General features: G+C 63.9%; 111 protein-coding genes (1 of these 111 cut by a window edge). 50 read left to right on the top strand and 61 right to left on the bottom strand.

What is annotated here, in order from left to right:
* A protein-coding gene (locus tag PST29_RS00545) for a DUF7844 domain-containing protein (RefSeq protein ID WP_060842090.1) crosses the window boundary here: on the top strand, positions 1-50 show its 3' end. Its footprint begins 1,912 nt before the window's first position; the window shows 50 of its 1,962 coding nt (coding positions 1,913-1,962); its start codon lies off the left edge, out of view; it ends in the stop codon at positions 48-50.
* A 101-nt stretch (positions 51-151) separates the two neighbouring features.
* Here the strand turns inward: PST29_RS00545 and PST29_RS00540 are convergent, their stop codons facing one another.
* The gene (locus PST29_RS00540; protein WP_060842089.1) at positions 152-553 is read right to left on the bottom strand and encodes a GFA family protein; all 402 of its coding nucleotides are present in this window, start codon (positions 551-553) and stop codon (positions 152-154) included.
* 319 nt (positions 554-872) lie between these two features.
* Between PST29_RS00540 and PST29_RS00535 the strand changes: the two genes are divergently transcribed.
* The 9 genes from PST29_RS00535 (at position 873) to PST29_RS00495 (ending at position 11,104) form a co-directional block, all read left to right on the top strand.
* Positions 873-2,180, top strand: coding sequence for a CitMHS family transporter (locus tag PST29_RS00535; protein WP_060836902.1), 1,308 nt, complete (start codon positions 873-875; stop codon positions 2,178-2,180).
* Between the two features lie 67 nt (positions 2,181-2,247).
* On the top strand, positions 2,248-3,015 hold the full coding sequence (locus PST29_RS00530) for a TerC family protein (RefSeq protein WP_060836901.1): 768 nt from the start codon (positions 2,248-2,250) through the stop codon (positions 3,013-3,015).
* 216 nt (positions 3,016-3,231) lie between these two features.
* A complete protein-coding gene (locus PST29_RS00525) occupies positions 3,232-4,890 on the top strand; it encodes a Na/Pi cotransporter family protein (RefSeq protein ID WP_060836900.1) in 1,659 nt (552 codons plus the stop codon).
* Positions 4,891-4,946: 56 nt separating this feature from the next.
* Positions 4,947-6,341, top strand: coding sequence for a M16 family metallopeptidase (locus PST29_RS00520; RefSeq protein ID WP_060842088.1), 1,395 nt, complete (start codon positions 4,947-4,949; stop codon positions 6,339-6,341).
* A gap of 150 nt (positions 6,342-6,491) precedes the next feature.
* A complete protein-coding gene (locus PST29_RS00515; protein WP_060842087.1) occupies positions 6,492-7,535 on the top strand; it encodes a DUF5924 family protein in 1,044 nt (347 codons plus the stop codon).
* Positions 7,536-7,589: 54 nt separating this feature from the next.
* Positions 7,590-8,738, top strand: coding sequence for an ABC transporter permease (locus tag PST29_RS00510; RefSeq protein WP_060842086.1), 1,149 nt, complete (start codon positions 7,590-7,592; stop codon positions 8,736-8,738).
* Positions 8,735-9,538: an ABC transporter ATP-binding protein gene (locus PST29_RS00505; RefSeq protein ID WP_060836896.1), complete on the top strand. Its 804-nt coding sequence runs from the start codon at positions 8,735-8,737 to the stop codon at positions 9,536-9,538. Before PST29_RS00510 ends, PST29_RS00505 begins: the two co-directional genes overlap by 4 nt.
* Position 9,539: 1 nt before the next feature.
* Positions 9,540-10,478: an MlaD family protein gene (locus PST29_RS00500; RefSeq protein ID WP_060842085.1), complete on the top strand. Its 939-nt coding sequence runs from the start codon at positions 9,540-9,542 to the stop codon at positions 10,476-10,478.
* Positions 10,475-11,104 carry an ABC-type transport auxiliary lipoprotein family protein gene (locus PST29_RS00495; RefSeq protein ID WP_060842084.1) on the top strand — a complete coding sequence of 210 codons (630 nt, stop codon included), beginning with the start codon at positions 10,475-10,477 and terminating at the stop codon, positions 11,102-11,104. The genes PST29_RS00500 and PST29_RS00495 overlap by 4 nt, the downstream gene beginning before the upstream one ends.
* A 72-nt stretch (positions 11,105-11,176) precedes the next feature.
* Here the strand turns inward: PST29_RS00495 and PST29_RS00490 are convergent, their stop codons facing one another.
* The 5 genes from PST29_RS00490 to PST29_RS00475 all read right to left on the bottom strand — a co-directional run bounded on the left by PST29_RS00490 (position 11,177) and on the right by PST29_RS00475 (position 15,659).
* The gene (locus tag PST29_RS00490) at positions 11,177-12,406 is read right to left on the bottom strand and encodes a nucleoside recognition domain-containing protein (protein ID WP_060842083.1); all 1,230 of its coding nucleotides are present in this window, start codon (positions 12,404-12,406) and stop codon (positions 11,177-11,179) included.
* Between the two features lie 176 nt (positions 12,407-12,582).
* Entirely contained in the window at positions 12,583-13,914 is a 1,332-nt protein-coding gene (gene gltP / locus PST29_RS00485) for a glutamate/aspartate:proton symporter GltP (RefSeq protein WP_060836892.1), read from the bottom strand.
* Positions 13,915-14,658: 744 nt separating this feature from the next.
* Positions 14,659-15,126, bottom strand: coding sequence for an inhibitor of vertebrate lysozyme family protein (locus tag PST29_RS00480; RefSeq protein WP_060836891.1), 468 nt, complete (start codon positions 15,124-15,126; stop codon positions 14,659-14,661).
* 2 nt (positions 15,127-15,128) lie between these two features.
* The gene (locus PST29_RS30625) at positions 15,129-15,293 is read right to left on the bottom strand and encodes a DUF1328 domain-containing protein (protein ID WP_003170804.1); all 165 of its coding nucleotides are present in this window, start codon (positions 15,291-15,293) and stop codon (positions 15,129-15,131) included.
* Between the two features lie 81 nt (positions 15,294-15,374).
* Positions 15,375-15,659 (bottom strand): hypothetical protein, encoded by a 285-nt coding sequence (locus tag PST29_RS00475; protein WP_060836890.1) that lies wholly within the window; start codon positions 15,657-15,659, stop codon positions 15,375-15,377.
* 440 nt (positions 15,660-16,099) lie between these two features.
* On the opposite strand from PST29_RS00475, the gene algB reads away from it, so the two are divergent.
* Both algB and PST29_RS00465 read left to right on the top strand, forming a co-directional pair.
* Positions 16,100-17,446 (top strand): sigma-54-dependent response regulator transcription factor AlgB, encoded by a 1,347-nt coding sequence (gene algB / locus PST29_RS00470; protein WP_016963951.1) that lies wholly within the window; start codon positions 16,100-16,102, stop codon positions 17,444-17,446.
* Between the two features lie 10 nt (positions 17,447-17,456).
* Positions 17,457-19,241 (top strand): ATP-binding protein, encoded by a 1,785-nt coding sequence (locus PST29_RS00465; protein ID WP_060836889.1) that lies wholly within the window; start codon positions 17,457-17,459, stop codon positions 19,239-19,241.
* Positions 19,242-19,245: 4 nt separating this feature from the next.
* On the opposite strand, the gene PST29_RS00460 is transcribed toward PST29_RS00465, so the two are convergent.
* The 7 genes from PST29_RS00460 to PST29_RS00430 form a co-directional block, all read right to left on the bottom strand.
* Entirely contained in the window at positions 19,246-20,865 is a 1,620-nt protein-coding gene (locus tag PST29_RS00460) for an EAL domain-containing protein (protein ID WP_060836888.1), read from the bottom strand.
* Between the two features lie 75 nt (positions 20,866-20,940).
* Positions 20,941-21,720 carry an N-acetylmuramoyl-L-alanine amidase gene (locus PST29_RS00455; protein WP_060836887.1) on the bottom strand — a complete coding sequence of 260 codons (780 nt, stop codon included), beginning with the start codon at positions 21,718-21,720 and terminating at the stop codon, positions 20,941-20,943.
* Positions 21,721-21,823: 103 nt separating this feature from the next.
* A complete protein-coding gene (locus PST29_RS00450; protein ID WP_060842082.1) occupies positions 21,824-24,031 on the bottom strand; it encodes a GGDEF domain-containing protein in 2,208 nt (735 codons plus the stop codon).
* Complete coding sequence (locus PST29_RS00445) at positions 24,028-24,906, bottom strand: endonuclease/exonuclease/phosphatase family protein (protein ID WP_060836885.1); 879 nt, start codon at positions 24,904-24,906, stop codon at positions 24,028-24,030. Before PST29_RS00445 ends, PST29_RS00450 begins: the two co-directional genes overlap by 4 nt.
* Before the next feature lie 11 nt (positions 24,907-24,917).
* A complete protein-coding gene (locus tag PST29_RS00440) occupies positions 24,918-25,547 on the bottom strand; it encodes a thiol:disulfide interchange protein DsbA/DsbL (RefSeq protein WP_016963942.1) in 630 nt (209 codons plus the stop codon).
* Positions 25,548-25,742: 195 nt separating this feature from the next.
* Positions 25,743-26,348 (bottom strand): c-type cytochrome, encoded by a 606-nt coding sequence (locus PST29_RS00435; RefSeq protein WP_016963940.1) that lies wholly within the window; start codon positions 26,346-26,348, stop codon positions 25,743-25,745.
* 45 nt (positions 26,349-26,393) lie between these two features.
* Entirely contained in the window at positions 26,394-26,684 is a 291-nt protein-coding gene (locus PST29_RS00430; RefSeq protein ID WP_016963939.1) for a c-type cytochrome, read from the bottom strand.
* A gap of 193 nt (positions 26,685-26,877) precedes the next feature.
* On the opposite strand from PST29_RS00430, the gene yihA reads away from it, so the two are divergent.
* A complete protein-coding gene (gene yihA, locus PST29_RS00425) occupies positions 26,878-27,519 on the top strand; it encodes a ribosome biogenesis GTP-binding protein YihA/YsxC (protein ID WP_060836883.1) in 642 nt (213 codons plus the stop codon).
* Positions 27,520-27,930: 411 nt separating this feature from the next.
* Here the strand turns inward: yihA and polA are convergent, their stop codons facing one another.
* Positions 27,931-30,723 carry a DNA polymerase I gene (gene polA / locus PST29_RS00420; RefSeq protein ID WP_060842081.1) on the bottom strand — a complete coding sequence of 931 codons (2,793 nt, stop codon included), beginning with the start codon at positions 30,721-30,723 and terminating at the stop codon, positions 27,931-27,933.
* Positions 30,724-30,797: 74 nt separating this feature from the next.
* On the opposite strand from polA, the gene PST29_RS00415 reads away from it, so the two are divergent.
* Both PST29_RS00415 and PST29_RS00410 read left to right on the top strand, forming a co-directional pair.
* On the top strand, positions 30,798-31,085 hold the full coding sequence (locus tag PST29_RS00415; RefSeq protein ID WP_047306771.1) for a DUF2782 domain-containing protein: 288 nt from the start codon (positions 30,798-30,800) through the stop codon (positions 31,083-31,085).
* A gap of 65 nt (positions 31,086-31,150) precedes the next feature.
* On the top strand, positions 31,151-32,101 hold the full coding sequence (locus PST29_RS00410; RefSeq protein WP_060842080.1) for a homoserine kinase: 951 nt from the start codon (positions 31,151-31,153) through the stop codon (positions 32,099-32,101).
* Between the two features lie 85 nt (positions 32,102-32,186).
* Here PST29_RS00410 and PST29_RS00405 read toward each other — a convergent pair whose 3' ends face one another.
* Positions 32,187-33,107: a zinc ABC transporter substrate-binding protein gene (locus PST29_RS00405; RefSeq protein WP_060842079.1), complete on the bottom strand. Its 921-nt coding sequence runs from the start codon at positions 33,105-33,107 to the stop codon at positions 32,187-32,189.
* A 66-nt stretch (positions 33,108-33,173) separates the two neighbouring features.
* Between PST29_RS00405 and zur the strand changes: the two genes are divergently transcribed.
* From zur to PST29_RS00385, 4 genes are read left to right on the top strand one after another with little or no spacing between them, the layout of a single operon-like run.
* Positions 33,174-33,656, top strand: coding sequence for a zinc uptake transcriptional repressor Zur (gene zur, locus PST29_RS00400; protein ID WP_060836879.1), 483 nt, complete (start codon positions 33,174-33,176; stop codon positions 33,654-33,656).
* Positions 33,656-34,441, top strand: a complete 786-nt coding sequence (gene znuC, locus PST29_RS00395; RefSeq protein WP_060842078.1) for a zinc ABC transporter ATP-binding protein ZnuC — start codon at positions 33,656-33,658, stop codon at positions 34,439-34,441. The genes zur and znuC overlap by 1 nt, the downstream gene beginning before the upstream one ends.
* Complete coding sequence (znuB, locus tag PST29_RS00390; RefSeq protein ID WP_060842077.1) at positions 34,434-35,222, top strand: zinc ABC transporter permease subunit ZnuB; 789 nt, start codon at positions 34,434-34,436, stop codon at positions 35,220-35,222. The genes znuC and znuB overlap by 8 nt, the downstream gene beginning before the upstream one ends.
* Before the next feature lie 37 nt (positions 35,223-35,259).
* A complete protein-coding gene (locus PST29_RS00385; RefSeq protein WP_060836876.1) occupies positions 35,260-35,979 on the top strand; it encodes a PA5502 family lipoprotein in 720 nt (239 codons plus the stop codon).
* 56 nt (positions 35,980-36,035) lie between these two features.
* Here PST29_RS00385 and katE read toward each other — a convergent pair whose 3' ends face one another.
* On the bottom strand, positions 36,036-38,237 hold the full coding sequence (katE, locus tag PST29_RS00380; protein WP_269768383.1) for a catalase HPII: 2,202 nt from the start codon (positions 38,235-38,237) through the stop codon (positions 36,036-36,038).
* A gap of 206 nt (positions 38,238-38,443) precedes the next feature.
* Here katE and PST29_RS00375 point away from each other — a divergent pair, with 206 nt between their 5' ends.
* From PST29_RS00375 to PST29_RS00365, 3 genes are all read left to right on the top strand, one after another.
* Complete coding sequence (locus PST29_RS00375) at positions 38,444-39,451, top strand: methionine ABC transporter ATP-binding protein (protein ID WP_060842075.1); 1,008 nt, start codon at positions 38,444-38,446, stop codon at positions 39,449-39,451.
* Positions 39,451-40,125: a methionine ABC transporter permease gene (locus tag PST29_RS00370; RefSeq protein WP_060836873.1), complete on the top strand. Its 675-nt coding sequence runs from the start codon at positions 39,451-39,453 to the stop codon at positions 40,123-40,125. The genes PST29_RS00375 and PST29_RS00370 overlap by 1 nt, the downstream gene beginning before the upstream one ends.
* Positions 40,126-40,188: 63 nt before the next feature.
* Entirely contained in the window at positions 40,189-40,962 is a 774-nt protein-coding gene (locus PST29_RS00365; protein ID WP_060836872.1) for a MetQ/NlpA family ABC transporter substrate-binding protein, read from the top strand.
* A 251-nt stretch (positions 40,963-41,213) separates the two neighbouring features.
* On the opposite strand, the gene PST29_RS00360 is transcribed toward PST29_RS00365, so the two are convergent.
* From PST29_RS00360 to PST29_RS00340, 5 genes are read right to left on the bottom strand one after another with little or no spacing between them, the layout of a single operon-like run.
* A complete protein-coding gene (locus tag PST29_RS00360) occupies positions 41,214-41,849 on the bottom strand; it encodes an SCO family protein (RefSeq protein WP_060836871.1) in 636 nt (211 codons plus the stop codon).
* Complete coding sequence (cyoE, locus tag PST29_RS00355; RefSeq protein WP_060836870.1) at positions 41,846-42,748, bottom strand: heme o synthase; 903 nt, start codon at positions 42,746-42,748, stop codon at positions 41,846-41,848. The genes PST29_RS00360 and cyoE overlap by 4 nt, the downstream gene beginning before the upstream one ends.
* Positions 42,736-43,815 (bottom strand): COX15/CtaA family protein, encoded by a 1,080-nt coding sequence (locus PST29_RS00350; RefSeq protein ID WP_060842074.1) that lies wholly within the window; start codon positions 43,813-43,815, stop codon positions 42,736-42,738. Before PST29_RS00350 ends, cyoE begins: the two co-directional genes overlap by 13 nt.
* 10 nt (positions 43,816-43,825) lie before the next feature.
* The gene (locus PST29_RS00345) at positions 43,826-44,416 is read right to left on the bottom strand and encodes a hypothetical protein (RefSeq protein WP_060845053.1); all 591 of its coding nucleotides are present in this window, start codon (positions 44,414-44,416) and stop codon (positions 43,826-43,828) included.
* Complete coding sequence (locus PST29_RS00340) at positions 44,382-45,122, bottom strand: SURF1 family protein (protein WP_060842073.1); 741 nt, start codon at positions 45,120-45,122, stop codon at positions 44,382-44,384. The genes PST29_RS00345 and PST29_RS00340 overlap by 35 nt, the downstream gene beginning before the upstream one ends.
* Positions 45,123-45,192: 70 nt before the next feature.
* On the opposite strand from PST29_RS00340, the gene PST29_RS00335 reads away from it, so the two are divergent.
* Positions 45,193-45,396, top strand: coding sequence for a twin transmembrane helix small protein (locus PST29_RS00335; RefSeq protein ID WP_060836867.1), 204 nt, complete (start codon positions 45,193-45,195; stop codon positions 45,394-45,396).
* Between the two features lie 25 nt (positions 45,397-45,421).
* Here PST29_RS00335 and PST29_RS00330 read toward each other — a convergent pair whose 3' ends face one another.
* The 4 genes from PST29_RS00330 to coxB form a co-directional block, all read right to left on the bottom strand.
* Positions 45,422-46,309, bottom strand: a complete 888-nt coding sequence (locus tag PST29_RS00330; RefSeq protein ID WP_060836866.1) for a cytochrome c oxidase subunit 3 — start codon at positions 46,307-46,309, stop codon at positions 45,422-45,424.
* 33 nt (positions 46,310-46,342) lie between these two features.
* Entirely contained in the window at positions 46,343-46,900 is a 558-nt protein-coding gene (locus PST29_RS00325; protein WP_060842072.1) for a cytochrome c oxidase assembly protein, read from the bottom strand.
* Positions 46,901-47,011: 111 nt separating this feature from the next.
* Positions 47,012-48,607, bottom strand: coding sequence for a cytochrome c oxidase subunit I (gene ctaD, locus PST29_RS00320; RefSeq protein ID WP_060836864.1), 1,596 nt, complete (start codon positions 48,605-48,607; stop codon positions 47,012-47,014).
* 82 nt (positions 48,608-48,689) lie between these two features.
* On the bottom strand, positions 48,690-49,817 hold the full coding sequence (gene coxB / locus PST29_RS00315; RefSeq protein WP_060836863.1) for a cytochrome c oxidase subunit II: 1,128 nt from the start codon (positions 49,815-49,817) through the stop codon (positions 48,690-48,692).
* A 370-nt stretch (positions 49,818-50,187) separates the two neighbouring features.
* Here coxB and PST29_RS00310 point away from each other — a divergent pair, with 370 nt between their 5' ends.
* Complete coding sequence (locus tag PST29_RS00310) at positions 50,188-50,838, top strand: hypothetical protein (RefSeq protein ID WP_060842071.1); 651 nt, start codon at positions 50,188-50,190, stop codon at positions 50,836-50,838.
* A 65-nt stretch (positions 50,839-50,903) separates the two neighbouring features.
* On the opposite strand, the gene PST29_RS00305 is transcribed toward PST29_RS00310, so the two are convergent.
* The 3 genes from PST29_RS00305 to PST29_RS00295 form a co-directional block, all read right to left on the bottom strand.
* Positions 50,904-52,439, bottom strand: a complete 1,536-nt coding sequence (locus PST29_RS00305; RefSeq protein ID WP_060836861.1) for a SulP family inorganic anion transporter — start codon at positions 52,437-52,439, stop codon at positions 50,904-50,906.
* A 92-nt stretch (positions 52,440-52,531) separates the two neighbouring features.
* A complete protein-coding gene (locus PST29_RS00300) occupies positions 52,532-53,266 on the bottom strand; it encodes a carbonic anhydrase (protein ID WP_011058446.1) in 735 nt (244 codons plus the stop codon).
* Positions 53,267-53,507: 241 nt separating this feature from the next.
* Positions 53,508-54,566 (bottom strand): PA0069 family radical SAM protein, encoded by a 1,059-nt coding sequence (locus tag PST29_RS00295; protein ID WP_060842070.1) that lies wholly within the window; start codon positions 54,564-54,566, stop codon positions 53,508-53,510.
* A 196-nt stretch (positions 54,567-54,762) separates the two neighbouring features.
* Here PST29_RS00295 and PST29_RS00290 point away from each other — a divergent pair, with 196 nt between their 5' ends.
* Entirely contained in the window at positions 54,763-55,179 is a 417-nt protein-coding gene (locus tag PST29_RS00290; RefSeq protein ID WP_232513189.1) for a hypothetical protein, read from the top strand.
* On the opposite strand, the gene PST29_RS00285 is transcribed toward PST29_RS00290, so the two are convergent.
* Genes PST29_RS00285 through PST29_RS00275 form a run of 3 tightly spaced genes read right to left on the bottom strand, consistent with a single transcriptional unit; the run spans position 55,166 to position 59,022 of the window.
* Entirely contained in the window at positions 55,166-56,470 is a 1,305-nt protein-coding gene (locus tag PST29_RS00285; RefSeq protein ID WP_060842069.1) for a c-type cytochrome, read from the bottom strand. The genes PST29_RS00290 and PST29_RS00285 overlap by 14 nt on opposite strands.
* A gap of 12 nt (positions 56,471-56,482) precedes the next feature.
* Entirely contained in the window at positions 56,483-58,267 is a 1,785-nt protein-coding gene (locus PST29_RS00280) for a GMC family oxidoreductase (protein WP_060836858.1), read from the bottom strand.
* A gap of 2 nt (positions 58,268-58,269) precedes the next feature.
* The gene (locus PST29_RS00275) at positions 58,270-59,022 is read right to left on the bottom strand and encodes a gluconate 2-dehydrogenase subunit 3 family protein (RefSeq protein WP_060842068.1); all 753 of its coding nucleotides are present in this window, start codon (positions 59,020-59,022) and stop codon (positions 58,270-58,272) included.
* Positions 59,023-59,312: 290 nt separating this feature from the next.
* On the opposite strand from PST29_RS00275, the gene PST29_RS00270 reads away from it, so the two are divergent.
* Entirely contained in the window at positions 59,313-59,972 is a 660-nt protein-coding gene (locus PST29_RS00270) for a phosphatase domain-containing protein (protein WP_060842067.1), read from the top strand.
* Between the two features lie 121 nt (positions 59,973-60,093).
* On the opposite strand, the gene PST29_RS00265 is transcribed toward PST29_RS00270, so the two are convergent.
* Positions 60,094-60,372 carry a YheV family putative zinc ribbon protein gene (locus tag PST29_RS00265; protein ID WP_060836855.1) on the bottom strand — a complete coding sequence of 93 codons (279 nt, stop codon included), beginning with the start codon at positions 60,370-60,372 and terminating at the stop codon, positions 60,094-60,096.
* A complete protein-coding gene (gene prlC, locus PST29_RS00260) occupies positions 60,369-62,447 on the bottom strand; it encodes an oligopeptidase A (RefSeq protein ID WP_173664395.1) in 2,079 nt (692 codons plus the stop codon). The genes PST29_RS00265 and prlC overlap by 4 nt, the downstream gene beginning before the upstream one ends.
* A gap of 87 nt (positions 62,448-62,534) precedes the next feature.
* On the opposite strand from prlC, the gene PST29_RS00255 reads away from it, so the two are divergent.
* Both PST29_RS00255 and PST29_RS00250 read left to right on the top strand, forming a co-directional pair.
* Positions 62,535-63,080: a gamma carbonic anhydrase family protein gene (locus PST29_RS00255; protein ID WP_060842066.1), complete on the top strand. Its 546-nt coding sequence runs from the start codon at positions 62,535-62,537 to the stop codon at positions 63,078-63,080.
* A gap of 27 nt (positions 63,081-63,107) precedes the next feature.
* Positions 63,108-63,764 (top strand): HAD family hydrolase, encoded by a 657-nt coding sequence (locus PST29_RS00250; protein WP_060842065.1) that lies wholly within the window; start codon positions 63,108-63,110, stop codon positions 63,762-63,764.
* A gap of 128 nt (positions 63,765-63,892) precedes the next feature.
* Here PST29_RS00250 and PST29_RS00245 read toward each other — a convergent pair whose 3' ends face one another.
* Complete coding sequence (locus PST29_RS00245; protein ID WP_060842064.1) at positions 63,893-64,981, bottom strand: aminopeptidase; 1,089 nt, start codon at positions 64,979-64,981, stop codon at positions 63,893-63,895.
* Between the two features lie 164 nt (positions 64,982-65,145).
* On the opposite strand from PST29_RS00245, the gene PST29_RS00240 reads away from it, so the two are divergent.
* On the top strand, positions 65,146-65,565 hold the full coding sequence (locus PST29_RS00240; RefSeq protein WP_060842063.1) for a PA0061/PA0062 family lipoprotein: 420 nt from the start codon (positions 65,146-65,148) through the stop codon (positions 65,563-65,565).
* A 6-nt stretch (positions 65,566-65,571) separates the two neighbouring features.
* On the opposite strand, the gene PST29_RS00235 is transcribed toward PST29_RS00240, so the two are convergent.
* Positions 65,572-65,805, bottom strand: a complete 234-nt coding sequence (locus PST29_RS00235; RefSeq protein WP_060836850.1) for a DUF1161 domain-containing protein — start codon at positions 65,803-65,805, stop codon at positions 65,572-65,574.
* A 151-nt stretch (positions 65,806-65,956) separates the two neighbouring features.
* A complete protein-coding gene (locus PST29_RS00230; RefSeq protein ID WP_060836849.1) occupies positions 65,957-66,388 on the bottom strand; it encodes an OsmC family protein in 432 nt (143 codons plus the stop codon).
* A gap of 241 nt (positions 66,389-66,629) precedes the next feature.
* On the opposite strand from PST29_RS00230, the gene PST29_RS00225 reads away from it, so the two are divergent.
* The gene (locus PST29_RS00225) at positions 66,630-67,631 is read left to right on the top strand and encodes an LLM class flavin-dependent oxidoreductase (RefSeq protein WP_060842062.1); all 1,002 of its coding nucleotides are present in this window, start codon (positions 66,630-66,632) and stop codon (positions 67,629-67,631) included.
* Between the two features lie 62 nt (positions 67,632-67,693).
* Here PST29_RS00225 and PST29_RS00220 read toward each other — a convergent pair whose 3' ends face one another.
* Together PST29_RS00220 and PST29_RS00215 are read right to left on the bottom strand one after the other, a co-directional pair.
* Positions 67,694-67,918 carry a DUF1161 domain-containing protein gene (locus PST29_RS00220; protein WP_060836847.1) on the bottom strand — a complete coding sequence of 75 codons (225 nt, stop codon included), beginning with the start codon at positions 67,916-67,918 and terminating at the stop codon, positions 67,694-67,696.
* Positions 67,919-68,052: 134 nt separating this feature from the next.
* A complete protein-coding gene (locus tag PST29_RS00215; protein ID WP_016965134.1) occupies positions 68,053-68,268 on the bottom strand; it encodes a dodecin in 216 nt (71 codons plus the stop codon).
* A gap of 157 nt (positions 68,269-68,425) precedes the next feature.
* On the opposite strand from PST29_RS00215, the gene PST29_RS00210 reads away from it, so the two are divergent.
* Complete coding sequence (locus PST29_RS00210) at positions 68,426-68,752, top strand: DUF883 family protein (protein WP_016965135.1); 327 nt, start codon at positions 68,426-68,428, stop codon at positions 68,750-68,752.
* Here the strand turns inward: PST29_RS00210 and PST29_RS00205 are convergent.
* Positions 68,749-69,642 (bottom strand): LysR family transcriptional regulator, encoded by an 894-nt coding sequence (locus PST29_RS00205; protein ID WP_060842061.1) that lies wholly within the window; start codon positions 69,640-69,642, stop codon positions 68,749-68,751. The two genes, PST29_RS00210 and PST29_RS00205, sit on opposite strands and share 4 nt — an antisense overlap.
* A gap of 130 nt (positions 69,643-69,772) precedes the next feature.
* On the opposite strand from PST29_RS00205, the gene trpB reads away from it, so the two are divergent.
* The 3 genes from trpB to PST29_RS00190 all read left to right on the top strand — a co-directional run bounded on the left by trpB (position 69,773) and on the right by PST29_RS00190 (position 72,383).
* The gene (gene trpB / locus PST29_RS00200; protein ID WP_060836845.1) at positions 69,773-70,993 is read left to right on the top strand and encodes a tryptophan synthase subunit beta; all 1,221 of its coding nucleotides are present in this window, start codon (positions 69,773-69,775) and stop codon (positions 70,991-70,993) included.
* Positions 70,993-71,805 (top strand): tryptophan synthase subunit alpha, encoded by an 813-nt coding sequence (gene trpA / locus PST29_RS00195; protein ID WP_060836844.1) that lies wholly within the window; start codon positions 70,993-70,995, stop codon positions 71,803-71,805. The genes trpB and trpA overlap by 1 nt, the downstream gene beginning before the upstream one ends.
* A 122-nt stretch (positions 71,806-71,927) precedes the next feature.
* Positions 71,928-72,383 carry an anti-virulence regulator CigR family protein gene (locus PST29_RS00190; protein WP_060842060.1) on the top strand — a complete coding sequence of 152 codons (456 nt, stop codon included), beginning with the start codon at positions 71,928-71,930 and terminating at the stop codon, positions 72,381-72,383.
* Positions 72,384-72,440: 57 nt separating this feature from the next.
* Here PST29_RS00190 and PST29_RS00185 read toward each other — a convergent pair whose 3' ends face one another.
* Positions 72,441-72,767, bottom strand: coding sequence for a DOPA 4,5-dioxygenase family protein (locus tag PST29_RS00185; protein ID WP_060836842.1), 327 nt, complete (start codon positions 72,765-72,767; stop codon positions 72,441-72,443).
* Positions 72,768-72,871: 104 nt separating this feature from the next.
* The gene (locus PST29_RS00180) at positions 72,872-73,870 is read right to left on the bottom strand and encodes a LysR family transcriptional regulator (RefSeq protein ID WP_060836841.1); all 999 of its coding nucleotides are present in this window, start codon (positions 73,868-73,870) and stop codon (positions 72,872-72,874) included.
* 228 nt (positions 73,871-74,098) lie between these two features.
* On the opposite strand from PST29_RS00180, the gene ubiA reads away from it, so the two are divergent.
* Positions 74,099-75,007: a 4-hydroxybenzoate octaprenyltransferase gene (ubiA, locus tag PST29_RS00175; RefSeq protein ID WP_060842059.1), complete on the top strand. Its 909-nt coding sequence runs from the start codon at positions 74,099-74,101 to the stop codon at positions 75,005-75,007.
* Positions 75,008-75,060: 53 nt separating this feature from the next.
* Complete coding sequence (locus PST29_RS00170; protein ID WP_060836839.1) at positions 75,061-75,522, top strand: DoxX family protein; 462 nt, start codon at positions 75,061-75,063, stop codon at positions 75,520-75,522.
* On the opposite strand, the gene PST29_RS00165 is transcribed toward PST29_RS00170, so the two are convergent.
* Entirely contained in the window at positions 75,488-76,438 is a 951-nt protein-coding gene (locus PST29_RS00165; protein WP_060842058.1) for a choline sulfate utilization transcriptional regulator, read from the bottom strand. The genes PST29_RS00170 and PST29_RS00165 overlap by 35 nt on opposite strands.
* 114 nt (positions 76,439-76,552) lie before the next feature.
* On the opposite strand from PST29_RS00165, the gene betC reads away from it, so the two are divergent.
* The 3 genes from betC to PST29_RS00150 all read left to right on the top strand — a co-directional run bounded on the left by betC (position 76,553) and on the right by PST29_RS00150 (position 80,677).
* Entirely contained in the window at positions 76,553-78,067 is a 1,515-nt protein-coding gene (gene betC, locus PST29_RS00160) for a choline-sulfatase (protein WP_060836837.1), read from the top strand.
* 15 nt (positions 78,068-78,082) lie between these two features.
* Positions 78,083-79,000, top strand: a complete 918-nt coding sequence (choX, locus tag PST29_RS00155) for a choline ABC transporter substrate-binding protein (protein WP_060842057.1) — start codon at positions 78,083-78,085, stop codon at positions 78,998-79,000.
* A gap of 108 nt (positions 79,001-79,108) precedes the next feature.
* A complete protein-coding gene (locus PST29_RS00150) occupies positions 79,109-80,677 on the top strand; it encodes a SulP family inorganic anion transporter (RefSeq protein WP_060842056.1) in 1,569 nt (522 codons plus the stop codon).
* A gap of 123 nt (positions 80,678-80,800) precedes the next feature.
* On the opposite strand, the gene aroE is transcribed toward PST29_RS00150, so the two are convergent.
* Positions 80,801-81,622: a shikimate dehydrogenase gene (gene aroE / locus PST29_RS00145; protein WP_060842055.1), complete on the bottom strand. Its 822-nt coding sequence runs from the start codon at positions 81,620-81,622 to the stop codon at positions 80,801-80,803.
* Between the two features lie 95 nt (positions 81,623-81,717).
* Positions 81,718-82,635 carry an oxygen-dependent coproporphyrinogen oxidase gene (gene hemF / locus PST29_RS00140; protein ID WP_060842054.1) on the bottom strand — a complete coding sequence of 306 codons (918 nt, stop codon included), beginning with the start codon at positions 82,633-82,635 and terminating at the stop codon, positions 81,718-81,720.
* A 167-nt stretch (positions 82,636-82,802) separates the two neighbouring features.
* On the opposite strand from hemF, the gene PST29_RS00135 reads away from it, so the two are divergent.
* Entirely contained in the window at positions 82,803-83,780 is a 978-nt protein-coding gene (locus PST29_RS00135; protein ID WP_060842053.1) for an NADPH:quinone reductase, read from the top strand.
* A gap of 67 nt (positions 83,781-83,847) precedes the next feature.
* Here the strand turns inward: PST29_RS00135 and PST29_RS00130 are convergent, their stop codons facing one another.
* Together PST29_RS00130 and dprA are read right to left on the bottom strand one after the other, a co-directional pair.
* On the bottom strand, positions 83,848-84,405 hold the full coding sequence (locus PST29_RS00130) for an L-threonylcarbamoyladenylate synthase (protein WP_060836831.1): 558 nt from the start codon (positions 84,403-84,405) through the stop codon (positions 83,848-83,850).
* A gap of 94 nt (positions 84,406-84,499) precedes the next feature.
* Positions 84,500-85,612 carry a DNA-processing protein DprA gene (gene dprA, locus PST29_RS00125; protein WP_060842052.1) on the bottom strand — a complete coding sequence of 371 codons (1,113 nt, stop codon included), beginning with the start codon at positions 85,610-85,612 and terminating at the stop codon, positions 84,500-84,502.
* Positions 85,613-86,012: 400 nt separating this feature from the next.
* Between dprA and def the strand changes: the two genes are divergently transcribed.
* From def to PST29_RS00100, 5 genes are all read left to right on the top strand, one after another.
* A complete protein-coding gene (gene def / locus PST29_RS00120; RefSeq protein ID WP_011058411.1) occupies positions 86,013-86,519 on the top strand; it encodes a peptide deformylase in 507 nt (168 codons plus the stop codon).
* 69 nt (positions 86,520-86,588) lie between these two features.
* A complete protein-coding gene (gene fmt, locus PST29_RS00115; protein WP_060836829.1) occupies positions 86,589-87,548 on the top strand; it encodes a methionyl-tRNA formyltransferase in 960 nt (319 codons plus the stop codon).
* Positions 87,545-88,870, top strand: coding sequence for a 16S rRNA (cytosine(967)-C(5))-methyltransferase RsmB (gene rsmB / locus PST29_RS00110; protein ID WP_060842051.1), 1,326 nt, complete (start codon positions 87,545-87,547; stop codon positions 88,868-88,870). The genes fmt and rsmB overlap by 4 nt, the downstream gene beginning before the upstream one ends.
* Before the next feature lie 22 nt (positions 88,871-88,892).
* Positions 88,893-90,266: a Trk system potassium transporter TrkA gene (gene trkA, locus PST29_RS00105; protein ID WP_060836827.1), complete on the top strand. Its 1,374-nt coding sequence runs from the start codon at positions 88,893-88,895 to the stop codon at positions 90,264-90,266.
* A gap of 86 nt (positions 90,267-90,352) precedes the next feature.
* Positions 90,353-90,670, top strand: a complete 318-nt coding sequence (locus PST29_RS00100) for a tetratricopeptide repeat protein (RefSeq protein ID WP_060842050.1) — start codon at positions 90,353-90,355, stop codon at positions 90,668-90,670.
* A 152-nt stretch (positions 90,671-90,822) separates the two neighbouring features.
* On the opposite strand, the gene PST29_RS00095 is transcribed toward PST29_RS00100, so the two are convergent.
* From PST29_RS00095 to tag, 3 genes are all read right to left on the bottom strand, one after another.
* Positions 90,823-91,062 carry a PilZ domain-containing protein gene (locus tag PST29_RS00095; RefSeq protein ID WP_060836825.1) on the bottom strand — a complete coding sequence of 80 codons (240 nt, stop codon included), beginning with the start codon at positions 91,060-91,062 and terminating at the stop codon, positions 90,823-90,825.
* A 72-nt stretch (positions 91,063-91,134) separates the two neighbouring features.
* The gene (locus PST29_RS00090; protein WP_060836824.1) at positions 91,135-92,022 is read right to left on the bottom strand and encodes a lysophospholipid acyltransferase; all 888 of its coding nucleotides are present in this window, start codon (positions 92,020-92,022) and stop codon (positions 91,135-91,137) included.
* A 44-nt stretch (positions 92,023-92,066) separates the two neighbouring features.
* Positions 92,067-92,630, bottom strand: coding sequence for a DNA-3-methyladenine glycosylase I (tag, locus tag PST29_RS00085; protein ID WP_060842049.1), 564 nt, complete (start codon positions 92,628-92,630; stop codon positions 92,067-92,069).
* 81 nt (positions 92,631-92,711) lie between these two features.
* On the opposite strand from tag, the gene glyQ reads away from it, so the two are divergent.
* The 4 genes from glyQ to PST29_RS00065 all read left to right on the top strand — a co-directional run bounded on the left by glyQ (position 92,712) and on the right by PST29_RS00065 (position 97,120).
* A complete protein-coding gene (glyQ, locus tag PST29_RS00080) occupies positions 92,712-93,665 on the top strand; it encodes a glycine--tRNA ligase subunit alpha (protein WP_003177094.1) in 954 nt (317 codons plus the stop codon).
* Complete coding sequence (glyS, locus tag PST29_RS00075) at positions 93,662-95,716, top strand: glycine--tRNA ligase subunit beta (RefSeq protein WP_060842048.1); 2,055 nt, start codon at positions 93,662-93,664, stop codon at positions 95,714-95,716. The genes glyQ and glyS overlap by 4 nt, the downstream gene beginning before the upstream one ends.
* Positions 95,717-95,733: 17 nt before the next feature.
* A complete protein-coding gene (gene gmhB / locus PST29_RS00070) occupies positions 95,734-96,267 on the top strand; it encodes a D-glycero-beta-D-manno-heptose 1,7-bisphosphate 7-phosphatase (protein ID WP_060842047.1) in 534 nt (177 codons plus the stop codon).
* A gap of 82 nt (positions 96,268-96,349) precedes the next feature.
* A complete protein-coding gene (locus PST29_RS00065) occupies positions 96,350-97,120 on the top strand; it encodes a lysophospholipid acyltransferase family protein (RefSeq protein ID WP_060842046.1) in 771 nt (256 codons plus the stop codon).
* 180 nt (positions 97,121-97,300) lie between these two features.
* Here PST29_RS00065 and PST29_RS00060 read toward each other — a convergent pair whose 3' ends face one another.
* The 3 genes from PST29_RS00060 to PST29_RS00050 form a co-directional block, all read right to left on the bottom strand.
* Positions 97,301-99,619 carry a CHASE2 domain-containing protein gene (locus PST29_RS00060; RefSeq protein ID WP_060842045.1) on the bottom strand — a complete coding sequence of 773 codons (2,319 nt, stop codon included), beginning with the start codon at positions 99,617-99,619 and terminating at the stop codon, positions 97,301-97,303.
* Between the two features lie 18 nt (positions 99,620-99,637).
* Positions 99,638-100,636: a FecR family protein gene (locus tag PST29_RS00055; protein WP_060842044.1), complete on the bottom strand. Its 999-nt coding sequence runs from the start codon at positions 100,634-100,636 to the stop codon at positions 99,638-99,640.
* Positions 100,637-101,035: 399 nt separating this feature from the next.
* Complete coding sequence (locus PST29_RS00050; RefSeq protein ID WP_060842043.1) at positions 101,036-101,323, bottom strand: hypothetical protein; 288 nt, start codon at positions 101,321-101,323, stop codon at positions 101,036-101,038.
* A gap of 233 nt (positions 101,324-101,556) precedes the next feature.
* On the opposite strand from PST29_RS00050, the gene PST29_RS00045 reads away from it, so the two are divergent.
* Positions 101,557-102,285 (top strand): response regulator transcription factor, encoded by a 729-nt coding sequence (locus PST29_RS00045; RefSeq protein ID WP_060842042.1) that lies wholly within the window; start codon positions 101,557-101,559, stop codon positions 102,283-102,285.
* Between the two features lie 27 nt (positions 102,286-102,312).
* On the opposite strand, the gene PST29_RS00040 is transcribed toward PST29_RS00045, so the two are convergent.
* From PST29_RS00040 to dnaA, 9 genes are all read right to left on the bottom strand, one after another.
* On the bottom strand, positions 102,313-102,633 hold the full coding sequence (locus PST29_RS00040; RefSeq protein WP_173664394.1) for an immunity protein Imm33 domain-containing protein: 321 nt from the start codon (positions 102,631-102,633) through the stop codon (positions 102,313-102,315).
* The gene (locus PST29_RS00035) at positions 102,630-103,115 is read right to left on the bottom strand and encodes a DUF4265 domain-containing protein (protein WP_060842040.1); all 486 of its coding nucleotides are present in this window, start codon (positions 103,113-103,115) and stop codon (positions 102,630-102,632) included. Before PST29_RS00035 ends, PST29_RS00040 begins: the two co-directional genes overlap by 4 nt.
* A gap of 56 nt (positions 103,116-103,171) precedes the next feature.
* Positions 103,172-103,309, bottom strand: coding sequence for a hypothetical protein (locus tag PST29_RS32080; RefSeq protein ID WP_159426265.1), 138 nt, complete (start codon positions 103,307-103,309; stop codon positions 103,172-103,174).
* 39 nt (positions 103,310-103,348) lie between these two features.
* Positions 103,349-103,861, bottom strand: coding sequence for a DUF4265 domain-containing protein (locus PST29_RS00030; RefSeq protein WP_060842039.1), 513 nt, complete (start codon positions 103,859-103,861; stop codon positions 103,349-103,351).
* 188 nt (positions 103,862-104,049) lie between these two features.
* Positions 104,050-104,565: an Imm21 family immunity protein gene (locus PST29_RS00025; RefSeq protein WP_060842038.1), complete on the bottom strand. Its 516-nt coding sequence runs from the start codon at positions 104,563-104,565 to the stop codon at positions 104,050-104,052.
* 114 nt (positions 104,566-104,679) lie between these two features.
* Positions 104,680-107,097, bottom strand: a complete 2,418-nt coding sequence (gyrB, locus tag PST29_RS00020) for a DNA topoisomerase (ATP-hydrolyzing) subunit B (protein ID WP_060836809.1) — start codon at positions 107,095-107,097, stop codon at positions 104,680-104,682.
* Positions 107,098-107,101: 4 nt separating this feature from the next.
* Positions 107,102-108,205: a DNA replication/repair protein RecF gene (gene recF / locus PST29_RS00015; RefSeq protein WP_060836808.1), complete on the bottom strand. Its 1,104-nt coding sequence runs from the start codon at positions 108,203-108,205 to the stop codon at positions 107,102-107,104.
* Between the two features lie 20 nt (positions 108,206-108,225).
* Positions 108,226-109,329 (bottom strand): DNA polymerase III subunit beta, encoded by a 1,104-nt coding sequence (dnaN, locus tag PST29_RS00010; protein ID WP_009046209.1) that lies wholly within the window; start codon positions 109,327-109,329, stop codon positions 108,226-108,228.
* A gap of 38 nt (positions 109,330-109,367) precedes the next feature.
* Positions 109,368-110,909: a chromosomal replication initiator protein DnaA gene (gene dnaA / locus PST29_RS00005; protein WP_060842037.1), complete on the bottom strand. Its 1,542-nt coding sequence runs from the start codon at positions 110,907-110,909 to the stop codon at positions 109,368-109,370.
* Between the last annotated feature and the right edge of the window lie 101 nt (positions 110,910-111,010).

Raw genomic sequence — 111,010 nt, 5'->3', positions numbered from 1 at the left:
AGCATCTGCGGGCTCTGCACAAGGCGGCGGGCGGGCTGGAACTGCCGTAGCCACCGGCGGCGAAAGGGCCAAAGGCTCCGGCCTGGAAGCCTCCTGCCAAGCCATCGGCGGCCTTGAGAACCGCGCTAACGCTGCGCGCCTGCGGCAGGGCCTACAGGGTTTCTTGCGGCTCTTGCGGCAGGTGCTGGTCCAGGTGCAGCCAGGGCAGGCGGCTGTCGGTCCAGATGTGCCGGTCCGCCGGCGCCAGCTCCGGGTGGTCCAGGGTGGCGATGGTGACATCGATGCTGTCCGGGCTCAGGTGGGTGACCAACGCCAGGTGAGCCCCACAGTTGCCGCAGAAATAGCGCGCGCAACTTGCAGAAGAGTCGTAGCGGGCGGGAACCCCCTCCAGCCAGGTGAAAGCCGAGGCGGGCAGGGTGATCCAGGTGGTCACCAGGCCGCCACTGGTCCGGCGGCAGATCGAGCAATGACAGTGGGCGATATCCCGCAGCGGCCCGCTGAACTGGTAGCGCAGCCGCCCGCAGTGGCAACCTCCGGTGTGCAACTCACTCATGTGCATCCCTCCTGTGGGCCAATGCCCGTCACTGTATGCCACTGGTCGCCTGGCGGAACATCCAGCCTTTCCTTTCAACGGCGAAAGCTGGCTGAAAGCTTCCCCGATTAGCATCGCCTCCACTACCGGCAACAGACCGGTTGGCCACAGCGGGCGTTTCTCGCGCTCCCGGCCCTATTAACAACAACAATGGTGATTCTGATGTCCGCTCGTACCCGCCTGTTCGCTACAACTCCTCCCGTACGCCTCGTGCTTGCCGTTCTGCGCTGATCCCACCCGGTTCGCCATTCCCTAGCCGCGCTACGCCTGGAGTATTCCCATGCTGACTTTCCTTGGCTTTGCCATGGTCATCACGTTCATGTTCCTGATCATGACCAAGCGCCTGTCGGCGCTGATCGCGCTGATCATCGTGCCTATTCTGTTCGCCCTGTTTGGCGGTTTCGCGCCGAAAATCGGCCCGATGATGCTCGAAGGCATCACCAAGCTGGCGCCCACCGGCGTGATGCTGATGTTCGCCATTCTGTATTTCGCCCTGATGATCGACTCCGGGCTGTTCGACCCGGCGGTGCGCAAGATCCTCAAGCTGGTCAAGGGCGACCCGCTGAAGGTTTCGGTGGGTACTGCGGTGCTGGCCCTGGTGGTGTCCCTGGACGGTGACGGCGCCACCACCTACATGATCTGCGTGGCCGCCATGCTGCCGCTGTACAGCCGCATCGGCATGAGCCCGCGGATCATGGCCGGGCTGATCATTCTCGCCGGCGGCGTGATGAACATGACTCCCTGGGGCGGCCCCACCGCTCGGGCCGCCAGCGCCCTGCACGTGGACCCCTCGGACATCTTCGTGCCCATGATCCCGGCGATGCTCGCCGGCGTGGTGGCGATCCTGCTGATCGCCTACCTGTACGGCAAGCGTGAGCGGGCGCGCCTGGGCGAACTGCACCTGGCGGGCGACGAGATCGACCACAGCGAAATCAGCGTGTCGCAGTACCCGGATGCGCGCCGGCCGAAGCTGATCTGGTTCAACGGTGCCCTGACCTTCGCCCTGATGTGCGCGCTGATCGCCGGCCTGTTGCCGCTGCCGGTGCTGTTCATGGTGGCCTTCAGCATCGCCATGATCGTCAACTACCCCTGCCTGCAGCAGCAGAAGGACCGGGTCGCGGCCCACGCCGGCAGCGTGCTGGCGGTGGTCGGGCTGATCTTCGCGGCGGGCATCTTCACCGGCATCCTGTCGGGCACCGGCATGGTCGACGCCATGTCCAAGAGCCTGCTGGCGGTGATCCCGGACGCCCTGGGGCCGTACCTCGCGGTGATCACCGCGCTGGTGAGCATGCCGTTCACCTTCTTCATGTCCAACGATGCCTTCTACTACGGCGTGCTGCCGGTGCTGGCCGAAGCCGCCAGCCACTACGGCATCACCGCGGTGGAAATGGCCCGGGCGTCAATCGTCGGCCAACCGGTGCACCTGCTCAGCCCGCTGGTACCCTCGACCTACCTGCTGGTGGCCCTGGCCGGCATCGAGTTTGGCGACCATCAACGCTTCACCCTCAAGTGGGCAGTGCTGGTCTGCCTGTGCATAATGTTCGCCGCTTTGCTGATGGGGATCTTTCCGCTGTTCAGCACGCTTTAAAGGCAATGATTCCCCGCCCGGGCCGGCGTCACGGCCCGGGCCATAACACTCGCGCAAAGGACTACACATGGAATGGCTGACCAACCCGGAAATCTGGGTTGCCTTCTTCACCCTGACCGCCCTGGAAATCGTCCTGGGCATCGACAACATCATCATGATCTCGATCCTGGTCAGCCGCATGCCCAAGCACATGCAGCCGCGCACCCGGATCTTCGGCCTGGCGCTGGCCATGGTCACGCGCATTCTGTTGCTGCTGTCGATCACCTGGGTCATGCGCCTCACGGCCGACCTGTTCGTGGTCTTCGGCCAGGGCATTTCCGGGCGTGACCTGATCCTGTTCTTCGGCGGCCTGTTCCTGCTGTGGAAAAGCTCCCAGGAGATGTACCACGCCCTGGAAGGCGAGGACGAAACCCTGGATGAGCCCAAAGGCAAGGGCGGCAACTTCTTCTACACCATCATCCAGATCGCGATCATCGACATCGTCTTCTCCCTGGACTCGGTGATCACCGCGGTGGGCATGGTCTCCCACGTACCGGTGATGGTGGCGGCGATCATTGTCGCGGTGCTGGTGATGATGCTGGCCGCCGGGACCATCAGCGAGTTCATCGACAAGCACCCGTCGCTGAAGATGCTCGCGCTGTCGTTCCTGCTGGTGGTGGGTACGGTTCTGATCGCCGAGGCCTTCGACGTGCACGTGCCAAAAGGCTACGTCTACTTCGCCATGGCCTTCTCCCTGGCGGTGGAAGCCATCAACATCAAGATGCGCACCGCCATCGCGAAGAAGAAAAAACAGCAGGATCCGGTGAAACTGCGCAAGGACGTTCCCGGTCAATAACCGCGAATGCGCGTCAGGAACAAGGGGCTTTCGAGCCCCTTTTTCACGTCTGCAGCCGGTTGTTTTCATGACAGTTTTGTTTCAAACACCGCTTGAGCTATGCGATGCTGGCGCCCTGTGCGTTAGCCAAATACAGCTTAAATACATAACGTAGAACCTCGCGCAACAACGTCCACTGGCCCCGCTTGGGGCTCTTCACCCCAGGGGGGCCCTCTCATGCTGACCCTGCTCAATCTGCTTTCCGCCGTGGCCCTGCTGATCTGGGGCACGCACATCGTCCGTACCGGCATCCTGCGGGTCTACGGTTCCAACCTGCGCCATGTGATCGGCCAGAACATGGCCCGACGACCGCTGGCCTTCGTTGCCGGCATCCTGGTGACGGCCATGGTCCAGAGCAGCAACGCCACGGCGATGCTGGTGACCTCCTTTGTCGGCCAGGGCCTGATGGCCCTGACCCCGGCGCTGGCGACCATGCTCGGCGCCGATGTCGGCACCGCGCTGATGGCCCGGGTGCTGACCTTCGACCTGTCGTGGCTGTCGCCGCTGCTGATCTTCCTCGGGGTGATCTTCTTCCTCTCGCGCAAGCAGACCCGCGCCGGGCAGCTGGGCCGGGTCGGCATCGGCCTGGGCCTGATCATCCTGGCCCTGCAACTGATCGTCGAAGCCGCCGCACCGATTACCCACGCCCAGGGGGTGAAGGTGCTGTTCGCCTCGCTGACCGGCGACATCCTTCTGGATGCCCTGATGGGCGCGGTCTTCGCCATGGTGTCCTACTCCAGCCTGGCGGCGGTGTTGCTCACCGCCACCCTGGCCGGGGCCGGCGTCATCAGCCTGCCGGTGGCCATCGGCCTGGTGATCGGCGCCAACATCGGTAGCGGGGTGCTGGCCTTCCTCGGCACCAGCATGCAAAACGCCGCCGGCCGCCAGGTGGCCCTGGGCAGCCTGCTGTACAAACTGATCGGCCTGCTGCTGATCATCCCGGTGCTCGACCCCCTGGCCCACTGGATGGACAGCCTGGACTTCAGCCCCCAGGAAGTGGTGATCGGCTTCCACCTGCTGTACAACACCGCGCGCTGCCTGTTGCTGCTGCCCAGTGTCGGCCCCATGGCCCGGCTCTGCACCTGGCTGCTGCCGGAACGACCCCAGGACAATGGCCGCGCGCGCCCACGGCACCTGGACCCGGCTGCCCTGGCCACCCCGAGCCTGGCCCTGGCCAACGCCGCCCGGGAGACCCTGCGCATCGGCGATCTGATCGACAACATGCTGGAAGCCATGCGTGATGTGCTGCGGGGCAAACAGACCGCCATCACCCAGGAGCTGCGTGCCCTGAGCGATGATGTCGAAGCACTGTACAGCGCCATCAAGCTGTACCTGGCGCAGATGCCCCGGGAGGACCTGAGCGAGCAGGACAGTCGGCGCTGGGCGGAAATCATCGAACTGGCGATCAACCTCAAGCTGGCCAGCGACCTGATCGAACGCATGCTGCGCAAGGTCCAGCAGCAAAAGACCTCGCAACGCCGATCCTTCTCCGACGTCGGCCTGGAAGAACTGACCGGCCTGCATGGCCAGCTGATCGCCAACCTGCGCCTGGGACTTTCGGTGTTCCTCAGCGCCGACCCGGAAAGCGCCCGGCAACTGCTGCGGGAGAAACGCCGCTTCCGCGCCCAGGAACGGCGCCTGGCCCACGCCCACGTCAGCCGACTGCAGCGCAAGATCGTGCAAAGCATCGAAACCAGCTCCCTGCACCTGGAACTGATCGCCGACATGAAGCGTCTCAACTCGCTGTTCTGCAGCAGCGCCTACGTGGTCCTGGAAACCTCGGACACCGGAGCCCTGCAAGTCGAAGACATGGCTGACATCACCCATTCACCCTGAACGTCCAGAGTTACATGCAGTCTCTAAAACTTACGCACGCCGTAAGGAAGCTTGTTATGCGTTGTCTGTTATTCGCCTGCCTGCTGCTGGGCAGCGCACAAGGTTGGGCCCTGGATCGTTTCCAGGTTGAAGGCTACACCCTGCCCAACGGCCTGCAACTGCTGCTCAAGCCCGGTAGCGAACGCGGCCACGTGGCGATCCGCCTGGTGGTGGGGGTCGGCCTGGACGATTTCGCCTGTGCCGACAAGGAACTGCCGCACCTGCTGGAACACCTGCTGTTCAGCGGCATCGACGCCAGCGGCGAAGGCGGCCTGGAAGAGCGCATGCAAGCCCTGGGCGGCGAATGGAATGCCTACACCAGCAATGCCGACACCACTTTCGTCATCGAGGCCCCGGCGAGAAACCAGCGCAAGGTCCTCGACCTGCTGCTGTCACTGCTGACCCGCACCCGCCTTGACGACAACGCCGCGGCCGCCGCCAAACAGGTGGTGGAGCGCGAAGACGGTGGCCATTACTCGCACCTGCAGCGCTGGCTCGACCGCCAGGACCTGGGCCACAAGGCCGGCAACCAGCTGGCGGTGGAGCTGGGGCTCAAATGTGCCGAGCGCGCCGAGGTCGGGCACCTGACCCTGGCCCGCCTGGAGCAGGTGCGCCGGGACTGGTACGCCCCCAACAACATGACCCTGATCGTGGTCGGCGAACTCGACCGCCTGCTGCCGGCCTATCTGCAGCGCACCTACGGTGCCCTGGTTCCGGTGGAGCCCAGCGAGCACCCCGATTTGCCGCAGATCCAGGGCACGGCCGCCGCCGAGCGCGACCTGATCCATGGCTGGGTCGGGCAGAGCGCACAGCTGCACTGGCTGTTTCCCGAACCCCTGCTGGAACAGCAACACGACGAGACGTTCGACCTGCTCAAGGACTACCTGGACTGGGCGCTGTACCGTCAGCTGCGCCTGGAGCACGAACTGTCCTACGGCCCGTGGAGCGATCGGGAAGTCTTCGGTGGGGTAGGGTTTCTCAGCCTCAACGCCGACCTGGAGCGTGATGCGCTGCCCCAGGCCCGGCACGTGGTCGAACAGCTCAAGGCGAGCCTGCTCAAGGACGGCCTCGACCCGGCCACCTTCGAGCGCCTGAAACAGGCCGCCATCGACCGCCAGGCCTGGGCAGTGCAAGGCAACAGCGCCCTGGCGGACTACTACTGGAGCGCCCTGGGAGACTTCGACAACGGCCGTTTCAGCGACCCGGCCAAGCGCCTGCGGGCAGTCAGCCTGGACCAGGCCAATCGGGCCCTGAAGCAACTGCTGCAACAGCCGGGCTACCTGCGCATCGAAAAGCCGCTGCTGGGCGACGAACAACTGCTGTGGCTGGGCGCCGGCCTGCTGGGCCTGATCCTCTGCGCCAGCCTCGGCGCCTGCCTGTGGCACCGTCGGCGCCCCGCCAGTCGGCTGTAGCAGGAGCACAGGCATTGGCCCCGCAGCTTGCATCCGACGGCGGGGCCGGGCCGCGTTGCAGGCTCCAGCCCGGGCAAGCTCCCTCGCCACGGGCAGCGGCCAACGGTATCCTGTCGCGGTTTTTCCCTGCCCAGACTGTGACCCCGCCCGATGCCTAACCTGACCCTCTATATTCAGCGCGTTCTGGAACTGATCAAGCGCTACCCGGGGGTCATTGCGCTCGGCGGTTTCATCTCCGGAGTCGGCAGCTTCATCCTGGTGGACCGACAGCAGAGCCTGGCCTCGTGGATCGCCGTGATCCTGCTGGTGAGCTGGGTCTGGCTGATGCTGGAAAACAGCCTGACCCAACTGTTCACCAAGGTCTTCAAGCGCGAGATCCCCCAGCCGCTGCTGCGTTACGCCACGCAGATGATCCATCAGGAAAGCCTGTTCTTCGTCCTGCCGTTCTTCTTCATCACCACCAGCTGGAACAGCGGCCAACTGGTGTTCACCGGCTTGCTGGGGGCGGCGGCACTGATCTCCATCACCGACCCGCTGTACTACAAATGGCTGGCCCCGCGGCGCTGGCTGTTCCTCGCCCTGCACACCCTGACGCTGTTCGCCGCACTGCTCACCGCGCTGCCGTTGATCCTGCACCTGACCACGGCCCAGAGCTTCAAGCTGGCCCTGGGCATCGCCATGCTCCTGTCCTTCCCCAGCCTGGCGTCGATCCTGCCGATCCGCAGCCTGCGCAGTGCCCTGGCGGTGCTGTGCATCACCCTGGCCATCGGCAGCACCGGCTGGCTGCTGCGCTCCTGGGTACCGCCGGCCACCCTGTGGCTGACCGAGGACGCCATCAGCACCCAGCTTCAGGACCGCACGCCGGGAGACAGCCTGGAACAGGTCAGCAGCCGCCAGGTGCGCAGCGACGGCTTGTACGCCTACACCGCGATCAACGCTCCCCGGGGCCTGGACGAGCGCATCTATCACGTCTGGCAGTTCAACGGCAACGAAGTGGACCGCATCGCCCTGGATATCCACGGCGGGCGCAAGGAGGGCTACCGCGCCTGGTCCCACAAGCAGAATTTCCCGGCCAACCCGACGGGCAACTGGCAGGTGCGGGTCATCACCGAGGACGGGCAGGTGATTGGTGTGCTGCGTTTCGAGATCACCGATCCAGATCAAGATGCGGCCAAGAGCGGCGAGGCAAAGTAACGGCGATCGTGCTATTACGTAGCACTGCGCAATCGCCACGCAAGCTCGGAGCTTATGAATACCCGCATGACGCCCGGCACCGCTCAACTGGACAACGCCCACTCTCCGGCGCAACTGCGCATCGGCGGCGACTGGACGCTGGCCCACTACAGCGACCTCAAGCGTCTCTGCCAGAGCCTCGACGGCCACTACGACAGCAGCACCCACATCGACCTCAACGGCCTGGGAGCCCTGGACACCGCCGGCGCCTCGCTGCTGGTGGAGCTGCTGGGCGCCGAGCGCCTGGGCCAGTCCGCCGAACACCCGGGCTGCACCCTGTCCAGCGCCGACCGCGCGCTGCTGCACACGGTCTACAGCTCGCTCAACGATTTCTGTGTGCCGGTCAGGGAGCCGGAGATTTCCGTCAGCGTGCAATTGCTCTCGCGCATCGGCAGCGCGGTCTACACCGTCTGGCAGGACACCCTGAAAGCCCTCGGCTTCATCGGCCTGATCCTCGAAACCCTGGCCCGCGGCCTGCTGCGCCCCAAACGCTGGCGCATCACCCCGGTGGTGGCGCATATCGAACAGACCGGCCTCGACGCCGCCCCCATCGTCGCCTTGCTGACCTTCCTGGTGGGCGCGGTGGTGGCCTTTCTCGGGGCCACGGTGCTGGCCAATTTCGGCGCCAGCATCTTCACCGTGGACCTGGTGGCGTTTTCCTTTCTGCGGGAGTTCGGCGTCCTGCTCACCGCGATTCTCATGGCCGGACGCACCGCCAGTGCCTTCACCGCACAGATCGGCTCGATGAAGGCCAACGAAGAGATCGATGCGATCCGTACCCTGGGCCTGGACCCGATGGAGCTGCTGGTTCTGCCCCGGGTCCTGGCATTGCTGGTGGCGCTGCCGATGCTGACCTTCCTGGCGATGCTCTCGGGGATCATTGGCGGCGCCGTGGTCTGTGCCCTGTCCCTGGATATCTCGCCGGCGATGTTCCTTTCCCTGCTGCATTCGGACATCGGTGTTAAGCACTTCCTGCTGGGCCTGGTGAAAGCGCCGATCTTCGCCTTCCTGATCGCCGCCATCGGTTGCCTGGAGGGTTTCAAGGTCAGCGGCAGCGCCGAGTCGGTGGGGGCCCACACCACCTCCAGCGTGGTGCAGTCGATCTTCGTGGTGATCGTCATCGACGCCGTGGCCGCGCTGTTCTTCATGGAGATGGGCTGGTGAGCCGGGCACCGCGGGCACCTGCCGAGGCAGTGATCGAGGTCCGGGGCCTGTGCAATCGCTTCGGCAAGCAGAGCGTGCACGAGAACCTCGACCTGGACGTGTACAAGGGCGAGATTCTTGGCGTGGTCGGCGGCTCGGGCAGCGGCAAGTCGGTGCTGCTGCGCAGCATCGTCGGCCTGCGCCAGCCCAGCGAAGGTTCGGTACGGGTGTTTGGCCAGGACCTGCCGAGCCTGCCGGAACAACAACGCTCGTTGATCGAACGGCGCTTTGGCGTGCTGTTCCAGAAGGGTGCGCTGTTCACCTCGCTGACAGTGACCGAGAACGTCGCCCTGCCACTGATCGAACATGCCGGGCTGTCTCGCGCCGACGCCGAGCACCTGGCGGCGGTCAAGCTGGCACTGGCCGGGCTGCCGCTGTCGGCGGCGGACAAATACCCGGCCTCACTCTCCGGCGGCATGATCAAGCGTGCGGCCCTGGCCCGCGCCCTGGCCCTGGACCCGGACATCCTGTTTCTCGACGAACCCACCGCCGGCCTCGACCCGGTGGGGGCCGCCGCCTTCGACCAGTTGATCCTGACCCTGCGCGATGCCCTGGGCCTGAGCGTGTTCCTGGTCACCCACGACCTGGACACGCTCTACACCATCACCGACCGGGTGGCGGTGCTGGCGCAGAAAAAGGTGCTGGTGGCGGACGCCATCGACGTGGTCGCCGAAACCCCGGACGAGTGGATCCACCAGTACTTCCATGGCCCTCGCGGCCGCGCGGCCTACCAGGCCGCTACACAGACCAACGAGGGATGACATGGAAACCCGAGCCCATCATGTACTGATCGGCCTGTTCACCGTGATCGTGGTGGCCAGCGCCCTGCTGTTCGGCCTGTGGCTGGCCAAGTCCAGCGTCGACAGCGCCTTCCAGGACTACGAGATCGTCTTCAACGAGGCGGTCAGCGGCCTGTCCAAGGGCAGTGCCGTGCAATACAGCGGGATCAAGGTCGGCGATGTGGTCAACCTGCGCCTGGACCCCAAGGACCCGCGCCGGGTGCTGGCGCAGATCCGCCTGGGCAGTGAAACCCCGATCAAGGAAGACACCCAGGCCAAGCTGGCCCTGACCGGCATCACCGGCACCTCGATCATCCAGCTCAGCGGCGGCACGCCGCAAAGCCCGCCCCTCAAGGGCAAGGACGGCCACCTGCCGACCATCATCGCCTCGCCATCGCCCATTGCCCGCCTGCTGAACAACAGCAATGACCTGATGACCGGGGTCAACCTGCTGCTGCACAACGCCAACCGCATGTTCTCCCCGGACAACGTGGAACGGGTCAGCAGCACCCTGGACAACCTGCAGAAAACCTCGGCGAGCATCGCCGGGCAACGTGATGACCTGCGCCAGCTGATGCAGCAGCTGGGCACCATCAGCAAGCAGACCAGCGCCATGCTGGAACAGACCACCGCGCTGATGCGAAACGCCAACGGCCTGCTCAGCGACCAGGGCAAACAGATGGTTGGCAGCGCCGCACAGGCCATGCGCAACCTGGAGCAGAGCAGCGCCACCCTGAACACCTTGCTGAGCAACAATCAGGACTCGCTGAACAACGGCATGCAGGGCCTCAACGGACTGGCGCCAGCGGTACGCGAACTGCGCGAGACCCTGGGCTCGCTGCGAAGCATCACCCGCCGCCTGGAAGCCAACCCCGGCGGTTACTTGCTGGGTAACGAGAAGAACAAGGAGTTCACGCCATGAAGCGTGCCGATCGCCTGTTTGCCCCCCTGGCCCTGAGTGCCGTACTGGCCCTGACCAGCGCCTGCTCGATCCTGCCCAAGGGCGAGCCGCTGGACATCTATCGGCTACCAGTGGGCCAGGCCGCTGCCACGGCCCCGAGCCAGGCCCTGCCGTGGTCCTTGCAGCTGCTCAAGCCCCAGGCCAGCGATGCGCTGAACAGCGCGCGGATCGCGGTGATTCCCCAGGGCAATCTGATCAGCAGCTACAAGGCTTCGCGCTGGAGCGACCCGGCGCCGATCCTGCTGCGCAACCGCCTGCTGGACGGCTTCCAGCGCGATGGCCGGGTGCAGCTGTTGAGTACCGATGACAGCAACCTGCAGACCGACCTGGCCCTGGGCGGCGACCTGCAAGCCTTCCAGACCGAATACCAGGGCAGTGCCGCCCAAGTGGTGATCCGCCTGGATGCGCGGCTGATTCGTGGCAATGACCAGAAGATCCTCGCCAGTCGACGTTTTGAAGTGCGCCAGCCGCTGACTGAAACCGCGGTGCCGGCGGTGGTGACGGGATTTGGCCAGGCCGGCGATGCGCTGACCCGCCAGGTGGTGGATTGGGCGGTGGGGCAGGGCAATCGGGCGCTCAAGCATTGAGCGCCCATTCGCCGGCAAGCCGGCTCCTACGGGTGGTGTAGGAGCCGGCTTGCTGGCGAAGACTCGGTCAACTCAGCCAAAGAACCAGTAGCAAACCGCAATCGCCGCCACCACGCCGGCGAACTCCGCCAGCAAGGCACAGCCCACGGCGTGCCGCACCCGCTGGATGCCCACCGCGCCGAAGTAGACCGCCAGCACATAGAAGGTGGTTTCGGTGCTGCCCTGGATGGTCGCCGCCACCAGGGCCGGGAAGCTGTCCACGCCCTGGGTCTTCATGGTTTCAATCAGCATGGCCCGGGCGGCACTGCCGGAGAACGGCTTGACCATGGCGGTGGGCAGGGCGTCGACGAAGCGCGTGTCCCAACCGGCCCAGGCCACCAGGTGGCGAATGCCGTCAAGACCGAAGTCCAGCGCCCCGGAAGCCCGCAGCACGCCGATGGCGCAGAGCATCGCCACCAGGTACGGCAAGAGGTTCTTGGCCACCTCGAAGCCTTCCTTGGCGCCTTCGACAAAGGCCTCGTAGACCTTGACCTTGCGCAGCGCGCCAATCACCAGGAACAGCATGATCAGCCCAAACAGCGTGAGGTTGCCGAGGATCGACGACAGCGACGCCAGGGCCGTGGCCGAGAGGGTCGCCAGCAAGGCCATGAAGGCGCCCAGGGCCAGGGCCCCGGGGATCAGGTAGGCCAGCACCACCGGGTCCCACAGACGCAGGCGCTGCATCACCGCCACCGACAGCAGGCCCACCAGGGTCGAGGCACTGGTAGCCAGGAGGATCGGCAGGAACACCAGGGTCGGGTCCGCCGCGCCTTGCTGGGCGCGGTACATGAAGATGGTCACCGGCAGCAGGGTCAGGGACGAGGCGTTGAGCACCAGGAACAGGATCTGCGCATTGCTGGCGGTGGTGGCGCTGGGATTGAGCTCCTGCAAGGCACGCATGGCCTTGAGGCCGATGGGCGTGGCGGCGTTGTCCAGGCCCAGGCCGTTGGCGGCGAAGTTCAGGGTGATCAGGCCCAGGGCCGGGTGGCCGGGCGGCACCTCCGGCATCAGGCGCTTGAACAGCGGACCCAGGACCTTGGCCAGCCATTCGACGATGCCGGCCTTCTCGGCGATCCGCAGAAAGCCCAGCCACAGGGTCAGGGTGCCGAACAGCAGCACCATCACCTCCACCGACAGCTTGGCCATGGCGAAGATGCTTTCCACCATGGCGGCGAAAATCCCGGCATTGCCGCCCACCAGCCACTGGGCCAGGGCCGACACGGTCGCCACGACAAAGAAGCCAAGCCACAGGCCATTGAGCATCGGTCATACCCCTCGAAAGATGCGGCGAATGATAGCGGGGCGGGCAGAAACGACAAACCCCGGATTAACCGGGGTCTGTCATCTGTAGGAGCCGGCTTGCCGGCGAAGGCGAGCCTCAGGCATGTGCAGGGCTTGGGGCCTCTTCGCTGGCAAGCCAGCTCCTACGCAGTAGGCGCTTAGCCCTTGGTGATTTCGCCGGCAGGCAGCTTCTCTTTGCTGCGCCAGTGCGGCAGGGAGTTCCAGTAGCGCTGGCCCTTGGCGTCGTCGTACATGCCTTCCCAACGAGCGATGACCAGTACCGCCAGGGCGTTGCCGATCACGTTCAGGGCGGTACGCGCCATGTCCATCACACGGTCGACACCGGCGATGAAGGCCAGGCCTTCCAGCGGAATGCCCACGCTGCCCAGGGTGGCCAGCAGCACCACGAAGGACACGCCCGGAACCCCGGCAATGCCTTTGGAGGTGACCATCAGGGTCAGCACCAGCAGCAATTGCTGGCTGATGGACAGGTCGATGCCGTACAGCTGGGCGATGAAGATGGCCGCGATGCTCTGGTACAGGGTCGAACCGTCGAGGTTGAAGGAGTAGCCGGTCGGCACCACGAAGCTGCAGATGGCTTTCGGCGCGCCGTAGGCTTCCATCTTCTCGATGACCCGCGGCAGCACGGTTTCCGAGCTGGCGGTGGAGTAGGCGAGCACCAGCTCATCCTTGAAGATGCGCATCAGCTTGAGCACCGAGAAGCCGAACAGGCGGGCGATCAGGCCGAGGATTACGAAGGCGAAGAAGGCGATGGCCACGTAGACCAGGATCACCAGCTTGGCCAACGGCAGCAGGGAGGCGAAGCCGAAGTTGGCGACGGTCACCGAAATCAGCGCGAATACGCCGATGGGGGCGTAGTTCATGATCATGTGGGTGACTTTGAACATGCTCTCGGAGACGCCCTGGAACATCTTCACCAGCGGCTCGCGCAGATCGGACTGCAGGCTCGACAGGCCCAGGCCGAACAGCACCGAGAAGAAAATGATCGGCAGCATCTCGCCGCGGGCCATGGCCGCGAAGATGTTCGACGGAATCAGGTTGAGGATGGTCTCGATGAACGCGTGTTCATGCTGCACTTCGGCGGCGGTGGCCTGGTACTTGGAGATGTCCACGGTGCCCAGGGTGCTCATGTCGATGCCTGCGCCCGGATGGAACAGGTTGGCCAGCAGCAGGCCGACGACGATGGCGATGGTGGTGACGATTTCGAAGTAGATGATGGTCTTCAGACCGATGCGGCCAAGTTTCTTGGCGTCGCCGACCCCGGCAATGCCGACGATCAGGGAGGAGATGACGATCGGGATCACGATCATCTTGATCAAGCGGATAAAGATATCGCCCGCAGGTTGCAGGACGTTGCTGACCCACCAGGCTTTTTCAGCACTGAAATGATTGAGTAGCGCGCCAATCGCAATCCCAAGGACCAGACCGATGAGGATCTGCCAGGCGAGGCTTAATTTTGCCTTCTTCATATCATTACCCTTACTTCAGTTGGACTCGGGCTGATGCGCGAACTGGAACGCTCAATGGCGGAAAAGTTTGTGCATCGGCCCCCGTATAAGGTCATCCCGAGCGAGCATTTACAGCTCTGTGCGGGCGAAAAAAGGCGCAACTATTCCGATGCAAGGGGGGAACGTCTAATGCCGTAAACGCCTACCCTATGCCGAATCGGCATGAGTTTTTCCAAATAAAACGAACGTCCCAACCGGTTCGAATACGACATTTCGGCAGGCATAAATGCCGTGAAACAGCCATTTCAGGCGGCGTGCAGGCATGTCGGAGAGGTCAGGAAAAGGTCGTAAAAAACATGGGAATGTTCTGATTCGGTCGCCTGGAAACGCTGCGATTATTCCGCAAAGTTTCTCGATATACGGTCGCAGAGAAACACCCGGAAACGTTTGATCGGGGTCAAAGGAAGATTTTTTTCGGGATACGCTTCGGCGCAGATGTAGCAACAGCTCTAGAACAGGACTTTGCTCATTCAAGCACGCCGCAAGCTCTTCAAGTCGATGACGACTTGGGAGCTTGCGCCGCCGCTCTTTCCTGACCCGGCCCTTGCGGAGGCACTCCCTGTACCCCTAGGTCACTCCGATCATGCAAGCATCAGAACATCCCGGCCCCTTGGTCATGCACGCGCCTTCCTCGGGCGGTGCAAAGTCGAAAGCGCCTGGGAGGCCCTTTCGCCTATCTGTTATGCAATATCGGCAATACCGGACTCAGTACCAGTTCGGATCTTTGCGCAATTGCTCTTGCAGCAACGCCTGCATGCCGTCGTCCGGCTTACCGAGGAAACGGTAACTGGCATGCCGGGTCGGCGACTTGTCCGCGGGCAAGCCGGCCGGCACTTCGACCCACAGGGCGTAGGCATGCTTCTTGTTGAAGCTGAAGGCGACGACCAGCCGCTGGTTCTGACAGCTCTGCGCGGTTTCACACAGCGGTCCGACCAGGTACTGGTCGCCCCCTTCGGTCACTGCATTCATCTGTTGCGGCGCATCGCCCGACAGGTTCATCACCCATTCGGGCAGACGCTCCTCTTTTTGCACGACCTTCTGCCAGGTTTCACGAAACTGCGGATCGGAACCCAGCAGCTGGTTGGCACGGGCCTGGCCATCATTGGCGGCCACCGCCAGGGCGCTGGCGCCCAGCAACAGCGCGGCGGCCAAGGTCTTCAACGAGGGGCTCATGGTCAGCCTCGGCCACGACGGCCAAAGAAGAACGAAGCGATGAACATCACCAGGAACACCACAAAGAGAATCTTGGCGATACCCGTGGCGGTGCCCGCGATACCACCGAAGCCCAGTACCGCAGCGACAATGGCAATGATCAGGAATGTGATTGCCCAGCTCAGCATGATGATTCTCCTTACTCTTCTATTAGTGATGGTGCCGGTGGAGCCGCCGGACGCCGCCTAAGGCGGGCCGACCCTTGGTGCCTAGAACACCCAGCGTTCCTGACGTGGCGCCTCAAGCGCCGGCTGCGCCTGATCGACGGCCATCAGTTGCACGGGTGTCGCATCGTTGAGCTGGCTGCTCACCGAGCTGAAATGGGTCTGGGTGAAGTGATGGGCCGGCACCCGCGGGGCGGGCGCCTGACTGTCCTGCCAGCGCTGGTACTGTTGCCCGGCGATCAGAGTGACCAGCAACGCCAGACTGGCGAACAGACCTTGCTGAAGGTGCAGTGGCGCAATACGCAATTGGGCAAGACGTTGGCGATTCATCCTGAAACTCCTCCCACACTGGTGGTGATGTTGTTATGGAAGCCATGGCTCGTGCTTCGCTGATAGGAGGGTTATTGCAGTCTGCATGCCAGCTTTCGCCAAGGAATAAATATCAATAAAATCAACAACTTAATGCCATTCAAAAGTACCACTCCACACGCATCCTGCACGATGCACGCTGGCCGACCGTGCGAAATGCACGATCGGCGCGGACCGCCTGGAGGGCTTTTTGATATGAGGGGGAACTTTGCCGAGCGGCGGACGGCCTGATACAGACCCGGCCCATGCCCAGCAGCTGTAAAAGCCATTGAGTTTCAGTCGGTTAGCCATTTCGGCCGGAGATATCTAACCTGCATGCCGTGGAATGGATCAGAATCAACCTTGCAACTTGCCCGATTTATCCGGGACTAAATAAGATCATTCATAAAGGAGCCTGCGAAATGGAGTCAGCGCCGGAGAATCAAGGCCGCATCCTTCTGGTGGATGACGAATCCGCAATCCTTCGCACCTTCCGTTACTGCCTGGAAGACGAGGGCTACACCGTGGCCACCGCCAACAGCGCAGCCCAGGCCGATGCACTGCTGCAACGCCAGGTGTTCGACCTGTGCTTCCTCGACCTGCGCCTGGGCGAAGACAACGGCCTGGACGTGCTGGCGCAGATGCGCACCCAGGCGCCCTGGATGCGGGTGGTGATCGTCACCGCCCACTCCGCCGTGGATACCGCGGTGGATGCGATCCAGGCCGGTGCCGCCGATTACCTGGTCAAGCCCTGCAGCCCTGATCAACTGCGCCTGGCCACCGCCAAGCAACTGGAAGTGCGCCAGCTCTCGGCGCGCCTGGAAGCCCTGGAAGGTGAAGTACGCAAGCCCAAGGACGGCCTGGACTCCCACAGCCCGGCCATGAAAGTGGTGCTGGAAACCGCGCGCCAGGTGGCCGGCACCGACGCCAACATTCTGATTCTCGGTGAATCGGGCACCGGCAAGGGCGAGCTGGCACGGGCCATCCACGGCTGGAGCAAGCGGGCGAAGAAGTCCTGCGTGACCATCAACTGCCCGTCCCTGACCGCCGAACTGATGGAAAGCGAACTGTTCGGCCACAGCCGCGGGGCGTTCACCGGGGCCAGCGAAAGCACCCTGGGCCGGGTCAATCAGGCCGACGGCGGCACCCTGTTCCTCGATGAGATCGGCGACTTTCCCCTGACCCTGCAGCCCAAGCTGCTGCGCTTCATCCAGGACAAGGAATACGAACGCGTCGGTGACCCGGTGACCCGCCGGGCCGATGTGCGGATTCTTGCCGCCACCAACCTCAACCTGGAGGACATGGTGCGCGACGGGCGCTTTCGCGAAGACCTGCTGTACCGCCTGAACGTGATCACCCTGCACCTGCCGCCCCTGCGCGAACGCAGCGAAGACATCCTGACCCTGGCCGATCGCTTCCTCGCACGCTTCGTCAAGGAGTATTCGCGACCGGCCCGGGGCTTTTGCGACGAGGCCCGGGAAGCCCTGCTCAACTATCGCTGGCCGGGCAACATCCGCGAGCTGCGCAACGTGGTGGAACGGGCGAGCATCATCTGTCCCCAGGAACGGGTGGAGATCATCCACCTGGGCATGGCCGAACAACCCACCAACAATGCCCCGCGGATCGGTGCAGCGCTGAGCCTGGACGAGCTGGAAAAGGCCCATATCGGCGCGGTCCTGGCCACCAGCGACACCCTGGACCAAGCGGCCAAGACCCTAGGCATCGACGCCTCGACCCTGTACCGCAAACGCAAACAGTACAACCTGTGAGCGCTCCCCCATGAAGTTAGCGATGAAACTGCGAACCCGGCTGTTTCTGAGCATCTCGGCCCTGATCACCGTCGCCCTGCTGGGGCTGGTGCTCGGGCTGGTCAGCGTGATGCAGATGGCCAATACCCAGGAGTCGCTGATCCGCAACAACTTCATCACCCTGGACCTGGGGCTCAAGCTGCGCCAGACCCTGGGCGACCAGTTGATCATCATGCTCAGCAAGGAGCCCGACCGTGCCGCCCTGGAAACCTCCCGGGAGCACTACCTGGCATTGCTCGACCAGGGCATCGCCCAGGAACAGCAGAACCAGGGCAGCCAGCACTTTCAGCAGGCCCGCGATGACTACCTGAGTTTCTTCCAGGCCTTCGAACGCATCAGCGGCGCCCCCGGAATCAGCGACAACCAAGCGCTGACCGAGCGCTTCAATGCCTTGCGCAACGGCCTGATCAACGAACACAAGAGTGCCCTGGACAACATCAGCCAGGTGGAACGCCAGGCCCGTGACCGCGCCCTACTGGTGGCCGGCCTGCTGGGCCTGGTGGCCCTGGCGGTGCTGATCATCGGCTTTATCACCGCCCATGCCATTGCCCGGCGTTTTGGCGGCCCCATCGAGGCCCTGGCCAAGGCCGCGGACAAGATTGGCCAAGGCAATTTCGACGTCACCCTGCCCATCTCCGCGGCCGCGGAAATGAACCTGCTGACCCGGCGCTTCGGCATCATGGCCGAGGCCCTGCGCCAGCATCAGGCAACCAATGTCGACGAACTGCTGGCCGGCCAGCAGCGCCTGCAGGCGGTGCTCGACAGCATCGACGACGGTCTGCTGATGATCGACCGCCAAGGCCGCCTGGAGCACCTCAATCCGGTGGCCCAGCGCCAGTTGGGCTGGGATCAGGAGCGCCTCGGCCAAGGCCTGGGCAGCGCTCTGCAACGCCCGGAGCTGGATGAACAGCTGCAGCTGGTGCTGCGCGGCGGCACCCTGGAGCGGGCCCCGGAAGACCTGGATGTGGAGGTCGACGGCGAGTCCCGTCTGCTGACCTACAGCCTGACCCCGGTGAGCCACACCCAGGGTCATATTCTCGGGGCGGTGATGGTGCTCCACGACGTCACCGAACAGCGTGCCTTCGAGCGGGTGCGCAGTGAATTCGTGCTGCGCGCCTCTCACGAGCTGCGCACCCCGGTCACCGGCATGCACATGGCGTTCGGCCTGCTCCAGGAACGCCTGCACTTTGCCGAAGAGTCCCGGGAAACCGACCTGCTCAATACGGTCAACGAAGAAATGCAGCGCCTGATGCAGTTGATCAATGATCTGCTGAACTTCTCGCGCTATCAGAACGGCCTGCAGAAGCTCACCCTCGCTCCCTGTTCCCTTGAAGAGCTGCTGGAGCAGGCTCTGGAGCGCTTTCGCGAACAGGCACAGCGCCAGGACATCGACCTGCTGCTGGACCTCCAGGCGCCGCTGCCGCGCCTGCACGCCGACCGGCCGCAGCTGGAACGGGTCCTGGACAACCTGATCGACAATGCCTTGCGCCATACCGCCAGCGGCGGCCAGATCCGCCTGCAGGCCCGGCGCCATGGCGAGCGGGTCATCATCAGCGTCGAGGACAACGGCGAGGGCATTGCCTACGGCCAGCAGGGACGGATCTTCGAGCCTTTCGTCCAGGTCGGGCGCAAGAAAGGCGGCGCCGGGCTCGGGCTGGCGCTGTGCAAGGAAATCGTCCAGCTCCACGGCGGCCGCATGGGGGTCTACTCAAGGCCCGGACAAGGCACCCAGTTCTACCTGGCCTTGCCCCTGTAGGGCATCAGGCTTCGTCGTCCAGGCGCCGGGGCACCAGGCGCCGCCCCCGGGTAATCAGCTCGGTGAACTGCAACGCGCTTAGGGCGTGGGCGAACAGCCAGCCCTGACCGTAGCTCACGCCTTCGCTGTTGAGCAGCGATGCCTGGTCTTCGAACTCGATGCCCTCGGCGATCACCTTGAGTTTCAGGGCATGGGCCATGCGGATGATGTGGGGCGCCACGCCACTGCTGGCGGCGTCATGCCCCAGGGCGTCGATGAACGCCTTGTCGATCTTCAGGCAATCCACCGGCAGGCTTTGCAGGTAGGCCAGGCTGCAGTAGCCGGTGCCGAAATCATCGATCAGCACTTGATGCCCCACGTCCCGTAGCGCCTGCAGGTTGTCCCGCGCCACCACCACATCGATCAGGCCGCGCTCGGTGACCTCGAAGGCGATCTGCCGCGCGGCCACCTTGTGCAAGGCCAGGAGCCGCGCCATGACCTGGCCGATGCGCGGCACCATGACATCACAGGCCGCCAGGTTGACCGAGATGTACAACTGCGGATTGGCCCGCAGCACATGCCCCAGTTGTTCCAGCAGGCGCTGCAGGACAAAGTCGGTGATCTGGCGGATCTGCCCGGTGTTTTCCGCCAGCGGAATGAACAGGTCGGGGCTGGTCAGGGTGCCATCCGGACGGCGCCAGCGCAGCAAGGCTTCGGCCCCGACGCAGACCCGGCTGCTGAGGTCGAAGATCGGCTGGTACAGCACCTGCAACTCGCCACGGCGCAGAGCGCCTTGCAGCTCCGCCCCGAGGGATTGGCGCTGACGCGCCAGCTGATACACCAGCCCGCCGATACACAGCGCCAGCAACAGGCTGATCGGCAACAGCCACCACCAGCCATCGAGCATTTCCGCCTGCATGCTGGCCCGGGGCGTGATCAGCACCAACTGGTACTCGGGATTCTGGGTCGGCATGCGATAGATCAGCAGGTCCGGGGTCACCTGCAGCGGCCCATCGCGACCAGCGCGCCAAGGTTCCACCGGCGGCCAGGCACGGGCCTGGCCCAGTACCGGAATCGCCCGGGCACCATGCTCCACCACCACCATCAGGCTGCCACCGGCCGGCAGGTCCACCACATCGGTCAGGTGCCCGCGGGAAGTGGCCACACGAAAATCGCCCCGGCCCAGCATCAGCGCGGCCAGGTTTTCATTGGGCTGGGCAGAGGTGTTGAGCCAGTAGCTGTAGGTCGGCCCGCGGATATCCGGAGCCCTGAGCGAGGGCATCAGGCTCTGGCGCGGCGAGTTGGAGCAGCTCTGGGTGGCGTCCATGTAGGCCGCTTCATAAATGAAGCGGTAGTTGAAGCTGACCTGCTGCAGGGCGCTGATCAGCTCGGCGCTGCACTCGCGCAACGGCTGGGCTTCGAGCTCGTCCAGTCCTTCACGCAGTTGCCCGAACAGTTGTTCCAGACGCTCCAGGAAGCGCTTGCCCTGGGCATTCATCTGTTCGCTTTCCCGTTGCTGGACCTGATGCATGGCCACCCCGGCACTGCCGAGCACCAGCAGCGCCGCGCTCAGCGCAGCCGCCAGCGTCGCCAGCAACCAGGGGCGATGGAACCAGGTGCGCAGGGGCTCACGAGGGACGGGCATCGTGGAGGATCCGAGGGATACCAATGAGTTATAGCAACTGATTGGGTAATCGGCCCGGACCGTCCGGCGGCGTCATTATTTTGTCTGATTGAGGACCTGGAGCATCGCAGCACTTTCGGCATCCGGAATGCCATCGAAACGGCTCGGGCGATAGTGCATCTGGAAGGCCGCCAGCACGTGCCGGGTGGCCTGATCCAGCTCGCCGGTCTGCGGGGTGGCGTAGCCCAGCTGGGCCAGTTGCTGCTGGAACCAGCCGATGCTCGGCAGGCTCACCGCGAAGTACGCCTGCTGACGGGCCACCGCCTGGGCATTGGGCCACAGGCCGAGGCCGGCGTCGGCCAGGCGTTTCCAGGGGAACAGCGGTCCCGGATCGAGCTTGCGCGATGGCGCGATGTCGCTATGACCGATGATGTGACGCGGGGAGATGTTGTTGCGCTTGCTGATGTCTTTGAGCAGCACGATCAGATTCTGGATCTGCGCTTCGCTGTAGGGATACCAGAGCCGTCCGTTGGGGCCATCGCGAAAGCCCGGGTTGACGATCTCAATGCCGATCGAGCTGGAGTTGAGCCAGGTACGCCCCTGCCACTGGCTTTCGCCGGCGTGCCAGGCGCGGTATTGCTCGTCCACCAGCTTGTAGATGGTGGCCGACTTGTCATCGCCGATCAGGTAGTGGCTGCTGACCTGGCCGCGCGTCAGCAGGGCCAGGGAACGCTCCAGGGACGCGGAGGTGTAGTGAACGATGATGAACTGGGCCCGCTGATCGTAATTCACCGAGGGGTGGCTGGTGTCGATACGCGGACCGCTGGCGCAGCCGGCCAGGAGCAGGAGCGAGAAGGCAAGAGCAAGGCGTTTCATGGCAGAGGGCAATACGCTGAAGACAAAGAATGCAACAGTGTAACGTACTGCCCGCGCCACCATGGGCAAAAACCGTGGCTTGAGACAGGAATCGGCCTGCGCCTCAGCCTGCCTCCACCCGGTTGCGACCGGCGTCCTTGGCCCGATACAGCGCCTGATCGGCTCGTTTGATCACCAGTTCGCTGCGATCACCGGGCTTGAACGCACTGAGGCCGACGGACACGGTGATGGTCACCCGCTCTCCCTTGAAATGAAACGGGCAAGCCTCAATCGCCGCCCGCAGCGCTTCCACGATTCGCGCACCAACCGGCCAGGGGGTATTGGGCAGCAGCAGGACGAACTCCTCGCCACCGAAGCGAGCGATGAAATCGCTGCCCCGCAGACGCTTGCGCAGCACGTTGGCGATGATCTTCAACACCTTGTCCCCGGCCAGATGACCGTAGTTGTCGTTGATCCGCTTGAAGTGATCGAGGTCGAGCATGGCCAGCAGCAGGCTGTTGCCATGTTGCTGCCATTGGCCGATCTCGTGCTCCAGGCGCTCGCTCCAGGCCGCGCGGTTGGGCAAGCCGGTCAAGGGGTCGATCAGCGCCTTCTGCCGCTGTTCTTCGAGGTGTTCACGGTAGCCCTGGGCTTCCTGCTCCATGCTCGATACACGTTCTGCCAGGCTTTGCAGGCGGGCGGCCACTTCCTTCTCGCGCTCGTCGCGCTGCTTCTGGTGCTGATCCATGGTGCCCAGCAGACCTTCCAGATGACTTTCCAGCACCTGCTTGAGGTCATCCAGGTCCGCCGCTTCCTGCACACTGCTTTGCAGGCCATCGACCTGTTGGCGGATCTGCGAGTCCATGGCCCGCGCCGCCGAGCTGCTGTCGGCATGGCCGTCGCTGGCCGCCTGCAGATTGCTCTGGAAGGCTTCCAGACGCTCGTTGAGCTGTTTGAGGTAGGCCTCGAACTCGTGTTGGCCCGAGTCGGTGATCGCCAGCATCAATACCGCCAGATCATCGAGGATCGGCAGCAATTCATACCAGTTCAACCCATGCTGCAGACGATCGCGCATGGCTTCCGCCTGGGGTCGATGGCGCTCCGGCAGGCTCAGGTCGTCGAGCAGCCCCAGCAGGGTGTGCTCGATATGCTTGGCCACCGAGCTATAGGACGGCTCGGGGGAGTCCGGCAGGGCGTAGAGCACATCGTGCTCGGACTGCTCCGGATCGATGGCGGCCAGGGCCTCGGCCATGACCGGCGGCAAGGGCAGGCTGTCGAGCAGCACCGCCGGGGAAACCGCAGGCAGAGGCAGCAACTCATCGGGGTTGGGCGCAACCGGCTCGCTCTGAGGCTCGCTAGGAGCCTCTGCCGGCGACTCGGCGAGCGCGACCGGAGCGGCGTCGACGGATGCCGGAGCCTGATCTGCCAGTTCGAGCGCAACGGGCGCTTGCATCTCGACCTGGGGCGCCGGCTCCTGCGGCTGTTCCTGCGCCAGGACAGGGGGCACGAATGCTACCACCGAAGGCGCGGCCGAGGCGCCGACAGCTCCGGCCTCAATCCTGGCCGGCGCGTCGAATGCAGGCTCCGCAATCACGAGCGCCTCGGGCTCGGCCGGGGCGGGGGCCACGGCCAAGGGTGCTGGAGGAATGGCGGCGACTTCCGGCAAGTCCGTGGTCGGGGTCTGGTAGTGCTCGCGAGCCACTGCCTCCGGCTCTGCAACTGCCTCGGCCGGAGGAGGGGATTGCACGCTCGCAGCGGGAACAGGCGCCGCGGGCGGGGCCGTTTCGGCCTGGGGCGCTTCACCGGCGTCTCGTCCCCCGAACAGGCGCTGCAGCAGACTCGGGCGACCTGGCTCGGCCGGGGTTTCCAGCTGGCTCAGGGCCTTGCCCTGAAGGCTGCTGAGCTCCCCCAGCAACAGGGGAATCTCCCGCGCCTGGCCGACCCGCCCATCCAACTGCTTGGCGAAGGCCTTCAACGGGCGGCTGACTTCCCGGGGCAAGGGCAGGGACTGCAATTGGGTCACCAGCGCCGTCAAGGCGCTGCTCATCTGTTCGATCCTGGTTTCACGCCGCTGCTCGGAATCCAGCACGGCCTTTTCCAGGCGCGGCAACAGGGCCGCAAGCCCCGCATCCATGTCGTCGGTGCGCACCACCTCGCGCATTTCCTTCATGCACTGGTCGACCGCGCGGTCGGTGCCTTCCGCCGCCAGGGTGCTGCGCACCAGGCCGCGACGCAGCAAGTCCAGGCGAGCGGCCCAACGGCGCTCAAGCTTTTCCTGCTGTTCGATACTTTTGAGGTACTTCTCTTTCCAGCGCTGGGCGTCGTCGCTCATTCATCGGTTCCGCGAGGTGCAGGACTCAACGCGGGCAATGCATCGGCCGTGAGCGAACCCGGCAGACGAATCTCTACCGCGACCGGCAGGTGATCGGATATGGGTTGGGCCAGGACTTCGACTCGCTCCAGGGTCAGGCTGGGGCTGAGCAGGATATGGTCCAGGCAGCGTTGCGGACGCCAGCTGGGGAAGGTCGCCTGCAGTTGCGGCGCCAACAGGCTGAGGTCGCGTAAAGGGGAGTGCTCCAGCAGATCGCTGGCGTGGGTGTTCATATCCCCCATCAGCACCTGATGTTTGTAGCCGCCGATCAACTCGCGGATATACGCCAGTTGCCGGGTTCGGACCCGGGCACCCAATGCCAGGTGCATCATCACCACCACCAGCGCTTCGGGGCCTTCACCAAAACGCAGGAGGATCGCTCCGCGCCCTTTGGGGCCGGGCAGCGGATGGTCTTCAATGGCCCAGGGACGCAAGCGGCTGAGCACGCCGTTGCTGTGCTGTGCCAGGCGTCCAAGGTTGCGATTGAGCTGTTGATACCAGTAGGGGAAGGCGCCCAGCTGAGCCAGGTGCTCCACTTGATTGACGTAGCCCGAACGCAAGCTGCCGCCATCGGCTTCCTGCAGGGCTACCAGGTCGAAGTCCCCCAGCAGGTTGCCGATCTTCTGCAGGTTTTCGGCACGCCCGTTGTGAGGTAGCAGGTGCTGCCAGCCACGCGTCAGGTAATGGCGATAGCGCTCGGTACTGATACCGACCTGGATATTGAAACTGAGCAAACGCAGGCGACTGTCCGCTGGCAGGCCGGTCGACGCCAAATGGTGTTCGTTGACCTGCGGATCATGCAGGCCAACGATGCGTTCCGAGCCCCAGCGCGGCATGACGGCGGCGCTTACTTGGCTGCACGCTCTTTGGCGATCAGCTGGTCGGCCACGCTCAGCGCGCCTTCAGGACCACCGGCGGTGCCCAGGTCGAAACGGTACTTGCCATTGACCACCATGGTCGGTACGCCGGTGATCTGATAGGCCTGGGCCTTCTTCTTGGCGTCCTCGACCTTGCCTTTGACGGCGAAGGAGTTGTAGGTGCTCAGGAACTTGTCCTTGTCGACGCCTTCGGCGGCCAGGAACTCGGCCATTTCCTCGGGAGTGGCGAGCTTCTTGCCGTTGTGGATGGCTTCGAATACGGCTTTGTGAACCTTGTGCTCGACGCCCATGGCTTCCAGGGTGATGAACAGTTGGCCATGAACGTTCCAGATGCCACCAAACATGGCTGGAATGCGCACGAAGTTGACGTCGGCAGGGAGTTTCTCAACCCAGGGATTGATGGTCGGCTCGAAGGCGTAGCAGTGTGGGCAGCCATACCAGAACAGCTCTACGACCTCGATCTTGCCAGGCACGGCAACCGGAACGGCGCTGCTCAGCTCGACGTAGGTTTTACCGGCTTCAAGCGGCTCGGCAGCTTGAGCGGTCACGCCAAACAGGCTGGCGGTGACGAGAGCGGCGCTGAGAATCAGATTACGCATGCTTTACTCCTGGACAATTTTGGCGCCTCGCGCGACCTGAATTCAGACAGATCATGGCGGGCTTGAGTTCGCTAGTGTAGCGGCAGACGCCATAAAAAAGGGCGGCCTGAGCCACCCTTTATGCTTGCACCGTCAGATTAATCGATCATTAACGTTGCCGCGGCTCAACACCCTCGGCAACTTGATCGAGCCGGCTTAGTGCAGGCCCTGAATATAGCTGGACACCGCTTCGATGTCTTTGTTGCTCAACTTGGCGGCGATGCTGCGCATGACCATGGTGTCGCCGTCGTTGGTACGGTTGCCTTCGCGGAAGTCGGTCAGTTGCTTGGCCACATACTGCGCGTGCTGGCCACCCAGATGCGGGAAACCGGCCGCTGCGTTACCCGCGCCATTTGGCGAGTGGCAGCCGGTGCAGGCAGGCATGCCCTGGTCGAGCTTGCCCCCACGGAAGAGCTCTTCGCCGCGGGCCACGACCTTGGGATCGGCGGCACCGACGCTGCCTTTCTGGCTGGCGAAGTAAGCGGCGATGTCAGCCAGGTCCTGATCGCTCAGGTTGGTCAACAGGCCGGTCATCTCCAGCACTTGGCGCTTGCCGGACTTGATATCGTGCAGCTGCTTGTCCAGGTACTTTTCCCCCTGGCCGGCCAGCTTGGGAAAGTTTGGCGCCATGCTGTTCCCATCAGGACCGTGGCATGCGCCACAGACTGCGGCTTTCGCCTGACCGGCAGCAGCGTCGCCTGCGGCATGGGCTACACCTGTGATGCCCAAGGTCAACAGCAGACTCACGAGTAATTTGTTCATCAGCTAATCCAACTACGGCTAAGGGTTAAGAGTTATGGGCCGGGATCACTCGCTCATCCAGTGGATGATGGCTCGGTAATCCTCGGCACTGCAGTCCATGCACAAACCACGCGGCGGCATCGCCTTGAAACCCTGGGTCACGTGTTGCACCAGCGTCTCCATACCTTGCGCCAACCTCGGCGCCCAAGCTTCCTGGTCGCCCTTGCGGGGCGCCGTGGGTAGTTGGCCGGAATGACAAGCCCCACAAACACGGTTGTACACAGCTTCCGGATCCTGTGTAGCCTGAGCGCTGTAAAGCGGCATCAAGACACCGGCAGCTAGCAGCCATTTCGTCATAAAACGACCTTTTCAGGGTTGAGAGCGTGCTGCGTTCTAGTGCGCAGTCAAGGTTTATCGCTCTCGTGAACTTCATCCTACGCTGGGACAAAGCGCACACAAAATCTGCGGCATTATATACTGGCGCTACTGAAACGGAAACGACACCGCTCGCCGCGTCCACTCTCGGCATCGCCCCTATCTCGGAAATCCCATGCAACTCAAGAACCCCATCCTCGGTCTGTGCCAACAGGCTACGTTCATGCTCAGCGCCGCCAAGGTCGACCAATGCCCGGACGATGACGGCTTTGAAGTGGCCTTCGCCGGGCGTTCCAACGCCGGTAAGTCCAGCGCCCTGAACACCCTGACCCATGCCAGCCTGGCACGCACCTCGAAAACCCCGGGGCGCACGCAGTTGTTGAACTTCTTCAAGCTAGACGACGATCGCCGTCTGGTCGACCTGCCGGGCTACGGCTACGCCAAAGTGCCGATCCCCTTGAAGCAGCACTGGCAGCGCCACCTGGAAGCCTATCTGGGCAGCCGCGAGAGCCTCAAAGGCCTGATCCTGATGATGGACATCCGGCATCCCATGACCGATTTCGACCTGCTGATGCTGGATTGGGCCGTAGCCAGCGGCATGCCGATGCACATCCTGCTGACCAAGGCCGACAAGCTGACCTACGGCGCGGCCAAGAACACCTTGCTCAAGGTCCAATCGCAGATCCGCAAGGGCTGGGGCGAAGCGGTCACCATCCAACTGTTCTCGGCCCCCAAGCGCATGGGCCTGGAAGAGGCTTACACCGTACTGGCGGGCTGGATGGAACTGGCCGACAAAGGCGCTGAAACCGAGGCCTGAGCGGTAGATAAAAATTGTCTGCGCGGTGATCAGGCAAGGCAAAAAGCGGCGGGAAAGCAGAGTTTAGGGGCCTAAATGAGCATTTCCCGCCGCTTTTTAACGCAGCATGGGCGCCGCACAGGCAATTTTCAGGCAAAAAAAACCCCGGACTTCGTATGGGGAGGGGGAAGTTCGGGGTTCAAGTTCTAGACCGCTAGGGCGGGGTCCAGATATCTGCCAACACTTAACACAACATAGGAGCATCGAAGGGCTTCACCAGCCATTCAGTAACTCTGAGTGGGCTTTCACTGGATTAGTTCCAGCGGGTTGCAAAAACTATTGGCAATAACCGATGAAATTTTCCGTGCTAATAGCCAGTCGCCAGCTTTTGCCGCGACACTATGCCGCGGCAAAAAGCACTGAAAAGTGCCCTTAATGGGCCTCATCCCAGTTATTTCCCACCCCGACTTCCACCAATAACGGCACATCCAGGGTCGCGGCACCGCTCATGTAGCCACGAATCTCGTCGCGCACCTGGTCCACCAGGTCCTCACGCACTTCCAGCACCAGTTCGTCGTGCACCTGAAGGATCACCCGGGCATCCAGCTGCGAAGACTCCAGCCAGTTGTCCACCGCCACCATGGCTTTCTTGATGATGTCCGCCGCCGTGCCCTGCATTGGCGCGTTGATCGCCGTACGCTCGGCGCCGGCTCGCTCCTGCGGCTTGTTGGAGTTGATCTCCGGCAGGTACAGCCGACGACCGAAGATGGTCTCGACATAGCCCTGATCCGCCGCCTGGGCGCGGGTTCGATCCATGTATTGGCGAACCCCCGGATAGCGGGCGAAATAGGTATCGATATAGGCCTTGGCCGTTTTGGTATCGACCCCTATGTCCTTGCCCAGCTTCTGCGCGCCCATGCCGTAGATCAGGCCGAAGTTGATGGCCTTGGCGCTGCGACGCTGATCGGACGTCACATCCTTGAGCTCCACCTTGAACACTTCGGCCGCAGTGGCGGTGTGCACATCCAGGTTGTTGCGGAAGGCATTGAGCAGGCCTTCGTCCCGGGACAGGTGGGCCATGATCCGCAGCTCTATCTGCGAATAGTCCGCCGCCAGCAGCTTGTAGCCGGGCGGGGCGATAAAGGCCTGGCGAATGCGCCGGCCCTCGGCGGTGCGCACAGGAATGTTCTGCAGGTTCGGATCGCTGGAGGACAACCGGCCGGTGGAAGCCACCGCCTGGTGATAAGACGTGTGGATGCGCCCGGTACGCGGATTGATCTGCTCGGGCAGACGATCGGTGTAGGTGCTCTTCAGCTTGCTCATGGAGCGGTACTGCATCAGCACCCGCGGCAGCGGATAGTCGTCCTCGGCGAGCTTGGCCAGCACCTCTTCAGCCGTGGAAGGCTGGCCCTTGGCGGTCTTTTTCAGCACCGGCAGGCCAAGCTTGTCGTAGAGGATGCTGCCCAATTGCTTGGGCGAGCCCAGGTTGAACTCCTCACCGGCGATCTCGAAGGCTTCGCGCTCCAGGGCCACCATCTTGTCCCCCAGCTCGATGCTCTGCACGCCCAGGAGCTTGTCATCCACCAGTGCGCCCTGGCGCTCGATGCGTGCCAGGACCGGCACCAGCGGCATCTCGATATCGGTGAGGACGCTGGCCAGACTCGGGATAGCGGTCAGTTTTTCGAAGAGCGTCTGATGCAGACGCAGGGTGATATCGGCGTCTTCAGCGGCGTAGGGACCGGCCTGCTCGAGCGGAATCTGATCGAAAGTCAGCTGCTTGGCACCCTTGCCGGCAATGTCCTGGAAGCTCACGGTGGTGTGGTCCAGGTACTTCTGCGCCAGGCTGTCCATGTCATGGCGGGTGGCGGTGGAGTTGAGCACGTAGGACTCAAGCATGGTGTCGAAGGCGATGCCGCGCACAGTGATGCCATTGGCCTGATCGCCGCCAATCGCGCAATTGGCCAGGATGTTCATGTCGAACTTGGCGTGCTGACCGACCTTGAGCAGCTTGGGGTCCTCCAGCAACGGCTTCAGGGCCAGCAACACGGTGTCGCGGTCCAGTTGCTCCGGCACGCCCATGTAGGAGTGGGTCAACGGGATGTAGGCCGCTTCCCCGGCCTTGACCGCAAACGACAGCCCCACCAGTTGCGCCTGCTGGGCATCGATGCCGGTGGTCTCGGTATCGAAGGCAATCAGCTTGGCGTTCTTCAGTTTTTCCAGCCAGACGGCAAAACGCTCCTGGTCGAGGATGGTTTCGTACTGCAGCTCAAGCGCTGGCTGTTCGGCAGCCGGCGGCTGCGGCGCAGCGGCCGGTGCCGGCTCGGCCCCACTGAGCTCGACGCGCTTGGCGTCGCGCTGCAACTCGTCAAGCCAGCTCTTGAATTCCAGCAGGCTGTAGAGCTCCACCAGCTTCTCGCGATCCGGCTCGCCCAGGTGCAGGTCGTCGAGCCCGATATCCAGCGGCACGTCCACCTTGATGGTTGCCAACTGATAGGACAGGAAGGCCATTTCCTTGTGCTCTTCGAGCTTGGCCGGCAGGGTCTTGGCCCCGCGAATCGGCAGGGTCGGCACGATATCGAGCTGCTCGTACAGCTCCTTGAGCCCACCGTTGACCCCTACCAGCAGCCCGGAAGCCGTCTTCGGACCGATACCCGGCACCCCAGGGATGTTGTCGGAAGAGTCGCCCATCAATGCCAGGTAATCGATGATCTGCTCGGGAGCGACACCGAATTTCTCCTTCACGCCTTCCACATCCATGCTGCTACCAGACATGGTGTTGACCAGCGTAATGTGCCCATCCACCAACTGGGCCATGTCCTTGTCACCGGTGGAGATCACCACCGGACGATCCGCCGCCGCGCTGCTGCGGGCCAGGGTGCCGATCACGTCGTCGGCCTCGACCCCTTCCACACACAGCAACGGGAAACCCAGGGCGATCACACTGGCGTGCAAGGGCTCGATCTGCACCCGCATATCGTCGGGCATGCTCGGACGGTTGGCCTTGTAATGGGCATACATGTCGTCGCGGAAGGTCCCGCCCTTGGCGTCGAAAACCACGGCGAACGGGCTGTCCGGGTACTGCTTGCGCAGACTCTTGAGCATGTTCAGCACGCCCTTGACCGCGCCCGTGGGCAGGCCTTTGGACGTGGTCAAAGGTGGCAACGCATGAAACGCGCGGTACAGATAAGAAGAACCGTCCACCAGGACGAGGGGGGCTTGGCTCATGAGCGGGATCAACCTTTTCGGCGGGTCCGGCGCTAGAATAGCGGGACCGTTGACGACAAAGGGACAAGGTTATCATGCGCACACTAAATCGCTTGCTGCTGGCCGGCTTGATTGCAATCGCTCCAATGGCCGTGATCGCCGCAGAAGATGCGCCGTCAGCGGACCCGCAAGTCACCATTCGCACGGAAGGCGACAAGACCATCCAGGAATACCGGCAAAATGGCTTTCTGTACGCCATCAAGGTCACGCCCAAGGGCGGCAAGCCCTATTTCCTGGTGCGCGCTGATGGCTCCGACGGTAACTTCATCCGTTCGGATCAGCCGGATATGCTGATCCCTGCGTGGAAAATCTTTGAGTGGTAAGCCACTCCGACTTCAACTCAATGGCGCTGGCTGAATAGCGGCGCCCGTACTGGCAGTTTTTAACCATGTCTGTGTTCACCCCCCTGGCTCGGCCCGAGCTGGAAACCTTTCTCGCCCCGTATGGGCTCGGCCGCCTGCTTGACTTCCAGGGGATCGCCGCTGGTAGCGAAAACACCAACTTCTTCATCAGCCTGGAACAGGGCGAATTCGTCCTGACCCTGGTGGAACGCGGCCCGGTCCAGGAAATGCCGTTCTTCATCGAGCTGCTGGACGTGCTGCACCAAGCCAACCTGCCGGTGCCCTACGCCCTGCGCACCACCGATGGCGTCGCCCTGCGGGAGCTGGCGGGCAAGCCGGCGCTGCTGCAACCACGGCTGGCGGGCAAGCACATCAAGGAAGCCAACGCCCAGCATTGCGCCCAGGTCGGTGAGTTGCTCGGCCACCTGCACGTGGCCACCAAGGACAACATGATCAAGCGCAAGACCGATCGTGGCCTGGACTGGATGCAGGAAGAGGGCGCACAACTGCTGTCGCACCTGGATGCCGCCGCTCAAGACCTGCTGCAGCGGGCGCTGGATGAAATCGTCGCACAGAAGACCCGGATCCTCGCCCTGCCCAGGGCCAACATCCACGCCGATCTGTTCCGCGACAACGCCATGTTCGAAGGCACCCACCTGACCGGCCTGATCGACTTCTACAACGCCTGCTCTGGACCGATGCTCTACGACGTGGCCATTGCCCTGAACGACTGGTGCTCCGACGCCGAAGGCGTGATCGACGGCCAGCGCGCCCGGGCCCTGCTCGGTGCCTACGCCAGCTTGCGGCCCTTCACTGCGGCAGAGGCCGAGCTCTGGCCGACCATGCTGCGGGTCGCCTGCGTGCGCTTCTGGCTGTCACGGCTGATTGCCGCCGAGAGCTTCGCCGGACAGGACGTGCTGATTCACGATCCGATGGAGTTCCAGCAGCGCCTGGCACAGCGGCAACGGATCAACATCGCGCTGCCGTTCGCCCTGTAAAACGCTTCGCGGGCAAGCCCGCTCCTACAGAGCGCACCTGTAGGAGCGGGCTTGCCCGCGAAAGACACCACGCAACAATCCCTGCTTAAAGCTGCTCCAGACAGCCCGCCAGATCGTTCCCCAATTTCTCCAGCACCTGCTCATAGCCCTGAGCGGTCGCGGGCGTATACCCGCCCAGCGCATCCAGCTCCGCCAGCGTCACCGGCAGCCCGGCCACCAGGGTTTCCGCCAACCGCGGACGCAGAGGCGGCTCGCTGAACACACAGGTCTTGCCCACTTGCTGCAACCGCGCGCGCATGGCGGCGACATGCTGGGCCCCCGGCTGCACTTCCGCGGCAACGCTGAACACTCCGGTGTGCTTGAGGCCATAGGCGTCTTCGAAGTAGTCGAAGGCTTCGTGGAAGACGAAGTAAGGCTTGCCGGCGATGCCTGCCAGACGGGTTTTCAAGCGGGCGTCCAGGGCATCCAGGCGCTCATTGAAGGCTTTCAGGTTGCTCTGATAACGAGCGGCATTGGCCGGGTCGGCGGCGCTCAGGTCGGCGGCCATGCGGCTGGCGATCACCCGAGCATTGACCGGCGACAGCCACAGGTGCGCATCCAGGGTGCCAGGGCGATGGTCATGGTCATGTTCGTCGGCATCTTCGATGTGAGAATGGCTATCTTCGGCGAAATGGCGAAGCTTCATGCCCGGCAGGTCCTGCACCGCCACCGATGGCAGGCTGCGGCCCTTCAGCACCCGCGGCAGGAAACCTTCCATGTCCGGGCCGATCCAGTACAGCAGGTCGACGCTTTGCACCTTGCGCACGTCCGAAGGGCGCAGCGCATAGTTGTGCGGCGAGGCTCCCGGCGGCAACAGCACTTCGGGCACCGCCACGCCGTCCTGCACCGCCGCGGCAATCAGTTGCAAGGGTTTGATGCTGGTGAGGACCCGGACTTCGGCCTGGGCCGAGCCGATCGCGAACAGGCTGAAGGTAAAAGCGACAAAAAGGCGAAAAAGTCTGGACACGATGGACACTCGAAGAGGCGAGAACGGGTAACATAATAACGTCTCTCACAAACCTCGTCGCCGCTCATGCCTAAAACACCCCTCGCCAGCCGTCCCCACGACCACTCTCACTGCGTGCACAGCGCACTGTCTGAGGCCGACGCTCTGTGCGCACGGCAAGGCCTGCGCCTGACCGCCCTGCGCCGGCGGGTGCTGGAGCTGGTGTGGCAAAGCCACAAGCCCCTGGGGGCCTACGACATCCTGGCCGTGCTCAGCGAGCAGGACGGCCGCCGCGCCGCGCCGCCAACGGTGTACCGGGCGCTGGATTTCCTCCTGGAAAACGGCCTGGTGCACCGCATTGCCTCGCTCAACGCCTTCGTCGGCTGCAACCACCCGGAGCACGCGCACCAGGGTCAGTTCCTGATCTGCCGCGAGTGCCACGCAGCCATCGAGCTGGAACAGAAATCCATCAGCGACGCCATCATCACCAGCGCCCGCGACGTCGGCTTCGTGGTCGAGGGCCAGACCGTCGAAGTGGTCGGGCTCTGCTCGGGCTGCCAGGGGGCTTGATGAGCACAGCGTTGATCCGCCTCGAGCAGGTCGGGGTGACCTTTGCCGGGCAGAGCGTGCTGGACAACATCCAGCTCAGCGTCGAGCCGGGGCAGATCGTGACCCTGATCGGCCCCAATGGCGCCGGCAAGACCACCCTGGTGCGCGCCGTGCTCGGCCTGCTCAAGCCCGACAGCGGCAGTGTCTGGCGCAAACCGCGGCTGCGGGTGGGCTACATGCCGCAGAAACTCCACGTCGACCCGACCCTGCCGCTGTCGGTACTGCGCTTTCTGCGCCTGGTGCCGGGGGTGGATCGCAACCGAGCGCTGGCGGCCCTCAAGGAAGTCGGCGCCGAACAGGTGATCGACAGCCCGGTGCAAAGCATTTCCGGCGGCGAGATGCAGCGCGTGCTGCTGGCCCGGGCCCTGCTGCGCGAGCCCGAACTGCTGGTGCTCGACGAACCGGTGCAAGGCGTCGACGTGGCCGGCCAGGCCGAGCTCTACAGCCTGATCACCCGCCTGCGGGACCGTCACGGTTGCGGCGTGTTGATGGTCTCCCACGACCTGCACCTGGTAATGAGCACCACCGACCAGGTGGTCTGCCTCAACCGCCACGTCTGCTGCTCCGGGCACCCCGAGCAGGTCAGCGGCGACCCGGCCTTCGTCGAGCTGTTCGGCAAGAACGCGCCGAGCCTGGCGATCTACCACCATCACCACGATCACGCCCATGACCTGCATGGCTCCGTGGTCACCCAGCCCGCCGCGGGCCACGTCCATGTCCACGGAGAAAACTGCAAGCATGGCTGATTTTCTGCTCTACGCCCTGCTCGCAGGTCTGGCTCTGGCGGTGGTCGCCGGGCCCTTGGGCTCGTTCGTGGTCTGGCGGCGCATGGCCTACTTTGGCGACACCCTGTCCCACGCCGCGCTGCTGGGGGTGGCCCTGGGTTTCCTGCTGGATGTCAGCCCGGCGGTAGCGGTCACCGTAGGCTGCCTGCTGCTGGCGGTGCTGCTGGTGACCCTGCAACAAAGCCAGCCCCTGGCATCCGACACGCTGCTGGGGATTCTTGCTCCCAGCACCCTGTCCCTGGGCCTGGTGGTACTAAGCTTCATGCATGAAGTGCGAATCGACCTGATGGCCTACCTGTTCGGTGACCTGCTGGCGATCAGCCCCGGCGACCTGGCATGGATTCTCGGCGGCAGCGCGGCGGTGCTCCTGCTGCTGGTTGCCCTGTGGCGCCCTCTGCTGGCAATCACCGTGCACGAGGAACTGGCCAGGGTCGAAGGCCTGCCCGTGGCATCGCTGCGCCTGGCGCTGATGCTGCTGATCGCCGTGGTCATTGCGGTGGCGATGAAGATTGTCGGGGTGTTGCTGATTACCTCGTTGCTGATCATCCCGGCCGCTGCGGCACAGCGTCACGCCCGCTCGCCGGAGCAGATGGCCCTGGGCGCGAGCCTGCTGGGCATGCTCGCGGTCTGTGGCGGACTGGCGCTGTCCTGGTTCAAGGACACCCCGGCCGGACCGTCGATCGTGGTGGTGGCCGCCGCACTGTTTCTGCTGAGTTTTGTTCTGCCCCGTCGAGGGGTGTAGACTTGCTCGCTTTTTGCGCAATTAGAGAGTCGCAGGAATGAAGCCGTTCGCCTCCCGTTATCTGCTCCTTGTCGCATTCTCCCTGCTGCTGGGGGCCTGCCAAAGCACGCCACCGGCGACCACCGAGGTCCCCGATGCGCGGGCCACGGCCATCGCGCAGCTGGAACAAAACATTGCCAGCAACGAGCTGGCGACAGCGGAAGATCAGCTCAGTGCATTGCAGGCACAAACCCCTGACGACCCGCAGCTGGTGCAATACCAGCGGCAGATTGCCGAGGCCTACCTGCAACGCAGCCAGATCGTCCTGCAAAAGGGTGACGTGAATGCCGCCGCCACCGCCCTGAGCCGGGCCCGGGCGCTGATGCCCAAGGCACCGGCGCTGACTGGAGGGGTCAACAACGCCATTGCCCATGCGCGCAAGGCCGAGCTGGAACAGGCCGAAGCCGCCTTGAAGGCCGCCGAGGCGCGTCCAGCGGCCCGGCTGATCGATCCTTCCGCCCAGAGCAGCACCATTGCCCTGAATGTCACCGATATCCGCAAGCTGCGTAAGCAGCTCGATGCGCTGGCCGCCGACGTGGTGAATTACCAATGCGATGTGCACATTCAGGTGCCGCGCACCGAGGACTACCCTTGGCTGTCGACCCTGCTGAGCAAGCGGGTGAAGAAGCTCGATCCGGACTTCGAACAGAAAATCAGCAGACAGATCGTGCGCCATGTCCCGGCGCAAATGGTCTTGAGCCCACGCAAGGCGCAGTAAAGCCTCAGTCGGCCAGCCGGTTCCCTACGGGAGCGGGCTGGCCGGCGAAAGCGTGCTCAGGCCGGGATCGCCTTGGCCCTTTCCTCCCGACTCCACACCCGATGCTGAGCCATGGCGGCAAAGAACGCCTTCAGCGCCTTGGCATCGCCCCCCACAATCAAGCCGTCATCCGCCTCCAGCCTGAGCACGTCCAGCAACTCCCGGGCTTCGCCGTGCAAGGCGATGGCCTTGAGATGCTTGTAGGCCTCCAACAGGTAATGCAAAACCACGCCATTGCCGCTCAGGGTCTTGATCGACTGCGCACCACCCGGCACGAACACCGCGTCGAAAGCCACTGAAGGCAAGCCCTCCATGGAGGCATCCACCGCCAGGCGCTGGCCATCCGCGGTGGTCACTGGCGCCGAGGTCGGCCCCAGCAGCTTGGCGTGAGCACCCTGGGCCTTGAGGGCCTTCTTCAACCCTTCGATCGCCGCACCATCGACGCCGTTGGCCGCCAGAATCGCCACTTTCCGGGTTTTGATATCCCCCGACAGCAGGTTGGCCTGGCTCAGGGCCGGCGAGCGGGTCAATGCGGTCTTGCGCTCGGCCACCGTGGCCTGCTTCGGCGCCGCCAAGCCGAGGTTTTCCGCCACGCGCGCGGCCAGTTGCAGATCGATGTTGGCCAGGATCTCGTTGACCTGCCGCTCGCGGATCCACGGCCGCTCGACCTTGCCCAACTCGAAGCTGTAGGCCGCGATGATGTGTTCCTGCTCGTGCTTGCTCATGCTGTTGAAGAACAGCCGCGCCTGGGAGAAGTGATCACCAAACGACTCGCTGCGCTGGCGGATCTTGTGGGCATCGATGCGCTCGTTGTAGCTCTCGAAGCCACCGTCCTGGGCCGCCGGCGGGGTTTCTCTGGGCCAGCCACCATCAATGGAGTTCGGCTCATAGGCTGCCCGGCCCTTGTCGATGGTACTGCGGTGCATGGCGTCGCGTTGCCCATTGTGCAGCGGGGTCAGCGGACGGTTGATCGGTAGTTCATGAAAGTTCGGCCCGCCCAGGCGACTGATCTGGGTATCGGTGTAGGAAAACAGCCGCCCTTGCAGCAGCGGGTCATTGGAGAAGTCGATCCCCGGCACGATGTGCCCCGGGCAAAAGGCAACCTGCTCGGTTTCGGCGAAGTAATTGTCGGGGTTGCGGTTGAGCACCATCTTGCCCAGGGGCGTGATCGGCACCAGCTCCTCGGGGATCAGCTTGGTGGGGTCGAGAATGTCGAAGTCGAAATTGTGTTCGTCCTCTTCGGCGATGATCTGCACGCCGAACTCCCACTCCGGGTAATCCCCGGTTTCGATGGCGTCCCACAGGTCGCGGCGATGAAAGTCGGTGTCCTTGCCCGCGAGCTTCTGCGCCTCGTCCCAGACCAGGGAACAGGTGCCCACCGCCGGCCGCCAGTGGAACTTGACGAAGCTTGCGCGCCCCTCGGCGTTGATCAGGCGAAAGGTGTGCACGCCAAAGCCCTGCATGCTGCGCAGGCTTTTCGGAATGGCCCGATCGGACATGGCCCAGATCACCATGTGCGCCGACTCCGGCTGCAGGGAGACGAAGTCCCAGAAGGTGTCGTGGGCCGAGCCGCCGGTGGGAATTTCGTTGTGGGGCTCGGGCTTCACGGCATGCACGAAGTCGGGAAACTTGATCGCGTCCTGGATGAAGAACACCGGCATGTTGTTGCCCACCAGATCGAAGTTGCCCTCGTCGGTGAAGAACTTCACTGCAAAACCCCGGACATCGCGCACGGTATCGCCGGAGCCTCTTGGCCCCTGGACCGTGGAAATGCGCACGAACACCGGGGTCTTCTTCTGCGGATCACGCAGGAAACCGGCCTTGGTCAGCGCCGAATGATTGTCGTAGCTCTGGAAGTAACCATGGGCACCGACGCCGCGGGCATGAACGATGCGCTCGGGGATCCGCTCATGGTCAAAGTGAGTGATCTTCTCCCGCATGATGAAGTCTTCCAGTAGCGAAGGCCCGCGGGCGCCCAGTTTCAGGCTGTTCTGGTTGTCGGCGACTTTCACCCCCTGATTAGTCCGCAAGGCCTGGCCGGTGGCATCGGAGCGGAACGGCTCCAGGCTCTGCAACTTGCGGTTGCTGTTGCCGCGGTCCAGGGTATCGGTCCCGGCCATCTGGCTTTTCGGGGCATTGGGCTTTTTCGTACTCATCAGGCAAGAACTCCTCGTTGGCGAAATCCCTGGCGCGCCGGGGCTTCGTGAACATAGGCCCACAGGCACGGTACCTGGGGCTTTCGAGTGGCTTAAGTAGTGACTGACGAGAAACGGCGAGCGTTCCTTTTTTATGACCTTTGATCGCGTTATCGCCAAATGGCAGGATGTTCGCGAAATAAATGCTAAGAACCTCTATACGGACAGGCTAAAATGCGCGCCCGGCTAACCGCTGATCCTTTTCTAACGCGCCCCACAAGGTTCGCTACGTGATCGAGTTTCAAAACGTCCATAAAACCTACCGGGTCGCCGGTAAGGATATTCCCGCCCTGCACCCGACCAGTCTTCGGGTCGAGAATGGCCAGGTGTTCGGCCTGATCGGTCATTCCGGGGCGGGCAAAAGTACCCTGCTGCGCCTGATCAACCGCCTGGAAAACCCCAGCGGCGGTCAGATCATCGTCGACGGCGAAGAGGTCACCGCGCTGAATGCCAACGGCCTGCGCCGCTTCCGCCAGCAGGTCGGGATGATCTTCCAGCACTTCAACCTGCTGTCGTCCAAGACCGTGGCCGACAACGTCGCGCTGCCCCTGACCCTGGCCGGCGAGCTGTCACGCAGCGACATCGAGCGTCGCGTAGCCGAGCTGCTGGATCGGGTCGGCCTGGCCGACCACGCCAAGAAATACCCGGCGCAGCTGTCCGGCGGCCAGAAGCAGCGCGTCGGCATCGCCCGCGCCCTGGCCACCAAGCCGAAGATCCTTTTGTGCGACGAAGCCACCAGCGCCCTCGATCCGCAGACCACCGCCTCGGTCCTGCAACTGCTGGCCGAGATCAACCGCGAGCTGAAGCTGACCATCGTCCTGATCACCCATGAGATGGACGTGATCCGTCGCGTCTGCGATCAGGTGGCGGTGATGGACGCCGGCCGCATCGTCGAACAGGGGCCGGTGGCCGAGGTGTTCCTGCACCCCAAGCACCCGACCACCAAGCGTTTCGTCCAGGAAGACGAGCAGATCGACGAGAACGAGCAGCGCGACGACTTCGCCCATGTGCCGGGGCGCATCGTGCGCCTGACCTTCCAGGGCGAGGCCACCTACGCGCCGTTGCTGGGCACCGTGGCCCGGGAGACCGGGGTCGACTACAGCATCCTCGCCGGACGCATCGACCGCATCAAAGACACCCCTTACGGGCAACTGACCCTGGCCATCACCGGCGGTGACATGGAAGCGGCCTTCGCCCGCTTCACCGCAGCGGATGTCCACATGGAGGTGCTGCGCTAATGAGCGGCTTACTGCATTACTTCGACAACGTTGACTGGGCCGATATCGGGGTGGCGACCAGCGACACCATGGTCATGCTCAGCACGTCCCTGTTCTTCACCGTACTGGTGGGCCTGCCGCTGGGCGTCCTGCTGTTCCTGTGCAGCCCAAAGCAGTTGCTGGAACAGAAAAATGTCTATTCGGTCCTGGGCTTCGTGGTCAACGCCATCCGCTCGCTGCCGTTCATCATCCTGCTGATCGTGATGATTCCCACCACCATCCTCATCACCGGCACCTCCCTGGGTGTGGCGGGGGCCATTCCGCCGCTGGTGGTGGGCGCCTCCACCTTCTTCGCCCGACTGGTGGAAACCGCGCTGCGTGAAGTGGATCGCGGCATCATCGAGGCCACCCAGGCCATGGGCGCCACCACCCGGCAGATCATCATGAACGCCCTGCTGCCCGAGGCTTGCCCGGGTATCATCGCGGCGATCACGGTCACCGCCATCGCCCTGGTCGGCTACACCGCCATGGCCGGTGTCGTGGGTGCCGGCGGCCTCGGCGATCTGGCTATCCGTTATGGCTACCAGCGCTTCCAGGACGATGTGATGGTGGTGACCGTGGTGCTGCTGATTGTATTGGTTCAGGTTCTGCAAACCGTCGGCGATAAGCTGGTGGTGCATTTTTCCCGCAAATAATTGCAAACGCCGGCCCTGGCCGGCAGGTGCCCGGGGTCGGGCGACTTACAAGGAGCTTGTTCGATGAAAAAACTACTCGTCGCTTTCGCAGCCGTTGCCGCGTTCTCCGCGCACGCCGCCGAAACCCTGACCGTGGCCGCCACACCGGTGCCCCACGCCGAGATCCTGGAGTTCGTCAAACCGGCCCTGGCCAAAGAAGGCGTGGACCTGAAGGTCAAGGTCTTCACCGACTACGTGCAGCCCAACGTGCAAGTGGCCGAGAAACGCCTGGACGCCAACTTCTTCCAGCACCAGCCGTACCTGGATGAGTTCAACAAGACCAAGGGCACCAAGCTGGTGAGCGTGGCCGGCGTGCACGTGGAGCCCCTGGGCGCCTACTCCAGCAAGTACAAGCAACTGTCCGAACTGCCGGGCGGCGCCACCGTGGTGATCCCCAACGACGCCACCAACGGCGGCCGCGCGCTGCTGCTGCTGGACAAGGCCGGCCTGATCAAGCTCAAGGATTCCAACAGCATCCTGGCCACCGTCAAGGACATCACCGAGAACCCCAAGGACCTGAAGTTCCGTGAACTGGAAGCCGCCACCATCCCGCGCGTGCTGACCCAGGTCGACCTGGCCCTGATCAACACCAACTACGCCCTGGAAGCCAAGCTGGACCCGTCCAAGGACGCCCTGGTGATCGAAGGCAAGGACTCGCCTTACGTGAACATCCTGGTGGCCCGTCCTGATGACAAGGACTCGGACGCCATGAAGAAACTGATCGCGGCCCTGCACAGCCCGCAAGTGAAGCAATTCATTATCGAGAAGTACAAAGGCGCGATCGTGCCGGCATTCTGATCGGTTGCAGAAACACAAACGGGGCGCCTTGGGGCGCCCCGTTTTGTTTGTAGCCGCTGCCGAAGGCTGCGATAAGGCGCGAAGCGCCTTCCGAGGGCCTCGAAGAGCACGCGTCCTCTTCGAGGCCGATCGCAGCCTGCGGCAGCGGCTACAGGGTTCAGCAGTTCAGCAGTTCAGCAGTTCAGCAGTTCAGCAGTTCAGCAGTTCAGCAGTTCAGCAGTTCAGCAGTTCAGCAGTTCAAGCATGCCGCGTCATTGGCGCTGCAACATCACCGGCAGCTGCGCCACCAGCTTCTGGTTGTTCAGCGGTGCGCGGATAAAGCCGCGCTGGCGACCGTCCGGACCGATCACCGCCAGGTTGCCGCTGTGGTCCACGGTGTAGTTGGGCTTGCTGGTGTCCGCCGGAATGAACGGAATGCTCACGGCATTGGCCAGCTTCTGCAGATCTTCCACCGAAGCGGCGGTCAGTCCCTTGAAGTCCTTGTCGAAGTAGCCCAGGTACTGCTTGAGCTGTTGCGGCGTATCGCGGTTGGGGTCGACGCTGACCAGGATCACCTGCAGCTTGTCCACCGCCTCCTTGGGCAGCTCGCTCTTGATCTGCCGCAGTTGCGCCAGGGTGGTGGGGCAGATGTCCGGGCAGAAGGTGTAGCCGAAAAACAGCAGCGACCATTTGCCCTTCAACTCATCGATCACCACGGGCTGGCCATCCTGGTCGAGCATCTTCACCGCCGGCAGCGTGCGGCTCTGGGGCAGGAGGATGATGCCGGCATCGATCAATGCGGTGGGATCACCCTGACCCTTGCCGGACAGTACTTTGTTGACGGTCAGCCCCAGGACCAGGGCCACCAGCGCAACGAGAATAAAGACGGTTTTCTGAGTTCGAGTCATAGGTTCAACAGTAGGTAGTGGTCTACGAGCAGGGCGATGAACAGCAGGAACAAGTAATAAATAGAGTACTTGAAGGTGTTGATCGCCGCGTGCGGCCGAGTGCCACGGTACAGCACCCAGGCCCATTGCAGGAAGCGCCCGCCCAGGACCAGGGCGCACACCAGGTACAGCACGCCGCTCATGTGAATGGCATAGGGCAGCAGGCTCACCGCCAGCAGGGCAAAGGTATAGAGCAGGATGTGCACCTTGGTGTAATGCTCGCCGTGAGTCACCGGCAACATCGGAATATCGGCCTTGGCGTACTCCTCCTTGCGATGGATCGCCAGGGCCCAGAAGTGCGGCGGGGTCCAGGCGAAGATGATCAGCACCAGCAACAGCGGTTCGGCGCTCAGGTGCCCGGTGGCGGCGACCCAGCCCAGCAGCGGCGGGGCCGCGCCGGCCAGCCCGCCGATCACGATGTTCTGCGGCGTCGCGCGCTTCAGAAAGCCGGTGTAGACCACCGCATAGCCCAGCAGGGAGGCCAGGGTCAGCCAGGCCGTCAGCGGATTGGTGAAGGCCAGCAGCAGGGCCTGCCCGGCCAGGGCCAGGCACAGGGCAAACGCCAGGGCGGCCCGGGGTGAAACCCGGCCTTCGGCCAGGGGCCGCTTGTGGGTCCGGGCCATCAGCGCATCGATGCGCCGGTCCACCACATGGTTCACCGCCGCCGCGCCACCTGCGCACAGGGCAATGCCCAGGTTGCCAAACACCAGCACCGTCCACGGCACCCCGGCGCGGGTGGCAAGGAACATGCCCACCAGGGAGGTGATGAGCATCAACACCACCACCTTGGGTTTGGTCAGCTCCAGATAATCACGCCAGATCGCCCGGGGCTGCTGACGTTCGCCAATCAGAGTCGCCATGGCATCTCTCCTTTGATGGTGATGGGACCGGCCACCTGTTTGCGCGGGCTCAGACGCCAGCCCAGGGGCAGGCGATCCCGGGCCTGCACCAGGCTGGTACGAGCGTGATAGTTGACCAGCACCAGGGTCAGCAGCAGCGCCGCGCCGCCGGCGTTGTGCGCCACCGCCACCGGCAGAGGCAGGTGGAACAGTACGTTGCTCAGGCCCAGGCTGATCTGCGCCCCCAGGGCCAGCAGCACCAGCCCGGCCAGACGGGTCATGCCGGTCTGCCGCAGTTGCCAGGCCAGCCCCAGCAACACCAGGGTCACCAACACCGCGCCGAGCCGGTGGGTCATGTGGATGGCGGTTCGGGCGTCACTGTCCAGTTGCCCGCCCAGGTAGTTGGGGCCGATGTGCTGGGTCAGGTGAAAGCCGTTGGCAAAGTCCATGTTCGGCCACCACTGGCCATGGCAGGTGGGCAGGTCGATGCAGGCCACGGCGGCGTAGTTGGAACTGACCCAGCCGCCCAGGGCGATCTGCCCGATCACCAGCACCAGCCCGGCCGTGGCCCAGTACTGCAGGCGCCGCGGCACGATCAGCGCCGGCAGCACGCCGGACAGGCGCAAGGTCAGCAGGAACAGCAGGCTCAAGGTGGCAAAGCCCCCCAGCAGATGCGCGGTGACCACCTGGGGCCAGAGCTTGAGGGTCACCGTCCACATGCCGAAGGCCGCCTGGGCGAACACCACCGCGAGGAGGAACAGCGGCAGCTTCAGCGGCTGCCCGGGATGCCGGCGATGGCTCCAGGCGCGGGCCGCCAGCAGCACGATCAACAGCCCCAGGGTGCCGGCGAAGTAGCGGTGGATCATCTCGTTCCAGCCCTTGTGGGCCTCCACCGGGGTATCGGGAAAGTGCCGCTCGGCATGGGCCAGCTGCGCCTCGCTTTGCGGCACGCTGATAAAGCCGTAGCAGCCGGGCCAGTCCGGACAGCCCAGCCCGGCATGGGTCAGCCGGGTGTAGGCGCCGAGCAACACCACGATCAGGGCCAGCAAGGTGGCTAACAACGCGAGGCGAAATCCAGGTTTGGCCATGACGATGCCCTTATCCGATGTTCGACAGTTTCAGCAGATGGCGCAGGTCGTTGAGCAGGTCCTTGCCGTTGACCCGAGCGTCATAACGCAGCACCAGGTTGCTGTGGGGATCGACTATCCACAGCTGCGGCGCCTCCGGGTCGTGAACCCCCTTGGCGAAGGTCGCCAGGTCCAGGGGATAGCGTTGCAGCTGCGGGTATTCACGCTGCAGCCTGGCGGCGTACTCGGCACTCAGCGGCTGGGCACTGGCCAGGGCATGGCTGGCCCGGGAAGCGTCGCGCCCCAGGGCCACCTGGATCTGCCGCGCCAGGTACACCAGTTGCTGGCAGTCCGCCTCGCAGGCCTTGGGCGCGGTGACCAGGATCTGCCAGCGATCCTCCTCGGACTGCACGCCGATCTGCGCACGGGTCTGGCCGTTGCCGATCAGCTCGCCGTGGTAACTGCGGCTTTCCGGCACCCAGAACTGCAGCTTGTACATGCCGGTGGCCAGGATCATCGGACCGATCACCATCAGCAGGATCAGGATCAGCTGCCAGCGGCCGCGGCGCCGGTTGGCTGCTGGAACGTCAGAGATGTTGGGTGGATTCATGGCCGTTCCCATGGCGTTTCTCCCGTGCGTTGTGCCAGCCGAAATAGAGGTAGAGGGCAAACAGCGCCAGGGCCATGGCAAACCACTGCACGGCGTAGCCCTGGTGTTTTTCCGGTCCCATGGCCACCACCGGCCAAGCCGTCAGGTAGGCACCCGGACCGGACTCCTGGCGCACCTCGTGGTTGAAGCCACTGCGATCCAGCTCGGCCCAGAGTGCCTCCGGGGCCACGGCGGTGATCAGCCGCGGCCAGCGCGCAGCGGCCGGGTCGGCATGCAGTTGGAACACCGCTCCCGGAGAAACGTAGACCCAGGCATCCAGGCTCAGGCTCTGCTCCGGGGTGCTGAAGACCGGTGGCGTGCGCCGGTCGGGCCAGGGCAGCCAGCCCCGATTGACCAGCAGCCAGCGCCCGCTGGTCTGGTCGAGGAAGGGTTGCAGCAACTCGACCCCGGCCTGGCCGTCGTGCAGACGGTTGTCCAGCAGCAGGCTGTGCTCGACATCGAAATGGCCGTACAGGCGCAGGCGGCGAAAGGCCGGATCCTCGGCGCCCAGCAACTCCAGCAGCGGCACCGGCGGGGCCACACGGCGCTCGGCGTAACTGGCCAGCAGCTGGCGCTTCTGCTCGCCGCGCCCCAGTTGCCAGAAGCCCAGGTAAACCAGCACCGGCAGCAGCAACAGCACCACCAGGGTCGGCACGACGCCGGGCCGGAAGCCTTTCATGACCGGCCCGCAAGCTTGAGAAATCCACTCGCTATACTGCTGTACATCGCGTTCCCCCCGGAGTCCCAGCATGCTCAAAGCAGCCATCGTCCTGATGCTGATTGCCACGGTGATCAGCCTGTTCAGCGGCCTGTTCTTTCTGGTCAAGGACGACAGCCAATCCAAGCGCCTGGTGACCGCCCTGAGTGTTCGGGTGTGCCTGGCCGCGATCACCCTGGGCTTGATCGCCTGGGGTTTCTTCAGCGGCCAGCTGGTTTCCCACGCGCCCTGGTAGGGCGCAGCAACTCCTGAACAGCGCCTCAGAGCACGTAGACGAAGACGAACAAGCCGATCCACACCACGTCGACGAAGTGCCAGTACCAACTGGCCGCCTCGAAGCCGAACTGATGCTCGGCGTCGAAATGCCCGCGCATGATGCGCATCAGCATCACGAACAGGATCAAGGTGCCGATGGTCACGTGGGCCCCGTGGAACCCGGTGAGCATGAAGAAGGTCGCGCCGTAGATCCCCGAGCCCAGGGTCAGACCCAGTTCGTGATAGGCGTGGATGTATTCCTCGGCCTGGAAACCGAGGAAGGCGCAGCCCAGCAGCACGGTCAGCGCCAGCCAGATCTTCAGTGCACCGCGATGGCCTTTCTTCAGGGCATGGTGGGCGATGGTCACGGTGACGCTGGAACTGACCAGCAGCACGGTGTTGAGCAGCGGCAGGCCCCAGGGGCTGATGGTGGATTTGGGCGGTGGAAAGAGTTTCGGATCGGGGTTGTTGAGCAGTGGCCAGACGAACTCGAAGTTCGGCCAGAGCATATGGGCGATGCCCTTGTGCCCCTCACCGCCGAGCCAGGGCCCGGACAGGTGCCGCACATAGAACAGCGCACCGAAGAAGGCCATGAAGAACATCACTTCGGAGAAGATGAACCAGCTCATGCCCCAGCGGAACGAGCGATCGAGCTGGGCGCTGTACAGCCCGGCGCGACTCTCCTTGACCACCGCGCCGAACCAGCCGAACAGCATGTAGGCCAGCAGCAGGCCGCCAACGAAAAAGATCAGTGGCCCATGGGATTCCGGGCGCGCCGCCTTCAGATCGTTGAACCAGGTCGCCAGGCCGAACACGGTGACGAACATGCCCACCGTCGCGATGATCGGCCACTTGCTCTGGGCCGGAACGTAATAGTGCTCATGAGTCGCCATGGGTCGTTCTCCTTATCGGGCACGCCAGATCGTCTATCCACCGGTCTTGGCAGCCGCCGCCACCGGTGGATGACGCGCGGTGATATCGAACAGCGTGTAAGCCAGCGTCAGGTGCTTCACATCCTTGGGCATGTCGCGGTCAACGATGAAACGCACCGGCATCTCGATCTTCTCCCCGGGCTGCAGCACCTGCTGGGTAAAGCAGAAGCACTCGGTCTTGTGGAAGTACATGGCCGCGCTGCTGGGGGAAATGCTCGGGATGGCCTGAGCGCTCATCGGATGATCACTGGGGTTGCGGGCGATGAAGATCATCTCGTTCACCGCCCCGGGATGGACCACGATGTCATCGGCCTTGGGATAGAAATCCCAGACCATGTCGATGGCGTTGGTGGACAGGAACTGCACCCGCACCTGGCGCGACTCATCCACCTGCTGCCTCTGGTCCGCGTACTGCCCGCCGGTCTTGCCGTTGATCCCAAGGGCCTTGCACATCACGTCGTAGATCGGCACCAGGGCAAAACCGAAGACGAACATCGCCGTCACCACCAGCAACAGGCGGGTCACCAGTTTCTTCAGCGAGATCTCGGCCATCTCAACCTCCTCCCGAACCTGTAGGAGCCGGCTTGCCGGCGAACCGGGCGACGCCTTCCAGCGCCTGGCCCGACGCCTTCGCGAGCCAGCTCGCTCCTACAACACGGCTGTTCATTTCACTTCCGGCGGGGTGACAAAGGTGTGGTAGGGCGCCGGCGAAGGGATGCTCCACTCCAGGCCCTCGGCGCCTTCCCACGGCTTGGCCGGGGCCGGTTTGCCACCGCGAATGCACTTGATGACGATGAACAGGAAGAAGATCTGCGTGGCGCCGAAAGTGAAGGCGCCGATGGAGGAGACCATGTTGAAGTCGGCGAACTGCAGGTTGTAGTCCGGAATCCGCCGCGGCATGCCCGCCAGCCCGACGAAGTGCATGGGGAAGAACGCCATGTTCATGCCGACGAAGGACAGCCAGAAGTGCAGCTTGCCCAGGGTTTCGTCGTACATGTGCCCGGTCCACTTGGGCAGCCAGTAATAGGCCGAGGCGAAGATCCCGAAGATCGCTCCCGGCACCAGCACGTAGTGAAAGTGCGCCACCACGAAGTAGGTGTCCTGGTACTGGAAGTCCGCTGGGGCGATGGCCAGCATCAGCCCGGAAAAACCGCCAATGGTGAACAGGATGACGAAGGCCACGGCGAACAGCATCGGCGTCTCGAAGGTCAGCGCGCCCTGCCACATGGTGCTCACCCAGTTGAACACCTTGACCCCGGTGGGCACGGCGATCAGCAGGGTGGCGTACATGAAGAACAGTTCGCCCACCAGGGGGATGCCGACCACGAACATGTGGTGCGCCCAGACGATGAACGACAGGAAGGCGATCGCCCCGGTGGCATAGACCATCGAGGTGTAGCCGAACAGCGGCTTGCGGCTGAAGGTCGGGATGATCGAGCTGACCGCGCCGAAGGCCGGCAGGATCATGATGTACACCTCGGGGTGGCCGAAGAACCAGAACACGTGCTGGAACAAGACCGGGTCGCCGCCGCCGGCGGCACTGAAGAAGCTGGTGCCGAAGTGGATGTCCATCAGCATCATGGTCACGCAACCGGCCAGCACCGGCATCACCGCAATCAGCAGGAAGGCGGTGATCAGCCAGGTCCAGACGAACAGCGGCATCTTCATCAGGGTCATGCCCGGGGCACGCAGGTTGAGGATGGTGGCGATCACGTTGATCGCGCCCATGATCGAGCTGATGCCCATCAGGTGAATGGCGAAGATGAAGAAGGTCACGCTTTCCGGGGCGTAGGTGGTGGACAGCGGGGCGTAGAAGGTCCAGCCGAAGTTCGGCCCGCCACCGGGCATGAACAGGGTCGAGACCAGCAGCAGGAAGGCCGCCGGCAACAACCAGAAACTGAAGTTGTTCATCCGCGGCAGGGCCATGTCCGGGGCACCGATCATCAGCGGGATCATCCAGTTGGCCAGGCCGACGAAGGCCGGCATCACCGCACCGAAGACCATCACCAGGCCGTGCATGGTGGTCATCTGGTTGAAGAACGCCGGCTCGACGATCTGCAGCCCGGGCTGGAACAGTTCGGCGCGGATCACCATGGCGAACGAGCCGCCGAGGAGGAACATGCAGAAGCTGAACCACAGGTACAGGGTGCCGATGTCCTTGTGGTTGGTGGTCAGTACCCAGCGCATCAGGCCCTTGGCGGGACCATGGGCGTGGTCATCATGGCCGGCGTGGCCGTGGTCATCGATCACAGCACTCATGTCCTGTCTCCTGCGAGCGAATGGACGGGATGATCGGCAGCGACGTGCCGCGACCGCTTGCGCAAATACTCGATGAACCGGCTCATTTGCTTTCCGCCTGTTTCAGCGCCAGGACATCCTTGGGCGTCACCATGTCGCCCTTGTTGTTGCCCCAGGCGTTGCGTTCGTAGGTGACCACGGCGGCGATGTCGACTTCCGAGAGCTGCTTGCCGAACGCCGCCATGGCGGTGCCCGGCTTGCCGTGGAACACCAGGCTCAGGTGAGCCTCCTTGGGACCGGTGGCAATCTTCGAGCCCTTGAGCGCCGGGAACATCGGTGGCAGGCCCTGGCCCTCGGCCTGGTGACAGGCGACGCAGGTGGTGTGGTAGACCTTGTCGCCACGGGCCACCAGCTCGTCCAGGGTCCATTCCTTGCTGGTCAGCTCCTTGAGCTTGGCCGCCTCGGCCTTGCGTTCGCCGAGCCAGGTGTCGTAGTCGGCCTGACTCTTGACCTCGACCACGATCGGCATGAAGCCATGGTCCTTGCCGCACAGCTCGGCGCACTGGCCGCGGTAGATGCCGGGCTTGTCGACCCGGGTCCAGGCCTCATTGACGAAGCCGGGGATGGCGTCACGCTTGACCGCGAAGGCCGGCACCCACCAGGAGTGAATGACATCGGCGGCGGTCACCAGGAAGCGCACCTTGGCCCCCACCGGCAGCACCAGCGGCTGGTCGACTTCCAACAGGTAGTGCTCGCCCTTGGCGGTCTTGTTGTGGATCTGCTCGGCGGGAGTGGCCAGGTTGCTGAAGAACTCCACATCCTGGCCCAGGTACTTGTAGTGCCACTTCCACTGGTAGCCGGTGATCTGGATGTCCACGTCCGGCTCGCTGGTGTCGTACATCTTGATCAGCGTTGCCGTGGCAGGCACGGCCATGGCCACCAGGATCAGGAAGGGAATGATGGTCCAGAGGATTTCCACCGTGGTGCTTTCGTGGAAGCGGGCCGGGACCTGGCCGGTGGAGCGACGGTGCACGATCATCGACCAGAACATCGCGCCGAAGACGATCAGCCCGATCACCACACAGATCCAGAAGATGGTCATGTGCAGGTCGAATACCGCGTGGCTTATCTCGGTCGCCCCAGGCGTCATATTCACCGTCCAGGCGGCTTGCGCCTGGCTGAATACCGACCACAACAGGAGGCCCATCCAGACATGTGGATGTCGCATCATTGCGGGTTCCCCTTATCGTTCTTGTTATCCCGGAGGCTCAACACCTGCGGCAAGGGAGCGGCTGCCTAGACTACGAACTTAAACCGGCCGGGGCCTCGCTGCGTTTGCAGTCGAGCGTCATCAGCTAACTTCATTCCTTGGCGAGTATAGACAGCGACTCTCACCTCGCAACGCGCTGGCGAAAATCACCTGAAACGCCGGAAAAGGCCTTTGCAGGCCACGGCGCGAAAGGGGTCGGGAGCAGGGGCGCACACAACGATATAACCGCGATGACTAAGCATGAAATAATTATGACAAATGCGTCTTAACCGCTTTTGTAAGCACGCTAACTTATGTGCTCCCTATTCATGTCCTTGTCCCTGGAGTTTTCATGAACACCGTCGCATTGCGCGAGCAGATCCAGCTGGCCCAGCAACACGAAGCCAGCACGGGCCTTCTGACCCGTCAGCTGGAAACGCAACTGCCTCACCTGCACCCCTCCATCCAGCTGCCCGAAGTCGACGCCAAGGGCGTCCTGACCCGTTTCGTCAGCGCCTACATCGACCAGGTTCCGGACCTGCTGGACGCCGCCAACGCGGTGGCCCGCGAAGCCGGCATCGAGTCGCAGATCAAGCCGGTACTGAAGATCGCCGAGCAATTCTTCCTCCAGCCGCCGGCCATCATGGAGGGCCACGTCGGCCTCGACAGCCTGCTGGACGAAGCCTACCTGGCCCTGCGCCTGGTGGAGGAAGTCAACGACCTGTACATCAAGCATTTCGGCCGTCCGCTGATCCCCCTGGACATGACGGTCGCCAACCTCATCGCCCACCAACTGATCGGCGAAACCTTCGCCAACCAGCTGGATGAAGCGGTGCACCACGCCGTCGACGCCATGCTCAACGAAGAGAGCTTCGCCCTGGAATCGGTGGAAGCCTACCGCGACACACTCAACAGCCCGGACACCGAGGCCGCCTGGAAGCGTTGGCCCTGCCTGTCGCGCCAGCTGGGCGTGGAACTGGAACTGGACCAGCCCGCCGCCTGACCCCACTCCTCGCCAGCAAGGCTCGCTCCGGGCCTTGTGGCGAAGGGGCCAACCTCCTCGCCGACTCAACTGCGTACCGGCACCGCGCCCACGACACCGGCCGGGCTCAGCCGCCCCTCCAGACGCCGCCGCAAACCCCGCGCCTCGATCAACAACTTCGAGCCCCTGGCGCTGTTGGCCCGTGCCCATTCCTCCAGCAACTCCAGACAGGCGTGATCGATATAGCTCAGGTGATTGAGCGGCACATGCACGGTGCTGCCCGGTGCAATCGTCGCCAGCACCCGCGTCAGGGCCGGGACCTTGAGAAAGGTCGCCGCGCCCACCAGGCGCAACTCCAGCTCGCCCTCGCGCTCCAGCCCGATCAGGCTGATCTTCAGGCGCGCAGCCTTGAACGCCAGCTTGGCCAGAGTCAGGGCAAAGCCGATCAGCACCCCGGTCAGCAGATCACTGAAGACAATCGCCAGGGCCGTCAGCGCGTAGGTGAACATCGGCATGCGCCCGTAACGCCCCAGGCCGCGAAAGGCCTTCAGGTCCACCAGTTTGCAGCCGGTATAGACCAGCACCCCGGCCAGGCTCGCCACCGGAATGCTCTGCAGCACGCTGGACAGCAGCAACACGAAAGCCAGCAGCCACAGACCATGGAACACCGTCGAGAAACGGGTCTGGGCCCCGGCCTGGACGTTGGCCGAGCTGCGCACGATGACCCCGGTCATCGGCAGGGCGCCCAGCAGGCCGCAGAGCATGTTGCCCACGCCCTGGGCCGAGAGTTCCCGGTCGAAATCCGAACGCACCCCGCTGTGCATGCGATCCACGGCCGCCGCCGAGAGCAGGGTTTCGGCACTGGCGATGAAGGCCACGGCGAAGGCCGCCACCAGCAGGGTCGGGTCCGCCAGATCGAGCAGGTCGGCGGGGCGCAGCCAGTCGATGGCCTCGGCCAGGTTGGCAGGCACCTCGACCCGCTTCACTTCCAGGGCCAGGAGCAGGCTGGCCAGGGTCGTCAGTCCCACCCCCAGCAAGGCACCGGGAATGAATCGCAGTGCCCGGGGCCGCCACCGGTCCCAGCCCCACATCAGCGCCATGGTCGACAGCCCCAGCAGGCCGGCCTGCCAGCCCAGGCTCGGCAAGGCCTGGGCCAGGGTCCGGGGCAAGCCGAGGAGGTTGTCCAGCCCCGAAGCCAGGGGCGCGGCATCGAACATCACATGCACCTGGGACAACACGATCAACACCCCGATACCCGCCAGCATGCCGTAGACCACCGCCGGCGCCGTGACCCTGAACCAGCAGCCCAGACGCAGGCGCCCGGCGAGCAATTGCAGCAACCCGGCCAACAGCAGGATCGGCCCGAGCATGGCCACGCCGTGCTGGCGCACCAGTTCGAACACCAGCACCGCCAGCCCGGCGGCCGGGCCGCTGACCTGCAACGGCGAGCCCGCCAACCAGCCCACCACCAGGCCACCGATGATCCCGGTAATCAGCCCCTTGGCCGGTGGCAGACCGGAAGCGATGGCAATCCCCATGCACAGGGGCAGGGCCACCAGGAACACCACCACCGAAGCCAGCAGCTCCCGGGGCAGGACATTTTTCAGCTGTGCTGCACGCATGACGCATCTCCCGACATTTTCTTCAGGCGTGGCAAAGCCGGGCTGCCAAACGGCAGCCCTGGCTACAACCACTCAGGGGGATTTAGGGGGATTCAGAAGCGCGCTTTGGGCGTCGCCACTGGGATCGGATGGCTGCCATCGAGCGGCAGGAAGCAACCCTTATCCGCGTCGTAGGCCTTGATCGAGCTGGTTTCGATGTCGTAGACCCAGCCATGGATGAACAACTGGCCGTTGGCCATGCGCGAGGCCACGGAAGGGTGGGTGCGCAGGTGCTGCAACTGGGCGATGACGTTCTCTTCGGTCAGCACATGCATGCTGGACGACTCGTCGGCGCAATCGCAGTTCTCGTGGACCATGGTCCGCGCCACTTCGGCATGGCGCAGCCAGGCCTTGACCGTGGGCATCTTCTCCAGGCTCTGGGGATTGAGCACCGCACGCATGGCGCCGCAGTCCGAATGCCCGCAGACGATGATGTGATGCACCCCCAGGGCCAGCACCGCGTACTCGATCGCCGTGGACACACCACCGTTCATCTGCCCGTAAGGCGGCACCACGTTACCCACGTTGCGGGTCACGAACAGGTCGCCCGGGGAGCTTTGGGTGATGAGTTCGGGAACGATGCGCGAATCGGCACAGGCAATGAACATCGCCCGTGGCCGCTGGGCCGTGGCCAGTTTCTTGAACAACTCTTCCTGCTGCGGGAAGACTTCATGATGGAAATGCAAAAAGCCGTCAACGATATGCTGCAGCGCTGCATCGGCGGTTTCGGCAACCTCGGTGGGTGCGGGAGCCGACGCAGCCAACGGCTGTTTATCCTTGTCACTCATGATTCAGCCTCTCTGTCGGATTTGGTGAATTTTCCAGAATTATCCGGCACGACGCCAGCAATCGATTAAAAAACAACCGAGCCGCCGAACGCGACCAATGGGTCACTCGATGAACAAAGTAGCCACAAAAACTTAACTCAAACTGAATGCAAGGCTCTAGAACGCCACTATTGGCGATAGCAAAAGGTGACCGGCGGCCCTCGGCCAACGCCGCCCACCCCTCAAGATAGGCCAATGCCGCTCAGAGCAACGACATCTGTCCGCCGGGCGGACAGAAGGCCGAGCAGTCGAGATCGAACCCCTCGCGGCGATTGAGCCCCAGACGCCTGAGAGCCTTGGCAAAACGCTGGGCCAGCAGGTCGGCGAAAGGTCCCTCACCGCGCATGCGGCTGCCAAAGCGACTGTCATACAGCTCACCGCCGCGGCTCTGGCGGATCAGGCTGAGCACATGGGCAGCCCGTTGCGGGTAATGCGCTGCCAGCCATTCCTCGAACAGCGGCGCCACCTCCAGGGGCAGGCGCAGCATCATATAGGCGGCGCTCTGCGCCCCGGCGGCATGGGCCTCGTTGAGCAGGCTTTCCAGCTCGCTGTCGTTGATCATCGGGATCATCGGCGAACACAGCACCCCGACCGGAATGCCTGCTTCACGCATCACCCGGATCGCCCGCAATCGCGCCTTGGGCGCCGCCGCCCGGGGTTCGAGAATGCGCTTCAACTCATCGTCCAGGGTGGTCAGGCTGATCATCACCGCCACCAGCCGCTGCCGGGCCAGCTCGGCCAGCAGGTCCAGGTCGCGCAGGATCAGCGAGCCCTTGGTGACGATGGTCACCGGGTGCCGGTAGCGCAGCAGCACCTCCAGGGTGCGCCGGGTCAGTTGCTGCTCGCGCTCGATGGGCTGATAGGGATCGGTGTTGGACCCCAGGTTGATCGGGGCGCAGCGATAGCCGGGCCTGGACAACTGCTGCTCCAGCAGGGCGGCAGCGTTGCTCTTGGCGATCAGCTTGGTTTCAAAGTCCAGCCCCGGCGACATGTCCCAGTAAGCGTGGCTGGGCCGCGCGTAGCAGTAGATGCAGCCATGCTCGCAACCGCGATAGGGATTGATCGAACGGTCGAAGGGCAGGTCCGGCGAACTGTTGCGGGTGATGATTGACTTGGCCGTTTCAAAACGCACCTCGGTGCCCTGGGTCAGCGGCACCTCCTGATACCAGCCGTCGTCCTCGGCCACCGAACGCTTGGGCGCGAAACGGTTGTGCGGATTGCTCGCGGTGCCGCGACCACGGGGAGGCAGAGGGGTGAACATGGGAGCGCTCCATTACTGTATGCGCATACAGTAATGAAGTCGGATTTATCTGACCAGCACCGCCGGACCGAAACACACCCGCAAGCAAACCTACCCCCGCGCGACGCAGGCCTTAACGCACCTTCGCCGGCAAGCCGGCTCCTACAGGTTTGTGGTGTTAGGGTATAAGGCAGGCTCAAACAACAGGAGCGCAAACATGCCCAGGACGCCCGGCACGCTGGAAAAGATCTTCTACGCGGCGGATGCCTACCTCCCCAGCTACGAACAAGGCGCCGACCTGATCATCGTCAGGGCGCCCGATGGCCAGCTCTGGGGCCTGGCCTGCGAATTCGAGCTGTGCACCCAGGACATCGAAAAGGCCGCGGTGAGCGTCCAGCAACCCTTCGATGAAGCGGACCCGAAGTTCGCCGAAGTGCGCTGGAGCCCCCACCACGATGGCATCGGCCTGCTCCCGGCAAGCTGGGAAGACCTGATGAACGCCGGGCTGGCGGACTGCATCGCCGGCTATCAGCTGCAAAGCCGCTTGGGCATCCAGCGCTTCACCCAGGGCACAACAGCCAGCGCCGGACCGACGCCCGCAGCGGGCGCCGGCCTTGACGCTAGTGACGAGTGAAGGGCCCCAAATCGTCGTTGGACCTGCTCTGCAGGTCGCCCTTGCGCAGCGCGGCCACGTCCCCGGGCTTGACCGACGAAGCCTGATTGCCCCAGCTGCTGCGGATGAAGTTGACCACGTCGGCCACCTCCTGGTCCGACAGGCGCCAGGCGAAGGGCGGCATGGTGAAGGTCGACGGCGCGCTGTGGGTGGCTGGCAAGGTGCCGCCCTTGAGCACGATGTGGATCAGCGAGGTGGCATCCGCCGACTGCAGCACCGGGTTGCCCGCCAACGCCGGGAACACCCGGGTGTAGCCATGGCCGTCGGTACGGTGGCAGGCCGCGCAGTTGTCGATGTACACCGCCGCGCCGGGCTTGCTGTCGTCACCGTTCCACAGGGCTTGGGCCACCTGCTGGTCATACGTGTGCGGCAGGTCCTTGGGGTCCTTGGCCGGCAGTGACTTGAGGTAGCGGGCAATCGCCGTCAGGTCGGCCTCGCTCAGGTACTGCATGCTGTGCACCACCACATCGCTCATGCCGCCGAACACCGCGCTGCGATCGCTGCGGCCGGTCTTGAGAAACTGCACCAGCTGCTCTTCGCTCCAGCTGCCCAGGCCGTCCTGGTGATCGCCCCGCAGGTTCTTGGCGATCCAGCCTTCCAGCGGTGCGCTGCCGGAGAGGAAAGCACTGCCGTCGCTGGCGCTCAGGCCCTTCTCCTGCATGGTCAGGGCCCGAGGCGTATGGCAGGCGCCGCAGTGGCCCAGGCCTTCCACCAGGTAGGCGCCGCGACTGATCACCGGGTCGCTGCCGGCCGCCAGTGCCGGGGTTTCCACGCTCGGGGCGAACATCCAGCGCCAGATCGACAACGGCCAGCGCATGCTCAGGGGCCAGGGAATGTCGCTGTCCTGATTGTCCCTGGCCACCGGCGCCACGCCCTTCATGAAGTAGGCGTAGAGCGCCTGCATGTCGGCGTCGCTGACCCGGGCATAGGACGGGAAGGGCATGGCCGGGTACAGGGTACTGCCGCCCTTGGCCACGCCATGGCGCACGGCCTGGTCGAAGTCCTCGAAGCTGTAGTCGCCGATGCCGGTCTTGTCCGGGGTGATGTTGGTGGAATAAATCACGCCGATGGGGGTTTCCATCGGTAGCCCGCCGGCGAACGGCTTGCCGTCCTTGGCGGTGTGGCAGGCCACGCAGTCTCCGGCGCGGGCCAGGTATTCGCCCTGTTGCACCAGGGCCTGCTGATCCGCTTCGGCGGCGCTGACCGAGGCGCTGCCCAGCAGGGCCAGGGTGGCGATAACGAGTGCTTTCATGGTCATCGCTCCTTATGCCTGCACCAGCGGGCCGGGGTTCTTCAGGTACTGCTCGCGGATCGCCCGGGCCGACCAGTAGGTCAGCGCCGCCACCAGGCCGGTGGGGTTGTAGCCCAGGCCCTGGGGGAAGGCCGAAGCCCCGGGAACGAAGACGTTGTGCACGTCCCAGCTCTGCAAGTAGCGGTTCAGGGCGCTGGTCTTGGGATCGGTGCCCATGATCGCGCCACCGTTCAGGTGGGTGGTCTGGTAGGACGCGGTGTTGAAGCGCTCACCCACCTGCTTGCCCAGCCGGGCAATGGCCTTGGGGTTCATCGCCTCGGCGATCTTGCCCATCTTCTCGACCATGAAGCGGTTCATCTTGATGTCGTTTTCCTGCCAGTCGAAGGTCATCCGCAGCAGCGGCAAGCCGTAGGCATCGCGGTACACCGGGTCCAGATCCAGGTAGTTGCCACGGTAGGACTGATGCGCGCCGTGGGCGTCCATCGACACCTGGTGGGTGTAGTAGTCGGCGGTGGCTTTCTTCCAGGCGCTGCCCCAGGCCGGAGTGCCCGGCGGGTTCGAGGTGCCGGCAATCGGCCGGCTGCCGGCCTGGTTGACCCACATCGGCGAGCCGCCGACGAAGCCGTGCGGGCCGTGGTCGAAGTTGTCGGCGTTGAAGTCGTCCACCGCCACGCCGTTGCCGCCGGCGCCGATGAAGTTGTTGGTGTGCACGTCCTTGTCGAAGTAGGCCTTGATGGTGGCCATGTTCTGGTAGGCGAAGTTCCTGCCCACCACGCCTTCGCCGCTGATCGGGTCGTAGGGCTTGCCGATGCCCGACAGCAGCATCAGCCGCACGTTGTGCAACTGGAAGGCGCCGAGGATCACCAGGTCCGCCGGCTGCTCGATCTCCCGGCCCTGGCCGTCGACATAGGTGACGCCGGTGGCGCGGGTCTTGCTGCTGTCGAGGTTGACCTTGAGCACGTGGGAATTGGGGCGCAACTCGAAATTCGGCAGCGGCTTGAGGGCCGGCAGAATGTTCACATTGGGCGAGGCCTTGGAATACATGTAGCAGACGTAGCCACTGCAGAAACCGCAGAAGTTGCACGGCCCCATCTGCGCGCCATAGGGGTTGGTGTAGGGCCCCGAGGTATTGGCCGACGGCAGGTTGTAGGGTTTGTAGCCCACCTCACTGGCGGCTTTCTGAAACAGCTGTGCGGAATAGGTGTTCTTCTGCGACTCCAGCGGGAAGTGGTCCGAGCGATCCGGCGCATAGGGGTTGCCGCCCTTGCCTTCGCCCACTCGCTGGCCCTTCACGGTCCAGGCCTGGCCGGAGGTGCCGAAGACCTTTTCCGCGAAGTCGAAGAACGGCTCCAGCTCTTCATAGCTGACACCGAAGTCCTGGATGGTCATGTCCTTGGGGATGAAGCTCTTGCCGTAGCGCTCTTCGTAGTGACTGCGCATGCGCAGTTCGATGGGGTCGACTCGAAAGTGCACCCCGGACCAGTGCAGGCCGGCACCGCCCACGCCGTTGCCCGGCAGAAAGGCGCCCAGTTGCCGGTTGGGCAGGGCCACCTCGTTGACGCTGTGGCGAATGGTCACCGTCTCCTTGGAAATGTCCTGGAAGAGTTTCTTGCGCACGCTGTAGGTGAGCTCGTCGATCACCTGGGGATAGCTGCCGTCAGGGTAGGTGTCCTGCATCGGCCCACGCTCCAGCGCCAGCACGTTGAGCCCGGCCTCGGTCAGCTCCTTGGCCATGATCGCGCCGGTCCAGCCGAAACCGACGATCACCGCGTCGACCTTCTTCATCACTGTGGTCATGTTCAAGCCCTCTCGCCGCGAATCGATACTGCCGGGAAGGGGTACTGCTCGTTGCGTTCCACCCAGTCCATGAAATCGGCGCGCGCGCCGGGAAAGCCGATCAGGGTCCAGCCCACCAGGCCTTTATTGCCGCCATGGATCGGGTCGCTGAAGAAGCCTTCCTTGGTGTTCTGCAACAGCAGATTGAAGAAAAGCTTGGCCGGGACCGCCTCGAACTGCGGGGTTCCGGCTTCCAGCTGCTTGAGCAAAGCGTCTCGGGTAGCGCTGTCTTGCGCGGCAAAAACTTGACCCTTGAGGTCTTTGCACCATGCATCCACGGCGGCAATGCCCAGGCGATAGATGTCCTTGGGCACCAGCTTGCTCTGCCAGCCCATCTCCGGCGCGGCGTCGGCCTTGAACGGGCCTTGCATGTACCACAGGGCACCGGCGGCGTAGGGGGTGTTCATTTGCCGGTCGATGTACTCCGGCACCCCGGCTTCCAGGGCACCCGGGCCCATGTCGTCGGCGGGAATCAGGCGGTCCACCGCGGCCTTGATGAAGGCCCACTCTTCGGCGCTGAAGTAGCTCGGTTCATAGCTCGGGCTGCCCGTGGGCAGCTTGCCCGGCGCCGCCGGCCTGGCTGGGGCCGCCGCTTCGGGAGCCGCCGCCAGCATGGAACTGCCCAGGCCGGTACTGGCGACAGTGACCACGGGGATCAGGGTCAGGGATTTACGCAAGAACTCACGCCGCGGGTTGTCTCGATCTTGATCGGACATCGGTGCACCTCATCAGGCATTGATGGATTGGTCAGCCGCGTCATGGCGCGACTTTATGTTTGGGCAACGCAAAAAGCCGGGCCAGGCCCGGTGGATGAACACATCAGCAAACTTTGGTTACAAATGGTAGCAGGCTAAGCATCTGGATGAATCGTTTCAGGCGAAAAAGATCTTAGGCGGCCGGATATGGCCCATCCGCTTCACATTTCTTTGACGGCCGGCTCACAGGGCTTTGACCGAGCGTGGCGGACACTGGATGACATTCAATGCCCTCATTCAGTGACCCTCACATGTCCAGAACCCGATTCATTGCTGCACTTTGTCTGTCGCTGCTGGCACTGATCGCCGGGCCACAGGTCCGGGCCGCCGATACTTCCGCCAATCGCCCGGAGCAATGGGCGCAGCCGGTGGAGAAGCAATACAACCTGTATCAGATGTCGCCGACCCTGTACCGCAGCGCCCTGCCGGACAAGGGCGCGGTGCCCCTGCTGGAAAAACTCAAGGTCGGGACCGTGATCAACTTCCTTCCGGAGTCCGACTCCAGCTGGCTGTCGAGTCCGGGCATCAACCAGGTGCAGTTGCCCTACCGCACCAACCATGTGGATGACGCCGACGTGCTCAAGGCCCTGCGCGCCATCCAGAGCGCCGAAGCCCAGGGCCCGGTGCTGATGCACTGCAAACATGGCTCGGACCGCACCGGCCTGATGTCGGCCATGTACCGGGTGGTGGTCCAGGGTTGGAGCAAAGAGGAAGCACTGAATGAAATGACTCAAGGCGGATTTGGCGACAGTTCCCACTTCAAGGACGGCATTCGCTACATGATGCAGGCCGATGTCGACAAGTTGCGCACCGCGCTGGCCAATGGCGACTGCAGCACCAGCGTGTTCGCCACCTGTTCGGTGAAGAGCTGGTTCGAGACGGTGGGCGCGACCAAGCCGCTGAGCCACTAAGCACCGCCCCCTCTGTAGGAGCGAGCTTGCTCGCGAAAGCGCAGGTGGTGAGGGAAGGGGGTGGCGAATGGCTTCGCCGGCAAGCCGGCTCCTGCGAGGGAGCCGGCTTTTTACTGCCTGGTCAGTCGGTTTTTTTCTTCAACTTGGGGTTGGGGAAAAACTGCACCGATTGCACCTTGGTATCGGCGGCCTTGGGGGCCGCGTGGTTGACCCGGGTTCCCAGTTCCTTGGGCACCGACAGCCCCTGGGCGTTGAGGGTGTCGGCGTAGCCACAGGCCACGCACTCGCGATGGGGCACGTCGTCCTCGCTCCACATCATCAGCTTGTCCTGCTCACTGCACGCCGGGCACACCGCCCCGGCGATAAAGCGTTTCTTAGTCTTCACGGGTGCGTCACTCATGCTGCCGCGTCCTCGCTGAGGCCGCTATGGCGCAAGAGTGCGTCAATCGACGGCGCCCGTCCGCGGAAGTCGACGAACAGCACCATCGGCTCCTGGGAACCGCCACGGGCCAGGATCGCCTCGCGAAAGGCGCGCCCGGTGGCTGGGTTGAGCACACCCTCTTCCTCGAACCTGGAGAAAGCATCGGCCGACAGCACTTCCGCCCATTTGTAGCTGTAGTAACCCGCCGCATAACCACCGGCGAAGATGTGGGCGAAGCTGTTGGGGAAGCGGTTGTAGGCCGGCGGACGCATCACCGAGACTTCGTCACGCACGGTTTCCAGCACTTGCAGCACGCTGCGGCCGTCGCCGTGGGTGGCATGCAGTTCGAAGTCGAACAGCGAGAATTCCAGCTGGCGCACCATCATCAGCCCGGACTGGAAGTTCTTCGCCGCCAGCATCTTCTGCAGCAGGTCCTGGGGCAGCGGCTCGCCGGTTTCATAGTGACCGGAGATCAGCGCCAGGCCTTCGGGCTCCCAGCACCAGTTCTCCATGAACTGGCTCGGCAGTTCCACCGCGTCCCAGGCCACGCCATTGATGCCGGAAACCCCGGCATGCTCGACCCGGGTCAGCAGGTGGTGCAGGCCATGGCCGAATTCGTGGAACAGGGTGGTGACTTCGTCGTGGGTCAGGAGTGCAGGCTTGCCGCTGTCGGCCGGGGTGAAGTTGCACACCAGGTTGGCCACCGGGCTCTGCAATACGCCGCCCACGGTGCGGCGACGGTCACGGGCGCCGTCCATCCAGGCACCGCCGCGCTTGTTGGAGCGGGCGTAGAGGTCGAAGAAGAAGCGACCGACGTGCTGGCCGTTTTCCTTGATCTCGAACAGGCGCACGTCCGGGTGCCAGCTGTCGAAGCCTTGCTGTTCGGCGATCTCGATGCCGTACAGGCGCTGGACGATGGCGAACAGGCCGCCAAGTACCTTGTCGATGGGGAAGTAGGCGCGCAGGGCTTCCTGGGACACGCTGTAACGCTGCTCGCGCAGCTTCTCGCCATAGAAACCGCTGTCCCAGCTTTGCAGGTCGGGGCAACCCTGTTCGGCGGCATAGGCCTTGAGCTGCTCCAGGTCCTGAGCGGCAAAGGGTTTGCTGCGCTTGGCCAGGTCCCGCAGGAAGCTCAGCACCTGATCGCTGGACTCGGCCATCTTGGTGGCCAGGCTGAGTTCGGAAAAGCTGGCAAAGCCCAGGAGCTTGGCCAATTCCTGACGCAGGTCGAGGATCTCTTCCATCACCGGGCCGTTGTCGTGCTGACCGGCGTTAGGGCCTTGGTCCGACGCCCGGGTGCAGTAGGCGGCATAGACCTCTTCACGCAGGGCCCGGTCCTGGGCATAGGTCATCACCGCGTAGTAGCTGGGGAATTCCAGGGTGATCAGCCAGCCGTCCAGGCCCTTGGCCTGGGCCGCGGCGGCCATCTGCGCCTTGGCCGAATCGGTCAGGCCGGCCAGGGCCGCTTCGTCGGTAATGTGCTTGGTCCAGGCCTGGGTGGCGTCCAGCAACTGGTTGGAGAAACGGCTGGCCAGCTCGGACAGCTTGCTCTGCACCTGCGCGTAGCGCTGCTGCTGCTCCGGCGGCAGGTCGATGCCCGAGAGGCGGAAGTCCCGCAGGGAGTGCTCGAGGATGGTCTTCTGCGCCACGTCGAAACCGGCGGCTTCGGGGCTCTTGGCCAGGGCGTCGAAAGCCTGGAACAGCTCGCGGTTCTGGCCCATTTCCGTGGAGTAGGCGCTCAAGGCCGGCAGGCAGGCCTCGTAGGCTTCACGCAGTTCGGCGCTGTTGCACACCGCGTTGAGGTGGCTGACCGGGCTCCAGGCCGCGCTCAGGCGATCATTGAGCTCGTCCATGGCCAATACCAGCCCGGCCCAGGTGGGCTGGGTGGCTTGGGTCTTGAGGATTTCAGCGATGGCGGCGCGGTTGTCAGCCAGGATCTGTTCGATGGCCGGTTGCACATGCTCGGCGCGGATCGCCGAGAACGGCGGCAGGTCGTAGGGCTGCAGAAGAGGGTTGTTCACACTCACGGTGGGCACCTTGGCTGGAAGAAACATGCAGGGAAACGTAGCACCATCTTAATTACAATGAGCGGCCACCGCAGCTATAGCCCCCATTAATAAATCTCAGAGAGGCATTCGCACTTGGCCATTCGCAGCTATCAGAACCACACCCCGAGCCTGGGCGAACGGGCCTTTGTCGACCACTCGGCCGTGGTCATCGGCGATGTGGAAATCGGCGCCGACAGCTCGGTCTGGCCACTGACGGTGATCCGCGGCGACATGCACCGCATCCGCATCGGCGCGCGCACCAGCGTGCAGGACGCCAGCGTGCTGCACATCACTCACGCCGGCCCCTTCAACCCCGACGGCTTCCCGCTGCTGATCGGCGACGACGTGACCATCGCCCACAAAGTCATGCTCCACGGCTGCAGCATCGGCAGCCGGGTACTGATCGGCATGGGCAGCATCGTCATGGACGGCGCGGTGGTGGAAGACGAGGTGATCGTCGGCGCCGGCAGCCTGGTGCCACCGGGCAAGCGCCTGGAAAGCGGCTTCCTGTATGTCGGCAGCCCGGTGAAGCAGGCGCGCCCGCTGACCGACAAGGAACGGGCGTTCTTCACCTACAGCGCCGCCAACTACGTGAAACTCAAGGACCTGCACCTGGCCGAAGGCTACGACCGGCCCTGATCCGCTACTGACTGCCGAGGAACCGCCATGCATTACCAAACCGTCCTGTTCGACCTCGACGGCACCCTGACCGATCCCCGCGAAGGCATTACCCGCTCGATCCAGTTCGCCCTGGGCCAGTTGGGTATCGACGAACCGGACCTGACCCGCCTGGAACATTTCATCGGCCCGCCGCTGTTGCAGGCCTTCATGCAGTTCTACGGTTTCGACGAGGCCCGGGCCTGGGAGGCGGTGAACTTCTATCGCGAACGCTTCAAGGTCACCGGCCTGTACGAGAACCGCGTCTTCGACGGCGTCACGCCGCTGCTGGAAACCCTCGGCGGGCAAGGGCGCCAGCTGTACATCGCGACCTCCAAGCCCTGGGTCTTCGCCCGGGAAATCGCCCGCCACTTCGACTTCGCCCGCCACTTCAAGGTGATCTACGGCAGCGAACTGGACGGCACCCGCACCGACAAGGTGGAACTGATCGCCCACGTGCTGGAACAGGAACAGCTGGACCCCGCCACGACCCTGATGGTCGGCGACCGCAAGCACGACCTGATCGGTGCCAAGCGCAACGGCCTGGACGCGGCAGCGGTGGGCTATGGCTTTGGCAGCCGCGAGGAGTTGAGCGCCGAGGCGCCGGCCTATCACTTCGAGACGCTGGCCGAGCTGCATCAGGCGTTTTTGCGCTCCCAGGGTTAATGCCGATCAGTTAAGGACAGCGCTGTAAGAGCTTGCTTCCACTGGCGCGCGCAGCGGTCCTAGAAATGGGACTGCTCCGCAGTCCAGCGGGAGCAAGCTCCCTCGCCACAAGGTATTCGCCCTGGTTCCTACGTAGCGGGTGCAGCGTCTTGCAGCCGCACTAAAGCGGCCTTGCGCTGCTCGGCCGGCAAGTGCCCCAGCGTTTCCACGGCGCGAAAGAAAGCCGGCCAATCCCCGTTCACCTGCTTGAACAGCGCGGCAAACGCCGGCACCCACTGGTCGTACAGGCCGAAAGGCAGCAAGCGGGCGTTGTTCAGCGGCTGGTCGATCCAGGCGTCATAGCGCTTGGAACCGGCCCACTGACTGTCGCGCATCTGCCGGTAATCCCGGCGCAAAGTCTCGAAGGCCTGCGCCTTGCGCTGGCGCATCTGCTCGGCGGGCAAGGGCAGGGCATACAGGCGCTCCAGGCGCTGGCGGGTGTCCAGCAACAGTTGGATGAACTGATCGCGCTGACGCACGTCGGTATTGTCCTGGGGCGCCAGCCCGCGATAGGCCCGCCATTGCCGGGTGCCTTCCTGCTCGACGAAGGTGGCGAAGGATTCGTTGAACTGGGTGTCGTCCTTCACATAGACGCGCTGATGCGCCAGCTCATGGAAGATCAGGGTCGCCAGGCGTTCATCGCCCCAGTGCATCATCGAGCTGATGATCGGGTCATCGAACCAGCCCAGGGTCGAATAGGCCTCCACCCCGCCAATCGCCACGTCCATGCCCTGTTGCCGCTGCAGCGCCGCCTCGCCGCGAGCCGCGCCCTGGCTGTAATAGCCGCGATAGGCCACGCAACCGGCAATGGGAAAGCAGTGAGTCTGCGGGCTCAGGGAGAACTCCGGCGTAGCGAACACATTCCACACCACATAGGGCCGGCCGATGTCGACATACAGCCGGTAGCTGCGGTTGTCCGGCAGGTGCAGGTGCCGGCTGGCAAAGTCCCGGGCCTGTTGCGACTGGGCCAGGTGGGCCCGCAGGGTCGGGTCACGGGCGGGATCTGCCAGCACCTCGGCCACCGGGGTGCGCGCCCGCAACAGTTGCAACTGGCCGCTGGCCAGTTGGCCGTAGTAACCCAGGCTGCTGCAGCCGCTGAGCAGGCCAAGCACCAGGATCGGCAGCAGGAGACGCGAAACGGCATCACGTATCCGATGGCATGAAGGCGGCCTGTTCAATGTGCATCATCCACAGAAAATCTGCCGGCAAGACTATCTCGCCAGCCCGACGCTGCGCCAGGCACCCGTGACGCCAGCGCAAAGGCCCGCAACACGAGCAGAGGGCTGCCAAGGTCGCTGATCAGCGTTATGCTCGAATTCCCCACGCTCAATCGGCCACTGTCATGCGCCACTTACTGCTCGCCCTCAGCCTCGCCGCCCTCGGCGCCTGCTCCAGCCCCTTGCCCAACGTCGATCCCCAGCAGGCCTGGATCGACCTGGCCACGCCGACTCCGGGTGGCAAGCTGGTCATGGCCGAGCGCCTGGACAACCAGCGCCTGAGGGACGGTCGCTACTTCCAGGTCAGCCCCGGCAGCCACGAATTGATGGTGCGCTTCGATTTCGAAGTGTTCAGCGGCGGCATGGGCATGAACAACGACCCCCAGGAGCGCCTGTGCTACCTGAGCCTGCGCTACGACCATTTCCAGGGCGGCCAGCGCTATCGCCTGGAAGCGCGCAACCTGGCCTTCACCCCCAGCGCCCGGCTGTACAACGCCCAGGGCGAGATCGTGGCCGAGGAGCGGATGATCAACTGCGTGCCCTGACGCGGCTCAGCGATCGTTCTTCTGGTAGATGATCTTCTTGGTGCCGTTCTCACAGCTGCCGACCACCATGTTGTTGTCATGGACTTCGTCGTTGGTGACGATTTCCAGGGTGTAGGAAGGCACGCCCTGAGCCTGGATCTTGGCTTCGATCTCGGCCTTGAGTTCATCACAAGGCTTGGGGGCGGCGAGGGCCGATGTGGCCAGCGCGCAACTTGCAACCGCCAAGGCAAAACGTTTCATGATCTAAAGCTCCCTTACTGCGGCGCGCACGAGGGTGCACTGAAGCCGCCGTCGCGTATTCGACCACAGGTGCTTGTGCGCCGCACAGACGCCTTTGCCGGCAAGCCGGTTCCCGCAGACCGCTGCAGGAGCCGACTTGCCAGCAAAACCATCAGCCCAGCAGCGTCGCGTCCAGGCTGATCTTGGCGTTGAGCACCTTGGACACCGGACACCCTTCCTTGGCCTTGTTGCTCAGTTCGGTGAACTGCTGCTGGCTGGCGCCGGGGATCTTCGCCTTGAGGATCAGGTGCACCGCCGTGATGGCGAAGCCGCCGTCGACCTGATCCAGGGTCACTTCGGCCTGGGTGTCGATGCTGTCCGCCTTGAGCCCGGCCTCGCCGAGAATCATTGAAAAGGCCATGGAGAAGCACCCCGCATGGGCGGCCCCGATCAACTCCTCCGGATTGGTGCCCTTGCCGCCCTCGAAACGGGCCTTGAAGCCGTAGGGCGCCTCGCGCAATACCCCGGTTTCGGTCGAGATCGAGCCGATGCCGGTTTTCAGATCACCTTCCCAATGCGCCGAGGCTTTCTTTTTGATACTCATCTCTTTCTCCTCAAGAACCGATGCGAAAGCTCGCACCACGCTGGTTTCTGTTGCCTAAGGGTTCTGAGGATAGATCTGATGGCAAAGTTCAGCCGGTGTGCAGCGGCGCTCTTTACCCGACAAATTCACTCTGACTATTGAATCTCGGGTATATGCCCACATTGCATAGATCTGACTTACAGATTTCGGCAGGTTTTGGCTCATGACAAAGGCCTGCGCACCCTCAAGGAGAAGCAGGCTTATGAAACCGCTGTCCGCTGTTAAATTCTCGACCCTCGACCTGGTGCCCGTGCGTGAAGACGGCAGCCCGGCGCAGTCTCTGCGCAACTCCCTGGACCTGGCGCAACACGTGGAAAAGCTCGGCTACACGCGCTTCTGGGTTGCCGAGCACCACAACATGGACGGTATCGCCAGCTCCGCCACCTCGGTACTGATCGGCTATCTGGCCGGTGGCACCTCGACCATTCGCGTCGGCTCCGGCGGGGTGATGCTGCCCAACCACGCGCCGCTGGTGATCGCCGAACAGTTCGGCACCCTGGAAAGCCTGTACCCGGGACGCATCGACCTCGGCCTGGGCCGGGCGCCGGGTTCCGACCAGATGACCGCCCGGGCCCTGCGTCGGGAGCGCTCCGGCAGCGCCGACGACTTCCCCGAGGACGTGGCGGAACTGATGTCCTATCTCGGCCCACGGACCCCGGAACAACGGGTGATCGCGATGCCGGGCAGCGGGACCAACGTCCCGGTGTGGCTGCTGGGCTCCAGCCTGTTCAGTGCGCAATTGGCCGGGGAACGGGGTTTGCCCTACGCCTTCGCCTCGCATTTCGCACCGCGCTACCTGCATGAGGCGATTCGCGTCTATCGCAATCACTTCAAGCCTTCGGCGGTGCTCGACAAGCCCTATGTGATGCTGGGGGTGCCGCTGGTGGCGGCCGATAGCGATGAACAGGCCGACTACCTGGCGACCTCGGTGTACCAGCGGATCCTGGCGCTGATGCGCGGCCAGAGCCTGGTACAGCGCAAGCCGGTGACCAGCATGGACGGCCTGTGGCTGCCCCACGAGAAGGAAGCGGTGTCGAGTTTCCTCGGCCTGGCGATGATCGGCAGCCCGGCGAAAATCCGCGCCAAGCTCGAAGTCCTGATCGAACAGACCGGCGCCGATGAGCTGATCTTCACCTGCGATCTGCACGAGCACGCCGATCGGCTGCACTCCTACGAGCTGCTGTCACAGGTGATGCAAGGCTAAATTGACAGGCATAAAAAAGCCGACGCCCAGGCGTCGGCTTTTTATTGAACATCTACAGGGGTTCAACCGCGCTTGTAGACAATCTCCTTGGAACCCGCTTCGCAGGTTCCAACCACTTTGCCATCCGCCGCCGCGCCTTTGTCGACCACTTCCAGCGAATAATGCTTGGCGCCCTTGGCGTCGATCTTCGCGGCGATCTCGCTTTTCAGCTCCTCGCACGGCTTGCCGGCGGCAAGGGCTGTTCCCGCAAGACTCAACAAAGCAGCTGCTAATACTAGTTTTTTCATCGGTCGCATTCCCTGGTCGGATCAAAAGAGGCGGCGTTGACGCCAGCCTGACAGAGGCTCAAGACAGTTGTAGCGCTTTGCCATTTCCTATGGCACTCGGCCAGCGCACAAGTTCCAGAGCCTAGCTCAAGCTTTTAACTATTGGCAATCCGGAAGCCGACCTTGAGGGTGACCTGAAAATGCGCGGCCTTGCCGTCCTTGATATGGCCGCGGGTTTCGGTCACTTCGAACCACTCCAGGTGCTTGATGCTTTTATGCGCCTCGGCCAGCGCGTTATTGATTGCCTCTTCGATGCTGTTCGGCGACGAACCCACCAGTTCGACTTTCTTGTAGGTGTGATGATCAGTCATGGCGCTCTCCTTTTTTGCTGTGAAATACAGCCTAGCAGTGATTTTTCTTATTACTTGGGGCGCCATTGCTCACGGCTAGTTCAGATTTTCTGCACTTTCCGAACGGGCCGCAGTCGGAACCTACAGAGTCCGTTCACTACCCTGCAGGAGAGCCGACATGGCCAACACCTCGTTACGCAAAGCCTCACTGGAAAGTATGGAAGCCGAGATCGAAAGCCTGCTCAAATCCCTGGAAAGCCTCAAGGACGATGCGACCGACGAATCGCGCAAGACCCTCAAGGCCCTCAAGAGCAACGCCGAGAATGCCCTCAAGCATTCCCGCAGCCTGATCAGCGATGCCTATGAAGAAGTCAAAGTGAAAACCCGGGAAACCGGTATCGCCACCCGCGACTACGCCCAGGAACACCCGTGGGCGACCGCCGGTGTCGCGGTCGGGGCCATCGGCCTGCTGGCCGCCTACCTGCTGTGCAAGCGCGGCAACTAAACCGGCTGGCGCAGTTCGTTTTTCAACCACTGCGCCAACTGTCGGGCGCGCCCATCCGCGGCGCGCTTGGGTAACCACAGTGCCAGTTGCCCCGGGGTGTCGGAAAACCCCCACGGGGCAACCAGCCTGCCCGCCAGCAAGTCCTCGGCCACCAGCGGCTCCGGCGCGATTGCCACGCCCAGCCCGGCCACCGCCGCTTCCAGCAAGTAATACAGATGTTCGAACCCCTGCCCGTACTTCAGCGCCTCGGCGGCGATGCCGTTGTGTCGAGCCCAGCTGGGCCAGGCCTGGGGACGCGACGTGGTGTGCAGCAGCGACTCCGCGCCAAGGGCCGTGGCCGGCGCCGTGCGCAACCGCGAGTAACCGCCATAGCGCGGGCTGAGCACCGGCCCGATGCGCTCGCAGGCCAGCTCATAGACCTGCATGTCCGCCGGCCACGGCGGCTCGGCAAACACCAGCAGGGCATCCAGCCCCGGGCGCCGGGGATCCAGGTCCCCTTCACCGGCGGAGAGGTGCAGGCGCAGGTCCGGCAGGTCGGCATTCAGGCGCCCCAGGCGCGGAATCAGCCAGCGCGCCAGCAGGCTGCCGGAGCAACCCAGGACGAACGGCGCGTCGGCGCTGCCCCGGGTCAGCTCGCCGCAGACGTCCCGCAGCCGCTCGAAGGCCTCGCTGCTGGCATCGCGCAGCCGAACCCCGGCATCTGTGAGTTTAATGCCACGTCCATCCTTGACGAACAGGCTCAGGCCCAGGTGTTCCTCCAGCACTTTCAACTGCCGGCTCACCGCGCCATGGGTGACATGCAGTTGTTCGGCAGCCTGGCTGACGCTGTTAAGCCGGGCGGTGGCTTCGAAGGCCCGCAGGGCATTCAGGGGGGGCAGGTCGCGGCTCATGGGATAGGTGAGTTTTCCTGACAGGTTGCGGCGATCTTATCGGTTTTCAGCCTTCGGTGTCAGGGGTAGAGTGAGCCCCATTGTCTTTCCACGAATTTGTCTTTCCCCACCCTTGCCCGGGAGCGCTGCAATGACTCAGTCCCAATTGCGTAATGGTCCAGACGACAACGGCCTGTTCGGCGCGTTCGGCGGCCGTTACGTGGCCGAAACCCTGATGCCGCTGATCCTCGACCTGGCCCGCGAATACGAAAAGGCCAAGGAAGATCCCGAGTTCCTCAAGGAGCTGGCCTACTTCCAGCGCGACTACGTCGGCCGCCCAAGCCCGCTGTACTTCGCCGAACGCCTGACCGAACACTGCGGCGGCGCCAAGATCTACCTCAAGCGCGAAGAGCTGAACCACACCGGCGCGCACAAGATCAACAACTGCATCGGCCAGATCCTCCTGGCCCGGCGCATGGGCAAGAAACGCATCATCGCCGAGACCGGCGCCGGCATGCACGGCGTGGCCACCGCCACCGTGGCCGCGCGCTTTGGCCTGGAATGCGTGATCTACATGGGCACCACCGACATCGAGCGCCAGCAGGCCAACGTGTTCCGCATGAAGCTGCTGGGCGCCGAAGTGATCCCGGTCGTGGCCGGCACCGGCACCCTGAAAGACGCCATGAACGAAGCCCTGCGCGACTGGGTGACCAACGTCGACAGCACCTTCTACCTGATCGGCACCGTGGCCGGTCCGCACCCGTACCCGGCCATGGTCCGCGACTTCCAGGCGGTGATCGGCAAGGAAACCCGCGAACAGCTGCAAGCCCAGGAAGGCCGCCTGCCGGACAGCCTGGTGGCGTGCATCGGCGGCGGCTCCAACGCCATGGGCCTGTTCCACCCGTTCCTCGACGATAAAAGCGTGCAGATCATCGGCGTAGAAGCCGCCGGCTACGGCATCGAGACCGGCAAGCATGCCGCCAGCCTCAACGGCGGCGTACCGGGCGTGCTGCACGGCAACCGCACCTTCCTGCTGCAGGACGACGATGGCCAGATCATCGACGCCCACTCGATTTCCGCCGGCCTCGACTACCCCGGCATCGGCCCGGAACACGCCTGGTTGCACGATATCGGCCGCGTCGAATACACCTCGGTGACCGACGACGAAGCCCTGGCCGCGTTCCACCAGTGCTGCCGCCTGGAAGGCATCATCCCGGCCCTGGAAAGCGCCCACGCCCTGGCCGAAGTGTTCAAGCGCGCGCCGACCCTGCCCAAGGATCACCTGATGGTGGTCAACCTCTCGGGGCGTGGCGACAAAGACATGCAGACCGTCATGCACCACATGCAACAGTCCCAGCAGGAGAAACACTGATGAGCCGCCTGCAAACCCGCTTTGCCGAGCTGAAGCAACAGAACCGCGCGGCCCTGGTGACCTTCGTCACCGCCGGCGACCCCAATTACGACACCTCCCTGGCGATCCTCAAGGGCCTGCCCGCGGCGGGCGCCGACGTGATCGAACTGGGCATGCCCTTCACCGACCCGATGGCCGACGGCCCGGCGATCCAGCTGGCCAACATCCGCGCCCTGGGCGCCAAGCAAAACCTGGCGAAAACCCTGCAGATGGTCCGCGAGTTCCGCGCAGGCAACAGCGACACCCCGCTGGTGCTGATGGGCTACTTCAACCCGATCCACCACTACGGCGTGCCGCGCTTCATTGCCGACGCCAAGGCCGCCGGGGTCGACGGCCTGATCGTGGTGGACATGCCGCCGGAACATAACAGCGAGCTGTGCGACCCGGCCCAGGCCGCCGGCATCGACTTCATCCGCCTCACCACCCCAACCACCGACGACGCGCGCCTGCCCAAGGTCCTCGACGGCAGTTCCGGCTTTGTCTACTACGTCTCGGTGGCCGGAGTGACCGGTGCCGGCGCCGCCACCCTGGAACACGTGGAAGAAGCCGTGGCCCGCCTGCGCCGCCACACCGAGCTGCCGATCAGCATCGGTTTCGGCATCCGTACCCCGGAGCAAGCGGCCGCCATCGCCCGTCTGGCGGACGGCGTGGTGGTGGGCTCGGCGCTGATCGACCACATCGCCCATGCCGAGTCTTCCGAGCAAGCGGTGGACGGTGTCCTGAGCCTGTGCGCGGCCCTGGCCGAAGGCGTACGTAAGGCCCGGGTCAGCTGAGGGTAAAGTTCCTGATACAGAGGAATTAGCGCCTCTGGACGCACACTAAACAGACAAGACCGAGGGTTTCAGAACCGCTGTTCTGAAACCCTTTTTGTTGTTTGTGCTGCGAGGAATGCCTGATGAAAATGCCCAAACGTCTGATTGCCGGAGCCGTGGTGCTGCTGCTCGGCGCCAGCCCGTTGCTGCACGTGATGGCCGACGAACGCGGCGACCATGGCCATGGCGATGATCGTGGAGGACCACCGCCGGGCCATTGGGACAATCGAGGCAACGAACACCGCGGCCCGGACAACGACCGGCGCGGTGGCCCACCGCGGGACTTCGGCCCGGTACGCCAGACCATCCACGACAATCGCGGCTACTTCGTGCGGGGCGCCCCTCCACCTCCCGGCATCCGCCTGGTGCGCGGCCAACCCTTGCCCCGCGGTTACTACGGCGAACGCCTGGATGGGCGCGCCCTGTCACGCCTGCCGGTCTACCCGGGCTATGAATGGCGACGCATGGGCGGCGATATCTTCCTGATGGCCGTGGGCACCGGCATCGTCTACGAGATCCTCGACGGCGTGCTCTACTGATCGTTTTTCAACCAGCCGACTCCCCCGCGGGAGCCGGCTGCCCGGCCAGGCGCCCCCTCAGAACCCTGTCAGATCCAGCGGCCGCATGGCCCCCATCCAGATCGCATGATCGGTGTGATCCCGCAGATCGTCCCCGGTATCCGGGTGCAGGAACACCACCAGCCCCTGACGGTTGAGGGCCAGCCACGGCACCACCTGGGCAAACACCTCTGGCGCGAACGCCAGCTGGCAGCTCCAGTCCGGATGCGGTCCAACCGGCCGCTGGTGCACCCGGCCCATTTTCAGCTCGAACAACTGCGCCGCCTGTTCGCACAAGGCCCGGGCGCGCTCCAGGGTGCTGGCGTCAAAGTAGACATGGGCGTGATAGCCCTTGATCCGTTGCATGCAAAGCCTCGCGATAAAGACGAGCCCTCAAGGCTCGCCACAGATGCAGAACACCCGCTGTGAAGAAAACACCGGCCCCATGAAAACACCGAAAGCCGACCGGCTCAAAGCGCTTGCGCCAGCGTCGCCGCCACCTCCAGCAGTTGCTGGCGCAACCAGAGATGGGCCGGGTCGGCACTGTTGCGCCCGTGCCAGATCGCCAGCAGCGATGAGGGCTCGACCGCCAGCGGCAGCGCCCGCCGGCACAGGCCAAAACGCTGCTCGAAGGCCCGGGCCAAGGGTTCCGGCACAATCGCCACCAGGCGCGACTGCTCCAGCAACTGCGGCAGCACCAGGGCATGGGGCAGGGTGACCTTGTACTGGGGACGCCGGCCAATCGCCGCCAGTGCCTGCTCCAGGCGCTGGCGATCGAACATCTCCGACTGCCGGGCAATGCCGCGCTCGAGAATGTAGCCGTTGACCGCGCCTTCCTCCTGCCCGCCCACCGACAGCGTGATCAACGGCTGGTCCGCCAGGGCCTCAAGCGTCAGTACGGGCAGGTCGAGCAAGGGATGCTCGGGGCACATCAGCAACTCATCCTGCTGCCGCCAGAGACAGGCGCTGTGCACCCGCTGCGGCAACTCGGCAAACACCCCGACGGCCAGATCGATACGTCCGACATCGATCTGCTCGGCCAGGTCCAGGCGGGTCGCCGGACGCACCACCAGATCCACCCCCGGCGCCACCTGGGCCAGGCGCCGCAGCAAGGGCGCCAACAGCACCGAACTCAGGTAGTCGTTGGCCGCCAGGGTGAAGGTACGCGTCGCGCGGGCAGGGTCGAATGGCTCCACGCCGACCGTGTGTTGAATGGTCAGCAGCGCCTCGCGCAGCGGGCCGGCAATCGCCTCGGCCCGGGCCGACGGCTGCATGCCCTTGGCCGTGCGAATGAACAGCTCGTCCTGCAAGGACTCGCGCAGCCGGGTCAGGGCATGGCTGACCGCCGACTGGCTCAGATGCAGGCGCTTGCTGGCCAGCAGGATGCTGCGGTCCTCATAGACCGCATCGAAAACCCGCAGCAGGTTGAGGTCGATACGCGGAACGCGGGGCACTTCATCACGGAGCATATTGCAGATCCTGCAGGAGGCTATTGCGGATTGTTCCCTTGCCGCAACGGGCGGGGGCGGGCAACTTTAGCGCATCCGACCAGCAAGCAGATGGCACTGAAAATCAACCCGTGCGATCACGGCAGCGGCTTGCCCGACGTTCAGTGACCGCCACCGGCCTGCGTGTTTTTTGAACACTTGAAAGCGCTGGGTCGTGATCAACACCGTGCTCACATTCAGGGACCGAAGATGCCCGCAAGCCCCGACCTCAATGACATCCGCGCCCATGACTGGGTCGCGACCCGCCTGCCGCGATCCTGGCAGGCCTACGCCCGCCTGATGCGCCTGGACCGGCCCATCGGCACCTGGCTGACCCTGCTGCCGGCCCTGGCCGCGCTGATCCTCTGCGCCGGGCGCATTCCCCCGGTCGGCACCGCGCTGGTGTTCGCCCTCGGCGCCCTGCTGATGCGCAGTGCCGGCTGCTGCATCAACGACATCCTCGATCGCGGCTTCGACGCCCGGGTCAACCGCACCCGCCAGCGGCCCCTGGCCCAGGGTTCGCTGAGCCTCGCCCAAGCCCTGGCCTGCCTGGCCGCAACGTTGCTGCTGGCCGCCGGGTTGCTGCCGCTTCTGCAACCGGCGACGGTGCTGCTGGCCCTGTGCTGCGTGCCCCTGACCCTGGTCTATCCGCTGTTCAAGCGCTTCACCCACTGGCCCCAGGCGTTTCTCGGCGCGGTGTTCAACTGGGGCGTGCTCATGGCCAGCGTGGAAACCACCGGCAGCCTGCAACCCAGTGCGCTGGCGCTGTGGCTGGGCTGCCTGTTCTGGCAGTTGGGCTACGACACCCTCTATGCCTACAGCGACCGTGAGGACGACCTGAACATGGGCCTGCGCTCCACCGCCACGCTGTTCGCCGAACGGGGCAGGACCTGGATCGCCGGGTTCTACGCCATGACCCTGCTGTGCTGGTGCGGCGCGGGCCTGCTGGCCGGTGCCAACCCGGGCTTTTTCATCCTGCTGCTGCCAATCGCCCTGGCCCTGGCCTACCAACTCAGCCTGTTCAGCCCGGACCACCCGGAGCCCTGCAACCACCTGTTTCGCAGCAACGTCCACATCGGCGTGCTGTTACTGGTCGGCGCCTCGGTGGCCATCGTTTGACCGCCGGACACTCAGCAATCCGCAACCTTCCCAACCACACAAGGACTTGTCATATGCCTGCACTCCCAATCAGATCGCCGCTCCAGGCACCGGAACAATGGGCCGCCCTGTTCCTGCGCCTGGCCCTGGGCGCCATGTACGTCGCCCACGCCCTGTTCAAGATCCTGGTCCTGGGCTGGCCGGGCACCCTCAAGCTGTTCGGCGCCACCGGCATGCCCGAGTGGCTGACCTACCCGGCGGTGTGCGCCGAGCTGGTGGGGGGCTTGCTGCTGATCCTCGGGGTCGGCGTGCGCTGGATCGCCCTGGGGCTGATGCCGATGCTGCTGGGGGCGATCGTCTTCGTCCACGGCGCCCACGGCTGGATCTACACCAGCCCGGGGGGCGGCTGGGAATACCTGGCCTTCCTCGCGGTGGTATCGCTGGCGCTGGTGTGCCTGGGCAACGGCGCACTGTCCCTGTGGAGCCTGTTCAAGGTGCCGTCTACAGGGCAATGGACGGCAACGCCAGCCCCCTGAGGGACTGGGCACTGCCGGCCTGCTCGGCCATCAGCCAGTCGACGAAGCGCTGGATCAACGGTCCGCGACGCTTGCGCGGCGGCAGCACCACGTAATAGCCGTAGACGGACAGCGCACTCTGGGCGATCGGCCGGCACAACAGCCCCTGTGCCAGCAGATCGTCCACCAGATGACGCCAGCCGATGGCCACGCCTTGGCCGCCGATGGCCGCCTGGATCAGCAGGGTGTAATTGTCGAAACGCAATTGCCCCGGGGGCGGGGCGCCGGCCAGGCCCAGTTCGCGGAACACCCCGCTCCAGTCGAACCAGTGACTGGCGTTTTCCCCCCGCAGGTGCAGCAGCGGCATCTCCAGCAGGGCCTGGGCGGGCAGGGGCGCCAGGCGCTCCTTGAGCAGCAGCGGGCTGCACACCGGAAACACTTCCTCGCTGAACAGCCAGTGGCTTTCGCCATGCTTGAAACGTCCGTCGCCGAACAGCACGGCCACATCGATATCGCTGCGCAACATGCTGTGGCTGCGCTCGCTGGTCACCAGGCTGACGTCCACCTGGGGGTTGGCCTGATGGAAACGATGCAGGCGCGGCATCAGCCAGTAGGCGGCGAAGGCGAAATCCGTGGCCACCTGCAACACCTCATGCTGATGCTGCTGGGCCAGGGCCGTGAGGCCGGCGTCGATGCTCTGCAGGCCGGCCTGCACCTGTTCCAGCAACAGCGCGCCGGACTCGGTCAGTTCGATGCCGCGGTAGATGCGGTCGAACAGGCGCACCTGCAACTGCTCTTCCAGGCGCTTGATCTGCTGGCTGATGGCCGGCTGGGTAGTGCCCAGTTCCACCGCCGCCGCGGTGAAGCTGCGCAGACGCGCGGCCGCTTCAAACACCCGGAGCAGGTCCAGGGACAGGTCACCAAGGGCTTCATACATAAGCGGTGCTTATCCTAGTCATTGCCGCACATGGGCTTTACCGCCAAAGACATGGAATCCATGCTCGATCGCAGCACTTTCGCATAACCGTCGACTATGGAATGCCGCGAACCCATGAAGCGCAAGAACATTCTTTTCATCATGGCCGACCAGATGGCCGCGCCCTTGCTGCCGTTCTACGGTCCATCGCCGATCCAGCTGCCGCACCTCAGCCGCCTGGCCGCCCGGGGCGTGGTGTTCGACGCCGCCTACTGCAACAGCCCGCTGTGCGCGCCCTCGCGCTTCACCCTGGTCAGCGGCCAGTTGCCGAGCAAGATTGGCGCCTACGACAACGCCGCGGACTTTCCCGCCGACGTGCCCACCTATGCCCACTACCTGCGGCGCCTGGGCTATCGCACCGCGTTGTCGGGCAAGATGCACTTCTGCGGCCCGGACCAGTTGCACGGCTACGAAGAACGCCTGACCACCGACATCTACCCCGCCGACTACGGCTGGGCGGTGAACTGGGATGAGCCCCAGGTGCGCCCCAGCTGGTACCACAACATGTCCTCGGTGCTGCAGGCCGGCCCTTGCGTGCGCACCAACCAACTGGATTTCGACGAAGAGGTGGTGTTCAAGGCCCGGCAATACCTGTTCGACCACGTTCGCGCGGGCGGCGACCAGCCGTTCTGCCTCACCGTGTCCATGACCCATCCCCACGATCCCTACACCATTCCCAAGGCGTTCTGGGATCTGTACCGCGACGACGACATTCCACTGCCCCAGACCCCGCCCCAGAGCGAGCTGGACCCGCACTCCCAGCGCCTGCTCAAGGTCTACGACCTGTGGGACAAGCCGCTGCCTGTGGATAAGATCCGCGACGCGCGGCGAGCCTACTTCGGCGCCTGCAGCTACATCGACAGCAACGTCGGCAAGCTGCTGCAGACCCTGGAAGACACCGGGCTGGCGGACGACACGTTGATCGTGTTTTCCGGCGACCACGGCGACATGCTCGGCGAGCGTGGCCTCTGGTACAAAATGCACTGGTTCGAAATGGCCGCCCGGGTGCCGCTGCTGATCTGCGCGCCGGGGCAGTTCGCCGCCGGGCGGGTCGGCGCCGCGGTGTCCACCGCCGACCTGCTGCCGACCCTGGTGGAACTGGCCGGCGGCCATGTGGAGCCCAACCTGCCCCTGGACGGCCGCTCCCTGGTCCCCCATCTGCTGGGGCAGGGCGGCCACGATGAGGTGTTCGGCGAATACATGGCCGAAGGCACTATCAGCCCGCTGATGATGATTCGCCGGGGCGCCTACAAATTCATCTACAGCGAAGACGACCCGTGCCTGCTCTTCGATGTCGCCCACGACCCGCAAGAGCGTATCGACCTCAGCCAGTCGGCCGAGCATCGAGCGCTGTTCGACGCCTTCCTCGCCGAGGCCCGGGCCAAGTGGGACATCCCGACCATTCACCAACAGGTCCTGGCCAGCCAGCGCCGTCGCCGCCTGGTGGCCGACGCCCTGAACCGGGGCACGCGCAAGAGCTGGGATCACCAGCCCCTGGTCGACGCCAGTGCGCAATACATGCGCAACCACATCGACCTCGACGATCTGGAGCGCAAGGCGCGTTATCCACAACCCTGCCAACACCAATAATCCAAGGGGAAGAGCATGCAAACGTTATCCACAGCGCTGGCCGTCGGGTTCCTGGCTCTGGGCAGCGCAACCGCCTGGGCCGACTCGTGCGCAACCGTGAAGATGGCCGATCCGGGCTGGAGCGACATCGCCGCCACCAACGCCATCGCCAGCTTTCTGCTGGAGGGCATGGGCTACAAGGCCAAGATCGACACCCTGGCAGTGCCCATCACCTACGGCGGCCTCAAGGACGGCCAGGTGGATGTGTTCCTGGGCAACTGGATGCCGGCGCAGCAGGGCTTCTACGACAAGTTCGTGGCCAATGGCGAGGTGATCCAGCTGGCGAAGAATCTGGAAGGCACCGAGTTCACCCTGGCGGTTCCGGACTACGTGTGGGACGCCGGGGTGCATGATTTCGCCGACCTGAACACATTCGCCGACAAGTTCGACAGGAAGATCTACGGCATCGGCTCCGGTGCTCCAGCCAACCTGTCGCTGCAGGCGATGATCAAGAACAACGAGTTCAATCTAGGCCAGTGGAAGCTGATCGAGTCCAGCGAGCAGGCGATGCTCGCCGAGGTGTCCCGGGCCACGAAAAAACAGCGCTTCGTGACCTTCCTCGGCTGGACCCCGCACCCGATGAACGTGCAGCTCAACATGCGTTACCTGACCGGGGGCGAGCAGTACTTCGGCGCCAGCGGCAGCGTCTACACCCTGACGCGCAAAGGTTATGCACAGGCCTGCCCGAACGTCGGCAAGCTCCTGAGCAACCTGCGGTTCACCCAGGACATGGAGAACGCCATCATGGCCGAGGTGGTGAACAACAAGCTCAGCAACGCCGATGCCGCCAAGGCCTGGATCAAGGCCAACCCGGCGGTGCTGGAGCAGTGGCTGCAAGGGGTCCGGACCATCGATGACAAAGAGGCCCTGGCGGCGGTGAAGGCCAAGTTGTAGCCCAAGGTGCGCCGGCTCCTGCGGGATCAGGGGCCAGCCTCGCCACATGCCCGAAGCCTGACAATGCATTACCCTGGCCCCCTCGAATTCCCCCATCCGTGAGCAACCATGGCCTGGCCCAACCGCCATTCACTTCTGCCTTTTCTCGGCTGGCTGCCCCAGCAGACCCGCGCCAGCGTCGGTCGTGATCTGCTGGTGGGGCTCAGTGGCGCGATCCTCGCCCTGCCGCAATCGATCGCCTATGCGCTGATTGCCGGCCTGCCGCCGGAGTACGGGCTGTACGCGGCCATAGTCCCGGTGCTGGTGGCCTGCCTCTGGGGCTCGTCCTGGCACCTGATCTGCGGGCCCACGGCAGCGATTTCCATCGTGCTGTATGCCAGCGTCAGCCCCCTGGCGGTGCCGGCGTCCGAGGACTACATCACCCTGATCCTGCTGCTGACCCTGCTGGCGGGGATCTTCCAGTGGCTGCTGGGGCTGCTGCGTTTCGGCGCCCTGGTGAACTTCGTCTCGCATTCGGTGGTGCTGGGCTTCACCCTCGGTGCCGCGGTGGTGATTGCCCTGGGGCAATTGCCCAACCTCCTGGGCCTGGAGCTGCCGAACCAGGCCACCGCCCTCAATAGCCTGAGCTTGCTGCTGGAACACCTGGACGCTGTGGACAAGCCTTCGCTGTTGCTGGGGCTGGGCAGCCTGATCGTCGGCCTCGGCCTGAAGCTACTGGCGCCACGCTGGCCCAGCCTGTTGCTCAGCCTGGTGCTCAGTGCGCTGGTGGTCTGGTTGCTGCCGGGGGTGTTCGGCCACGTCAAATTGGTCAGCGCCTTCGTGGGCCGGCTACCGCCCTTGAGCCCGTTGCCACTGGACCTGGATCTGGTCCTGCGGCTGCTGCCCAGTGCCGTGGCGGTGGGGATGCTGGGGCTGGTCACCAGCCTGTCGATTGCCCGCTCACTGTCGGCACGTTCGGAACAACTGCTCGACGCCAACCAGGAAGTCCGCGCCCAGGGCCTGTCGAACATGGTCGGGGCGTTTTTCTCCGGCTACCTGTCCTCCGGCTCTTTCACCCGCTCGGGCTTGAGTTATGAAGCCGGTGCCCGCTCGCCCCTGGCCGGGGTGTTCTCGGCGCTGTGGGTGGCGCTGTTCGCGGTGGCCGGCGCCGGGCTGATCGCCCACATCCCGATTCCGGCCATGGCCGGCAGCATCCTGCTGATCTGCTGGGGGCTGGTGGACCATCGGGGCATCCGTGACCTGTTCCGGGTAAGCCGCGCCGAATTTGTGGTGATGAGCCTGACCTGCATCGCCACCTTGCTCCTGGAGTTGCAGACGGCGATCTATGCCGGGGTCCTGGCGTCGCTGTTCTTCTACCTCAAGCGCACGTCGCAACCACGGGTGCAGCAGTCCAGCGAGGGCGATGCCGACGTCCTGCGGGTCGGCGGCTCGATCTTCTTTGGCGCCAGTCATTACCTGCAAGTGCGCATGCAACGCTGCCACGCACCGAAACTGGTGATCGACGCCCGGCAGATCAACTTCATCGACTATTCAGGGGTGGCGATGCTGCATCAGGAGGCGCGCCGACTGAAACGCCAGGACCGCAGCCTGACCCTGCGCCGAGCCCGGCAGGCGGTGAAAGAGGAATTGATCAAGCTCGAAGGACCGGAGCACTGCCCGATCCACTTCGAAGACTGAACCCGCAGGCGTCTTGCCCACACTCGACGTAGGAGCCGGCTTGCCGGCGAAGAGGCCCTTGGACCTGGCGCCGGTCTTGAGGCCGCCTTCGCTGGCAAGCCAGCTCCTACGAGGGGAGAGGGGTTACTGCGCCAACTGGCGGCGCAGTTCGGCCAGCACCGGGGCGCTGTCCGGGCGCACACCACGCCACAGGTAGAAGGCTTCCGCCGCCTGTTCGGCCAGCATGCCCAGGCCATCGAGCACCAACGCCGCGCCATGTTCACTGGCCCAACGGCAGAACGGCGTCGGCTCCTTGGCGTACATCATGTCGTAGCACACCGTCTGGCCCGGTTCGATCAGGCTGCTGGCAATCGGCGGCAAGTCCCCAGACAGGCTGGCGGAAGTGGCATTGATGATCAGGTCCACCGACTCCTCCAGCCAGTCGAAGCCGCTGGCCGACACCGGCCCCAAATCGGCGAACAGCTCGGCCAGCAACTCGGCTTTTTCCACGGTGCGATTGGCAATCACCACCGACGCCGGCTGTTGCGCCAGCAAAGGCTCCAGGGCCCCGCGCACGGCGCCCCCGGCTCCCAGGAGGAGGATGCGCTTGCCCTTGAGGCTGACCCCGGCGTTCACCGTCAAGTCGCGCACCAGTCCGGCGCCGTCGGTGTTGTCCCCCAACAGGCGGCCGTCGGCCTGCTTGCTCAGGGTGTTCACCGCACCGGCACGTTGCGCGCGCTCGGTCAGGCTGTCGCACAGGCGATAGGCGTCTTCCTTGAACGGCACGGTGACGTTGGCACCACGGCCCTGGGCGAAGAAATCGCGGGCAGCGCCGGCGAAGTCGTCCAGGGGCGCCAGCAGGGTGTTGTATTCCAGTTGCTGGCCGGTCTGCTGGGCGAACAGCCGGTGGATCAAGGGTGATTTGCTGTGGCCGATCGGATTACCAAAGACAACGTACTGGTCCATTTCTCATCCCATTTGCTCAACACACACGGGTAGGAGCCGCGTCCGCCTTGAAGGCCTCTTCGCCGGCAAGCCGGCTCCTACACGGTGGGTGCGGGTTAGTGGCTGGCCGCCAGCCAGTCGCGGTCCTGCAGGAAGTATTCGGTCAGGCGCGCCTCTTCGGTGCCCGGCTCGGCCTTCCAGTCGTAGCCCCAGCGCACTTGCGGCGGCAGCGACATGAGGATCGATTCGGTACGCCCGCCCGATTGCAGGCCGAACAGGGTGCCACGGTCGTAGACCAGGTTGAACTCCACGTAGCGGCCACGGCGGAATTCCTGGAACTCGCGCTGCTGCTCGGTGTAGGCCGCGGTCTTGCGGCGCTGGACGATGGGCAGGTAAGCCTCGATATAGGCATCGCCGATGGCGCGCATGAAAGCGAAGCAGGTGTCGAAGTCCCACTCGTTCAAGTCGTCGAAGAACAGGCCGCCGATGCCCCGGGGCTCGTTGCGGTGCTTGATGTGGAAGTAGCTGTCGCACCAGGCCTTGTAGCGCGGGTAGACGTCCGGGCCAAAAGGCGCGCAGGCGCGTTCGGCGACCTGGTGCCAGTGCACGCAGTCTTCTTCATTGCCGTAGTAGGGGGTCAGGTCAAAACCGCCGCCGAACCACCAGACCGGTTCTTCACCTTCCTTCTCGGCAATGAAGAAACGCACGTTGGCGTGGGAGGTCGGCACATGGGGGTTGTGCGGGTGGATCACCAGGGACACGCCCAGGGCCTCGAAACCCCGACCGGCCAGTTCCGGACGATGGGCGCTGGCCGAAGGCGGCAGGCCGCTGCCGAACACGTGGGAGAAGTTGACCCCGCCCTTTTCGATCACTGCACCGCCACCGATCACCCGGGTGCGTCCGCCACCGCCGGCAGGCCGGGTCCAGGCATCCTCGATGAAGCGCGCGCCGCCGTCTTCGTTTTCCAGGGCAGTGCAAATACGGTCTTGCAGGTCGAGCAGGTAGGCTTTTACGGCCTCGGTGCGGGTAGTCATGGCATCACCTTGAATCGGGCAAAGCTAGGCGGCGCCAGGGATGAAACCGGGGCCGGCGCAAATGGGCGCGTAGCATAACACCGCACTGTGTCCACTCGCAGTTGACGAAGGTCAAGCAGAGGAGTCCGATAGAACCCTTTCACGCGACGACCAAGGAGTGAGTACAGATGGCCAAACGTATCCAGTTCCGCGCCCATGGCGGCCCCGAAGTACTCGAGTGTGTGGATTACCAGCCCGCCGAACCGGGCCCGCAGCAGGTTCGCGTCAGCAACCAGGCCATCGGCCTGAACTTCATCGATACCTATTTCCGCAGCGGCCTGTACGCACCGCCGGCGCTTCCGTCGGGCCTGGGCGCCGAAGGGGCCGGGGTCGTGGAAGCCGTGGGCAGCGCGGTGACCCGCTTCAAGGTCGGCGATCGGGTGGCCTATGGCAGCGGCCCGCTGGGTGCCTACAGCGATGTGCACGTGCTGCCCGAAGCCAACCTGGTGCACCTGCCGGACACCATCAGCTTCGAACAGGCCGCCGGGGTGATGCTCAAGGGCCTGACCGTGCAGTACCTGCTGCGCCAGACCTATGAACTCAAGGGCGGCGAGACCGTGCTGTTTCACGCGGCCGCCGGCGGCGTCGGTTCCCTGGCCTGCCAGTGGGCCAAGGCCCTGGGGGTAAAACTGATCGGCACCGTCAGCTCACCGGAAAAAGCTGCCATCGCCAAGGCCCTGGGTGCCTGGGAAACCATCGATTACAGCCATGAAGACGTGGCCCAGCGAGTGCTGGAACTGACCGACGGCAAGAAGTGCCCGGTGGTCTACGACGGTGTGGGCAAGGACACCTGGCTGACTTCCCTGGATTGCCTGGCACCCCGCGGGCTGATGGTCAGCTTCGGCAACGCCTCGGGCGCGGTGGAAGGGGTGAACCTGGGGATTCTCTCGGCCAAGGGCTCGCTGTATGTCACCCGGCCGACCCTGGCCAGCTACGCCAACAACGCCGAGAACCTGCAACGCATGGCCGACGATCTGTTCGCCATGATCGCCAGCGGCCAGTTGAAGATCGAGATTGGCCAGCGCTTCGCCCTGGCGGATGCCGCCAAGGCCCATGTCGAGCTGTCGGCGCGGCGCACCACCGGTTCGACGGTGCTCTTGCCCTAAGCGCCTTCGCCGGCCAGCCGGCTCCTGCAACACGCGTCGCGATGACCCGTGGGAGCCGGCGCAGCAATCAGGAAGGCCGCACCACCCTGCCGGTGGCCAGATCGCGGATCAGGCTCGGGTTCTTGCGCCCGCCCAGGCTGCCGGTGAGCACCAGGTCCAGTTGCCCACGGAAGTACTGCTCGACGCGCAGCCGCGTGCGCGCCGCCGGCCGCCCCTGGGGATTGGCCGAGGTGGAAATCAGCGGTCCCACCAGCGCGCACAGTTCACGCACCAGCGGATGGTCGCTGACCCGCAACGCCACCGTGTCATGCACCCCGGTGACCCACTCCGGCAGCAGGTTCTGATGGGGCACCAGCCAGGTGTTGGGACCCGGCCAGGTGCTGGACATGCGCTCGATCCAGGTGTCGGGGAAGTCCTCGAAGAGAAAGTCGAACTGATGGATGTTGTCGGCGATCAGAATCAGGCCCTTGTCCACCGAGCGTGACTTGATCGCCAGCAGGCGATCCACCGCCTCTTCGTTCCACGGATCGCACCCCAGGCCCCAGACCGCTTCGGTTGGGTAGGCAATCACCGCCCCTGCGCGAATCTCTCGTGCGGCTTGTTGCACACGCCAACTGCTGACCATTGCCGAATCTCCAGATAAAAGCTGTGCGCAGTTTACCGATCCTGCCTATAAAACCTAGGGCCTGTTGCGGTTTGGCGACAGCGCGCAACCGCCCTCAACTCGACCCCAGGCGTGCCAGCCAGCGGCCGTTTTCATTGACCGCAAGGCCGTCGATCTCCAACTCGCTCAAGGCCGCCAGCACCCGCGGTAGGGGCCAGCCGCTGGCCCGCGCCAGGGCCTCGCTGCTGTGGGGCGCGGCCAGGAGCAGGGCCAGCAGCGGATGCCTGGCGGTTTCGGCCGGCACGGCGGCCGGCGGTGCCACGTGTTGCCAGCCCCTGAGGGTTTCGAGAATGTCCTGCACGCTTTCCACCAATACCGCGCCATCACGGATCAGCTGGTGACAGCCCCGCGCACCGGGGTGATGGATGGAACCGGGAATCGCGTACACCTCGCGGCCCTGTTCCGCCGCCAGGCGGGCGGTGATCAGGGAACCGCTGGCCACGCTGGCTTCCACCACCAGCACGCCGAGGGACAGGCCGCTGATGATCCGATTGCGCCGGGGGAAGTGCTCCGCCCGCGGACCGGTGTCCAGCGCGAACTCGGAAACCACCGCGCTGCCCTGGTCGATCATCGCCTGGGCCAAGGCTCGGTGGCGCTGTGGATAAAAATTTTCCAGGCCGGTGCCCAGCACCCCCACCGTGTGCCCGCCAACGGCCAGTGCCGCCTGATGGGCTGCGCCATCGATGCCCAGGGCCAGACCACTGGTGATCACGAATCCGGCTCCGGCCAGGCTCCTGGCGAACGCCGCCGCGGTGTCCAGTCCCGGGGGCGAAGCGCGGCGGCTGCCCACCATCGCCAGCTGCGGCCGTTCCAGAGTCGAAGGGTCGCCGGCCACGAACAACAGCGGCGGCGCATCCTCCAACTGGGCCAGCAAGGCCGGGTAGCCGGGCTGGTCCCACATCAGTAAATGCTGGGCCTGGTTGTCTATCCAGGCCAAGGCACGCCGAGCGCCCTCGCGCACTTCGGCGCTGCGCCGGGCATCGCTGCAGGCGGCCGGCAGGCCCAGGGCATGCCAGGCACCGGCCGGTGCACTGAGGGCTTTGGCGGCTGAACCGAAGGCCTGGAGCAGGCGCTGAAAGCGCCTGGGTCCCAGACCGGGCAGGCCATGCAAACGTAAACGGGCTTCCAGTTCCGCGGGGGAAATGGCGGCACTAATCGAGTGCGACATGGATCATCCTTGATCGTCATAGGTCCGGTCAGCGCCGGAACAAGCTGTGGATAAGTCTGTTGGTAACTTGTTGAGGACAAGTTTCCCGACGCCCTCGGGAAACGGTCCGCCAACTTCGCCGACGCTGCGCCCAAACGCTGGTCGCGCTCGCTGAGCAGACCTCGGTCACGCCCCCAGGAGCAGGCCTGCAGCGGCGACCGATGGCGGTCCAGCCCAACGGCGGCAAGGCGAACAGTCATTTCCTCGGGGGCTGAATCCCTTTATTATGTGCGCTCGCGTAAAACGCCAGAGCCTGCGCGGCTCGCTCCTTTGCAGAGCACGTTTTGCATCGGCGGCCCAGGTCCAGGACCTGTCAGGGCGCCGACTCCGCCCTTACTTCACACGTGTAGCAATTACGCTTATGGCCATTTTAAACATCCTCGAATTCCCTGATCCGCGCCTGCGCACTATCGCCAAACCCGTGGCCGTAGTGGACGACGAAGTGCGTCAGTTGGTCGACGACATGTTTGAAACAATGTATGAGGCCCCAGGCATCGGTCTGGCGGCGACCCAGGTCAACGTGCACAAACGCGTCGTGGTCATGGACCTGTCCGAAGATCGCAGCGAGCCCCGGGTGTTCATCAACCCCGAATTCGAAGCCCTGACCGACGAGATGGACCAGTACCAGGAAGGCTGCCTGTCGGTGCCGGGTTTCTATGAAAACGTCGACCGCCCGCAACGGGTCAAGATCAAGGCCCTGGACCGCGACGGCCAGCCCTATGAACTGATCGCCGAAGGACTACTGGCGGTGTGCATCCAGCACGAATGCGACCACCTCAACGGCAAGCTGTTCGTCGATTACCTGTCCACGCTCAAGCGTGACCGGATCAAGAAGAAGCTGGAAAAGCAGCATCGCCAGCAGGCTTGATGACCGTCTTGCAAAGGCTTGCCACGGCAAGCCTTTTTCTTTTCCGCATGTTTAACATCGAGAATTCTCATGACTGAGCCACTGCGCATCGTCTTTGCCGGCACCCCCGAATTCGCCGCCGAACACCTCAAGGCCCTGCTCGACAGCCCTCACCAGATTGTCGCGGTCTACACCCAGCCGGACCGTCCGGCGGGGCGCGGGCAGAAGCTGATGCCCAGCCCGGTCAAGCAACTGGCCCTGGAGCACCAGATCCCGGTGCTGCAACCACCCACCCTGCGCAATGCCGAGGCCCAGGCCGAACTGGCGGCGCTCAAGCCGGACCTGATGGTGGTGGTGGCCTACGGCCTGATCCTGCCTCAGGTGGTACTGGATATTCCGCGCCTGGGCTGCATCAACAGCCACGCCTCGCTGCTGCCGCGCTGGCGCGGTGCCGCGCCGATCCAGCGCGCCGTAGAAGCCGGTGATGCAACCAGTGGCGTGACCGTGATGCGCATGGAAGCCGGCCTGGACACCGGGCCGATGCTGCTCAAGGTCAGCACCCCGATCAGTGCCCAAGACACCGGTGGCAGCCTGCACGACCGCCTGGCCGAGCTGGGCCCGCCGGCCGTGCTGCAAGCCATCGAAGGCCTGGCCGCCGGCACCCTGCAAGGCGAAGTCCAGGACGACAGCCTGGCCACCTACGCCCACAAGCTGAACAAGGACGAGGCGCGCATCGACTGGAGCCGCCCGGCCGTGGAGCTTGAACGCCTGATCCGGGCCTTCAACCCCTGGCCGATCTGCCACAGCACCTTGAACGGCGAAGCCCTGAAAGTCCTGGCCGCCACCCTGGCCACAGGCCGGGGCACCCCGGGCGAGATCCTCGGCGCCAGCAAGGACGGCCTGCTGGTCGCCTGCGGTGAGCAGGCGCTGTGCCTGACCCGCCTGCAACTGCCCGGCGGCAAGGCGCTGAACTTCAGCGACCTGTTCAACAGCCGCCGCGAGAAGTTCGCCCTCGGCACCGTCCTCGGCCAAGCGGCGGACGCCCAATGAACCCGCGCCTGGCCGCCGCCAAGGCCCTGACCGCGGTACTCAACGGCAAGGCCTCGCTCAACAGCTCGCTGCCGATCCAGCTGGACAAGGTCGAAGCCCGGGATCGCGGCTTCACCCAGGACCTGGCCTTCGGCACCGCGCGCTGGCAGCCACGGCTGTCGGCGCTGGCGGCCAAACTGCTGCAGAAGCCATTCAAGGCCGCCGACGCCGATGTCGAGGCGCTGCTGCTGGTGGGCCTCTATCAACTGCTCTACACCCGGGTGCCGGCCCACGCCGCCATCGGCGAAACCGTGGGTTGCGCCGACAAGCTGAAAAAGCCCTGGGCCAAGGCCCTGCTCAACGCCGTGCTGCGCCGCGCCCAGCGTGAAAGCGAGGCGCTGCTGGCCGAGCTGGAACACGACCCGGTGGTGCGCACCGCGCACCCGCGCTGGCTGCAAAAGTCCCTCAAGGCCTTCTGGCCCGAGCACTGGGAAGCCATCTGCGCCGCCAACAACGCCCACCCGCCGATGATCCTGCGGGTCAATCGCCGGCATCATTCGCGGGACGCCTACCTGCAGCTGCTGAGCGAAGCGGGTGTGGCGGCCAGGGCCTGCGTCTACAGCCAGGACGGTATCGTCCTCGACGAAGCCGGCGATGTTCGCGGCCTGCCGGGCTTTGCCGAAGGCTGGATCAGCGTCCAGGACGAAGCCGCGCAACTGGCCGCCGAGCTGCTGGAGCTGGCGCCGGGGCAGCGGGTGCTGGACGCCTGCTGCGCGCCGGGGGGTAAGACCTGCCATATCCTCGAAGTGCAACCGGCCCTGGCCGGCGTGGTGGCGGTGGACCTGGAGGCCAAGCGCCTGGTGCGAGTGCGGGAAAACCTCGACCGCCTGAAGCTCGATGCCCATCTGATCGCCGCCGACGGCCGCGACACCCAGGCCTGGTGGGACGGCCAGCCGTTCCAGCGCATCCTGCTGGACGCGCCGTGCTCGGCCACCGGGGTGATCCGTCGCCACCCGGACATCAAGCTGACCCGCCAGCCGGAAGACATCGCCGCCCTGGCGCAGCTGCAAGGCGAACTGCTGGACGCCCTGTGGCAGACCCTGGAAGTGGGCGGCATCCTGCTCTACGCCACCTGCTCGACCCTGCCCACCGAGAACACCGAAGTCATCGAGGCTTTCCTCGGGCGCACCCCGGGCGCCCGTGAATTGGACATCGGCGGCCAACTGGGGCAGCCTGCGGCCGGCCTCAAGCAGCCCCACGGGCGCCAGTTGCTGGCGCAAGAGGGCGGCCATGACGGTTTCTACTACGCCAAGCTGATCAAGATCGCCGCCGCACGCGGCTAAACGGTTTTAAGGGAGTGACTGGATGAAAATCATCATCCTCGGCGCCGGGCAAGTGGGCGGCACACTGGCGGAGCACCTGGCCAGCGAAGCCAACGACATCACCGTGGTGGACACCGACGGCGAACGCCTGCGCGGCCTCGGCGATCGCCTGGATATCCGCACCGTGCAAGGCCGCGGCTCCTTTCCCACGGTGCTGCGCCAGGCCGGAGCCGACGACGCCGACATGCTGGTGGCGGTGACCAACAGCGACGAAACCAACATGATCGCCTGCCAGGTCGCCCACACCCTGTTCAACACGCCGACCAAGATCGCCCGGGTGCGCGAATCCGCCTACCTGACCCGCGCCGGGCTGTTCGACAACGACGCGATCCCGGTCGACGTGCTGATCAGCCCCGAGCAGGTGGTAACCCTCTACATCAAGCGCCTGATCGAACACCCCGGCGCCCTGCAAGTGATCGACTTCGCCGAAGGCAAGGCGCAACTGGTGGCGGTCAAGGCCTACTACGGCGGCCCGCTGGTGGGCCAGCAACTGCGTCAGCTGCGCGAGCACATGCCCAACGTCGACACCCGGGTGGCGGCGATCTTCCGGCGCGACCGGCCGATCATGCCCAAGGGCGATACGGTGATCGAGGCCGACGACGAGGTGTTCTTCATCGCCGCCAAGGCCCACATCCGCGCGGTGATGAGCGAAATGCGCCGCCTGGAGGAATCCTACAAGCGCATCGTCATCGCCGGTGGCGGGCAGATCGGCGAGCGCCTGGCCGAGGCCATCGAAAGCCGCTACCAGGTGAAGATCATCGAGATGAACCCGGCCCGCTGCCGCTACCTGTCCGACACCCTGGACAGCACCGTGGTGCTGCAGGGCAGCGCCTCGGACCGCGACCTGCTGCTGGAAGAGAACATCGCCGACGCCGACATTTTCCTGGCCCTGACCAACGACGACGAGGCCAACATCATGTCCTCGCTGCTGGCCAAGCGCCTGGGGGCGAAGAAGGTCATGACCATCATCAACAACCCGGCCTATGTCGACCTGATCCAGGGCGGCGACATCGACATCGCCATCAGCCCGCAGCTGGCCACCATCGGCACCCTGCTGGCCCACGTGCGCCGCGGCGACATCGTCAGCGTGCACTCCCTGCGCCGCGGCGCGGCGGAAGCCATCGAGGCCATCGCCCACGGCGACGCCAAGTCGAGCAAGGTGATAGGTCGCGCCATCGAGAACATCGGCCTGCCGCCGGGCACCACCATCGGCGCCATCATTCGTGACGAAGAAGTGCTGATCGCTCACGACGATACGGTGATCGAAGCCGGCGACCACGTGATCCTGTTCCTTGTGGATAAAAAGCACATTCGCGACGTGGAGAAGCTGTTCCACGTGGGCCTGAGCTTTTTCTGATCAACCACTGTGTAGCCGCTGCCGCAGGCTGCGATCGACTGCGCAGCCTGCGGCAGCGGCTACATGAGCCCACAGGAGTGACAACGATGCTTGAATCGCTGGAAAAAATGCTCGCCAAGGGTGTGGATAACGCTCTGCTGCGCTTCGGCCTGGGCAAGGGTTACCTGGATCAGGGTGAATTCGCCCGGGCCGCCGAGCACCTGCAACGCTGCGTGAGTTTCGATCCCAAGTATTCAGCGGCCTGGAAGCTGCTGGGCAAGGCCTGTCAGGGGCAGGGCGATCTTCAAGGGGCACGCCAGGCCTGGGAACAGGGCCTGGAAGCGGCCCGGGGGCATGGCGACAAACAGGCAGAAAAGGAAATGACCGTGTTCCTGAAAAAACTCGACCGCCAGTCTCAAGGCTGACCTCTATCCCCTGTAGCCGCTGCCGAAGGCTGCGAACGGCCCGCAGGGACGCAAAGATCTTGAGACGACACAGGTTCGGCTGGAGATCGCCAAACAAGGCCCTTCGGTCCTTTTCCCAGCCTCGCGGGCTCGGCAGCGGCTACAGGACGATTTCACAGGTAGCGCAGGGCGATCCCTTCCGCGTCCGCCTGGACCACTTCCATGCGCACCCTGGGCGCCGCCGCCGGCAGGCCCTGCACCTGGCCATAGACCACCGCGCCCTTGGGCAATTGCGCCAGGGCCGGGTTTTGCACATAGACGCCACTGGCAGACAGGTTGCGGGTCTGCCCCAGGCATTCGCCAATGCTCTCGTGGGAAATCTTGATGCGAAACGATTTGCGGTGCTCGGACATCTTCTGCGCCCTTGTTCTGTGTGCTGTGGATAACGCCTGCGCGAAGGTTATCCACAGATCGTGCCAGCGCTGTCAGTACCAGCGCGCCTCGCCCGGAGGGCGCTTCTTGAAGCGTTTCATGCTCCACATGTACTGGCTCGGATACGCCCCGACATAGCGCTCGACCACCTTGCTCATGGCCGCACAGGAGGTTTCGGTATCGGTGCTGTACATCTCTTGCGGCGCCGCTTCGAGGATCACCTTGTAGCCCGAGCCATCGGGCAGGCGCAGGGCATGGAGGAACACGCCCACTGCCTTGCCGCCAGCCAGCATGTTCGGCACGAACTTGCTGGTCAGGGCCTGGGTGGCGAAGAAGGGCACGAAGATCCCGGCGGATTCGGCCGGTTCCGGGTCGGCGGGAATGCCCACGGCACCGCCTTTGCGCACTTCCTTGATGACGCTGAGGATGCCTTCCTTGGTGGAGGCCGCCACGCGGTTGCCCAGTTGCACCCGCTGCTTGCGCAGCAGTTCGTCCACCGCCTTGAGCTTGGGCGGACGGTAGAAAATGATCGGTTTGCACTGGCTGCAGTAGAAGTGGTTGAGCACTTCCCAGTTGCCCAGGTGACTGGTGATGCCGACCACGCCCTTGCCCGAGGCCAGGGCGTCCTTGAGTACGTCCAGGCCCTCGACTTCGCGCACCAGGGCGAGGGAACGCTCCGCCGGCCAGATCCAGGCGCAGGCGCTTTCGGTCAGGGACTTGCCGATGTCTTTCAGGCTCTGGCCTACCAGGCGCTCGCGCTCGGCGGGGTCCATCTGTGGAAAACATTTGGCCAGGTTGATGCGCACCACGTCGCGGGAACGATTGGGGGTCTTCCACATGATCCAGCCGATGGCCGCGCCGACCGCCTGCACCGCGCGCCAGGGCAGCAGGGCAAACAACCGCAGAGCGCCCACCAGCAGGGCGCCTTTGAACTTATCCACAAATGACTCCTGATCTGTCGGTCATGAAGCGTGTCGCGAGCCGGCTATTCTAACCGCGCGTGGGCCAGGATGGCGTAGCGATCACAGTCGCGGGTGTGATCCATGACCATGCCCGACGCCTGCATCAGCGCGTAACAGATGGTCGGTCCGACGAAGGTGAAGCCGGCTTTCTGCAGGCCGCGGCTCATGGCTTCGGCCTCCGGGGTCACCGCCGGCACTTCGCTGCGGTCGTTGAAATGATTGATCTTCGGCTCGCCGCCGACGAAGGACCAGAGAAAGGCCACCGGGTCTTCCAGCTCCAGCCAGGCCTGGGCGTTGCGCCGGGCGGCATTGAGCTTGAGGCGGTTGCGGATGATGCCGGGATCTTGCATCAGGTCTTCGATCTCGGCGTCGCTCATCTGCGCCACGCGCTGCACATCGAAGCCGAACAGCACCTGGCGATAGCGCTCGCGCTTCTTCAGCACGGTGATCCAGGACAGCCCGGCCTGGAACCCTTCGAGCAATAACAACTCGAACAGACGCTGCCCATCCCGCAGCGGCACGCCCCACTCCTGATCGTGATAAGCCATGTACAGCGGATCGTCGGAACACCAAAAGCAGCGTGGCATAAGGCTCCAGGGGGCGTGCGCAGGACTGAATCGGGTATACTCCCGCTCCTTAAATCGCAGCCCAAGTAACAGGTGAATTTCGTGAGCCAGCCTACGCCAGCCGTGCGTACCTTCCAAGACTTGATCCTCGCCCTCCAGCAGTACTGGGCCGAGCAAGGTTGTGTGGTACTTCAGCCCTACGATATGGAAGTAGGCGCCGGCACTTTCCACACCGCCACATTCCTGCGGGCCATCGGCCCGGAAACCTGGAACGCCGCTTATGTGCAGCCCAGTCGTCGCCCGACTGACGGCCGCTACGGCGAAAACCCCAACCGCCTGCAGCACTACTATCAGTTCCAGGTGGTGTTGAAGCCCAATCCGGAGAACTTCCAGGAGCTGTACCTGGGTTCCCTGAAGCACGTGGGCCTGGACCCGCTGGTGCACGACATCCGTTTCGTCGAGGACAACTGGGAATCGCCGACCCTGGGCGCCTGGGGCCTGGGCTGGGAAGTCTGGCTCAACGGCATGGAAGTGACTCAGTTCACCTACTTCCAGCAGGCCGGTGGCATCGAGTGCTACCCGGTGACCGGCGAGATCACCTACGGCCTGGAACGCCTGGCCATGTACCTGCAGGGCGTGGACTCGGTGTACGACCTGGTGTGGGCCGACGGCCCGTTCGGCAAGGTCACCTATGGCGATGTGTTCCACCAGAACGAAGTGGAGCAGTCGACCTACAACTTCGAGCACGCCAACGTCGAGAAGCTGTTCGAACTGTTCGATTTCTACGAAAGCGAAGCCAAGCGCCTGATCGAGCTGGATCAGCCGCTGCCGCTGCCGAGCTATGAAATGGTCCTCAAGGCCTCGCACACCTTCAACCTGCTGGATGCACGCCGGGCGATCTCGGTGACTGCGCGCCAGCAGTACATCCTGCGTGTGCGCACCCTGGCGCGTTCCGTGGCGCAAGCCTACCTGCTGGCCCGGGCCAAGCTGGGCTTCCCCATGGCAACCCCGGACCTGCGTGATGAAGTGTTGGCTAAGTTGGAGGCGGCACAATGAGTGCGCAAGATTTTCTGGTTGAACTGGGCACTGAAGAACTGCCACCCAAAGCCCTGAACACCCTGGCCGAAGCCTTCCTGGCCGGCATCGAGAAAGGCCTGCAGAGCGCCGGCCTGAGCTTTCAGGCCAAGCACGTGTACGCCGCGCCACGGCGCCTGGCGGTACTGATCACCCAGCTGGCCACCCAGCAGCCGGATCGCAGCATCAACCTCGACGGCCCGCCACGCCAGGCGGCGTTCGACGCTGAAGGCAACCCGACCCAGGCAGCCCTGGGCTTTGCCAAGAAGTGCGGCGTCGAACTCAGCGAGATCGATCAGAGCGGTCCGAAACTGCGCTACAGCCAGAGCATCAAGGGCAAGCCGACCGCCAGCCTGCTGCCGACCATCGTCGAAGACTCGCTGAACGACCTGCCGATTCCCAAGCGCATGCGCTGGGCCGCGCGCAAGGAAGAGTTCGTGCGTCCGACCCAATGGCTGGTGATGCTGTTGGGCGACGACGTCATCGACTGCACCATCCTGGCCCAGAAGGCCGGCCGCGATTCCCGTGGCCACCGCTTCCATCACCCGCAAAGCGTGCGCATCACCTCGCCGGCCAACTACCTGGCCGACCTGCGTGCCGCCTACGTGCTGGCCGATGCCAACGAGCGTCGCGAGCTGATCAGCAAGCGCACCGCCGAGCTGGCCACCCTGCAGGAAGGCACGGCGATCGTCCCGGCGGACCTGCTGGACGAAGTGACCGCCCTGGTGGAATGGCCGGTGCCACTGGTGTGCTCGTTCGAGGAGCGTTTCCTTGAAGTGCCCCAGGAAGCCCTGATCACCACCATGCAGGACAACCAGAAGTACTTCTGCCTGCTGGACGTCGACGGCAAGTTGCTGCCGCGCTTCATCACCGTGGCCAACATCGAGAGCAAGGACCCCCGCCAGATCATCGAGGGCAACGAGAAAGTCGTGCGCCCACGCCTGACCGACGCCGAGTTCTTCTTCAAGCAGGACAAGAAGCAGAAGCTCGAAGACTTCAACCTGCGCCTGCAGAACGTGGTCTTCCAGGAAAAACTCGGCAGCGTCTACGACAAGGCCGAGCGGGTGTCCAAGCTGGCGGCCTTCATTGCCCCGCGCATCGGCGGCGACGCCCAGCGCGCGGCCCGTGCCGGCCTGCTGTCCAAGTGCGACCTGGCCACCGAAATGGTCGGCGAGTTCCCGGAGATGCAAGGCATCGCCGGCTACTACTACGCCCTCAATGACGGTGAGCCGGAAGACGTGGCCCTGGCCCTGAACGAGCAGTACATGCCCCGTGGCGCCGGCGCCGAGCTGCCAAGCACCGTGACCGGTGCCGCCGTGGCCATCGCCGACAAGCTGGACACCCTGGTGGGGATCTTCGGCATCGGCATGCTGCCCACCGGCAGCAAGGACCCCTACGCCCTGCGTCGCGCGGCCCTGGGCGTGCTGCGGATCCTGATCGAGAAGAAGTTCGATCTCGACCTGAACGACGCCGTGGCCTTCGCCGTCAGCGCCTTCGGCAGCAAGGTCAAGGCCGCCGGCCTGGCCGACCAGGTGCTGGAGTTCATCTTCGACCGTCTGCGTGCCCGTTACGAAGACGAAGGCGTGGATGTGGCCACCTACCTGTCGGTACGTGCCCTGAAACCGGGCTCGGCCCTGGACTTCGACCAGCGCGTGCAAGCCGTGCAGGCCTTCCGCAAGTTGCCGGAAGCCGCCGCCCTGGCCGCGGTGAACAAGCGCGTGTCGAACCTGCTGAGCAAGATCGAAGGCAATGTGCCGACCACCGTCGAAGCCAAGTACTTTGACAACGCCAACGAGTTCTCCCTGTACTCGGCGATCCAGCAGGCGGACCAGGCCGTCCAGCCGATGGCCGCAGCGCGTCAGTACAGCGAGACCCTGGCCCGCCTGGCCGCCCTGCGCGAGCCGGTGGACGCCTTCTTCGAGGCGGTGATGGTCAATGCCGAGGACGCCAAGGTGCGGGCCAACCGCTATGCGCTGCTGGCGCGTCTGCGGGGCCTGTTCCTGGGTGTGGCGGACATTTCGGTACTGAGCTGATCAGGTAAGGAAAGGCTGTGAAACTGCTGATACTCGACCGTGACGGCGTGATCAATCACGACTCCGATGCCTACATCAAATCGGTGCAGGAGTGGATTCCAATCCCCGGCTCGATCGAAGCCATTGCGCAGTTGAGCAAGGCCGGCTGGACGGTGGCGGTCGCCACCAACCAGTCCGGCATCGCTCGCGGCTACTACGACCTGGCCACCCTCGACGCCATGCATGCGCGCCTGCGCGAGCTGGTGGCGGAGCAGGGCGGCGAGGTCGGGCTGATCGTCTATTGTCCCCATGGCCCCGACGAAGGGTGCGCCTGCCGCAAACCGAAACCGGGCATGCTGCAAACCATTGCCGAGCATTACCAGGCAGAACTGACAGGTCTATGGTTTGTCGGTGACAGTATCGGTGACCTGGAGGCCGCAAAAGCCGTCGACTCTCAGCCAGTATTGGTAAAGACCGGGAAAGGCGAAAAGACTCTGGGGAAAACCCTGCCGGTTGGCACCTTGATTTTTGACGACCTGGCGGCCGTTGCCGCTGAACTTATCCACAATTAGGCCCCTTCTGGCATCCTGACCAAGGACTGTTCGGGAGAGCGCTTTTTAACAGGCGGGCATGCCCGCAATGGTAAATGCCGCTATGTCGATCCTGCAGGCCATCAGAACCTTCTTCTTTTACCTGCTGTTGGGCACCAGTTCCTTGCTGTGGTGCTCCCTGAGCTTTTTTATCGCGCCGTTCCTGCCATTCAAGGCGCGCTATCGCTTTATCAACGTCTACTGGTGTCGCTGCGCGCTGTGGCTGACCAAGGTATTTCTGAACATTCGCGTAGAAGTGCAGGGCGCTGAAAACGTCCCGCAGCGGCCCTGCGTGATCGTCTCCAATCACCAGAGCACCTGGGAGACCTTCTTCCTCTCGGCCTATTTCGAGCCTTTGAGCCAGGTCCTCAAGCGTGAGTTGCTGTATGTGCCGTTCTTCGGCTGGGCCATGGCCATGCTGCGCCCCATCGCCATCGACCGCGACAACCCCAAGGCCGCGCTCAAGCAGGTGGCGAGCAAGGGCGACGAACTGCTCAAGGACAATGTCTGGGTGCTGATCTTTCCGGAAGGCACCCGCGTCCCCTACGGCACCATTGGCAAGTTCTCCCGCAGTGGCAGCGCCCTGGCGGTGAACGCCGACCTGCCGGTGCTGCCGGTGGCCCACAACGCCGGCAAGTTCTGGCCGAAGACCGGCTGGGCCAAGCGCGCGGGCACCATCACCGTGACCATTGGCGCACCGATGTACGCCGAAGGCAGCGGGCCGCGCGCCATCGCCGAGCTCAATGACCGGGTGGCGGCCTGGAATGAACAGGCCCAGCGGGATATGGGCTCATTGCCACCATTGGCCACTTCCACGGATAAGGTTGCTGTATGAGCTTCTGTGGATAACCTGTGTACGACTTTTCTCACAGCGGCGGAAATCCACCTATAAATCACTGATTTATATGCATATTTACCAAGCTAATAAAATGTGGAAAAACGTGCATAAGTTTTTCAGACACAAAAAAACCGGCCTCGCTGCCGGTTTTTTTTCGCCCGTTCAATCCCAATGGCTTCAGTCCTGCAACAAAGGCAGCTCAAGGATGAAACAGGAGCCCTGGCCGACCTCGCTGCGACAGCTGATCCGCCCCTGGTGCCGGTCCACCACCGCCTTGACCATGGCCAGCCCCAGGCCCAGGCCATCGATGCCCTGGGCCGAGGCAAAGCGCTGGTACTGGCCGAACAGCTGGGGCAGGTCCGCCGCGGCAATCCCCTGGCCCTGATCGGCGATCTCGCAGCGCAGCCAGCCCTCGGCACAGCTCACCGCAACATGAACCGTGGAGCCCTGCGGGCTGTACTTGATAGCGTTCTCCAGCAGATTGAACAGGGCCCGGGTCAGCAGCGACTGGTCCGCGAGGATCATGCCTTCATTGTCTTCATCCAGGTCATGCAGCAGGCGGATCTGCTTCAGCTGGGCCAGGGTGGTGGCCTGGTCGAAGGCATCCAGCACCAACATGGCGAACATGCTCGGCGCGAACTGATAGGCCTCCGACTCGGCCTTGGCCAATTGCACGAAAGCCTCGGTCAGCTCCAGGGCCCGGCGCACCTGCTGCTCGATCTGGTTGTAGACCTGCCCGGGCGGCGAGGGCTGGCGGCTTTGCACATCCAGCAGCGCGAGGATCGCCGAGTGAGGCGCGCGCAGATCGTGGGACAGAAAACGCAGCAGCACGCCACGCTGCTGCTCGGCGTCCCGCTCGACGCTGAGGTCGGTAAGGCTCAATAACCAACCGATGGCGTTGTCACTGTCCACCGGCAGCAGGGGCGCCAGTTCCATGCGCAGGCTGCGCTGCCGGACGTCGCGAAACTCCAGGGCCGGCAACTGTCCCAGGCTCGGAACCGGGGCCCCGTCCGTCAGGCCCGGGTAACCCAGGGCGGCCAACTGCGCAATCAAGGGCTGCCCCACCAGGGAGTGGGCGAACACGTCCCGGGCATTGCGGTTGGCCAGCAGAATCTTGCCGTCCGGATCACTGATCAGGGTCGCCACCGGCAGGTACTCCAGGCCATCGGCGATAAAGCGCCGGGTATCCCGGGTCCGGCTCAGGGCCTGTTCCAGGGCAACGATCTGCCCTTGCAGCACATCACCGGAGGGGGTCTGGCTACGACGGCGCTCCGGCAACACCTTGGGCTCGCTGTCCAGGCGCTCCAACTCCCAGCCGAAGTAGGCCAGGATCACGCTCAGCCGCCGCCAGTTCCAGATCAGGTAAGCCAGCAGCATGCCCAGCAGGCTGGCCACCGGCGACCACCAGTAGCCCAGGCGCAGCATCAGCACCGATCCCAAGAGCGCCAGGCCCATGCAACCCAGGGTGATCCACAAGGCGTGACGCGGCCGCCAGAGCAACAACCCGAGCAAGGCGGCGGTCAGGGCCATGGACAACAGCATCCCCGACCACTGGCCCAGGTCGACGATGCTGCGATGCTGCAAAAGCCCATTGAGCAGGTTGGCCTGGATCTCCACCCCCGGCGTGGTGCCCTGGCTGCCGGATTGCGGGGTGACATAACGGTCGCCCAGCCCCGGGGCAGTGGAACCGACCAGGATCAGCCGGTCACGCAGCAACTCGGCGGGCACCTCGCCACGCAGCACGCTGACATAGGGCACGCTGGGAAAGCCCGCCGCCTTGTCGATAAAGGCAATACGTACCGGGTTGGCTCGCAGCCAGCCCCGGGCCACCTGCGGAGTCTCCGGGCCCGGCATCAGCGGCGACAGCGGATCGGCTTCGGTGAGCTGGTAGAGCAACCAGGTCAGCTGCGCCCGCGGCGCCTGCTGCGGACCTTCGCGCAGGTAGACGCTGCGCACGGTACCGTCGGCATCCGCTTGCGCGTTGATATGCCCCAGGCCCCGGGCGCAGTGGCGCAGCACCGGCACCGGAGGGATTTCCTCCAGGTCCTGGCCATAGCGAGCGACCCCCTCGCGCAGCACCGGCAGGAACACCGTGCCGGCGCGGCACAGGGCGGTGGCCAACCGGGTGTCGTTTTCCACAGAACTGCCGGGCTCGCTGAGGATCACATCGAACAGCACGCCTTTGACCTTGGCGTCCGTCAGCCGGTCCAGCAACTGTCCATGCATCGTCCGGGGCCAGGGCCAGCGTCCCAGTTGCTGCAGGCTGTAGTCGTCGATGGTCACCAACAGAATGCGCGGATCGACCGGCAGCGGGGTAAAGCGTCGCAGGTTGTCATAGAACAGATTGTTCAACGCCAGGCCCTGGCTCAGGGACAGCAAGGCCGTCAGGGGCAGCAGTATCAGGCCAACCCACAGCCATTCACGTACCAGGCGGCGAAACAGACGCTGGGCCTGGGTCGGTTCACGGCCGTTGGCCCTCTGCTTCCAGAAACTCATCGACGGCCCGCCGACGGCTTATTGAACACGAGTGGTCCTGGGGTAGTAGAAGATGTCATAGACCCCGGTTTCTCCTTCCAGGCCATGCTCGTCGAACGCCGAGAGCCGTACATGATAGAAAAACGCCTTCAGGCCAGTGAAGTTCACTTCCGGGGTGCTGGAGAACTGTTCCTGCTTGATGTTGAGGAAATCCTTGTCGGTAGCCACCTGAGCCCGATAGCGACGGGCACCCGGCAACGGTTGCAGGATCAGTTGCCAGACGGGCAGGGCGCCGGTTTGCCCGGCCTGTCCCAGCAGCCGAGGCGCAGCCAGCAGCTCCACCGGCTTGAGCTCGCCCTGCTTCTGAATGCGCAATCCCTGGCGCGCCATGACCTGGACCTCCCCCGGCAGCGGGCCGGCAGGTTTATCCACAACATGCTTGCCGGAGCGCCGAGCAGTCTTGCTCGGCGGCTGGTCGTCGCGGCTCACCGCCACCTGGCCGTTGAGCACTTCCACCAGGGATTGCTGATCGTCATTGCGCACTCGGAAGTGAGTCCCCCGCACCCCCAACACGCCTACGGGGGTCACGATCTGGAAACGGTCGTGGTCGCTGTTGCGCTTGATCACATAGGATTCGATCTGGCCCTGTTCCAGGACCACCTGAGGAATGCTGTATTGCGTGTTCAGTTGCAGGGTGACCTGGGAACTGGAGGGCAGTACCACGCGCGAACCGTCCCCGAGGGACAGGCTGACGAAAGCCGATGGCGAGGTTTTCACCCCTTCTTTCTCATCGATGCTCATGCCTTCCTCCAGGGCCACCTCGCGGCCCTTGGCGTCCAGTTTCCAGGCATCGCCCGTCAGGTGCTCGACGGTAGCCGGCAAGGGCTGGCCTCGGCATTGCTGGTTGTCATCCAGGTAGGGAAGGCGTTGCGGGGCAGCCTGCAAGGCGCAGGATGGCAGGATCAGCCCCGCTAGCAGCACTGCGGCGCACGCCACCTGCAACCGGCCAACGGACGGAGAAGGGCAGAGGTCATTCATGAATATGCTTTGAGCCTTTGGGAAAACCACGGCGAAATCCTACGCACCATACCTGAGGCAGCGCATGGGCAGAAAGCCGGGTGCTGCAGGGCATCGCCCAGGCAGAGGGGGCGAATCGGCACCGGGAGGGAAGAGCACAGCAAGCAAAGAAAGTGACACGTCCCTGTGTCGGAACCGGGGCGACAGGTCGCCCGGCCCAAAGTCCTGAGGAGGCACTCCCTGTATTCCCCTTCAACGACGCACGCAAGCGCGCGTTGTGCCGCCAGCCTGGCGGTTGACATTCCCTGTGTCGGAGCACTTCCAGGTGCCCCCGTGTGCCACTCAGCGAGAGCCAATGTAGCGCCGCGGGAGCGGTCGGGGCGGTTTTGCAATATTTGTTCAGAATCATCGCCTCGCCCTCTAAAAGACCCAGCGGGGTGCCGGTGACTGCCAATCCGCAGGCAGGGCTGTCCGGTCCAGTAGCGGTTCGGCATCCAGGGTCTGGCTGGCTTCATGGCGGGCGGGCGAGGCCGCCGTCGAGTAAGCCTCGACCTTGGCGGCCTCACAGCAGGAGGCGGACGACGACGGCAACCCGCTGGCACTGATCCCCAGATAAGCCGCCAGCATCAAGCTGACCAGGCGCAGCGGATCATCGCCGTTGAACATTCTGACCAGCGCGACCTGGCCTTTGCTGAACATGTTCCCCATGGTTCTTTTCCTTGCTTGAGCGAGCCGGTATCGTGCCGCTGCGATAGCCCCCCAGGCACCCGTGCTCCAGGTGCCTTACCGGCTATTTGATATCAGCGTACCGAGGGAGCAGGGGCTCAAGAGCAAATCGCCATAATTGTTCAGAATCAGGCAAGACACCTAAACTTCCCCCAGCCTGAAGCCGCTTGGATCTCTGCCTCAGGGGCTCTTCGAACCATAAGGAACTGCCTGGCATGCGTGTCGCGATACTGGATGACGAACCCGCAGAACTGGCACGGGTTGAACAGACACTGCGAGAAATTCCCGGCCCCGGTGAAGCCGCCTGGACCCTGCATCGCTTCGAACGGGGCGAAGACCTGCTACGTCAGCTCCGGCGGGAAACCTTCGACCTGCTGATACTCGACTGGCAACTGCCGGACCTCAGCGGTCTGTCGTTGCTGCGCTGGACTCGGGAACACATGGATGCCCCTCCGGCCGCCATCATGCTCACCAGCCGCGACGCCGAGAGCGATATTGTCCAGGCCCTGAACACCGGCGCCGACGACTACCTGAGCAAGCCGTTTCGTCCCAACGAACTCAAGGCCAGGGTCAATGCGGTGCTGCGTCGCCACGGCTTGCAGCGCAGCAGCAGTGAAGAGCTCCTGAGCTTCAACGACCTGACCTTCGACGATGCCGAACTCACCGTGACCCGCGCCGGGGCCCCCATCAGCCTGACCGAGCGCGAATACCGCCTGGCCCGCTGCCTGTTCGCCAACCTGGGCCGGCCGCTGTCTCGGGAGTACCTGTACGAAAGGTTCTGGACCCATGAGGAAATCGCCTCCTCGCGGCCCCTGGACACCCACATCTACCGCCTGCGCAACAAGCTGGGGCTGACCGCGGATCGCGGTTGGCAGCTGCTGACCATCTACGGCTATGGCTACCGGCTGGAAAGCGTCGCGTCGCCCGACCAGCAGGGCCACTGACCGCTGGCCGTCAAAAGCGGCTGGATATCACTCCGGGTCCTGCCAGACATCTTCATGGCCGTCGCGGTCGATGATGAAACGCGTCCCGCTCGGCAGATACAGGTAATCGATCACCTCCGGCAACAGCTCCAGCAGATGCTCGGTGCACAGAGGCTGGTAGAAATCCACGGCGGTGGAATGTTCGCCGCAGTGGATAAACCAACTGATCGTGCCGTTCTCCGGCAACTCGACCCGGGTGCCATAGATGGGCGACTGCGCCAGGGAACCGGTGGCCAGTGCAATCATCGGCTCCGGCGCCTGGGGAGCGAGGTCGTAGCGTTCACAGATAAGCCGCTGTCTTTCGTTCATTGCTCCAGCCACCAATCGAGCAAGGTCTCGTCATCGGTGTCATCGAGGTTTTTATAGATGTTGGCGTAGTACCACTCGATGCCCGTGGTCTCGCGGAAGCGGTTGAAGAACAAGGCGATGTTGTCCATGCCGTTTTGCGCCGGCACCGACAGTGTCAGATTGCCCTTGTAGCGCCCGTCGAGCATGCCGCCCAGTTCCGACACCACATCCGCCGCCAGGGCAGTAATGTCGTCCTCGGGGATGTGATCCGCATAAATATGAATGCAGAAGTTGCCGCCGCGCTTGAGCACCACGGCGGGGGCCTGCGGGTCCTTGATCGAGATAATGTCGCCCTTGGCCAGGTTCAGCGTCAGCCCCGGTGAGTAGAGAATCTCGTAGCTGTCGTCATCGATCCGCCGTACATGCAGCGGCTCATAGACCGGGCCACGGTCGTTTTGTCCCGCGACCACGCGAATCGATATTTCCTGGTTTTCATCATCCATCACAAATTTCCGCGCGATTGCTGTTTTTTCAAAGGGTGAAAAGAGCCGAGCCGGGCTCAGCCGCGTAGCGGGGTCGACTGCTCGATGAACACCGCTCCAAGCGCCTGTTCGATGGCCGGATCGTCCTGCAGTTCAGGTGCCAGCAACAGCACCAGCCGATCCAGGCCCGCACACCAGGTGACGGGGCTGGCCATTGCGGTCCTGGCTGAAACAACGGGCAGGCCCTTCTGCCGTCATGCCTGCACCTCAAGTGAAGCCAGCGACAAGCACTCGCTCATGCGCCCAGGCTCAATGACCCCGTGCTGCAAGCAGGCATCTTCATAGGCGATATGTTGGTCGTCGGTGATGGAGGACAGGTAGTGGTCGATTGCAGAAAAACTGACCTCGGGCGCGATATCCACAGCGAACAGCGACAGGCCCCGGGTCACCATACATCGGGCACCGAGGCTGCGCAGGTGCTGCACAATGCTCGAGCGCTCCGACTCGCGCTCGGCAAAAACCCGCAGCGTCGAGTGCCCGGATTGCCGCACCACGCCAGTCGCGATCAACTCGTGGGCATCGGCGCGAGTCAGCACCCAGTCCCCCTTGCTCACGCCGTAGAGATAGTAGGGCGTGTTATCCAACTCATAGACACCTGCACCCCGTTGAATGCCCCACAGCGATTCATACTCCACCGGTGGGTAACCGTCGGCATCGACGGTGAGCTTGAAAATGATCTTGTGAAACTGTGCTGTCGAGGTATCCATTCCTTCTCACCGAGGCGCCGCCATGGGCCTCACAAACTGCCCGTAAAAGAAGTTTTCCTCGAAGGAAAATATGACCTCTGCGCTATTCAGCATGACCAGGACCGTATTCTCATCGGACGGATAGAAAAAGTCGTCCCAGCATTTTATAAAAATATCCCTGTGCACCTGCGCTGCGCAGCACCTGAACCTCAGTACGGATGGACCCACTGACGAGGCACTATCTGGTGGATCAACAGGGCGGTATCGGGCGTGGGCTGGTAGCGGAATGTCGATACCTCGTTGTACGGCGACAGCAGTTGAAGGCGCAGACAAGCCTGTGGATCAAACCAGTCGACTCCATCAAACAGCACCAGCGCGTCGCTTGACCAATCAATACTCAACCGCTCGATCGGGGTCAGTGATCCAAACTCAAGCCGCTCAAGCTGCGCCAGCACCTCGGCCTCAGAAGGGGCGCAAATCCATCGGATAATCAGCAAGGCGTTGTCTGCCGTGGCAATCGCCGTGTCCAAAGGCTCGTCACCCAGGACAAGAATGTCGCCATCGACACCCTCCAGCCGGCCGGCATAGTCATCAATCTGACACGCCCTGTGGTAATCCGAGGGATGGCCGTCGAGGCCACGCCACATACCGGCCAAGCCTTCACCTATCACCACCAAGGGGCCACCGGAACTGGACAGCCATGGAGAAATCTTGAATCGACTCATAGGCTCCTTGCCTTCCTGTTAAGCAGAACAGCGACATGATCCACAGACAACACCGTGATGTCCGCGCAAAAAAAAGCCAACGCTAGGCGTTGGCTTTTGAGGTGCCGCTGCGGATCAGAAGTCCAGGTTGGACACCGCCAGGGCGTTGCTTTCGATGAAGTCGCGACGAGGCTCGACCGCATCACCCATCAGGGTGTTGAAGATCTGGTCGGCGCCGATGGCGTCTTCGATGGTCACCTTGAGCATGCGGCGCATGCTTGGGTCCATGGTGGTTTCCCACAGCTGGTCAGGGTTCATCTCGCCCAGACCTTTGTATCGCTGGATGGTGTGGCGCTTGGTGCTTTCCGCCATCAGCCAGTCCAGGGCTTCCTTGAACTCGGTGACGGCTTTCTTGCGTTCGCCGCGCTGAACATACGCGCCTTCGTCCAGCAGGGTGCTCAGTTGAGCGCCGAGGGAGACGACGGTCTTGTAGTCGTTGCTGCCGAAGAAGTCGCGGTTGAAGGTGACGTAGTTGGACAGGCCATGGGAGATCAGCTCGACCTCTGGCAGCCAGACATTACGTTCACGGTCTTCCCGCAGGCTGGCCTTGTAGACCAGGCCGGACTTCTCGGACGTGCGCAGGCGGGCGTCGTACTTGGCCAGCCAATCCTGCATGGCGGCGTGGTCGGACAGTTGCTCCATGGTCACGGCCGGCAGGTAGATGAAGTGCTCGGTCAGCTCCTGCGGGTACAGGCGCGACAGGCGCTTGAGGGTCTTCATCACCATGCGGAAGTCGTTGACCAGGCGCTCCAGCGCCTCGCCGGAGATCCCCGGAGCTTCGTCGTTCAGGTGCAGGCTGGCATCTTCCAGAGCCGACTGGGTCATGTAGTCTTCCATGGCGTCGTCGTCTTTGATGTATTGCTCTTGCTTGCCTTTCTTGACCTTGTACAGCGGCGGCTGGGCGATATAGATGTAGCCGCGCTCGATCAGCTCCGGCAACTGACGGAAGAAGAAGGTCAGCAGCAGGGTACGGATGTGCGAACCGTCGACGTCAGCATCGGTCATGATGATGATGTTGTGATAACGCAGCTTGTCGATGTTGTACTCTTCGCGGCCGATGCCGCAGCCCAGCGCGGTGATCAGGGTGCCCACCTCTTGCGAGGAGATCATCTTGTCGAAGCGTGCCTTCTCGACGTTGAGGATCTTGCCCTTGAGCGGCAGGATCGCCTGGGTCTTGCGGTTGCGTCCCTGCTTGGCGGAACCGCCAGCAGAGTCACCTTCCACCAGGTAGAGCTCGGACAGGGCCGGGTCTTTTTCCTGGCAGTCCGCCAATTTGCCCGGCAGGCCGGCGATATCCAGGGCGCCTTTGCGGCGGGTCATTTCACGGGCTTTACGCGCCGCTTCACGAGCACGGGCAGCGTCGATCATCTTGCCCACCACCAACTTGGCTTCGTTGGGGTTTTCCAGCAGGAAGTCGGAGAAGTACTTGCCCATTTCCTGTTCGACCGCGGTCTTCACTTCGGAAGACACCAGTTTGTCCTTGGTCTGGGAGCTGAACTTCGGATCCGGCACCTTCACCGAGATGATTGCGGTCAGGCCTTCACGTGCGTCGTCACCGGTGGTGGCGACCTTGTGTTTCTTGGCCAGGCCTTCCTGCTCGATGTAGTTGTTCAGGTTACGGGTCAGGGCCGAACGGAAGCCCACCAGGTGGGTGCCGCCGTCGCGCTGAGGAATGTTGTTGGTGAAGCACAACAGGTTCTCGTTGAAGCTGTCGTTCCACTGCAGGGCGATTTCCACGCCGATGCCGTCTTCACGCTGGATGTTGAAATGGAACACCTGGTTGACCGCAGTCTTGTTGGTGTTCAGGTATTCAACGAAGGCACGCAGGCCGCCTTCGTACTTGAACAGTTCTTCCTTGCCGCTGCGCTCGTCCTTGAGGACGATGCCGACACCGGAGTTGAGGAAGGACAGTTCACGAATCCGCTTGGCCAGGACGTCCCAGCTGAAGTGGATGTTCTTGAAGGTTTCAGCCGAAGGCTTGAAGTGGATCTGGGTACCGGTGGTTTCGCTGTCGCCAACGATCTTCATCCGCTCTTGCGGAACACCGTGGACGTAAGTCTGTTCCCAGATCTTGCCGCTGCGGCGCACGGTGAGGATCAGCTCTTCGGACAGAGCGTTCACTACCGATACACCCACGCCGTGCAGGCCGCCGGAAACCTTGTAGGAGTTGTCGTCGAACTTACCGCCGGCGTGAAGCACGGTCATGATGACCTCGGCCGCCGAGACGCCTTCTTCTTTGTGCACATCCACCGGGATGCCGCGACCGTTGTCGCGCACGGTGATGGATTCGTCCGGGTGGATGATGATGCTGATGTCGTCGCAATGACCGGCCAGCGCTTCGTCGATGGAGTTATCGACCACCTCGAACACCATGTGGTGCAGACCGCTGCCGTCATCGGTGTCGCCAATGTACATACCGGGACGTTTGCGTACGGCATCCAAACCTTTCAGCACCTTGATGCTGGTCGAGTCGTACGTATTTTCTTCGCTCATGCCTTCACTCCCGATGGTCGTGGGTCTGGGTGATACGGCCTTGTTCCACGTGGAACAAAGCGACTGGCGTTTCCGTCTGCCAGCCTTCCCTCAATAATTCGTGGTCTACACAGGTGATGAACACCTGGCAGCGTAAGTCTTCCAACAAGCGACAAAGTGCGCGGCGGTGCTGCTCGTCCAGCTCGGACGGCAAGTCATCCACCAGATAAATACACTGACCGCGACGGGCCTGGCTCACCAGGTGCCCCTGGGCAATGCGCAAGGCACAGACCACCAACTTCTGCTGGCCACGGGACAAGATGTCCGCGGCGTTGTGTCCGCCTAAGCGCAGACGCAAATCAGCACGTTGTGGACCGGCCTGGGTATGACCCATTTGCTGATCACGGTGCAGGGCGGTCGCGAGCACTTCACTGAGCTCTCGGTCCTTGTCCCAACCACGGTAATAGCTAAGCGTCAGGCCCTCGAGCTGCAGCAGCTCGCCCAAGGTCCGCTCAAAGACTGGTTTCAAGGCTTTGATGTAAGCGCGGCGGTATTCATCGATTTCAGCGCTGGCCTGACACAGTTCCCGGTCCCAGGCCGCTTGCGAAGCGGCGTCAAGTGTACCATGCCGCAGCCATGAGTTCCGCTGCCGCAGGGCCTTCTGCAGGCGCTGCCAGGTGGACATGAAGCGCGGTTCCACATGGAACACTCCCCAGTCCAGGAACTGCCGGCGGATCTTGGGGGCGCCTTCCAGCAGGCGAAAGCTGTCCGGGTTGATCAACTGCAGCGGCAGGATTTCCGCCAGCTGAGCGGCGCTGCGGGCATTCTGCCCGTCGATGCGGATCTGGAACTCCCCCTGGCGATCCCGGGATATTCCCAGGTTGCTGTGTCCGCCCTGGGCCAACTCCACCTGGCCAAACACGGTGCAGGCCAGTTGCTCGTACTGGATCACCGGTAACAGGCGGGCGCTGCGGAACGAGCGGGCAAGCCCCAGCAGGTGGATGGCTTCCAGCACGCTGGTCTTGCCACTGCCGTTGGCGCCGTAGAGAAGGTTGATGCGAGGAGAGGGGGAGAAGGTCACCGGGTGCAGATTGCGCACCGCGGTGACCGAGACGCGACTGAGGGACATCTAGCTTCTGCTGAGCATGATTACAGGCGCATCGGCATGACAACGTAAGCCGAGTCGTCGTTGTCGGATTCCTGCACCAGCGCACTGCTGTTGGAATCGGACAGGATCAGGCGAACCTGTTCGGTGGTCATCACGCCCAGTACGTCCAGCAGGTAGCTGACGTTGAAGCCGATTTCCAGCGAGCCGCCGTTGTATTCCACGCCCACTTCTTCTTCCGCTTCTTCCTGCTCCGGGTTGTTGGCCTGGATCTTCAGCTGACCATTGGCCAGTTGCAGACGGATGCCGCGGTACTTCTCGTTGGACAGGATCGCGGTGCGGCTGAAGGCTTCACGCAGGGCCTGACGGTCGCCCAATACCAGCTTGTCACCGCCTTTTGGCAGCACGCGCTCGTAGTCCGGGAACTTGCCGTCCACCAGTTTGGAAGTGAAGGTGAACTCGCCGGTGGTGGCGCGGATATGGTGCTGGCCCAGGACGATGCTGACGTTGCCGTCCGGCTCGGTGAGCAGGCGTGCCAGTTCCAGGATACCTTTGCGCGGCACGATCACCTGGTGACGATCGGGCTGACCGATATCCGCCTGCATCGAGCACATGGCCAGACGGTGACCGTCGGTGGCCACGGCGCGAATGATCCCGGCAGACACTTCCAGCAACATGCCGTTGAGGTAGTAGCGCACGTCCTGCTGGGCCATGGCGAAGCTGGTGCGCTCGATCAGGCGACGCAGCTTGCTCTGTTCCAGCTGGCAGGTCAGCGAGCCCGGGCCTTCTTCCACAGTCGGGAAGTCGTTGGCCGGCAGGGTCGACAGGGTGAAGCGGCTACGCCCGGCCTTCACCACCAGCTTCTGCTCGTCGACCTTGATGTCGATCAGGGCGTCGTTGGGCAGGCTCTTGCAGATGTCCATCAGCTTGCGCGCGGGAACGGTGATTTCCCCCGGTTCGGCCGGCTCTTCAAGTTGCACACGACCGACCAGCTCGACTTCCAGGTCGGTACCGGTCAGCGACAGTTGCTGGCCTTCGACAACCAGCAGCACGTTGGAAAGCACCGGCAAGGTCTGACGACGTTCGACGACGCCGGCGACCAGTTGCAGGGGTTTCAACAGGGCTTCGCGTTGAATGGTGAAATGCATGGTCTAGTCCCTTGCCTTAATAAGCTGCGTTGGAGTCATCAAGTGGTCAGAGTACGCAGCAGGTTCTTGTAGTCCTCGCGGATGTCCGCGTCGGATTCCTTAAGTTCATTGATCTTGCGGCAGGCGTGCAGCACCGTGGTGTGGTCGCGGCCGCCGAACACATCGCCGATTTCCGGCAGGCTGTGGTTGGTCAGTTCCTTGGACAGGGCCATGGCCACCTGACGCGGGCGGGCCACCGAACGCGAACGTCGCTTGGACAGCAGATCGGAAATCTTGATCTTGTAGTACTCGGCGACGGTGCGCTGGATGTTATCCACAGACACCAGCTTGTCCTGCAGGGCCAACAGGTCCTTCAGGGATTCGCGAATCAGCTCGATGGTGATGTCGCGGCCCATGAAGTGCGAGTGGGCAATGACCCGCTTGAGCGCGCCTTCCAGTTCACGGACGTTGGAGCGGATCCGCTGGGCAATGAAGAACGCCGCATCGTGGGGCAGTTCGACCTTGGCCTGGTCGGCCTTCTTCATCAGGATCGCGACCCGGGTTTCCAGTTCCGGCGGCTCGACCGCCACCGTCAGGCCCCAGCCGAAGCGGGACTTGAGGCGCTCTTCCAGGCCCTCGATCTCCTTCGGATAACGGTCGCTGGTGAGGATCACCTGCTGGCCGCCTTCGAGGAGGGCGTTGAAGGTGTGGAAAAACTCTTCCTGGGAACGCTCCTTGCGGGCGAAGAACTGAATGTCATCGATCAGCAGCGCATCGACCGAACGGTAGAAGCGCTTGAATTCGTTGATGGCATTGAGCTGCAACGCCTTGACCATGTCCGCCACGAAGCGCTCGGAATGCAGGTACACGACCTTGGCATTCGGGTTCTTCTTCAACAGGTGGTTACCCACAGCGTGCATCAAGTGGGTCTTACCCAAACCGACGCCGCCATACAGGAACAACGGGTTGTAGCCATGCTTGGGGTTGTCTGCCACCTGCCAGGCCGCCGCGCGGGCCAGCTGGTTGGACTTGCCCTCGACGAAGTTCTCGAAGGTGAAGGTGCGGTTCAGGTAACTGGTGTGCTTGAGCGCACCTTCCACCTGGACGGTACGTTGCTCGGCGCGTACCGGTGCCTGCTGCGAGCTGGCGCCCGCCATCGGGTCGAAGCTGTCACGAGAGGGTTCTTCGCTGACCTCGGCACTCTTCTGCGCCGCGGCTTTCTTGGCCGGAGCGGAAGTGGGTGCCGGAGTGGGCGCAGGAGCCGCCGCCGGGGTGGCATTGGCCGCTGCCGCTTGCAGCGCTTGCGAGGCAGCGGCGGCCAGTGGCGCATTAGGTGCAGCGCGAGGCGCCGAACTGCGTTTGCTGCCTATTAATAAGGAAAGAACCGGCGCACTGCCGTTGCCGTGTTCATCCAGCAGCTCGAGCACGCGCCCCAGGTACTTTTCGTTGACCCAATCGAGAACAAAACGATTCGGTGCGTAAACACGCAACTCGTCGCCTTCGGCTTCGACCTGTAGCGGACGGATCCAAGTGTTGAATTGCTGGGCAGGCAGCTCATCACGCAGAAGCTCCACGCACTGCTGCCAAAGTTCCACTGACACGGATATCCCCTAAGTTGAAAGCCGGTGAGGCAAAAACAAGCGGCCATTGTAGCGATCAGCCGCCCACTTATCCACATGTAGCGTGCCCTCAGGACACTAAG

Source organism: Pseudomonas sp. St29 (assembly GCF_001547915.1).
In the GTDB taxonomy this organism is placed as follows: Bacteria; Pseudomonadota; Gammaproteobacteria; order Pseudomonadales; family Pseudomonadaceae; genus Aquipseudomonas.
Note: the sequence above shows the minus strand (reverse complement) of the source record. Positions and strands in the feature narration are given on the sequence as shown.

What these genes read in the sequence shown, in the direction of transcription:
- PST29_RS00540 (WP_060842089.1), bottom strand. Translation starts at nt 553, where the DNA reads ATGAGTGAGTTGCACACCGGAGGTTGCCACTGCGGGCGGCTGCGCTAC.
- PST29_RS00535 (WP_060836902.1), top strand. Translation starts at nt 873, where the DNA reads ATGCTGACTTTCCTTGGCTTTGCCATGGTCATCACGTTCATGTTCCTG.
- PST29_RS00530 (WP_060836901.1), top strand. Translation starts at nt 2,248, where the DNA reads ATGGAATGGCTGACCAACCCGGAAATCTGGGTTGCCTTCTTCACCCTG.
- PST29_RS00525 (WP_060836900.1), top strand. Translation starts at nt 3,232, where the DNA reads ATGCTGACCCTGCTCAATCTGCTTTCCGCCGTGGCCCTGCTGATCTGG.
- PST29_RS00520 (WP_060842088.1), top strand. Translation starts at nt 4,947, where the DNA reads ATGCGTTGTCTGTTATTCGCCTGCCTGCTGCTGGGCAGCGCACAAGGT.
- PST29_RS00515 (WP_060842087.1), top strand. Translation starts at nt 6,492, where the DNA reads ATGCCTAACCTGACCCTCTATATTCAGCGCGTTCTGGAACTGATCAAG.
- PST29_RS00510 (WP_060842086.1), top strand. Translation starts at nt 7,590, where the DNA reads ATGAATACCCGCATGACGCCCGGCACCGCTCAACTGGACAACGCCCAC.
- PST29_RS00500 (WP_060842085.1), top strand. Translation starts at nt 9,540, where the DNA reads ATGGAAACCCGAGCCCATCATGTACTGATCGGCCTGTTCACCGTGATC.
- PST29_RS00495 (WP_060842084.1), top strand. Translation starts at nt 10,475, where the DNA reads ATGAAGCGTGCCGATCGCCTGTTTGCCCCCCTGGCCCTGAGTGCCGTA.
- PST29_RS00490 (WP_060842083.1), bottom strand. Translation starts at nt 12,406, where the DNA reads ATGCTCAATGGCCTGTGGCTTGGCTTCTTTGTCGTGGCGACCGTGTCG.
- gltP (WP_060836892.1), bottom strand. Translation starts at nt 13,914, where the DNA reads ATGAAGAAGGCAAAATTAAGCCTCGCCTGGCAGATCCTCATCGGTCTG.
- PST29_RS00480 (WP_060836891.1), bottom strand. Translation starts at nt 15,126, where the DNA reads ATGAGCCCCTCGTTGAAGACCTTGGCCGCCGCGCTGTTGCTGGGCGCC.
- PST29_RS30625 (WP_003170804.1), bottom strand. Translation starts at nt 15,293, where the DNA reads ATGCTGAGCTGGGCAATCACATTCCTGATCATTGCCATTGTCGCTGCG.
- PST29_RS00475 (WP_060836890.1), bottom strand. Translation starts at nt 15,659, where the DNA reads ATGAATCGCCAACGTCTTGCCCAATTGCGTATTGCGCCACTGCACCTT.
- algB (WP_016963951.1), top strand. Translation starts at nt 16,100, where the DNA reads ATGGAGTCAGCGCCGGAGAATCAAGGCCGCATCCTTCTGGTGGATGAC.
- PST29_RS00465 (WP_060836889.1), top strand. Translation starts at nt 17,457, where the DNA reads ATGAAGTTAGCGATGAAACTGCGAACCCGGCTGTTTCTGAGCATCTCG.
- PST29_RS00460 (WP_060836888.1), bottom strand. Translation starts at nt 20,865, where the DNA reads ATGCCCGTCCCTCGTGAGCCCCTGCGCACCTGGTTCCATCGCCCCTGG.
- PST29_RS00455 (WP_060836887.1), bottom strand. Translation starts at nt 21,720, where the DNA reads ATGAAACGCCTTGCTCTTGCCTTCTCGCTCCTGCTCCTGGCCGGCTGC.
- PST29_RS00450 (WP_060842082.1), bottom strand. Translation starts at nt 24,031, where the DNA reads ATGAGCGACGACGCCCAGCGCTGGAAAGAGAAGTACCTCAAAAGTATC.
- PST29_RS00445 (WP_060836885.1), bottom strand. Translation starts at nt 24,906, where the DNA reads ATGCCGCGCTGGGGCTCGGAACGCATCGTTGGCCTGCATGATCCGCAG.
- PST29_RS00440 (WP_016963942.1), bottom strand. Translation starts at nt 25,547, where the DNA reads ATGCGTAATCTGATTCTCAGCGCCGCTCTCGTCACCGCCAGCCTGTTT.
- PST29_RS00435 (WP_016963940.1), bottom strand. Translation starts at nt 26,348, where the DNA reads ATGAACAAATTACTCGTGAGTCTGCTGTTGACCTTGGGCATCACAGGT.
- PST29_RS00430 (WP_016963939.1), bottom strand. Translation starts at nt 26,684, where the DNA reads ATGACGAAATGGCTGCTAGCTGCCGGTGTCTTGATGCCGCTTTACAGC.
- yihA (WP_060836883.1), top strand. Translation starts at nt 26,878, where the DNA reads ATGCAACTCAAGAACCCCATCCTCGGTCTGTGCCAACAGGCTACGTTC.
- polA (WP_060842081.1), bottom strand. Translation starts at nt 30,723, where the DNA reads ATGAGCCAAGCCCCCCTCGTCCTGGTGGACGGTTCTTCTTATCTGTAC.
- PST29_RS00415 (WP_047306771.1), top strand. Translation starts at nt 30,798, where the DNA reads ATGCGCACACTAAATCGCTTGCTGCTGGCCGGCTTGATTGCAATCGCT.
- PST29_RS00410 (WP_060842080.1), top strand. Translation starts at nt 31,151, where the DNA reads ATGTCTGTGTTCACCCCCCTGGCTCGGCCCGAGCTGGAAACCTTTCTC.
- zur (WP_060836879.1), top strand. Translation starts at nt 33,174, where the DNA reads ATGCCTAAAACACCCCTCGCCAGCCGTCCCCACGACCACTCTCACTGC.
- znuC (WP_060842078.1), top strand. Translation starts at nt 33,656, where the DNA reads ATGAGCACAGCGTTGATCCGCCTCGAGCAGGTCGGGGTGACCTTTGCC.
- znuB (WP_060842077.1), top strand. Translation starts at nt 34,434, where the DNA reads ATGGCTGATTTTCTGCTCTACGCCCTGCTCGCAGGTCTGGCTCTGGCG.
- PST29_RS00385 (WP_060836876.1), top strand. Translation starts at nt 35,260, where the DNA reads ATGAAGCCGTTCGCCTCCCGTTATCTGCTCCTTGTCGCATTCTCCCTG.
- PST29_RS00370 (WP_060836873.1), top strand. Translation starts at nt 39,451, where the DNA reads ATGAGCGGCTTACTGCATTACTTCGACAACGTTGACTGGGCCGATATC.
- PST29_RS00365 (WP_060836872.1), top strand. Translation starts at nt 40,189, where the DNA reads ATGAAAAAACTACTCGTCGCTTTCGCAGCCGTTGCCGCGTTCTCCGCG.
- PST29_RS00360 (WP_060836871.1), bottom strand. Translation starts at nt 41,849, where the DNA reads ATGACTCGAACTCAGAAAACCGTCTTTATTCTCGTTGCGCTGGTGGCC.
- cyoE (WP_060836870.1), bottom strand. Translation starts at nt 42,748, where the DNA reads ATGGCGACTCTGATTGGCGAACGTCAGCAGCCCCGGGCGATCTGGCGT.
- PST29_RS00350 (WP_060842074.1), bottom strand. Translation starts at nt 43,815, where the DNA reads ATGGCCAAACCTGGATTTCGCCTCGCGTTGTTAGCCACCTTGCTGGCC.
- PST29_RS00345 (WP_060845053.1), bottom strand. Translation starts at nt 44,416, where the DNA reads ATGGGAACGGCCATGAATCCACCCAACATCTCTGACGTTCCAGCAGCC.
- PST29_RS00340 (WP_060842073.1), bottom strand. Translation starts at nt 45,122, where the DNA reads ATGAAAGGCTTCCGGCCCGGCGTCGTGCCGACCCTGGTGGTGCTGTTG.
- PST29_RS00335 (WP_060836867.1), top strand. Translation starts at nt 45,193, where the DNA reads ATGCTCAAAGCAGCCATCGTCCTGATGCTGATTGCCACGGTGATCAGC.
- PST29_RS00330 (WP_060836866.1), bottom strand. Translation starts at nt 46,309, where the DNA reads ATGGCGACTCATGAGCACTATTACGTTCCGGCCCAGAGCAAGTGGCCG.
- PST29_RS00325 (WP_060842072.1), bottom strand. Translation starts at nt 46,900, where the DNA reads ATGGCCGAGATCTCGCTGAAGAAACTGGTGACCCGCCTGTTGCTGGTG.
- ctaD (WP_060836864.1), bottom strand. Translation starts at nt 48,607, where the DNA reads ATGAGTGCTGTGATCGATGACCACGGCCACGCCGGCCATGATGACCAC.
- coxB (WP_060836863.1), bottom strand. Translation starts at nt 49,817, where the DNA reads ATGATGCGACATCCACATGTCTGGATGGGCCTCCTGTTGTGGTCGGTA.
- PST29_RS00310 (WP_060842071.1), top strand. Translation starts at nt 50,188, where the DNA reads ATGAACACCGTCGCATTGCGCGAGCAGATCCAGCTGGCCCAGCAACAC.
- PST29_RS00305 (WP_060836861.1), bottom strand. Translation starts at nt 52,439, where the DNA reads ATGCGTGCAGCACAGCTGAAAAATGTCCTGCCCCGGGAGCTGCTGGCT.
- PST29_RS00300 (WP_011058446.1), bottom strand. Translation starts at nt 53,266, where the DNA reads ATGAGTGACAAGGATAAACAGCCGTTGGCTGCGTCGGCTCCCGCACCC.
- PST29_RS00295 (WP_060842070.1), bottom strand. Translation starts at nt 54,566, where the DNA reads ATGTTCACCCCTCTGCCTCCCCGTGGTCGCGGCACCGCGAGCAATCCG.
- PST29_RS00290 (WP_232513189.1), top strand. Translation starts at nt 54,763, where the DNA reads ATGCCCAGGACGCCCGGCACGCTGGAAAAGATCTTCTACGCGGCGGAT.
- PST29_RS00285 (WP_060842069.1), bottom strand. Translation starts at nt 56,470, where the DNA reads ATGAAAGCACTCGTTATCGCCACCCTGGCCCTGCTGGGCAGCGCCTCG.
- PST29_RS00280 (WP_060836858.1), bottom strand. Translation starts at nt 58,267, where the DNA reads ATGACCACAGTGATGAAGAAGGTCGACGCGGTGATCGTCGGTTTCGGC.
- PST29_RS00275 (WP_060842068.1), bottom strand. Translation starts at nt 59,022, where the DNA reads ATGTCCGATCAAGATCGAGACAACCCGCGGCGTGAGTTCTTGCGTAAA.
- PST29_RS00270 (WP_060842067.1), top strand. Translation starts at nt 59,313, where the DNA reads ATGTCCAGAACCCGATTCATTGCTGCACTTTGTCTGTCGCTGCTGGCA.
- PST29_RS00265 (WP_060836855.1), bottom strand. Translation starts at nt 60,372, where the DNA reads ATGAGTGACGCACCCGTGAAGACTAAGAAACGCTTTATCGCCGGGGCG.
- prlC (WP_173664395.1), bottom strand. Translation starts at nt 62,447, where the DNA reads ATGTTTCTTCCAGCCAAGGTGCCCACCGTGAGTGTGAACAACCCTCTT.
- PST29_RS00250 (WP_060842065.1), top strand. Translation starts at nt 63,108, where the DNA reads ATGCATTACCAAACCGTCCTGTTCGACCTCGACGGCACCCTGACCGAT.
- PST29_RS00240 (WP_060842063.1), top strand. Translation starts at nt 65,146, where the DNA reads ATGCGCCACTTACTGCTCGCCCTCAGCCTCGCCGCCCTCGGCGCCTGC.
- PST29_RS00235 (WP_060836850.1), bottom strand. Translation starts at nt 65,805, where the DNA reads ATGAAACGTTTTGCCTTGGCGGTTGCAAGTTGCGCGCTGGCCACATCG.
- PST29_RS00230 (WP_060836849.1), bottom strand. Translation starts at nt 66,388, where the DNA reads ATGAGTATCAAAAAGAAAGCCTCGGCGCATTGGGAAGGTGATCTGAAA.
- PST29_RS00225 (WP_060842062.1), top strand. Translation starts at nt 66,630, where the DNA reads ATGAAACCGCTGTCCGCTGTTAAATTCTCGACCCTCGACCTGGTGCCC.
- PST29_RS00220 (WP_060836847.1), bottom strand. Translation starts at nt 67,918, where the DNA reads ATGAAAAAACTAGTATTAGCAGCTGCTTTGTTGAGTCTTGCGGGAACA.
- PST29_RS00215 (WP_016965134.1), bottom strand. Translation starts at nt 68,268, where the DNA reads ATGACTGATCATCACACCTACAAGAAAGTCGAACTGGTGGGTTCGTCG.
- PST29_RS00210 (WP_016965135.1), top strand. Translation starts at nt 68,426, where the DNA reads ATGGCCAACACCTCGTTACGCAAAGCCTCACTGGAAAGTATGGAAGCC.
- PST29_RS00205 (WP_060842061.1), bottom strand. Translation starts at nt 69,642, where the DNA reads ATGAGCCGCGACCTGCCCCCCCTGAATGCCCTGCGGGCCTTCGAAGCC.
- trpB (WP_060836845.1), top strand. Translation starts at nt 69,773, where the DNA reads ATGACTCAGTCCCAATTGCGTAATGGTCCAGACGACAACGGCCTGTTC.
- trpA (WP_060836844.1), top strand. Translation starts at nt 70,993, where the DNA reads ATGAGCCGCCTGCAAACCCGCTTTGCCGAGCTGAAGCAACAGAACCGC.
- PST29_RS00190 (WP_060842060.1), top strand. Translation starts at nt 71,928, where the DNA reads ATGAAAATGCCCAAACGTCTGATTGCCGGAGCCGTGGTGCTGCTGCTC.
- PST29_RS00185 (WP_060836842.1), bottom strand. Translation starts at nt 72,767, where the DNA reads ATGCAACGGATCAAGGGCTATCACGCCCATGTCTACTTTGACGCCAGC.
- PST29_RS00180 (WP_060836841.1), bottom strand. Translation starts at nt 73,870, where the DNA reads ATGCTCCGTGATGAAGTGCCCCGCGTTCCGCGTATCGACCTCAACCTG.
- ubiA (WP_060842059.1), top strand. Translation starts at nt 74,099, where the DNA reads ATGCCCGCAAGCCCCGACCTCAATGACATCCGCGCCCATGACTGGGTC.
- PST29_RS00170 (WP_060836839.1), top strand. Translation starts at nt 75,061, where the DNA reads ATGCCTGCACTCCCAATCAGATCGCCGCTCCAGGCACCGGAACAATGG.
- PST29_RS00165 (WP_060842058.1), bottom strand. Translation starts at nt 76,438, where the DNA reads ATGTATGAAGCCCTTGGTGACCTGTCCCTGGACCTGCTCCGGGTGTTT.
- betC (WP_060836837.1), top strand. Translation starts at nt 76,553, where the DNA reads ATGAAGCGCAAGAACATTCTTTTCATCATGGCCGACCAGATGGCCGCG.
- choX (WP_060842057.1), top strand. Translation starts at nt 78,083, where the DNA reads ATGCAAACGTTATCCACAGCGCTGGCCGTCGGGTTCCTGGCTCTGGGC.
- PST29_RS00150 (WP_060842056.1), top strand. Translation starts at nt 79,109, where the DNA reads ATGGCCTGGCCCAACCGCCATTCACTTCTGCCTTTTCTCGGCTGGCTG.
- aroE (WP_060842055.1), bottom strand. Translation starts at nt 81,622, where the DNA reads ATGGACCAGTACGTTGTCTTTGGTAATCCGATCGGCCACAGCAAATCA.
- hemF (WP_060842054.1), bottom strand. Translation starts at nt 82,635, where the DNA reads ATGACTACCCGCACCGAGGCCGTAAAAGCCTACCTGCTCGACCTGCAA.
- PST29_RS00135 (WP_060842053.1), top strand. Translation starts at nt 82,803, where the DNA reads ATGGCCAAACGTATCCAGTTCCGCGCCCATGGCGGCCCCGAAGTACTC.
- PST29_RS00130 (WP_060836831.1), bottom strand. Translation starts at nt 84,405, where the DNA reads ATGGTCAGCAGTTGGCGTGTGCAACAAGCCGCACGAGAGATTCGCGCA.
- dprA (WP_060842052.1), bottom strand. Translation starts at nt 85,612, where the DNA reads ATGTCGCACTCGATTAGTGCCGCCATTTCCCCCGCGGAACTGGAAGCC.
- def (WP_011058411.1), top strand. Translation starts at nt 86,013, where the DNA reads ATGGCCATTTTAAACATCCTCGAATTCCCTGATCCGCGCCTGCGCACT.
- fmt (WP_060836829.1), top strand. Translation starts at nt 86,589, where the DNA reads ATGACTGAGCCACTGCGCATCGTCTTTGCCGGCACCCCCGAATTCGCC.
- rsmB (WP_060842051.1), top strand. Translation starts at nt 87,545, where the DNA reads ATGAACCCGCGCCTGGCCGCCGCCAAGGCCCTGACCGCGGTACTCAAC.
- trkA (WP_060836827.1), top strand. Translation starts at nt 88,893, where the DNA reads ATGAAAATCATCATCCTCGGCGCCGGGCAAGTGGGCGGCACACTGGCG.
- PST29_RS00100 (WP_060842050.1), top strand. Translation starts at nt 90,353, where the DNA reads ATGCTTGAATCGCTGGAAAAAATGCTCGCCAAGGGTGTGGATAACGCT.
- PST29_RS00095 (WP_060836825.1), bottom strand. Translation starts at nt 91,062, where the DNA reads ATGTCCGAGCACCGCAAATCGTTTCGCATCAAGATTTCCCACGAGAGC.
- tag (WP_060842049.1), bottom strand. Translation starts at nt 92,630, where the DNA reads ATGCCACGCTGCTTTTGGTGTTCCGACGATCCGCTGTACATGGCTTAT.
- glyS (WP_060842048.1), top strand. Translation starts at nt 93,662, where the DNA reads ATGAGTGCGCAAGATTTTCTGGTTGAACTGGGCACTGAAGAACTGCCA.
- PST29_RS00065 (WP_060842046.1), top strand. Translation starts at nt 96,350, where the DNA reads ATGTCGATCCTGCAGGCCATCAGAACCTTCTTCTTTTACCTGCTGTTG.
- PST29_RS00060 (WP_060842045.1), bottom strand. Translation starts at nt 99,619, where the DNA reads ATGAGTTTCTGGAAGCAGAGGGCCAACGGCCGTGAACCGACCCAGGCC.
- PST29_RS00055 (WP_060842044.1), bottom strand. Translation starts at nt 100,636, where the DNA reads ATGAATGACCTCTGCCCTTCTCCGTCCGTTGGCCGGTTGCAGGTGGCG.
- PST29_RS00050 (WP_060842043.1), bottom strand. Translation starts at nt 101,323, where the DNA reads ATGGGGAACATGTTCAGCAAAGGCCAGGTCGCGCTGGTCAGAATGTTC.
- PST29_RS00045 (WP_060842042.1), top strand. Translation starts at nt 101,557, where the DNA reads ATGCGTGTCGCGATACTGGATGACGAACCCGCAGAACTGGCACGGGTT.
- PST29_RS00040 (WP_173664394.1), bottom strand. Translation starts at nt 102,633, where the DNA reads ATGAACGAAAGACAGCGGCTTATCTGTGAACGCTACGACCTCGCTCCC.
- PST29_RS00035 (WP_060842040.1), bottom strand. Translation starts at nt 103,115, where the DNA reads ATGGATGATGAAAACCAGGAAATATCGATTCGCGTGGTCGCGGGACAA.
- PST29_RS32080 (WP_159426265.1), bottom strand. Translation starts at nt 103,309, where the DNA reads ATGGCCAGCCCCGTCACCTGGTGTGCGGGCCTGGATCGGCTGGTGCTG.
- PST29_RS00030 (WP_060842039.1), bottom strand. Translation starts at nt 103,861, where the DNA reads ATGGATACCTCGACAGCACAGTTTCACAAGATCATTTTCAAGCTCACC.
- PST29_RS00025 (WP_060842038.1), bottom strand. Translation starts at nt 104,565, where the DNA reads ATGAGTCGATTCAAGATTTCTCCATGGCTGTCCAGTTCCGGTGGCCCC.
- gyrB (WP_060836809.1), bottom strand. Translation starts at nt 107,097, where the DNA reads ATGAGCGAAGAAAATACGTACGACTCGACCAGCATCAAGGTGCTGAAA.
- recF (WP_060836808.1), bottom strand. Translation starts at nt 108,205, where the DNA reads ATGTCCCTCAGTCGCGTCTCGGTCACCGCGGTGCGCAATCTGCACCCG.
- dnaN (WP_009046209.1), bottom strand. Translation starts at nt 109,329, where the DNA reads ATGCATTTCACCATTCAACGCGAAGCCCTGTTGAAACCCCTGCAACTG.